Source organism: Roseovarius salis (genome assembly GCF_044472985.1).
Classification (GTDB): Bacteria; Pseudomonadota; Alphaproteobacteria; order Rhodobacterales; family Rhodobacteraceae; genus Roseovarius; species Roseovarius salis.
Window position 1 is genome coordinate 1 of the sequence record NZ_JBISDG010000005.1, and the last position, 111129, is coordinate 111129.

Genomic DNA, 111129 nt, shown 5'->3' on the forward strand with positions numbered 1-111129 from the left:
AGCGCGGCGCGCGCGGGCGCGGGGAAGCTTTCCTGCAAATCGGAGATGGTGGCCACGCCGCTCTCGGCCAGCCCGGTCAGGGCGGGGGGCACGTTCATGCCGGTTGCCTCCAGCTCGGACAGGGCGCTGGCAAAGCCGCCGCCGGTGTCGATCGCCGTTTGCACGCGCGACAGCGCGGCCCGTCGCCGCGTCGCCCGCTCGGTTTGCGCCGCGCTCTCCTCCATCTGCCGCGCCTCGGCCGCCATCTCCTCGATCTCCGCGCGCTGCCGCGCCATCGACTCCTGCAATGCCTCCAGCTCGGCTTCGTAGGCGGCGATCGCCTCGTCCGATGCGCCCTCCCGCACGGGCCGGGTTGCGATTTCGCTTACGCGTGCACGGATATCGTCAAGCCGCGTTTCGAGCTCGGACACCCTTTCGGTCAGCGATCCGATCGCGTCATCGAGTTCTGACTGCGTCTCGCGTATCGTGGAAATATCGGGCGGTTCGGTCGCGGCAACATCATCTGACAGCGCCGAGATGCGGCTCTCCTGCTCTTCCAGCGTGCCCTGAAGATTGCCGCGCAGGGTTTCGATTTCCGACTGCATGTCATTGCGCAGTGTCTCCAGCGCCGCCGGGTCGGGGGCGGTGGCGGCGTATTCGGACGTGTAGTAGTACCCTGCTCCGAAACCGATCACGGCAGCGACGGCGCCGCCCAGAACCGTCGGCACGAAACCGCCCTTGCGCTCTATCACGCGTTCCGTGCTTGCGGGGGCCTGCGCCGGTGGTTGGTCCGCAGACGTGACACGCTCCTCTGCGGCGACCTCGTCCCGTCCATCTTCGGCACGCCATGCGCTGTCGGCACTATCGGATTGCGGCGTGTCCGTATCTTCCGGGTGCAGACCGTCGTGCATATCTTCTTTGTCATGCTCCGCCGTGCTCGGCTCGCTGGCGGCCTCTTCCCGGGCAGGGGCCTCGCGCTCCGCTTGGAGGGGGTCGGCGGCGGGCGTCTCGTCTCCGGATCGATCCTCGCCTCCATCTTCACCGGATTCCTGAGCGTCAGGCTCCTCGGCGTCCTCCTGCGCCGCGGGAGATGCCTCCGCGGGCGCCGTTTGCGCATCCTGCTGATCCGGCTCGGCGCGTGTCGCTGCGTCCGCGCCTTCGCCGTCCGGGGAAACCGGTTCGGTGCCGCTGACATCAACGGATTCGTCGGGGGTCGTGGCGTACTCCGGGCTGCTGTCAGGCTGATCTGCCTCGCCGGATTGTTCCGTCGAACGCCCCGACCCCGTTGCCGAGGCCCCGCGTTTGGACGACGATTTGCCGGAGCTTGTCTTTTTCGCCAATGTCACCACCCCTGTCGCGTTGCGGCTTCGCCCGCATGTGAAAACCTTACTGCGGCCCCTGTCCACTCTCAACCCGCTTGGCCTGCGACGCAAGCGCCGCGACCGCCTCAAGCATCGCGTCCGCATCCGGGCGGCACGCGATGTGGCACTGGACGCCGGCCGGGACGTTCGCGGCGACGTTGCGGCTGATCGTGGCGACCAGGAGAGGCGCCCGCAGATCGACAGTCTCAAAGAATAGCCGGGCGGTCCTTGGTGAAAAGAGGGGTACGACAACCGGTGCAGCCCCGGACAAAAGCTTCCGGGCGGCTCCGGACAGCGGACGGGGAAGCTGACGGTAGACTATGGCCTGATGCGTTTCCAGGCCCGCGTCGGAAAGCCCCCTTGCAAGGTCCGAGGCGACGTGTTCCCCCCGAAGATAGAGGATCGGGCCCCGCGGCGCATCAGCCACGATACGCCGCAGGAGCATTTCCGCCGTGCCGCCGCCGTCTATCGGGTCGAGCCCGGCAGCCCGCGCGGCGCATGCAGTGGCCGTGCCAACGCAATAACAGGGACGGTCGCTGGCGCCCTCAAGACCGGCCAGCACCGGAACCGCGTGCGCAGAGGTGATGACAAGCGCGCCGAACCGTGTCACCGCCTGCACCGCGTCTTCAATGGTCTCTATGCCAATGAGCGGGGACACGACGACAGGATAATCCTTGCCCAGCCGGTCACGTACCCGGTCGGCGAACCTGTCGGCCGCGGGGCGGGGCCGGGTAACGAGGATCGAGACTGTCATCTGTCGCGCAGGAGTTGTCTGTTCACCGGTCCGGTGTTACCTGCCTTGATGGACGCGCGCAACGGAAGCTCATGGACAAAGCGGTTACTGTACTCGGCCTAGAAAGCAGCTGTGACGACACGGCGGCCGCCGTGGTACGCATGCGCCGGCCGGGACAGGCTGATATCCTGTCATCGGTCGTTTACGGCCAATCCGAATTGCACGCGGCGTTCGGCGGTGTCGTGCCGGAGATCGCCGCGCGCGCACACGCCGAAAAGCTCGATGTCTGCGTCGTTGAAGCTCTGAAACGGGCGGGTCTGGATCTGCAGGCGCTGGACGCGATCGCCGTGACCGCCGGACCGGGGCTGATCGGTGGCGTCCTGTCAGGCGTGATGTGCGCGAAAGGCCTGTGCTCGGGGAGCGGCCTGCCGCTGGTTGGCGTGAACCACCTTGCGGGGCATGCGCTGACCCCGCGGCTCACCGACGGCCTCGCCTATCCATATGTCATGCTGCTTGTCTCCGGGGGTCACTGCCAGCTTCTCGAAGTGCGCGGACCCGAGGATTTCCGGCGCCTTGGCGGCACGATCGACGATGCCCCGGGCGAAGCGTTCGACAAGGTGGCGCGGCTGCTGGGGCTCGCCCAGCCCGGCGGGCCGGAAGTGGAACGCGCTGCGGCCAGCGGGGATGCGAGCCGTTTCGCTTTCCCGCGGCCGCTTCTGGATCGGCCGGGTTGCGACATGTCCTTTTCCGGCCTCAAGACGGCCGTCCTGCGCGCCCGCGACGCGATCGTTTCGCAAAAGGGCGGCTTGACGCGGTCCGATCGGTCCGACCTCTGCGCCGGGTTCCAGGCGGCGGTGTCCGATGTGCTCGCCGAAAAGACGCGAAGGGCATTGTCGCTCGTTGTTGCGCCGGCGGGCGGCGCGCCACGTCTTGCGGTTGCGGGTGGCGTGGCGGCGAACCGGGCCATCCGGGCCGGGCTGGAGATGGCGGCGCATGATTGCGGCGCCAAGGTTTTCGCGCCGCCGCTGGCGCTGTGCACCGACAACGCCGCGATGATCGCCTATGCCGGGGCCGAGCTGTTCGCGGCAGGCCGGCGCGACGGCATGGAGCTTGCAGCGCGCCCACGCTGGCCGCTGGACATGTCGGGTGCCGCCCTGCTCGGGGGTGGCCGCAAGGGGGCAAAGGCATGATCCGCGTCATGGGCGCCGGGGCTTTCGGCACGGCGCTTGCCGTGTCGCTGGCCGGCAACGGCCCCGTCACTTTATGGACGCATGACATGTCTCACGCGCGGGAGATGCAAAAGAACCGGGAGAATACCAGGAGACTGCCGGGCGTGACGTTGCCGGATCGCGTCGCCATCGCGAGCGGGACCGTGCTGGCCGGGGATGTCGAGGCGACGCTGCTGGCGGTTCCGATGCAGAAACTCCGCGCGTTCTGCAAGGAGAACAGGGAAGCCCTGATATCCGGCGGTCCCCTGGTGGCCTGCTGCAAGGGCGTGGAGCTCGACACCGGCAAGCGGCCGACGCAGGTGATCACGGAGACGGTGCCGGGCGCCATCTGCGCCGTCCTCACGGGGCCGTCTTTCGCCGGCGACATCGCGCGGGGTCTGCCCACCGCGCTGACGCTGGCCTGCACGGGCGAGGAAACGGGCGCCGCGTTGCAGGCACAATTGACAACTGCGAACCTGCGTCTGTATCGCAGCACCGATGTCACCGGCGCCGAGCTCGGGGGTGCGCTGAAGAATGTCGTGGCGATCGGCTGTGGTGCAACGATCGGCGCGAAGCTGGGCGAGAGCGCGCGCGCCGCGCTGATGACGCGCGGTTTTGCCGAGATGGTTCGCGCGGCCCAAGCCATGGGAGGCGCCCGTGAAACGATGACCGGTCTCTCGGGGTTCGGGGATCTCGTGTTGACGTGCACCTCCGAGCAGTCTCGAAACTACCGCTACGGGCTGAGCCTTGGCCGGGCCGAAACGTTCGACCCAGACGTCACGGTCGAGGGTGCGGCGACGGCGCGTTCTGTGTGCGATCTTGCAGCGCGAGAGGGGCTGGAGCTGCCGATTACCCGCGCGGTGATGCTGCTGGTGACCGGACAATTGCAGGTGTCGCAGGCGATGGATATGCTGCTGTCGAGACCCTTGAAGGAAGAGTAGATGCTGATCGCCGTCATCGCCCGTGACAAGCCGGATGCCTTGCAGACCCGCCTCGACAACCGCGCCGCCCATCTTGCGTATATCGAACAGACAGGTGTTGTCGCGCAGGCTGGCCCGCTTCTGGACGACGCGGATTCGATGATCGGGTCGCTTGTCATTCTTGACGTCGATGACATGGCCCACGCGCGGGACTGGGCCGGGAACGACCCTTATGCCAAGGCAGGTCTTTTCGAGAGCGTGGAGCTCATCCCGTGGAAAAGGGTCATCTGAACAATGCGCTACTGGTTGTTCAAGTCCGAACCCGGCACATGGAGCTGGCATGACCAGGTCGAGAAGGGAGAGGCGGGTGAGGAATGGGATGGCGTGCGTAACTACCAGGCCCGCAATTTCATGCGCGAGATGACGGTGGGTGACAGGGGGTTTTTCTACCACAGCCAAAAGGAAAAATCCGTTGTCGGCATAGTGGAAGTGACGGCCGAGGCGCACCCGGACAGCACGACCGATGATCCGCGGTGGGAATGCGTGGACATAAAGGCCGTCAAGCCGGTAAAGACGCCCGTGACGCTGGACATGATAAAGGCCGATTCCCGCCTGTCCGGCATGGTTCTCGTCAATAATTCGCGCCTGTCGGTACAGCCCGTGACGACCGAGGAATGGCGCATCGTCTGCGACATGGCCGGTGTAGCGCCCTGAAATCACCCCTGCGCGTAACAGGGATGTGCAGCGGGGCGACCATGCCGGCCCGGGGTGTGCGGAGGATCCCGGCCAAGACGCCGGCACCCTCCGCGTCCCCACGTGCTCCCTACTCACCACACGCGTATCCGGATCAGGTTCCGGCCATCCTGGCCTTTGGTGCTATATACCCGAAACCGGGGCTGCGGCCAAATTCGAAGTGTTTCAAATGCGCTGTAACTCAGCGGCAACCCGGCGACATGCGGCATGCCCTCGTGCATCGAGGCCCGTGATTACGAAAACTTTATGCGTTAAAAAAGCGGTAATAACCGCCGTGCTAGGCCCTTTTTCGGGTGAGTGAAAAGGTGGTGAAATGGCTGGGCCGGGTGACAATGCCGCGCCGGTCATCATCAAGCGAAAGAAGGTCACCAAGGCAGACGGCCATCACGGCGGCGCCTGGAAGGTGGCGTATGCCGATTTCGTGACCGCGATGATGGCGTTCTTTCTGTTGATGTGGCTGTTGAATGCGACAACCGAAAACCAACGCAAGGGGATTGCCGACTATTTCAGCCCGACGATCCCGATAAACCGGGTCTCGGCCGGCGGCGAGTCGAGTTTTGGCGGCGACAGCGTTTTCACCGAGGAACGGCTCGCGCGCAACGGCACTGGCGGCAGCAACAGGCGCCCGACCGAGGCGCGGCAGGCGCGCGGCGAGAGCGGCCTTTCCAAGGACGGTGGGGACTCAACGCCCTCGGGGGGCGATCACGCTAGTACAATCCCCGAAACCCTCGAACCGGTTGAGGAAATGATCCTGGGCCGGGCGGGCGAAAGCACAGTCTCCGATGCGCTCAACAAGCACGTGCGCACGCGTGTCACTGACGAGGGCCTCATCATCGAACTTCATGACAGCGTGAATGCGGCACTGTTTCGCGAGAACAGCGCGGACGCGACCCTGCTGCTGAAGGATCTCTCGGCTCTTGTCGCGTCGGCCGCGGCCCTGGTCGAGAACGGCATCGCCGTTGCGGGACATACCAGCGCCCGGCCCGTGGTCGCGCTTGATAGCCCCGTCTGGGATCTTTCCACGGCGCGCGCGCATGTTGTCCGCCGGCTGCTTGAAGGGGCTGGCGTCAAACCGCGGCGTCTGCGCCGCGTCAGCGGGCACGCAAACCGTGAACTCGCGGTGCGTGACCCCATGTCACCGCGCAACAATCGCATAGAGATCATCCTGCTGCGGTCGGAGCCGTAGTCCCGTTGGCGAGAATTTTATCTGTTAGCGCGCTGTTAAACGGCAGCGCCTAGCGTCGTGCCAAAGACAGACGATGCAGCAGAAAGGCGTATCCATGACGATCTCGTCCTCCCTGAATGCCGGCGTGGCCGGTCTCAATGTCAATTCGACGCGCCTTGCGGCGATTTCCGACAACATCGCCAATTCCGGCACCTACGGCTACAAGCGGGTTCAGGCCGATTTCCAGTCGCAGGTTGTGTCCGGATCCGGCGGCGCCTACTCGGCCGGTGGCGTCACGGCGCGGACCCATCGCCTCATCGACGAAAGCGGATCGCTCACCACCACGTCCAATCCCACGGACCTGGCGGTGCGCGGGCGCGGGATGCTCCCGGTGTCGCTGGCCAGCGAGGTCGAGGTCGATGGCAACGGCGCGGAAATGCTGCTGACCACAACGGGGTCTTTCCGTACCGATGCCAAGGGTCGCCTCGTGACTGAATCCGGCCTTGTCCTGTTGGGATGGCCCGCGAATCCTGATGGAACAATGCCTGATTTTCCGCGGGATACGGCAGACGGGCTGGAGCCCGTGCAGATCAACGTCAACCAGCTGACCGGCGAGCCGACAACGCAGATCGATCTGGGCGTTAACCTTCCGGCCACCGCGACGCGGTCCGACGCCGGCGGCGAGAGCGAGACGCTCTCGATCGAGTATTTCGACAATATCGGCAAGTCCGAGAAACTGGATATCGAGTTCACGCCGACGGTGCCGGGTACCGGCTCTTCCAACGAGTGGACGATGACGATCTCGGATTCCGCGTCGGATCCTGCGTTGATAGGCGAATACGTCCTTACCTTCGATGACTCGCGCAATTCCGGTGGCACGCTTCTCAGCGTATCGGATGTCAACGGCGGGCCCTACGATCCCGCAACCGGAAAGCTTGTTGTTGACGTCGCCGGCGGCCCGATGGAAATCGACATCGGCAAGATCGGCGAAAGCGACGGGATGACCCAGCTTTCCGACAGTTTCGCACCGCTCTCCATCAGCAAGGACGGTTCACCGGTTGGCAACATGATCTCTGCAGAAATAGATGCGAACGGTTACGTTCACGCCACGTTCGATACCGGCATAACGCGGACGATCTATCAGGTGCCGCTCGTGGACCTGTCCAATCCCAACGGCATGATCGCGCTCGACCAGCAAACCTTTCGCGCCTCGCCTGACAGCGGGTCCTATTTCCTGTGGGATGCCGGATCCGGCCCGACGGGTGACGTCGTCTCCTACGCTTTGGAAGAATCGGCCACGGATGTTGCCGGCGAGCTGACCGACATGATCGAAACCCAGAGAGCGTATTCCTCGAATGCCAAGGTGATCCAGACGGTCGATGAAATGCTGCAGGAAACCACCAACATCAAGCGTTGAGGACACGCGCGGCCAGCAAATGCCCAGGCTTTTGAGCGAAAGGTGCCAGCATGAGTATTTCGAGCGCCCTCTCCAACGCCCTGAGCGGGTTGAGCGCGAGCGCGAAGTCGGCCGAGGTGGTTTCGAACAATCTCGCCAACGTCCTCACACCGGGCTATGCCGCGCGTGAGCTCGCATTGTCATCGCGCGGCGACGGCCGCGGCGGCGGTGTGCTGGTCGATGGCATTACCCGGCGGGTGGATGCCGGGCTCCTCTCAGAGAGGCGCCAGGCCGATGGCGAACTGGCCCGGGCCTCCGGACGGGCCGGTTTCCTCACCCGGCTCGAGAGCCTGGCGGGACTCCCGGGTGAAACCGGATCCCTCGCATCCACCATCACGGGGTTCTCACAGGCGCTCGCCGCCGCCGCCGCGAGACCGGAAGAGGATATCCGTCTCGAGGCGGCAGTCGCCGGTGCACGGGATATCGTCGCGAAGATCAATGATCTCTCCCGCGGAATTCAGGCCGCGCGGATGCAGGCCGAGGAGCGGATCGTGCAGGCCGTTGACCGGGCGAATGAGGCGCTGCAACGGGTGCAGCGACTCAATGCGCGGATCGTCAGCGCCGACAGCGCGGGACATCCGACAGCCTCCTTCGAGGACCAGCGCCGGGTCGCGATCGATTCGCTGGCGGAAATCATACCGGTCCGCCTCGCCCAGCGCGAAAGCGGCGCGCTCGCGATCTATACGCGTGGCGGCAATGCCCTGCTCGACGGGCGTGCCGCTACATTGACGTTCAGCCCGGCCAACTTTGTAACTGCCGCGATGACGCACGAGAGCGGCGCGCTCAACGGTCTCGAGATCGATGGCGAACCTGTAAATCCGTCGGGGGCTGACAGTCCGTTCGATGGTGCGGCGCTTGCGGCCCATTTCGAGGTGCGCGACCGGCTTGCACCCGATGCACAGGCCCAGCTCGACGCGCTCGCGCGTGATCTCGTGGAACGGTTCCAGGATCCCGGCCTCGACGCCACGAGAGCGCCGTTGGATGCCGGGCTCTTCACCGATTCCGGCGCCCGGTTCGATCCAGTAAACGAGGTGGGGCTTGCCGGTCGGCTCTCGGTCAATGTTGCCGTGGATACCGAGGCCGGTGGCGCGGCATGGCGCCTGCGCGACGGGCTGGGCGCCACGACCCCGGGGCCAATCGGGAACGCGGCGTTGTTGCATCACCTTGCGGACGCGATTGACCAGAATGCCCCGCTGGCGTCCGGCAAGCTGGGCGCGACCGCCCGCTCGACAAGTGACCACGCCGCGGCGTTCCTGTCGCATATCGGACAGCAGCGCCTCGCCGCCGATCGCGAGGTCACCTTTTCAACCGCGAACCAGTCCGCCCTGGCGCAGACCGAGTTGGGCCAGGGCGTGGATTCGGATGCCCAAATGCAAAAGCTCCTGCTGGTGGAGCAGGCCTATAACGCCAACGCCCGCATGATCACCATCGTGGACGAAATGATTGACACCTTGCTGAGGATCTGAGCCATGACCATAACTTCGACCGGGGATCTTTCCCACGGGATGGCGTTGCGCACCCGGAACGCGGAGCTGCGGCAAGCCCTTGCGCGGCTTCAGACCGAACTCACCACGGGGCAGGTTTCTGACCCCGTCGCGCGGCTCGATGGGCATATGTCGTACCTCTCACGGATCGAGAGCGACCTTGCCCGTGCGGAAACCTACGGGACGAACGCGCGGGAGGTCCAGCTCGTCGCCGGCACGATGCAGACTGCGCTGTCCCGTATCGGCGAGGTGACAGATGACCTCGTTGGCACGCTGGCTTTGACAGCGACCTCGGCGGGCGCGGGCGATGTCTCGAATGTCGCCGCGGACGCGCGCGGCGCACTCGAAACGCTCGTGTCCGCCTTGAACAGCTCCGCGGGGGGGCGGCAGGTATTTTCCGGAACGCGGGTCAAGACGGCGCCGTTACCACCGGCAGAGACGATCCTCGCGGAGTTGTCGACAGTCATTTCCGCGGCCGGTGGGCCGGCCGACGCGCGCGCCCTTGCGAGGGATTTCTTCAATGCGCCGGGTGGCGGCTTCGAGACCCTGATTTACCGAGGGGCGACGGATGGCTTGGCGCCGGTGCGTCTCGGCGCCGGAGAAGCGGCCAAGATCGATCTGCGCGCCGATCATGCGGCGTTCCGCGAAACGATGATGCACGTCGCACTCGCCGCCTTGTCGGACGGTGCCGCCTTGTCTCTTGACGCGACAGGCCGCCACGCGATCCTCGAGGGGGCAAGGGACGGCCTTCTTGCGGGCAGGGAGGCGCAGATCGCGTTGCAGGCCGACCTTGGCGTTACCGAGGAACGGATCGACAAGGCCAAAAGCCGGATCGAATCCGAAATGACGACGCTTCGCATGGCGAGGCATGATCTGCTCAAGGTCGATCCCTACGAGGCGGCAACGGAACTCGAGGCGGTTCAGACCCGGCTGGAGACGCTCTACGAAGTGACGGCACGCGCATCGCGGCTCAGCCTTTCGAACTTCCTGTCATGAAGCTGCTGCTGCAATTGGCTGGCCTCGTGGCCGCGCTGGGGATGGTCCTGTCCACCCCGGCGCCGGCGACGGCTGGCCCGATACGGATCAAGGACTTGGTCGAGTTCGACGGTGTCAGGGGCAATGACCTGATGGGATACGGCCTTGTCGTCGGTCTCAACGGCACGGGCGACGGCCTCCGCAATGCCCCGTTCACGGAAGAAATCATGTCCAGTATCCTCGAGAGGCTGGGTGTCAATGTCACGGGCGAACAGTTCCGCCCGAAGAACGTGGCGGCCGTTTTCGTGACGGCCAGCATGCCGCCGTTTTCACGCACAGGGTCCCGGATAGACGTGACGGTGTCGGCGATCGGAGATGCCGAAAGCCTTCTGGGAGGAACCCTCGTCATGACACCGCTGAATGCCGCGGACGGCAAGATCTACGCGGTTGCACAAGGCACCATCATCGCCGGGGGCGCCTCGGCCCGGGGGGATGCGGGGGGCGTGGTGCAGGGCGTTCCCACCTCGGGTCTGATACCCTCGGGGGCCAGGATCGAGCGCGAGATCGACTTCGACCTGTCGTCGCTGGATACCATGCGTCTGGCCTTGCGCGAGCCGGATTTCACCACCGCGGCGCGCATCGAACGGGCGATCAATACGTCCTTCGGTCGCCATGTCGCCGTGATGCTTGACAGCGGCACGGTGCGGATGAACGTCTCGAAGACGGGGATGCAATCGACGGCGCACGCGATCCGGCATGTCGAGAACCTCCTGGTCGAACCCGAACGCCGCGCGCGGGTGGTCGTCGACCAACGCTCCGGCACCATTGTCATGGGGGATGACGTGCGCATTTCCCGCGTAGCGGTATCCCAGGGGAACCTGACCTTGCGGGTGGAGGAGAAGCCCGTGGTCGCTCAACCCAACCCGTTCGCGGACGGGGAAACGGTTGTCGTGCCGCGGACGCGCGCGGAAATCGAGGAAGAGCCGGGTGTCGGGCTGGCCGAGGTTCCGGGTGGCACCTCGCTTTCGGAGGTCATCGCCGGGCTTAACGCCCTTGGTGTCTCGCCGCGCGACATGATCGACATTCTCAAGACAATCAAGTCGGCCGGGGCGTTGCACGCGGAGTTCGTGGTGCGGTAACGGCCGACCGGGACGGGCGGTGCTAATGGTTGCGGCGCGTTCCGGCGCGCGGCTTGCCGAGGCGGGTACGGGCTTGTCCCATTCTTTCAATACGGAGTTGGCGTGGTGCGGGCGTTCCGCCGCCCGTTGCGCGCATCACGTAACGGGATCGCGGCGGCTGGAAGGGTCCGAAGGACCGGGCATTGTTTGTCAGGGCGCGTTCAGGCTGGCTGCCCTGCTGCCGCGTCGACACGCGGCAGGCCGGTTGGCCCGCGGCGCCGCATCACGCGGCGACAGGGGGTCGTTCGCGGCTGCCACGGCGTGCGCATGGGACCATCGCTGATGGACAGGATAGGTTTCAGCACCCGACACTTTATCATGCCTAGAAATAGCCGCGCACGAGGCTGTCAGCGATCAGGGTCCATCCGTCGGCGATCACGAAAAACGCGAGCTTGAAGGGCAGGGAAACGATGACGGGGGGCACCATCATCATGCCCATGGACATCAGTATCGCGGCGATGACGAGATCGATGATCAGGAACGGCAAGAACACAAGGAACCCGATCTGAAAGGCGCGCGCGATCTCCGACAGCAGGAAACTCGGCACCAGCACTGAAAGCGATGCGTCAGCCCCCGACCCGACCGTTGCTTGCTCCGCCCGCAGGGCAGACAGCGACGCGAACGTGTCGGGATCAACGCGGCCGGCCATGAAATGCCGGAACGGCTCCAGCGCCCTTTGCACGGCGGTCTCGATCCCGATCCTTTCCTCCAGAAGCGGGTCTATTCCGGCCGCCCACGCCTCGGTGAAGACCGGCTCCATCACGAAATAGGTCAGAAACAACGCGAGGCTCACGATCAGCATGTTGGGAGGAGATTGCTGCAGCCCGATCCCCTGGCGCAGGATTGCGAGGACTGTCACCATGAATGGAAAGCACGTGATCATGATGGCCAGGCCGGGTGCGAGGCTGAGCACGGTAATCAAGAGGATCAGCTGGATGGTGCGGACCGACAGCGCCCCTCCCTCGCCGAATGACAGCGAGATCTCCTGCGCCAGGCCGGGCTCCGGCATGAATACCAGTGCCACGCCGACGAAGGCCGATATGCACGGGCGGATCATTCCAGCCCATCTTGCAGGTCGGCAACCTCGGTCAGTCTCACGGCGAGTTGACCCTTCTGGTCTGCGTCGAGTTCCTCCAGCTCGCCGCGCGCGATAAGGCGTTCGCCCACGTAGAGTTCGACCGCGTCATCCACGCGCTTGTCGAGCGGCAGGACGGAGTCCTTTTCCAAGGCAAGCAGATCACGGATCAAGGGCCGGGCCTTGCCGACGGAGATCGTGATCTCGATGGGAACCGTGGAAAACGGGTTTCGAAGGTCGGGGCTCCCCCCCTGCTTGCCATCCGTGGATGTCTCCATCATGCGGTCTCTCTGATCGAATCGTGGATTTCTCGGAAAAAGCCTTCGCTGGCGGCCCTTATGCCCTCGAGCACCTCCCCAAGGTCGATTTCCCGCTCGCTCGATTCGCCGAAACGGATCTGGACCTGGCCCGGGGCGAATGTGGGCGATTCATCGATCTCGACAGGGAGCGGGGCGTCTTCGGGCAGGATGGCTCGCAGCGCCGGGGCACTGTCGGGGGCGGTGGTCAATCGGACGGGCTGGCGGCCATGGGCGGCAATTTCTTCGCGCAGCATCTCCGTTACACGCGCTCCCAGCGTATCGTGGGCCATGGCTGGCAACACCGCGTTGACCATTTCTCTCACGACAGGCTCCATCGCTGCGAGCAGACCGGTCTGAGCCTCTTCGTAAGTAAAGGACAGGTCGCTGATGTTGCGGGCGAAATCCTCCGCGATCCGGGTTTCGCTCTCCTGCTGGGCGCGGGCGCTGTCCTCCCAGCCCGCTTGATAACCCTTTTCGAAGGCCTCGAGTTTCTGGTCCTCCAGGCCGACATCCGTCAGGGGGGCCGCAGGGCCCGCGGGCTGCTGCTGAAAATCCTCCAGGATCTCGGATAGCGCCATCATGCATTCTCCTCTTCGCCTTCCAGCCAAGTGCGCAGGATTTCGACCGTTTCTTCGCGTCGCTCACCGATCAGGGCGCGCAGGCGATCGACCGGGTCATCCTGCGCCGGCCTGAAATCGGGCATCTCGCCGGGGCGAATCTGGTTGAAAGGCGGGTCTGTATCCTCGGCGCCCATATCGCCGGTCGGAATCAGCGACATGTTGCCGGGATCGATCTCGCCCGTGTCGATTTCGCCCGTCAGCGCCTCTTCCCGGTCGGATTGTTCCGTGGCAGCGGCGGGCGCGACAAGTTCCGGCGTGGTACGATCGGGCGATCGTGTCAGGAGCGGGCGCACCACGAAAAGCCCCAAAAGCAGGGCGACGATACCAAGCACGACAGCCTGCGCCAGCGACATGAGATCAACTCCCGCCCCGAACAGCGGGTCTTGCACGGCCGCGGTACCGGCGGGGCTGGCCTGCTCGAACTGCATCGTCTTGATCGTGATGACGTCGCCCCGTTCCTCGTCGAAACCGACCGCCGAGGCGACGAGTTCGCGCAGGGCGTCGAGCTCCTGTTCGTCGCGCGGCTCGAAAACGGGCGCACCGTTCGCGTCGGTTCCCATCACGCCGTTGACCAGCACGGCAACGCTGAGACGCCGGATGGCGCCGGGCGCGACGGTCACCTCGCGCTCGGTCTGTGAAACCTCGTAGTTGACGCGTTCGCGGGTCTCGTTCGTCCGGCTGGAAGACGTTTCCCCGTCGCCAGCCTCCCCGTCCGGGAGGTTGGAGGCCACGGTCACGTCGTCCGACCTGCCGGAGGCGCTGTTGGTGCGTTCCTCTGTGTCCGTGCTGATCGCCACCCGGCTGTCGGGGTCGATCACCGTTTCGCGGACGGATTCGCTCCGGGTGACCGTGTCAACGCTCACCTCGACGACCGCGTTTCCGGGCCCGACACGCGCCGCCAGAAGGCGTTGCACTCTCTCCCGCAGGATTTCAGCGCGATCCTCCGTGGCCTTGGCCGGCACGTCGCCGGCTGTGCCGACCAGTTTCCCCTTGCCGTCGATCACGGAAACGTTCTCAGGCGACAGGCCGGTAACCGCCGAGGCGACGAGAAACTTGAGCGCGCGCGCATGCGCGCCCGAAATGGTGCTGCCGGCGAGGCCGACGGAAACGGAGGCGGTAGGCTCGACATCACGCTGGAAAGGGTTTGTGCCGGCCTTGGCAATGTGCACCCGCGCCGTGGAGATCGCGGGGTGGGACACGATGGTACGGGCCAGCTCTCCTTCCTTGGCGCGCCAATACGCGGCATTGAACATCTGTGACGTGGTCCCGAAACCCGACAGGCCGTCAAGAAGCTCGTAGCCACGCGCGGCGTTCGCCGGCAACCCCTCGCCGGCCAGCGTCATCCGCAATTCGTCCCGCCGGGCCGCCTCGACGAAGATCGAATTGCCACGAATGTCGTAGGCAACGCCACGCTGGTCGAGCGCACTGACCACCTCGCCGGCCTGGCCTGCCCCGAGATCTGCGTAGAGCAGCGACATGCTCGGTGTTGCGGCCATCCGCGCGAGCCCGAGCACGGCCGCGAACACCGCGACCGTTGCGGCCCCGACGATGAGTCGCCGCCGCGTGTCCAAGGCAGTCCAAACATTCGCGATCTGCTGCAATTGCTCGCCTCCTTGTCACCGGCTTTCTGCCGGCAGCGCGGATCATGTTTCGCCGATCTGGCTTAACAATCGGTTAGCCTCTGCCGGTTTATGGTCCGCTGGACGACAACCCGGGGCATGCCCATGGCCAAGGACGACAAGATCGACGAAACACGGCCGCGGAAACGGTCTAGGCTGCCGCTTCTCGCCGGGCTCCTTCTGGCAATGACGGGGGGAGGCGCCGGCTTTTACGCCGTCTACTCCGGCTCGGTCCCGGTGCCTGCCATCCTGTCGAAGAGCAGTGAGCCGCAGGGGCCGCGCGGAAAGCCCGGCGCCGACCCCCCGGATGTCGCCTTCGTTCCGGTGGAGCCCCTCGTGATCTCTTTGAACGACGGGCGCGGCACGCATCTGCGCTTCCGCGCCCAGCTCGAGGTCGAACCTGACCAGAGAGGCGAGGTCGAGCACCTGATGCCGCGTATCGTGGATGTGCTGAACGGTTACCTGCGGGCCGTCGACGTCTCGGACCTGCGGAACAACGCGTCGCTCGTGCGGCTGCGCGCGCAAATGCTGCGGCGGGTTCAGGTGGTGGCGGGCCGGGACCGGGTGGGCGACCTTCTCGTGATGGAATTCGTTATGAACTGAGGACGATGAAATGGACATGATTGCCGACATACTGCTGGTTGCGGGCGCCTTCGGGGCCGGCATCTACTGTTTCGTCCTGTCGCGGCGTCTCAGCCGGTTCAACGATCTCGAAAAGGGGGTCGGCGGCGCGGTGGCCGTGCTATCTGCCCAGGTTGACGATCTTACGCGGACGCTCGAGACCGCGCGGAAGTCGGCCACGGATTCCACCGGGTCTCTCGAAAGCCTGACGGAACGTGCCGAGGATGCCGCGAAACGGCTCGAGCTGCTCGTGGCCTCCATGCATGATCTGCCCGAGACTCAGGACAAACCGTCCGATGCGTCCGGTCGGCAGGGCGAATCACCGCTCGGGCCGGTATTCCGGCGCCACGAGCCCCCGGCCGAGGGGGCTGTCAAATGAGCGTGCCAGGGCTGGGCAGGCGCCGTGCGGGCCGGGGGGCGCTGGCGGTTGTCACGGCATTGTTGATCGGCTCGGCAATCGTTCGACTCGGGGACGATGTCGGCCAGGCTCTGGCCCGCGTCCCGGACGACAGCGGGATGGAAAACCGCGCCGGCCCGCAGCGGGTCTGCGAAACGCCGGAGGATCTGCGCGGCCTGATGACGGCGCTCGACCAGCGTGAGAGCCGTATCGAGGCCCGCGAGGCCACCCTGGAGGACAGGATGCAGGCGCTGGAGGTCGCGGACCGGGCGGTGCAGCAACGGCTCACGGAGCTCCAACGGGCCGAGGCCAGCCTGCGTGAAACCATCGCCCTGGCCGAATCGGCTTCGGAAAACGACCTCGACCGGCTGACGAAGGTCTACGAAAGCATGAAGCCGCAGCAGGCCGCTGCGCTCTTCGAGCAGATGGACCCCGAGTTCGCCGCGGGGTTCCTGGGCCGGATGCGGCCGGATGCGGCGGCCGAGATCATGGCCGGGCTGAGCGCCGAGGCCGCGCATCTGTTCAGCGTCGTTCTCGCGGGCCGCAACGCACAGGTTCCGCGCGAATGACCGGTTCCGGATCAGGGTTTCTTAACCCCCCGCTGTCAGTGTGAGGGGGCGACGAGCGCAGGCGGAACAGATGATCGGACTGGTTGGCATCCTGATTATTTTCGTGATGGTCTTCGGCGGCTACCTGGCCGCCGGGGGAAAACTCGCCATCATCCTGCATGCCTTGCCGTTCGAGATGATGATCATTGGCGGCGCGGCGATCGGGGCGTTCCTCATCTCCAACGATCTGGGGGTCGTCAAGCATACGGCGCGTGATATCGGCAAGGTCTTCCGTGGTCCGAAATGGCGGCCGGAGGATTACCGGGACCTTCTATGCCTGCTCTTTCAACTCGTTCGGTTGGCGCGTCAGAACCCGGTCGCGATAGAGGAACACATCGAGGCGCCCGGGGAATCGAGCATTTTCAGCAAGTATCCCAAGATACTGACGGACCGCGAGGCGATCGCGCTGATAAGCGACACGATGCGATCCGCCTCGATGAACTACGACGATCCGCATCAGGTCGAGGAAGTGCTGGACAAGCGGATGGAGGCGCATGTGCACCGCGCCCTGCACTCCAGTCACGCGCTACAGACCATGGCGGACGGCCTGCCGGCGCTGGGTATCGTCGCGGCGGTTCTCGGCGTCATCAAGACCATGGCGTCGATCGATCAGCCGCCCGAGATCCTTGGCAAGATGATCGGCGGCGCGCTCGTCGGCACGTTTCTGGGCGTGTTCCTCGCCTATGGTCTCGTTGGTCCGTTTGCCGCGCGGCTCAAGGCCGTGACCGAGGAGGACGCACATTTCTATCATTTGATCCGGGAGGTCCTCGTCGCCAACTTGCACAATCACGCGACGAATATATGCATCGAGGTCGGCCGCCAGAACGCACCCGCGCAGAACCGCCCTTCGTTCAACGACCTCGAAGAGGCGCTCAAGGCCGTGAAACAGGATGCAGCATGATTCGCGGGCTTGCATGCATGATCGTGACAGTGTTCTGGGCCGGGGCGGGATGGAGCCAGGTTGCCGACGTGCGTGCAGGGGAACATGACACGTTCACGCGGCTGGTTTTCCGGTTGCCTAGCCAGATACCGTACACCATAGATCGACAAGGCCGTACAGCCGAACTGCGTTTCGAACGCCCGGGCCTTTCATTCGATACTTCCGTCGTTTTTCAGCGTGTCCCGCGTACGCGTCTGGCGGCCATCGACGGATCGCAGGGCGGGGGGCAGCTGCGTCTTTCGCTGGGCTGCGACTGCGACATTCGGACGTTCTGGTACGACCGGTCTGCGCTCGTGCTGGATATCGGTGACCCCTCGCCGCGCGACAAGGAAAGAGAGCCGCCGGGCGCCGCGCCGATGGAGACACGTGGTGCCGGGCTGCGGCCCCTGCCGCTGCCGGAGATGCGTCCATCGGGTGCGACGCGACTGGTGGCCCGGGCACTCGACACGGCGGCGGCCGAGGTGCCGGCGCCGCGCCGGCGTCAAGCTGAGCTCGACGCCAGCCGCGCAAGGCTCCTGGAACAACTGGGCCGGGCGGCGTCACAAGGTCTGCTGACGCCGGTGCAATCGGGATCACGGATTCCCCGGCCCGACGCACCGATCGGCCGTGCCAGGCAAACGAGAACGGTACACGACGGCGCTGCAGACCCGCATTCGAAAGCCGCCAACCTGCAGGCCGAGAGCAGCATTGACCGCGCCATGCGATCGAACGGGCCGGCGCAAGCACAGGCCGTGACGGAACAGCGCTGTCTTGACCCGGCCCTCGTGGACGTCACCGGCTGGGCGGATGACAGGCCGTTCACACGACAGTTGGGCGCACTCCGCTCCGGTATCCTTGGTGAATTCGACGCACCCGATCCGGCCGCCGTGACAGCGCTGGCAAGGCTCTACATCCATTTCGGTTTCGGCGCCGAGGCCCGCCAGGTCGTTCTCCGTCTCGGTGCCGAGCTCTCCCACGGCGATGTACTCGCCGCGATGTCGGGCATACTGGAAAACGGCGATGCCGGGGAGGATGCGCCCGTCCTCGCCGGCCAGATGGATTGCGCGCCTCATACGGCACTGTGGTCGGCCCTGTCGCGCCGTGAAATACCTGCCGGGCAGCCGATGGATAGCGATGCCATTCTTCGCGCGCTATCCGCCCTGCCGCCGCATTTGCGCGGGTATCTCGGGCCGATGCTGGCGCAGCGGTTCCTGGGAGGCGGCTATCGGAATGAGAGCGAACGCGTACGCCGCATGCTTGACCGCAGCGAGGAAACGGCCACCCCGGCCGGCAATCTTGTCGGGGCGGAAATCGCCCTGTCCCGCGGCGAGGTGGCGAATGCCGAGGAGGCACTCGGAAAGCTGGTGGCGGAAAACGTCGAACCGTCAGCCGAGGCATTGGTGCGCCTCATCGACTCACGCCTGCAACGGGGTGCCGAGATTTCCTACGAGACGGCGCAGCTTGCGGGCGCCTATGCGCTCGAGCATCGGGAAACCCGCCTTGGCCGTTCTCTGGCCCGCGCGCACATACAGGCGCTCGCCGTCTCGGGAGCCTTCGACGAGGCGTTCGACAAGCTCGATGCGCTCGACCCGTCCGATCGCGCGGGCAACAGCGAGCTGCGCTCGCGCCTCGTCGGGCACCTGACACGCCTTGCGGATGACTACGACTTCATGCGCCATGTCACGTCACCCGACGTTGCCCAGCCCGAACAGCTCGACCCGGACACAATGAACAAGGTCCTCCGCCGGTTGTTGTCACTGGGCTTCGTCTCCACGGCCTCCCGCTTCGCGCAAGCGGAAACGCAAGGATCGGGGCCCGTATCGCGGGAAAGACGGCTATTGCGCGCCGAGATCGCGCTGCGCAGCGCGCGTCCGAACCAGGCGTTGCTAGACCTCATGCCGGTTTCCGGCGAGGATGCCGACCGGTTGCGTGCCGAGGCGCGCAGCAAGGCCGGCGGGCACGCGACGGCGCATGACATCTACGCGGCGCTGGGCGAGGAAGAGGCAGCGCGGCGCGAGGCCTGGCTTGCGGCGGACTGGCGTGCGCTGGCCGAGGACGGGCAAGGGCCAGTGCCGGATGTGGCAAAGGCCATGCTCGACATGCAGGCGCAACCGAACGCGCGCGCGGCAGGCGTCCTTGCGCGGAACAGGAGCCTGCTGGACGCCAGCCGGCAAACGCGTGCGACCCTAGGCGCGATGTTGAAGGCATGGCCAGCCCCCGCGCGTTCGCTCGATCCCTGAGATGCAACAACGGCTCACGCGGTGTGGCCTGATGGTGATTGCGGGCCGTGGCCAACAGCACCTGCCCCCACCTGAGCAGATTGCGGCCGGGATAACCTTGCCGGCCCCGCCCGCGCTTACGAAATCTAAACGTCGCGGCACTTAGGCTCTGCTGCATCTGGGCAGAAGGCCCTGTGCGAACGCGGAGATTGCACCCGTGCCAAGAACGGCGAAACCATCACTGAACAACGTCATCCCGCACCTTGTGACGTGTTTCGTGCAAGATGCACCACATCTCTGGCCGGCGGCAGCTGGCACCATCCTGTTCGTTCTCGCGTTGCTGGCGCAGGCAGAGCCATCCCGCGCGTCCAATACACCCGTTTGCGACGTGGCGGCCGCGCGGGCAGCGCAAGAGTCGGATGTGCCATTGCCGGTATTGCTGGCCCTGACCCGCACCGAAACCGGGCGACACCGTGGCGGTCACCTTGTGCCTTGGCCATGGGCGGTCAACATGGAAGGCTCCGGGCGGTGGTTCGAAACCCGGGAACAGGCGCGCGCCCATGTTGCGCGTCACCACGCCCGCGGGGCGCGCAGCTTTGACGTCGGGTGTTTCCAGATCAACTTCAAGTGGCATGGCGACGCGTTCGAATCGATCGATACCATGTTCGACCCGGTTGCCAATGCCCGCTACGCCGCCGCTTTCATGACCAATCTGCATGCTGAGCTGGGCAACTGGTCAGATGCGGCGGGCGCCTATCACTCCCGCACGCCGGCCCTTGCGGCGCGGTACCGCGCCCGGTTCGACCGTATCCTCGCAGGCCTGCCCGCGACAGGAAACGATGGTCGAAAGGGCGGTGCCCGCGCCCCCCTGCAGCGGCAAACGGACAAGCGTCAGCCGCGGCGCGCGCTCGTCGACGGCCTTTCCCAGGCCGCTTCGCGGGGCTCTCTCGTGCCGGTGGGCGGCGGTTCGGCGCGTGCGCTCGTTCCCGGCTTCGGGGGGCGCTTGAGATGAAGCGGCCAAGCATCCAGGACATTTTCCAGCCGACCGTGCTGCTCGCGCTCGCGTTGATGGCCGTCATCGTCATGATGATCCTGCCGATGCCGGCATGGGTGCTCGATGTCGGGCTGGCGGGGTCGTTCGCGCTCGCCATCCTGATCTTTACCGTTACGCTCTTCATCGAGCGGCCGCTGGATTTCTCGGCCTTCCCGACGATCTTGCTCGCATCGCTCATGCTGCGCCTGTCGCTCAACGTGTCATCGACAAAGCTCATTATCGGGCAGGGCCACACGGGAACCGGCGCGGCAGGTGACGTGATAGAGGGGTTTGCCGATTTCGTCATGGGGGGCAGCGTGTTCCTCGGCGTTGTCGTGTTCTGCGTGCTCCTGATCGTCAATTTCATGGTCATCACGAAGGGCGCGGCGCGCATGGCCGAGGTGGGCGCCCGCTTCGCGCTGGACGGCATGCCGGGCAAGCAGCTCGCCATCGACAGCGACATGTCAGCCGGCGCCATCGATCACGCCGAGGCCAAATTGCGCCGGGAACGCGAACAGCAGGAAACAACCTTCTTCGGGTCGCTCGACGGGGCATCGAAATTCGTCAAGGGCGACGCCATCGCCGGTCTGCTGATCACGGTGCTGAACATCGTCATGGGGCTGGTCATGGGGACCGTCGTGCATGCCATGCCATTGGCCACCGCCTTTGAAACTTACGCCATCCTCACCGTCGGGGACGGGCTGGTGACCCAGATTCCGGCCGTGGTGATCTCGATCGCCTCCGCGCTGCTGCTGGCGCGCGGCGGCACGCAAGGTGCGACGGACATCGCGATGGCGGAACAGATCGGTCGGCACCCCGCGGCCATGGGGACGGTCGCGGTACTGATGGTGCTGTTCGCGCTCGTGCCCGGCCTGCCTTTCCTTCCGTTCATGCTTGGGGGCATCGCGCTCGGCGCCACGGCGATCTGGCTGCACCGCCGGCCGCCGCCGCAAGATCAACAGGCGGATCAGGACGCAGCCAATGAACGGCCGCCGGAGAAATCCATGGGCGAGGTGCTGGAACTCGACGATATCCATCTCGAGTTCGCCCCGGACCTCGTGAACATGGTGCTGGATCCTGGCACCGGGCTTGATGCGCGGATATCCAACATGCGCCAGTACGTGGCCACGCAATACGGTCTGATCCTGCCTGAAATCCGGCTGACGGACGAGCCCGCGCTCGGGCCCGGACAGTATGTCATACGAATCCAGGGGGTCGAGCAGGCGCGGGCGACACTGCGAACCGGGCAGATGCTCGCCCTAGACCCGGACGGGCACCCGGACCTGCCGGATGGCGACGCCGTCGCGGAGCCCGTTTATGGCGCTCCTGCGCGCTGGATCGAGGCCGATGCCGAGGAACAGGCGGCCCTGACCGGCGCGACTCTTGTCGGGCCGGTCGAAGTGCTTGCAACCCACTTGCTGGAAGTGATCAAGCGCAACCTGAGCCGTCTTCTGACGATGAAGGCGATGCGCCGCCTGCTCGACGAGATGGTGAGCCTTTCGGATCCGGCCCGTGCGGAGGCAAACCGAAAGCTGCTGGACGAACTCATCCCTGACCGGGTGCCCACGGACCTCTTGCAGGCGGTCCTGCGTCTGCTTCTGGCCGAACAGGTTTCGATCCGGAACCTGCCGCTCATCCTTGAGGCCACGGCAGAGGGCCGCCAGATGCATGCGCGGCCCGAGGATGTCTGCGAGCATGTGCGCCAGAGGCTGGCATTCCAGATCGTGGCCGGCCTGCAGCGGGAGGACGGCACCCTGCCGCTCATCCAGCTCGCGCCGGAATGGGAGGAAACGTTTTCGTCCTACCAGATGGACGGAAAGGATGGCCGCCGCGACGTGGCGCTGCCGCCGCAGACCTTCAACCAGCTGGCAGACGCCGTTGGCGAGCAGGTGCAGCGCGCCGGGGAACAGGGGCGCGCCCCGTCAATCGTCACATCCGCGCATCGCCGGCGTTTCCTCAGGACGGTGCTTTCGGCGCGGAACATCACCAATCCCGTGCTGGCCTTCGAGGAAATCGGCGCCGATGCGCGCCCGGCCCTGCTTGGTGTGGTACCTGCATGAACACGGCCGCCGGATTGCTTGAACTGACGCGCGAGATGCTCTGGTGGCATTTCGTTGTTTTCCTCCGCGTTGCCCCCGTCATCGCGCTGTTTCCGGGTTTCGGAGAGACAACCGTGCCTGCCCGGATCAAACTGGCGCTTGCGCTGGCACTGACCGTCGCCGTGACACCGATCCTGCTGCCCGACCTCGGCCCGGCGCGACCGGGTGCGAACGGCCTGGCCTGGCTTGTCGTGACCCAGACAGGCGTCGGCCTGCTGCTCGGGGTCGGGGTCCGGCTGTTCGTGCTGGCCCTGCAGACCACGGGGACCATCGCGGCACAGGCGACCTCGCTGTCACAGATCCTCGGGACCGCCGGTGTCGAGCCGATCCCCGCCATGGGCCACCTTCTCGTCGTCGGTGGGCTCGCGCTGGCCATGATGGCGGGTCTGCACGTGCGTGCCGCCGAGACACTTGTCCTCAGCTACCGCCTCTTCCCGCTGGCAGAGCTTCCCGCGCCTCAGGCCGTGTCGGAATGGGGTATCCGGCAGGTTGCGGGCGCGTTCGGCCTCGCCTTCACGCTCGCCGCGCCCTTCGTGCTGGTCTCGGTTCTCTACAACCTGACGCTCGGTATCATCAATCGCGCCATGCCCCAGTTGATGGTCGTGTTCGTCGGCGCACCGGTCATCACCGGTCTCGGCCTCGTGGTTCTGCTGGTCATGGCACCGACCCTTCTGGCGCTCTGGGTGGATGCCCTTGGCCGGTTCATGATCAATCCGTTCGGGGGCCGGTGATGGCACAGTCCGACGACGACGCCGACAAGTCACACGAGCCGACACGCCACAAGCTGGAGGAGGCACGCAAGAAGGGCGAGATCGCGCGTTCCGCCGACCTCAACACCGCGGCGGCATATGGCGGCATCCTGGTGACGGCGGTGGCCTTTGGCGCGGCCTCGACCGAACGGGTCAGTGCCGCCCTGATGGTTCTGATCGACCAGTCCGACGGTTTGGCACCGTTGTTCTTCGACGGCCCGGCGGCGGCGCCGGCGGCGGGTTTGTTGTTGGCGCTCGTCCTCGGGCTCGCGGTCTGGTTCGTGGTCCCGGCGGCATGCGCCTTGTTGTCGGTTCTCGCGCAAAAGAGCCTTATTCTCGCTCCAAGCAAGCTCCAGCCGCGAATTTCACGCGTTGATCCGGTTCAGAATGCAAAGAACAAGTACGGGCCGACGGGCCTGTTCGAGTTTGCGAAGAGCTTCGCCAAGCTGCTTTTCTACTCGCTCCTGCTAGGGGCGTTCCTTGTCTACCGTTTTTCCGATATGGCCGGCGCGATCCATGCCGAACCGGTCATGGTCGGTGCCTTGATGGCGCGACTGATGATCGAATTCATGAGCGTCGTCCTAGTGATCTCGCTGGTCATCGGCGGGGTGGATTACCTGTGGCAGCATTACGACCATCTGCGCCGGAACCGCATGTCCCATCGCGACGTGAAGGAGGAACACAAGCAGCACGAAGGCGATCCGCACATGAAGCAGGAACGCCGTCAGCGCGGCACGCGGATCGCCACCGAGCAGATGATGGCCGACGTGCCGGATGCCGAGGTGGTTATCGTCAATCCGAGCCATTACGCGGTGGCGCTGGCGTGGAGTCGGCTGCCCGGTTCCGCACCGGTCTGCGTGGCCAAGGGGGTGGATCATCTGGCCCTGGCCATCCGCGAACGGGCGGTGGAGGCCGGTGTTCCCGTGCGGCGGGATCCGGCCACGGCACGCGCGTTGTTCGCGACGACGACCATCGGCGAGGAGATCGCTCCCGATCACTACCGTGCCGTCGCGGCGGCGATCCGGTTCGCCGAGGCGATGCGGCGCAAGGCAAGGGCGCTGGGTTGAGAGAAGACCGGCTGAAGGATCTGGCGGAGCTTGCCAGGGCGGTGCGGTCGGCGCGGGAGTCCCGGCTGAAGGACATCGCCACCGAGGAAACCCGCATCCGGCAGAACCTTGCCATGTTGGCGGACCACAGGGTCGCGGCCGCGCCTCCGGCAGGACGCGAGGGCTTGGCCGTGCACCGGGTCGGGGCCGACATGCTCTGGCGGGGCTGGCTTGATCAGACGGAACGCGCGCTTCAGATCGAGCTTGCGCAGGTTCTGGCGCGGAAAGAAGAGGCCCGGCGGAGCCTGCAGCGTGCCCATGGTCGCAGCGAAGCGGCCGCGAGCCTGCTGGAAACCGAGCGGCGCGCGACGCGCGCCAGGGCCGAGATCAAGAAGAGCCTGCGTGAACAGCAAACCATGATGCTCAAATCCGCCGGGAACCACGGGCCACGTTGACGTGGCGGCGGCTAGGGGCGTCAGATATCCTGGCGGGCAATATCGACGATCAGCACCTTGTTGACCTCTGGCCCGATGACCTTGCGAGCGGCCTCCGTGAGCGCCTGCCGCAGCACGTCGAGCGTGTTGGCATCGGTAAACCTGCCGTCAAAGCCCCCCATGTTCGCGTGGTCGAACATGACCTGCAACAGAACGTCGCGCAGCTTGGGCTCGCGAGTATAAACCTTCTCCCGGTCGTCGCCGGTGATCTCGAGGCTCAGCGACAGGATGACCAGTGAGCTGACCCTGTCGCCGCCGATCACGGGCACGATGAACTGGTTGTTCAGCTCTATGTACCCCGTGACGGCGTTCTTGACCGTTTTCGGCGCAGCGGGCTGCGTTGCCGTCGGCGCGTCCGTCGTTTCGGGCGGGCCGGCATGAGCCTTGCCGTCGGCCGGCGGTCGCAGAGCCAGACCGGTGCCGACGCCGGCGCCGATTCCGACGAGGGTCAGGGCGAGGGGCAGGAGCAGCCTGGTCATTGCGCCGCCTCAGAACGGAAGGACCATGTCCAGCACCTGTTGACCGTAGCGGGGCTGTTGCACATCCGAAATCTGGCCGCGTCCACCATAGGAAATCCGCGCCGAAGCGATCTTGTCATGGGTGATTTCGTTGCGGCGCGAGATGTCCTCGGGGCGGACATAACCGCTGACGAGAAGTTCGCGCAGTTCGAAATTCACCCGCACCTCTTGTGTCCCCTCGATCCTGAGCACGCCGTTGGGCAGCACCCGCGTCACTGTCGCGGCAATCCGTAGGGTGAGTTCCTCCTGACGCCGCACCGAGCCGTCACCGCTCGACGCGCTGCTTGAGTTGATGGAAACGGCGTCCTCCATGCTGGCGCCGTCTGGAAGCTCCTCGTTGACGCGTTGTGGAAGGCCGAAAAGCTGGGACATCTGCAAACCCTCCGATCCGTCGCGTGATCGCGATGTTCTGTTGGATATGGCCGCCTCCTCGTCGATCTCGATGACGACGGTCAGAATGTCGCCGCGCTTCATCGCACGGCGATCGCCCAGCAGGGACCGCCGCCCGCCGGTCCAGAGCGAGGCGCGATCAACAGTGCGCGCGGGCTCGGCATGGCGGGGCAGGCCGGGATATCTCATCGCCGCCCGCTCGGAACCCGTGCGCGTGTCCGACAAGCTGGGTGGTTTGCCGAGGTGGTCGAGCCGACCGCAGCCGGAAAGCACGATCAACAGGAACAGCAACAGGCGGAACGGAACGGTCATCAAGACACCCTATCAGTCGGAAACGAAAACTCGGCCGTCATCGCGGACCCTGCCCGAGACCGTGCTGCGCGAAGACAGGTTCATCACGCGGACCCGCTCTCCGGCCGTCGCGCGCGAAAGCGATCGTCCCTCGGTGACGATGTGCAACCCACCGCGGGTAAAGATGAGTGGCACGATCTCGTTACGCTCTATCACCGCCGGTGGTCCCACATCCGCCAGGCGGATGGGCCGGCCGGCATAAAGCGCCGCACGTGCCTCCTTTCCGATCACCTCGCCGGGATGAATGGCGGCCCCCGCCACCTCGCCTGGCTTTACCGCCACATCCGCCGGTGTCACGATGGTCTGGGCCCGTATCGTGCGCGTGGCCACGACGATGTCGGCCCATGCCGCGCAGGGCAGAACGCACAGAAGGGCGAAGAGGATCCGCATCAGCGCACCTGCGTCGTGGCGGCCATCATCTGATCGGCTGCCGAGATGACCTTGGAGTTGAGTTCGTAACCCCGCTGCGCCTCTATGAGCTCGGTGATCTCGCGGACCGAGTCGACCGAGCTGTCCTCGAGGTAGCCCTGCCGCAGCGTGCCAAGCCCGTCCTGTCCCGGCGTGCCCACCACCGGCTGGCCCGACGCCTCGGTCTCGGTGAACAGGTTGCTGCCGATCGCCTCCATGCCCTTGGGATTCGTGAAACCCACCAGGTTGAACCGGCCCAGAAGCTCGGCCTCGGGCGTTTCGGCGAAATAGGCATAAACTTCACCATCCGCATTGATCGAGAGGCTGCGGACATCATCGGGAATCGTGATCCCGGGCCCGACGGTGAACCCGTCGGACGTGACGATCAGACCGTCCGCAGAACGTTTCAGCCCGCCGTCGCGCGTGTAGGCCTGTTGGCCGGAGGGCAGGGTGACTTCGAGATAGCCGCGTCCCTCGATGGCCACGTCGAGATCACCGTTGGTCTGGGACAGCGCGCCCTGCGCGAGATTGACGGTAATTGCCGCCGGTCGCACACCGAGTCCGAGTTGCACGCCCGTGGGCAAAACCGTGCCATCCGCGGCGTTGACCGTGCCGGCCCTTGTCATCTGCTGGTAATGCAGGTCGGCGAATTCCGCCCGGCGGGCATTGTAGCCGGTCGTCGTCATGTTCGCGAGATTGTTGGATATCGTTTCCACCCGCATCTGCTGGGCGGCCATGCCGGTTGCGGCAATCTTAAGGGCGCGCATCGGGGTCTCCTCGTCTCGGGGGTGTCAGCCGCGTGTCACGGATCGCAAGGCTTCCCGCACGCGTTCGTTCTCCGCGTCGAGAAAGCTCTGTCCAAGTTCGTAGGCGCGCTGGACCTCGACCATCCTGGCGACCTGCAAGACCGGATCGACGTTTGCGCTTTCGAGATGCCTGTGCACGATCCTTGCATCCTGCGCCGGCTCCAGCGCGCCATCCGTGCGGAACAAAACGCCGCCTTCGCGTGTCAGGGTTGCACCGTCTGCAGGCCGTACAGTGCCGAGCTGCGCGAGGGGCTGGTCATCGGCACTGAGCGTGCCGTCCGATGCAACCCCCAGCCGGACCGCGCTCGGCGGGATGAAGACCGGGGCCCCGCCCACATCGAGGACGCGGTGTCCGTCATGCGTGACAAGTTCGCCCACGTTGTTTGTGGTGAAGTTGCCGGCGCGCGTCAGCCGCTCGCCCCGGGGCGTATCGATCCAAAAGAAACCATCGCCCTCGATCGCGAAATCGAGCCTGCCGCCGGTGGGGTCCAGCGCACCCTGCGCAAGGGATGTCCGGCGGACGTTTCCCGTGGCCATCGACAGGGATGGACCGCCCTCCGTTCGCACGACGTGCTCGGAAAATATCAAACCCTCCGCGCGGAACCCCGTTGTCGAGGCGTTCGCGATATTGTTGGCGATGATCTGGATTTCGCGCAGCAGACCGTTCTGCCGGGTCAGGGTCGTGTAACCTGCAGCTTCCATTTTCAGCCTCCCGTGATCAGCGGCACGAGCCGGTCCTGGAAAAAGGCGACGAGGGTCTGGGTCATGAACCCCATCGACAACCAGAAGACAACGACAATGGCGGCCAGTTTCGGCACGAAGGTGAGCGTCAGTTCCTGGATCGATGTCAGCGCCTGGAAGAGCCCGACGAACAACCCCGCCAGAAGCGCCACGCCGAGTATCGGCAGGGAGATGACAAGCGCCACCCACAGGCCCTGCCGCATCGTGTCGAAGAATATCACCTCGTCCGTCATCGTTCAGACCGGCATGCGCAGGATTTCCCGGTAGGCCTCGACGACCTTGTCGCGCACGGTGACCGCAGTCTTGACGGCGAGCTCGGTGTGCGCCAGCGCCTCGACCAGCGCGTGCGGATCGGCATCTCCGGCGATGGCCTGTTTGGACAGCTCCTCGCTCTGCTGGAGGGTTGTGGCGAAATCCCGGGCAAGGTCGTTCACCGTCCCGCCCGTCGCGGGTTGCCCGGCGTTGGGTTCGGTTGCCGGCCTGGCGGCCGCGTATTTCTGGGCCGCTCCGATCGCACCAATATCCATTCTGGATCTCCTTTTGCCCTTATCTGCGCAGAAGGTCGAAGAGGCTTTTGCCCATCTGCCTTGTCTGCTCGAACATCTTGAGGTTGGCTTCGTAGCTGCGCTGTGCCTCGCGGGCATCGGCGAGCTCGATTACCAGGTTCACGTTGGAGCCTTCGTAGCGGCCGTTGGCGTCGGCAAGCGGATGAGAGGGATCGTAAATTTCCTTGGGCGCCGCACCGTCGGTCATCACGCGGCCGACCGCGACAAGTCCGTCATGCCCTGATGCGCCCGAGGCGCTCGTGAACGTAACCGTCTTGCGCTGGTAGCCGGGCGTATCCGCGTTCGCGATGTTCTCCGACAGGTGACGCAGCCGCTGCGACTGCGCGCTGAGGCCGCTGGCGGTGATCGAGAGGGACTGGGAAAATTCCGTCATTGCCGTGTCTCCTCTTACCTCTGCCCGATCGCGGTGCGCAGAACTTCGAGCGACGAGCGGTATATCGCCAGCGCCCGGTCGTGCTGCCGCTTCGTGTTCACGGCATGGACCATTTCCGTTTCAAGGTTCACGGAATTGCCGTTCGGATCCGCCGTGGCGCCGGGGCGGTCAATCATGGCAAAGCTGCCGGCACGGTCAGGCAGATTGAGATGCGAAGGACGTGTCGCGCGCAGCTGGAAGCCGCCCACGCCGGGCCCTTTGCCCGCGTTGAAGGGCGGTATGTCCTGTGCGGCGTAGCCCGGGGTGTCGGCGTGCGCCATGTTGCGGGCGATCACGCTCTGCCGCGCGCCGGCATGCGCGGCCATGGCATGTGCCATGCGAAAGACATCAAGGTTTTCGAACATCGGGGCTTCTCCCTCGATTGGTTTCAATCAAGGTTTAACCCCGATTCCTTTAGAAACGGTTTTCAGCAGATTGCTGGAGATCACGATGCGCCCGTCCGCCATTGCCTCCCTGCGCGCGGAAATCGCCGCGCTGCGCCCGGATCATTGCATCGGGCGTGTCGCCTGCATCGAAGGCGGCCTGGTCCGTGTCGAGGGATTGTCCCGACGCGCGTGTCTTGGGGACACGCTGCATATCCGGCGCGATGGCGCGCCGCCATTGCCCGGAGAGGTGGTGCGCCTCAGCGCCGAGGATATCACGGTCCTGCCCGACGTGGCGCCAGCCGGCGTGTCGCTCGGCCAGCCCGCCGTGCTGGCGCATGCGGGCGATATTGCGCCCGATGACGGTTGGCTGGGTCGAATCGTGGATCCCATGGGCAACGCGCTCGACGGCCGGCCCATCCTGCGCGGCGCCCGGCCACGCCCCTTGCGCGCCGGGCCGCCAGCGGCAGCGCAGCGCCGCGCGCTCGGCCCGCGCCTTGAAACCGGCATGGCGGTATTCAACACGTTCTTACCGGTCGTACGTGGTCAGCGCATCGGCCTTTTCGCGGGTTCGGGCGTCGGCAAGACCAGCCTTCTTGGCCATCTCGGCCGTCACATGGAGGCTGATGTCGTCGTCGTCGCGCTGATCGGGGAACGGGGGCGCGAAGTGCGCGATTTCGTTTCCGATGTTCTGGGGCCCTCGGGCATGCAGCGCGCTGTGGTCGTCGCCGCGACGTCTGATCAGTCGCCGCTCGTGCGGCGGCGATGTGCGTGGTCTGCCATGGCCGTCGCCGAGCATTTCCGCGACTCGGGTCGTCACGTCCTGCTCCTGACCGATTCGATCACCCGGTTTGCCGAGGCGCACCGCGAGGTTGCAACCGCGGGCGGCGAACTTCCCGCGTTGCGCGGGTTTCCGGCCTCGACCGCGCACCAGATCACGGCGCTTTGCGAACGCGCCGGACCCGGGCCGGATGCGTCGGGCGACATCACTGCAATTTTCAGCGTGCTTGTCGCCGGGTCAGACATGGACGAACCCGTGGCAGACATCCTGCGCGGCGTTCTCGACGGCCATGTCGTTCTTGATCGGCAGATCGCCGAGCGTGGCCGCTATCCGGCCATCGACCTGCTGCGGTCGGTATCCCGCAGCCTGCCGCGCGCGGCCAGCGACCCCGAAAACGACATGATCGTGCGAGCCCGCGCTCTGGTGGGCCGATACGCACGTTCGGAGGCGATGATCCAATCCGGTCTGTACACGCCCGGCAGCGACCCCGAGCTCGACCAGGCGATCAAGGTTCGGGACGAACTCGATTCCTTCATTGCCGAAAGAGAGACCGTATCGGTGCGTAACAGCTTCCAGAAACTCGGGATGATCCTGCGCCGCGCGGGGCAGGCACGCGGCACCGGGCCGCCGGGCGCGGCCATTTGAATGGCATGCCACGCCGGGATGGACGTTGGATCAACGCCGGCCAAGACCCTTGCCGCAGCCTTTGTCTACGGACGCGGGTCAAGCCCGCAGCAGCGACAGGGCAATTGCCTGCGGTGTTTGCAGGGCACGCGCAGAGACCTGGTCACGCAGCAGGTAGGTTTCGACCACCTTGTCCCTCGCCCCCGACCCTGAGAAGTCACTGAATGACGTGACGCCGAAACGCTCGCGTGCAAGCGCGCGGAATTCGCGCTGCTGTCGATCGATATCCAGCCGGCCGAAGCCATCGGGCAGGCCGAAGGCCGTTTCGAACACCTCGCGCAGCGGGGGTGTTCCCAGCACCCGGAACCACGCCTCGGACTCGCTGGCCGCGCTTCCGGCAATCGTTGCGAGCTCCCTCTGCGCGTTCAGGGCCAGGCGCAGGCTGTCATCCTGGCGGCCTACCGCGATTTCGAAAGATCGCGCACGGAACTGCGCCGTGATCTCGGCGCCGAACCCGGGCGTCCCGGTTCTCGGGCCGGTTGCTGGATCACCGAACCCGAAGGCCCGGTTCAGCTGGCGGTAGCGGCTGTCCGAAAGCGAATTGGCCAGCGATCTGCCGTCATCTGCGCGGCTTTCAAGCACTTGCTGTACGAAGTGGCGGTTGTTGATGTCATCGCCGAGACCGAATGCTCCGAGCGCCACGCGCAGGAGTCTCCGGTCGGAGACAAGTTCCCCGGCCGTGGTTATCGTGTTGATCCTGTCCTCGAAATACGCGGTGTCGCGCTGCATGCGCGGTGACGCCTCGAAGGCGCGCGTTTGCGCCGCCATCGTGCTTTCGAGCAGTTTCCAGCCGGTCAGGCCGGATGCTGGCAGAACCGGCTGGAACATCACCGCGCCTGCCGTTTCAAAAGCCGTTCCTCGCGCGGAAGGAGGCTGCGCAGGGCCTTGAGGCACTGGTAATGGTTGTCCGTCAATAGTGCCTCGGCGGCGCGCGCGAGCGCGGTGCGGCTGTCGGGGTCGGTAAAGACATGGCCCAGCTCCTCGATCCTGCGCATGAGCTTCAAGCGCGCATCGCCGGCCTCGAGATCGCCGGAAAGGACGAGTTGCGTGGCATAGCAGGCCCTCTTGACCGGGGTTGTCGCCTCTTCCGGGTGAATCGCGTCACGCAGCCGCAGGATATTGGCATGCGGCGTCACGATCGACAGGCGCGCGCGTCTTTCGCCGTTCTCGATCACTGCGCGGTTGACGAGAACGCGTTCGCGCGGGCTCAGCTTGAGAACCAGGCCGCTCATACCACTTGCGTCTCCCCGCCGCCTTGCGCATCGCGCAGGCCACGCATGATCGCCGTATTGACCTCGAGAAGTGGTGCGACCGACGCCTGCCTGCGCAATACGAGGGCGCTGTGTCGTCGCGTGAATTCGGCGATTGAAATAATCTGCGCGCGGAGCGGTCCCGGGAGGCGGTTTCCATCCGCCGCGGCATCCGCGGCCAGCAATGCCCAAAGACGGCGGTTGTCATGGACGGCGGCGGCCAGCACGCGCATGTCCGTGCCTTGGCGGCCCCCCGCGGATTTCAGACGGCTGGTGATGCGCGCGAAGGCGTCGTATTCGGTTCCACGGGGCGTACGGACCGGGTGGGCGTTGGCACCGTAGGCGTTATGCGCTTGCTGTGTCGCGTTCACGGGATTTCCTTTCAAGAGGATCAACGCATCAAGGCGGAGCGGGGAACGGGGCGCCCGTCAATGGGCGCCCCGCCGCTCCTAGCCCCTGAACAGCGACAGGATCGACTGCGGCGCCTGGTTGGCGATCGACAGCGACTGTGTCGCCAGCTGTTGCTGAACCTGCAGCGCCTGGAGCCGGGCCGACGTTTCCTCCATGTTGGCGTCCACCAGCGACCCGATGCCCGACGTCATCGAGTCGGTCAGGTTCGCGATGAACTGAGACTGTGTTTCGATCCGTCCTTGTACCGATCCGAAGGCTGCGGCGGCGTCGATCGAGGTGTCGATCAGGCTCTCGATGTTCGCGAGCGCCGTGTTGGCACCGCTGGCGGTGGACACGTCGATCCCGGACAGGGTGCCCAGCCCGCCGGATCCTGCGTTGGTATACTGCCCGCTGACCGAAAGCGCGTCGGTGCCTGCATTGGTCACGACGATCTGGCCGGCATTGGCTGAATCGTAGTCCACTGTGACATTGGCCCCCGAGTTCTCGATCGCGGTCTTGAGGCCAACGGCAACGGTGTCGCCCGGGGTGCTCGCCGCGACATCCTCGGCGGTGACGGTATAGCTGGCGGTCGCGTTGCCGATCTGGACGGTCAGCTTGTCGCCTGCCGAAAGCACCGACCCGTCGATCGCGATGGTGCCGTTGTCACTGGTGCCGCCGTTGGCATCCATGGAAAAGCCGAACCTGTCCTGCGAATCCGCGGCCTCGCCGGTGGAACCGGCGAAGGCCGCCGCGGCTGTATAGCCCCCGGTCGAGAGATCCTGGGCGGTGACCGTGATCGAGGAGGAGGTGACGTTTCCGGCGGCGTCCCGGTCGAGGGAGGCAAGGATGTCGGCGGAGGCGGTATTGCCGTCGATGAGGTTGAGCCCGTTGAACTGGGCAGCGGAAACGACCGAGTCGATCTGGTTTTTCAGCTCGGTCACGTCGTCGTTGATCTTGGCCCGGTCGACGTTGTCCTCCTGCGCCGCCACGATCTTGGACTTCATCTGCGTGAGCAGCTCGGTCACGGTCTCGGACGCGTCGCGCGCCACGGCCACGGTGGATTCGCCCAATGAAAGGCTTTCAGAGATCGCCTTGAACCCTGCCACGTCGGATTCCATCACCTTGGAGATGGCGAAGACGGCGGAATTGTCCTTGGCGGTGGCCACCTTCTTGCCGGTCGAGATCATGTCCTGGGTGCGTGCCAGGTTGGAGTTGACGGATTTCAGGGTTTGCAGCGCGACCATTGCGCTGTCGTTCGTGAGAATGCTGGACATGGCTGTTTCCTTGTCTTCCCGGGCGCTTTGCGCCAGTTTCACGGCCCGCCCCGCGACGGGGCGATATCGATGCGTCCTTCTGACCTGTGCGGCAGTCGTGTGCGTCCTGCCGCGCCACCCCTTGTGGAATGCCGGGGCAGGATTGCGTCCGAGGTGCTAAGGGAATGCTAAGTCCACGCCGCGATCTCGGCGGCATTTGACACAAACCTGGCCTATGCGCGCCTTTCCACCCGGCGGACCACGTTTCCGTCGATGGTCTGCCTGCGGCCGGCATGATCGTAGGTTTCAAAGGAATGACGCAGCTGCCGAAGCGCGGAAAGGCGGCCGGCGACGCGCCTGATCCCTTGCAGAGCGCCGTCGAGCAGCGCCTGGTTTCGCACGACCTTGTCCTTCAGGTCGTCAAGATCCCGGCAGCGGTCCGGGGCCAGCCTGTTGAGCGCGTCGACAAGCCGGGATTTCTCCTCCAGCAACTCCGTGATGGTGTCGAGATCCCCGGCCAGAAGCGCGCCGCGTTCGGTCTCCAGCAGATCGTCGAGGCGGGACATCACGTCGTGGGCGGTGTCGTCATGTGTCATCGCGCGCCTCTATCATCGAGCGGAAGATGTGTTCGGCCAGGCCGATCCCCCCGGACCGCGCCATCTCGCGCGCTATGGCGTCACGATGGAACGAGGCGAAGTGATCCTCGCCGGCGCCTCCAGAGAAGCCATTGACCTGCTCGCCGAGGCCGGCGGCCTTGAGCATCTGCGAAAGAAAGCGCGCCTCCAGCTGCTGCGCGGCGGCCCTGGCGCGGCTTTCCCCCGGACGGGTGGCGTGAGGGGTGTGCGTCGGTTGGTGAGGGGGCGGAACCTGCCACATGATGATAGCTCCATTTGAAGGAAACTTTCCGGCATATGACACCAAACCGGTAAAGATGCGGTAACCGGTGTCTGCAAGTATGCCTGCGACGCGGAAGAAATCCCGGAGCAGGGCCAATGTACCAGTTTCTGTCAGACTTCGTTGCGGGTGGCGGCGGCGCAGGCTCTCGCCGGCCGGCCCATGGCAGCGCCGAGCACGGGACCAGGGCGGCTGACGGTTTCCGCGACGCGCTGGCCCGTGAAAGCACGCCCGCCCCGTCGTGGCGAGAAGCGGAGGCAACGCCGGAGCGTCATGGACAGGGTGTGACGCCGACGGATCCCCCAACACCGGCGGATGGCGCCCCGTTTGCCACGGTGAGGGGGCGTGACCAGGATGCCGAACATCCTGACGACACTGCCGCGATGGGCGAAGGCCGCGCCGTCGAGCGGCCCGAGGACACGTCAAAGAGGAACATCCAGCTTGGCGGTGCCGATGCGCGACAGGGGCGCGCGGACGGCAAGGCGGAATCACAGGGCTATCCACCCCGGGCGGCGCCGGGGGTGTCCGCCCCGGGTCTGCCATCGGGCGAGACCCCGAGCTCGTTTCCTGCGCGAGACGGTGCGCATCCCGTGGCCGCGGCCCCCTTGGAGTCCCGCAGCCCGGCCGCCCTGCAGCCCGACACACCTGCGGATGACGGACGCCGGGTATACGCGGCCTCCATGTCAGCGGAAAGCGGCCGGGCAGCAGGTCATCCCTTGCCGCCGGACGCTATGGAGGGCGGCCCGCAAACCTGGTCGACGACGAAATACCATGTTGAGACCCGACCCGCCGAGTCCTCCGTGTCGGCCAAAAGCGGGGCGACCGCCGGGTCTGACGCAATGCCATCGGTTCGGCTTGCCGCCCCCGCGGTCATGACCACCACGTTTGGGGACGACGGGCTGAGATCAGTTCCCCGCGCGCTCGAGCGCATGCCGGCACGTCTGATCGATCCCGCGGGTGGGTCGACAAACGCAACGCCGACGGGCGCAAGCGAAGCCGAAACCTTGAGGATGCCCGCCCACTTGGAGGCCGCGCCGCAGCAGCTTGGTTCCGCCCCAGGAAGCGCGGTTCGAGGCATCGCGGCCAACATGACGGGAAATACCGGGACGGGGCGTTTGGACGTACCGGCAAGAAGCAGCCCGCCACAGGCGCGCGCCGTCTTGGGGGTGGATGGCCAGCCGGCGCCTGACGATCTGCCCGGTGGCGCGAGGAACGCCCCGGCCGTGGCTCCGCCATCCGCGGATGTGCCGGATGCCGAAACGATCCGGCTCAAGAACGCTCGGGCAAGCGGCCCGGTCCCGCTCCACCACGACACCGGGCAATCCCATGCACCGGTGGCACCGTCGCCGTCGGTGCCGGCAGCGGGTCGCGTGGCCGTGCGTAATGGCGTGCTATACTTGGACCGTCAGCCGCTCACGGCGATGCGCGATCCGATGCCGCATTCGCATGTGTCGCTCGACCGCGGTGCGAAAGCGCCGGGCATCGCGCGGGAAACCGGGCTCAACCTCGCTTGGCGTGCCGATGGCGGGCACACCGTTGCCCCCGGCGTACCGGAAAAGGGGTCCGGGACGGCGACACCGACTGCAGTGGCAGAATGGACGGGTGCCGGTGACCCTTCGCGGTCTTCCCGACCGGCTCCTGTCGCGGGGCCGGAGGAAGGTGTTGCGCCGCTTGTATCTAGGCGTTCCGGGGCTGTCCCGTCGGCTGTGCCGCCGCTTGGTGCGACGGCCATGTTGGAGGCATCCCGGCCGGTGCAGGAGCGGTCCGGGTCCAGCCTGCCTTGGTTGCAGCCCCAATCGGTTCGTGCGCCCGGGATGCATCACGCTGACGCCCCCGGCACTGTCCGGATACCGGGCGCCGGGTCTTCCGGTTCTTCCGGGCCCGCCGCCGGAGCGCTCGCGGTTTCGCCCGCTGCCGGCAGTCCTGCCGCCGAGGCGGAGCCACGTCCCGTCGTGGAGCTGCCGCCTCCGCAGGAGGCCGCACCGCCCGCGCGCAGCGGCCCCCCGGCCGCGGCAGCGCAAACGCACATGACGCAGGCCGACACCGGTCGGGCGGTGGCCTGGCAGGTCGCGCAGGCGGTTCAGGCCGGTCGCGAGCAGTCCTACGAGATCCTGCTGAACCCGCCGGAACTGGGCAAGTTGCGCATAAGCCTCACGCCTGGCGAAACCGGTATTTCCATCAGCATTCAGGCCGACCGTCCCGAGACGCTCGACCTGCTCCGGCGCCATGCCGACATGCTGTCACAGGATTTCCGCGAGATGGGGTATGACAGCACCGCTTTCTCTTTCGGGGCTGAGACGGGCGAAGACCGGCCGCGCGATACGCCGGCAGAAGATGATGGCAGCGCCTCCGCGGCCGAAACACAGCATGCCGAGATGGCCGGAGGCATGCCCGTGTCTCACGCACCCGCCGCAGCCTCTGCTGCCAACCGGGTTGACATACGTCTCTAGAAAGGTCTCTCGATGGATATTCCTGCAACACCGCGATCCCCGTCCGCCGGGAATGGCCTGATCGGCGGGCCGTCCGCGCCGAATGGCACCGGAACGGGCACCGCGCTCAATTCCGATTTCCAGACCTTCCTGGAAATGCTGACCGTGCAGATGCAAAATCAGGATCCCCTGAACCCCGCGGACCCGACGGAATTTGCCACGCAGCTGGCCACGTTTTCGTCGGTGGAACAACAGGTCCGGACCAACGAGTTGCTGGTCGCGCTCGGCGCGCAGATGGGGGCGCTGGGCGTGTCACAGCTTTCCCAATGGATCGGGATGCAGGCCAGCGCGGAAATGCCCGTGCTGTTCGAGGGGAGCCCGGTTACCGTCGAAACCCCGGGCAACACCCTGGCGGATAACGCGGAGCTGGTGGTCACGGACCGGTCGGGCAAAGAGGTGCAGCGTATGCCCGTCGGGACCGAAGCCGAGGAACTCCAGTGGGCTGGCACGCTTGACACGGGGGCGCCTCTGCCGGCGGGTGAATACAACCTCGCGGTGGAATACTCGGCCGAGGGCGAAACGCTCGCCACCGATCCGGTCTATGTGCAAGCGCGAATCATGGAAGCCCGGAACGAGGACGGTGTGCCGATCCTCATCATGGACAGTGGCCAGAAGGTCGAATCCTCCGCGATCGTCGGCCTCCGTGCCGCCGCTGACTGATGCGCCAAAACATGGGTTTTGCCCGTTTTTCGTGCAGTGGGCGTGTCGCTGCGCCGGGTGTTGGCGGTATTTCGCCTTTTTTCACGCTTCGATGATTTTTCGGATTTGTTGCAGGATGCTATTGAAATAATAACGCCAATATACGATCTTCTCGGTGAGGCGCTCGGCGAAGCGATTTGAAATTGGAGTTTACCAAATGGAACTGACGAAAATCATCGCGGCGGCGGCGATTGCGGCCATTACCGCTGGCCCCGCACTGGCACAGGATCCGTTCGAGGAGTCCGAATGCGACGATCCCCAGACCCCGGACGTGGTGGAAGAGTGCCCGCCGGCCGGTCTGATTGGCGCCAACGCCGCGGGCGTGGTGGCCGGTGCAGTCGCGCTCGGTGTCGTCGCATCTGGTGGTGACAGCAGCACCACGACGACGACCACGACGACCACGACGACGGCGGGTGGCGCGGAGTAGTAAAAACTGCTCTCACAAAGCATATGTCAGAAGTTCAAAAGGGCCCTGCATGGGGCCCTTTTTGTTGCGTAAAATCGTGTCTTGATCACCGCCGTCATACGCGGTCTGGCGAGCTAGCGCAGATGCCGCATGACGGCGAATCCCAGCTCCGGCCCGACCCATTGGCGCGATTGCACGATCCGGCCGTCACGGTTGACAAGGTAAAGGTCCACGAACTGCCTGTCAGCCGACACGCAGCTCGAAAACATCTGCAGCACCGGCTGGTCGATCTCCCCGAACTTTACCGCCTTGGGGTATCCGCGTGACACCACGCAGGTTGATTTCGCCTCGACGATGCCATGATCTCCGTCGAGGTAGCGCTGCGTGTACTGCGCCGTACCCTCCCTGCGTTGCGTGACAAGCTCCAGCACCCCGTCAACGTCGGCCGACATCAGGTCGGGCGGCACGGCGCGCGTCGCGGTGATGATGCCGTCCTTGGTGGTTACCGAGCGACGGTCGCTGATACCCCATGCAGCCCACGTGTCGTACCGCCCGTTCGATTCGATAATGCGCATCACCGCGGCGGCCTTCGTCGTCGGGAACATGAGCTGCGCGAGCGGATCGTCGGTCCGGCGCAGCGCGGTGGCGGAGAACCGAGAAAGGTCCGGCGGTTCCGTGGGCTGCTGGCGTGCCGAGCGGATCTTCTGGAACAGTTCCTTGGAAAGGTCGCCCGGCGAGATCGTGCTCTCCTGGCTGGAGCAACCCGGCAGGATGAGCGCCGCGATCACGGCGACGAGGGGCAGCAGGCGGGTCACGCTCATCTCCAGAATTTCCCCCAGCTTTCAGCCACCTTGGCGCGGTGACCGTCGCGGATGGTCTCGTAAAGCCGCCCCTCGACCCCCAGCCTCTGGCCACCGTCCCGCTGGATGGGGCGAATCGTCTGGGCGAAACTTTGCTGCGTGGGCTGGCCGAGCAGCCACGATAGCGGCATTTCGAAGAAGAGCCCCTTGTCGAAAGAACCTTCGCCGAACGTGCTGGCCGAAACGTCCGTCTTGGTGGCGAACGCGCCGACCTTCCAGCCATTGGCAAACGAGCGCGCGACCTGAAGCGTCGCGCCCCAGTCCCCGGCGAGGTAGCGGCCCGCATGAACCTCGAATTCGAAATCCCCCGGCGCGTCGTAATAGGCTGAGAGATGGCCGTTCCATTCAGGGATGGGCACGCCGCGCGTGTCCAGCGACCGCAGCCCGAAACCCTGCTCGAACTCTCGCGGACGGACATAGTTGACCTCGGCCCCGAGTGCGAGGCGACTGTCCACAGGTTTCCAAAGGACCTCTGCCGAAACACCCGCGAACATGGTTTCCAGATAGCCGCCCGTGATCCGCCCGTACAGATCCGGGCCCAGACGTCCGTATTTCGCGAGCGTCAGCAGGTCCAATGTCGGGCCGTACTCGGAATTGTAGCGCAGCGCGTCGGACCGGACACGCGGCATGATCGAGTTCGATCCGCGCGTCGCTTCGTCGATATTGCCGAACAGCTTGACCGAACTCGCCCCGGCAACGACCCAGCCTGACCCCAGATGCCAGTCCGCCCGTGCCGTCAGGCGTATATCGGCGCGGAAGGGGTTGTTGGGGTCGAACGCGTATGTCCGCGTGGTCGGGGTTATCCGCCAGTTGAACTTCGGCCGAACACCCGGCAGCCTTTCGGGTACGCCGCCAAACCGCAAGCTGTCGTTGAATTGCACCGCCGCCAGCATTTCCCGTTCGGCGGCGTGTTCCAGCCGTTCCAAGTCGCTGCGGCGGAAGCTGGTCGTGCTGACGGGCAGGCCGTATTCGTTGCTCAGCGTCACGTGAAAGGTCTGGATAGAGGCCGGCATCGTGCGCGTCAGAACGCGGACCGTCCGGCCAAGGGCCTGTGAATCGGACGTATAGACGTCGTTAAGGATCAGCAGATGGGCCGACCGCTCCTCTATCCGGAGCCCTTCGAGCGTGATGCGTTCCTTTGCCAGCAGCTCGCCGAGCGACGATATCGCGTCCTGCTGTTGCTTCGGGTCGAGCGTCCAGCCAAGGTCATTGATCGCTTCGGGGTCGCGCACCGCGACCGGCAGCGGCGCGGGCTCGCTGCTTGGGACCGGTGGTTTCCGCGGGTTCAGCGATATGGCCACGCTTGCGCCGATTTCCGTGCCGTGGAGCGCGAACAGCCGCAGGTTCATGTCGTCGTTGAGCTGGTAATCCAGCGCGACGTTCCACGGGACGTCGGGATCGAACACGCCCTGCTGCTGTTCGATGTCGTAATTGTCCGAGGAATATTCCGCACTGAAGCTGATCTTGTCGGTGATCGCGTAGCTGAAGCCACCGAAAAGCGCCATCGGCCCCCGAAACCAGTCACTCACGTTGAACTGTCCGCCGCGGCCACCGGTGCCGGTGAACGTGAAGCGCGACCGCGTCCCCAGCGAGCCGAAGCTGTTGCGCGTGCCAAGCCGTCCCCAGCCGATTCCCCCCGTGACACGCAGCCGGTTGCCCAACTGCTTGGTGGCAACCACATATTCCGAGGAGAGCACACCGGTTCCCAGAAAGTCGCGCAAGCCCACCGCCACTGACGGCAGATAGTCCGTCTCCTCGATCACGCGGAACTTGAGATCGAAACTGCGGTCGTAATACACGTCGAAAAGCGGTGAGAGGTCATCGACGCCGATATACCGAAAACTGCCCGAGACCCATGGCAGCAGCTGGAAGGACGCGGTGTTCTTGGTATAGCCCTCGAAATGGGAGATCGTCACCGAGAGCTGGCCATCCGGTGCCGCCTCGGCCGTCGGCATGTCGATCAGGCCGCCCGGCATGCCGAAATTGTTTGTCTTGGTGGTCAAAAGACGGTCGGCAACCGCTGCCACGGGCATGAGCATGAGGGTCATCAAGACCGCTGACAGCGATATCTTTCGGATCACGCGCAGATGCCCCGGTATTCGGCCAAGTTGCGGTCACCTTAGCGAAACTGATCGGGGACAACAACGTAACAATCGACCGAACCGTTTGCGCGGTGCCGCTCGCCTTTGATGCCGTCTATCCCATGTGCAGCGCCACCAGCACTGCCGCGGCGCCGAGGCCGAACCCGCCGGCGGCCCACGCCGCATAGGCCAGTCGTGATGTGCTTTCCTGCGGTGTTGCGGTTTGCGAATGCCGGATCAGCGTATCCTCCACAAGCTGTGGCAGCCGCGGGCCGTAGCGGCTGAGCACCGCCAGCGTCCGGCCCAGGTCACGCAGCGCGGCACGTGGGCCGACATTCTTGCGGATGTAGTCCTCGACCACCGGGCGCGCGACCTGCCATATGTTGATCTGAGGGTTCAGCGAGCGCGCCACGCCCTCGACCACGACCATGGTGCGTTGCAGCAGGATCAACTCGGTTCGGGTTTCCATGCCGAACTTTTCTGTCACCTCGAAAAGGTAACTCAGCAGGCTCCCCATCGAGATGCGCGTGGCATCCATGCCGAAGATCGGCTCGCCCACGGCCCGCAGCGCGCGCGCGAACTCGTTAACGTCCTGGTTGGCAGGGACATACCCCGCCTCGAAATGCACCTCTGCCACGCGCTGATAGTCGCGCCGGATGAAGCCGTAGAGGATCTCGGCATAGACCTTGCGCGTGTACTCGTCGATATGGCCCATGATCCCGAAGTCGTAGGCGATGATGTCGCCGTTGGCCGCGACCTTGAGATTTCCCTGATGCATGTCGCCATGGAAATACCCGTCGCGCAGCGCGTGGCTGAGGAAAAGCTGCAAGACACGCTCGCCCAGTGCGACGCGGTCATGGCCCGCGGCATCCAGCGCCGCGTTGTCGCCGAGGGGAACGCCCACCGCCCAGCTCATCGTCATCACGCGTCGGCCAGAGAATTCCCACTTGATTTCCGGCAGGGAAAAGCCGGGATCGTCCGCGGTGTTGGCCGCGAATTCCGACGCCGAGGAACTTTCGAGCCTCAGATCGAGCTCGCCCAGAACGACACCCTCGAAATGGGCGATGACATCGGTCGGGCGCAGTCGGCGGGAGGATGGAGACAGAAGCTCGATCATCCGGGCCGCGAAATAGAAGGCGTCGATATCCTTGCGGAAGGCGCGTTCGATCCCCGGCCGCAGAACCTTGACCGCCACCGGCTCACCCGTGTCGCGCAGGCGCGCCTTGTGTACCTGCGCGATAGAGGCGGCCGCGACGGGTTCGCTGAGATCGTCGAACATCTGTTCGACGGGCCGCTCCAGCTCCGCGGCGATGCTCTGCTTGGCGGCGGCGATGGGAAACGGCGGCAACTTGTCCTGAAGAATCCGCAGTTCGTTGGCCAGATCTTCGCCCACGATGTCGGGACGGGTCGAGAACAGCTGGCCGAACTTGATGTAGGCGGGGCCAAGGACCGTCAGCGCGCCGACCGCCGGCGGCAGATCAGGGTCAGCCCGGTATCCAAGCCACTGGAACGGCCATGCGAGAAACCGCATTGCCCCCCGCACGAGCGGCGGCGCGTCCATCGCATCGAGGATGAGCCGCATTGCGCCGGTGCGCTCCAGCGTGGCCCCGGTCCGTACAAGGCGCAGGATATTGTGCGGCCCGCGCACCGGATCAGAGCTTCCAGCCCGAGTGCAGACAGGCGATGCCCATCGACAGGTTGCGGTACTTGGCGTTCCCGAAACCCGCGTCGCGCACCATTTGCAGGAACGTCTCCTGATCAGGGAAACGCCGGATCGATTCCACCAGATACTGGTAGCTGTCCCTGTCCCGGGCGATCAGCTGTCCCATGCGCGGGATGATGTGGAAAGAGTAAAGGTCGTAAACCTGCCGCATCAGTGCGTTCGGCACCTGGCTGAACTCCAGCACCATCAGGCGGCCGCCGGGGCGCAGAACGCGGAACGCTTCTGCCAGCGCGGCCTCGGGGCGGGTGACGTTCCGTATGCCGAAGCTGATCGTGTAGACATCGAAACTGTTGTCCGCAAAGGGCAGTGCCATCGCGTCGCCCACAACCCAGTCCAGCCGGTCGCCGAGGTTCTCGGTCTCGGCGCGCTGGCGGCCCGCCGCCAGCATCTCTTCGGTCAGGTCGAGCACGGTGGCCCGCCCCGCGCCCGCGCGCGCAAGGAATCGAAACGCGATATCGCCGGTGCCGCCCGCCACGTCCAGCAGGTGTTGGCCCGCGCGGGGGGCCAGCCAGTCCATCATCGCGTCCTTCCAGACCCGGTGGATGCCGAGGGACATCGCGTCGTTCATCATGTCATAGCGCGACGCCACGGACCCGAACACGCCACGCACGCGCCCCGCCTTTTCGCCCTCGGGGATCTGCTGGAATCCGAAATGGGTGGTTTTCTCGGTCATGTGCCGCGGGCGCCCTTGCCGTTCGACGTCTTCGCCCTTCTTATAGGGCGCCGGGGGCCGGTTACAATCCGCCCCGTGCAGGAGATGAGAGAGCAATGCCCGAATTGCCCGAAGTCGAGACGGTTCGCCGCGGACTGGTCCCCGTGCTTGAAGGCGCCCGGATCGCGCGGGTGCGGGTCAACCGGCCGGACCTGCGGTGGCCGTTTCCGCCTGACATGGCGGACCGTCTGACAGGCCGCCGCGTGCTGCGCCTTGGCCGGCGGTCGAAATACATCCTGGCCGATCTGGACAGCGGCGAAACGCTGCTTGTCCATCTCGGCATGTCGGGCCGGATCCTCGTCTCGGGGGACCCGCTCGGGATGTTCGTGCACGACCATCCCGCACCGGAAAAGCACGATCACGTGCTACTGGAAACCGAGGCCGGCGCGCGCGTCACGTTCAACGATCCGCGCCGTTTCGGGGCGATGGACATGGTCGCGACCGATGCGGCTGGCGACCACAAGCTGTTGCGCAGGCTGGGGCCCGAACCGCTGGGGAACGCGTTTTCCGGCGAATACCTCATCGCGTCCCTGCGCGCACGCCGCACGCCTGTAAAAGCCGCGCTGCTCGACCAGAGGCTCGTGGCGGGTCTGGGCAACATTTATGTTTGCGAGTCGCTTTTCCGCGCCGGGATCTCGCCCAAGCGACATGCCGGAGCGATCTCCGCGCGGCGCGTGGATGCGCTGGCCCGGGCCGTGCGGGACGTGTTGCATGACGCGATCGCGGCGGGGGGATCGTCGCTGCGCGACTACCGGCAGGCTGATGGCGAGCTCGGCTATTTTCAGCATCGCTTCGATGTCTACGACCGTGAGGGCGCACCCTGCCCGCGCCCTGGCTGCGAGGGCCGTGTCCGCAGGGCCGTACAGTCCGGCAGGTCCAGCTTCTACTGCCCGCGTTGCCAAAGATAAGGTTGAACCGGATAGCCAAATTGATAAGGAATCGGTTCTGATCGAAACCAGCGAAAGCAGATTTCATGGCCTATGAGACGATCAACGTCGAAATAGAAGACCACGTCGCCCTTGTCACTCTCAACCGCCCCGATGCGCTGAACGCTCTCAACGACCAGCTTCTCAAGGAACTCGCCAAGGCGCTGCAAGAGCTTCAATCCAACGACAAGGTCCGCTGCATCGTTCTGACCGGCTCGGAAAAGGCTTTCGCGGCCGGGGCCGATATCAAGATGATGAGCGACAAGTCCTTCGTGGACGTGTTCAAGGAGGACCTCTTCGGCCCCGAGCCGGAGGCGATCGCCGCCATCCGCAAACCGATCATCGCCGCGGTCAGCGGCTACGCGCTCGGCGGTGGGTGCGAACTGGCCATGATGTGTGATTTCATCATCGCCTCTGATACCGCCAAGTTCGGCCAGCCCGAGATCAATCTGGGCGTGATGGCCGGTCTCGGCGGATCGCAGCGACTGACCCGCTTCATCGGCAAGTCCAAGGCGATGGACATGAACCTGACCGGGCGCTTCATGGATGCCGAGGAGGCCGAGCGTGCCGGGCTGGTCAGCCGCGTGGTGCCCGCAAAGAAGCTGAAGGAAGAGGCGCTGAACGCCGCCAACAAGATCGCCGAGAAGTCGATGATCACGGTCATGGCCGTGAAGGAGGCCGTGAACCGGTCCTACGAGGTGCCGCTGAGCGAAGGTCTGCTTTTCGAGCGGCGCGTCTTTCACTCGCTTTTCGCCACGGACGACCAGAGCGAGGGCATGTCGGCATTCATGGAAAAACGCGAGGCGCAGTTCCGCGACAAGTGAAGCGGGCGCGCACGAACTTACCCGACATAATGCAGCGTGTCGAAACGTGCGCGCATGGCCCGGGTGCGGGGGGCAACCGACCCGGGGTCTTCCCGTAGCCCGTCCACGATGAGCGCGGCCAGATCCTGCGCGTGGTCCGGCGTCACGCCCCACCTTACGATTTCGGGCGTGCCTAGCCTGAGGCCGTTCATGTCGCCCGCGACCGGCGGGCGGGGCAGGCCGATCCCGCAGGCGAGCAGGCCAGCCTGCCGCAGCCGCCGGGCGGCGTTCTGGCCGCCGCCGAACGGTTCGGCCTCGACGGCGAACTGGTGCGAGCGGGTGAAGCCGCGCGGTTCGGCGAAAACCGGTATGCCGCGGTCCTGAAGGGCGCGGGCCAATGCCCGCGCGGTGTCGATCATCATCTTGGCATAGGCGGCGCCATGGTCGCGCCAGTCCAGCATCGTGATGGCCAGCGCGGCTGATTTCGCCGCGTCGAAATTCGCGGTCATGCCCGGAAACGCGATCCTGTCGAGTCTTTCGGCAAGCGATGCGTCATTGGTGAGGACCAACCCGCCCGCCGGGCCGCCGAGGCTCTTGTAGGTGCTCATCGTCATCATGTGCGCGCCTTCCCGCAGCGGGTTTTTCCACGCGCCACCGGCGATGATTCCGCATTGATGGGCCGCATCGAACATGACCAGCGCCTCCGACTCATCGGCGATGGCGCGCACCTCCCGCACGGGGTGCTCGAACAGGTTCAGGCTCCCGCCAACGGTGATCAGGCGCGGGCGCTCCTGTCGGACGACTTTCCGCAAGGCGTCGGTGTCGAGCGTGTAGCCATCCGTGTCCACCGGGGCAGGAACGGTGCGCAAGCCGTAAAGGCCGGCACATCCGGCGGCGTGATGGGTGACGTGTCCGCCGATAGCCTCGGGCGGCGCGATGATCGTATCGCCCGGCCGGCAGGTGGCCATGAAGGCATACAGGTTGGCAATGGCGCCCGAGGGAACGCGGATCTCGGCGAATTGCGAGTCGAAGATCTCGGCGCAAAGCTCCGCGGTGATTACTTCGATTTCCTCGATCGCTTCCAGCCCGGTTTCGTACTTGTCGCCCGGATACCCAAGGGAGGGCCGCGACCCCAGCCCGGCGCAGAGCAGCGCCTCGGCGCGCGGGTTCATCACGTTCGTGGCCGGGTTGAGGTTGAAGCATTCGCGCTCGTGGATTTCCCGGTTCTTGCGCGCCAGCGCCTCCATGCGGTCGCGAAGAGCATCCGAACCCAAGGCAGCCGCGCGCTCTGCCAGCGATCCGACGCGCGTCTCGGATGTCTCCGGTACCCAATCACGTTTGGCGAGTTTCATGGCCATCCCCCTTGGTGAAGAGCATGGCGGTATCGCGCGCGCGAGGCAACAAGCGCGGGGTGAGTCGCCCGGATGTGTCGATTGCGTAACAGATTTGCGAAAAAAGCGACCGGGCCAAGCCGGGGCCGTCTTCGGCGGGAATCGGCCGCGCGAGGCGCAGGGATTTCCGGTTTTCATCGGCGCTGATCTCGGCTATATGCGTCAGTTGTAAATGCGCGTGGGGCCCGCTCAGGCCATGTATTCGCTGTCGTCGGACCAACCGGTGCGGGACGCTCACGTGCGAAATGGATCGTGAAAACCCGAACAAAGGTCTGAAATACAATGGCAAATACGCCCCAGTCCAAGAAGCGCGCTCGCCAGAACGCGCGCCGCGCCGCCATCAACAAGGCGCGCCGCTCCCGAATCCGCACGCATATCCGCAAGGTCGAAGAGGCCATCGCCGCCGGCGATCAGGCCGCCGCGCAAGAGGCGCTCCGGGCGGCGCAACCCGAATTGATGCGCGGCGTTTCCAAAGGCGTGTTCCACAAGAACACCGCGTCACGCAAGGTGTCCCGTCTGGCCGCACGGGTGAAGGCGCTCGGTTGAGCGCCCTTCAGTAAATTGTTGATCTTCAAAGGCGCCCGTAAACCGGGCGCTTTTTGCGTTGATGGCGCCAGTGCAAGAGCGCCAGATTCTTTTCGCACCCTTCTGCTGTCAAGCTCTAAGATAAGTTGCCGTTGGCTCGACGCTCTGGCTATTTTCATCGAGCGATTCCGCAAGGGGGATAGAGGCTGCCGCTAGCGCCCGGACATGAACCTGACCGTGCTTCCTGGGTGCATCTACGTTTAAGCGACCGGCCACGTCCGCAGACAGACCCGCGCGGCATGTGACTGCCCGATCCACGCCGAGGGACACGGCACAGGAACGGGGATGCCACGCCGCCGCACCTGACCTAGGCACGTTGGGTGTTTCAACCTGTTGCCCATGGCAACGGGGTGGGACGGGTTTTTCTCTTGGCTGGATTCGCCGGCACCGGGACGCTTCGGGCAATGCCGATATGGGGATGTGAACGGCGGAACAGGAAAAATGACCAACGAGCAATGGGGCCAACTCAAACAGGAACTTCTCAGCAAGGTCGGAAAGCACAACTACGCGAACTGGATCGAGCCGCTTGAACTGTCGGCGGCACGCGACGGCGTTGTAACCTTCAGCGTGCCGACGACTTTCCTGGGCAATTACGTCTCGCAGAATTTCGGAGACCTGATCCTGTATCAGGTCAATACCGTCGCGCCCGAGATCCGCAGGGTGCATTTCGAGGTGCCGAGCAGCGGCGCGAAGCGCACCCCGGCGGTGCGTTCCAACGGGGCCGGCGCGCCGGCACGGGGTGCGGCGCCCGGTGTGCCGGATGCCGATTCCCAAGTGCCCGCGGCGCCGCTCGATGACCGGTTCACATTCGACCGTTTCGTGGTCGGCAAGCCCAACGAGCTTGCGCATGCGGCTGCCAAGCGCGTCGCGGAAGGCGGGCCAGTCACGTTCAATCCGCTGTTCCTTTATGGTGGCGTGGGGCTGGGCAAGACCCACCTGATGCACGCCATCGCCTGGGAGCTGAAGGTCAGGCGACCGGACCTGAACGCCGTCTACCTGTCGGCGGAACAATTCATGTACCGCTTCGTGCAGGCCCTGCGCGATCGCCGCATGATGGATTTCAAGCAGATGTTCCGCTCGGTCGATGTGCTGATGGTGGATGACGTCCAGTTCATCGCGGGCAAGGACAGCACGCAAGAAGAATTCTTCCATACCTTCAACGCCCTGGTGGACCAGAACAAGCAGATCGTCATCTCGGGCGACCGGGCGCCGGGCGAGATCGAGAACCTCGAGGACCGGATCAAGTCCCGTCTCCAGTGCGGCCTGGTGGTGGACCTGCATCCCACCGATTACGAGCTGCGGCTCGGCATCCTGCAGTCCAAGGTCGACCGGTTCCGCATGGATTACCCGGATCTGCAGATGACGGACGGTGTGCTGGAATTCCTGGCGCATCGCATCAGCACGAATGTCCGCGTCCTCGAAGGGGCGCTGACGCGGCTTTACGCCTTTGCGTCGCTTGTTGGTCACGAGATCACGCTGGAGCTGGCGCAGGATTGTCTTGCCGATATCCTGCGCGCGTCCGAGCGCAAGGTGTCGATCGAGGAGATCCAGCGCCAGGTGTCGGAACATTACAACATCCGCCTGAGCGATATGATCGGCCCGAAACGATTGCGCAGTTTCGCGCGCCCGCGGCAAGTGGCGATGTATCTCTGCAAGCAGATGACAAGCCGCTCGCTGCCGGAAATCGGGCGTCGTTTCGGCGGGCGAGACCATACCACCGTGATGCACGGCGTGAAGCGGATCGAGGAACTGCGCCAGCAGGACGCGCAGATCGCCGAGGATCTCGAAATGCTGCGCAGGACGCTGGAAAGCTAGCGCTGTGCACCCGTCGCCTGCGGGCTGCGCGGGGGCGGGTGCGCGCGTCTCTTGACCCCATGTTCAATTGCACCGAAAACGGGCGAAAAGGCTTGAGCGGGTAGGGGAGTTTGCTACGGTGCGCTTCCCGGCGCGGCACATCAGGGAGCGAGGGTATGAAACTCAGCATTGAACGGGGGGCGCTGCTCAAGGCCGTGTCGCAGGCACAGTCGGTGGTCGAGAAACGCAACACGATCCCGATCCTTGCCAACGTGCTGATCGAGGCGGAAGGCGAGCAGGTGCAGTTCCGCGCCACCGATCTTGACGTCGAGGTGGTTGATACCGCCCCCGCGCAGGTCGAGCGTGCCGGCGCCACAACGGTATCGGCCGTGACCCTGCACGAGATCGTGCGCAAGCTGCCGGACGGGGCGCTGGTGACGCTGGCCGACGACGGCGCGTCGGGCCGCATGTCGGTGGAGGCGGGGCGCTCCAACTTCTCGCTGGCCACGCTGCCCAAGGAGGACTTCCCGGTGATGGCCTCCTCGGAATATGCCTGCAATTTCACCGCCAAGGCACCCGTGCTGCGCCGCCTGTTCGACAAGTCGAAATTCGCCATCTCGACCGAGGAGACGCGGTATTACCTGAACGGCGTCTACATGCACGTCGCCGAAAGCGATGGCGGCCGCGTTCTGCGCTGCGTCGCGACCGACGGTCACCGGCTCGCCCGGATCGATGCCGACCTGCCCGAGGGCGCCGGCGACATGCCCGGCGTGATCGTCCCGCGCAAGACGGTGGGAGAGTTGCGCAAGCTCCTGGAGGACGACGACGCCCAGATCGCGGTGTCGGTCAGTGAAACCAAGGTCCGGTTCGCAACCCCCGGCATCACGCTGACATCCAAGGTGATTGACGGCACCTTTCCCGACTACACGCGCGTCATCCCGCAGGGGAATACCCGCAAGCTGGAGGTCGATGCCGGCGAGTTCGCCAAGGCCGTGGATCGTGTTGCGACGGTCAGCTCGGAAAGATCGCGCGCCGTCAAGCTCACGCTTGACGAGGATCGGCTGGTGCTGTCCGTGAACGCCCCGGACAGCGGCGCGGCGGAGGAGGAACTGGCCGTGGCCTACGGTGACGAAAAGCTCGAGATCGGGTTCAACGCCAAATACCTGCAGGAAATCGCCAGCCAGGTCGACCGCGAGAACGCCGTCTTCCTGTTCAATTCCTCCGGCGACCCGACCCTCGTGCGCGAGGGCAACGACACCAGCGCGGTCTACGTCGTGATGCCCATGCGGGTGTGAGGCTGACCGGAATTCTTGAAAATTCCGGGCCGGGAAATTTCCGTTTTCCGAGCCGTTTTCCTGGAAGAACACGGGCCTTGCCATGACCCGTCTGTACTTTTCCCGCCTGACGCTATCGCATTTCCGCTCGCACAAGGGCGCGACGCTGACGCTCGATGCGCCGCCGGTGGCGATCCACGGGCCCAACGGGGCGGGCAAGACCAACCTGCTGGAGGCGGTGTCGCTGTTTTCCCCCGGCCGTGGCCTGCGCCGGGCGGCGGCGCAGGACATGGCCCGCCGGCCCGAAAACCTCGGCTGGAAAATCACCGGCCATTTGCATTCCCTCGACCGGGTTCACGAGGTCGAGACATGGGCCGAAGAGGCGGGCACACGTCAGGTAAGGATCGACGGCAAGGCGGCCAGCCAGGTGGCGCTGGGGCGCATCGCGCGGGTGCTGTGGCTGGTTCCGGCCATGGACAGGCTCTGGATCGAGGCGGCCGAGGGGCGCCGCCGCTTCGTGGACCGCATAACGCTCAGCTTTGTGCCCGGCCATGCCGAGGCGGCACTGGCCTATGAAAAGGCGATGCGCGAACGCAACCGGCTGCTCAAGGACCAGGTGCGTGACGGGCACTGGTATGTCGCGCTGGAGCGGCAGATGGCCGAGGCCGGGATCGCCATCCACCGCCACAGGCTGGATGCGCTGGCGCATATTCGCGACGCCCAGGCCGAGGCCGAAACCGCGTTCCCCGCCGCCGAGCTGGAGTTGACCATGACCGAGGGCGAGATGCCGGAAACGGAGTCGGATTTTCGCGACGCCCTGCATGAATGCCGCTTTCGCGACCTCGCGGCGGGGCGAACCCTCGTCGGGCCGCACCGGGCCGACCTGCATGCCGTTTACTCGGCCAAGGGTGTGCCGGCGCGCGATTGTTCGACCGGCGAGCAGAAGGCGCTGCTGATTTCGCTGGTTCTCGCCAACGCCCGCGCGCTCGCACGCGATTTCGGGGCGCCCCCGATACTCCTGCTCGACGAGGTCGCGGCGCATCTCGACGCGGGGCGCCGGGCGGCGCTTTACGATGAAATCGTCGCTCTTGGCGCACAGGCATGGATGACCGGCACCGGGGCAGAGCTTTTCGACGCGCTTGGGGATCGTGCTCAGCGGTACGAAGTGACCGAGGCCGACGGCCTCAGCCGAACCGAAGGAAAGGACATCCCATGACACCGCAACGCGTCTCTCTTGTCACGCTCGCCGTGACGGATATTCAGCGTTCCAAGGAGTTTTACGCCGCGCTCGGCTGGACGCCGGCGCAAGCGCAGGATGGCATCGTGTTCTACCAGCTACCCGGCATGGTCCTCGGTCTTTACCGGTGGGCCGATCTGGCGGCGGATCAGGGGCGCAATGCGCGCGAGCTTGGCACGGGCGCGATGACACTGGCGCAGAATTTTGCGACCGAGGCCGAGGTCAACGCCGCCTTTTCCGCGGCGGTCGCCGCCGGGGCGATGGTGCTGAAGCGGCCTGAAAAGGCGTTCTGGGGCGGCTATTCGGGCTACTACGCCGATCCCGATGGCCATGTGTGGGAGGTCGCGATGACCCCGTACTGGCCCTTGTCCGATGAGGGCACGCTGACCCTGCCGGGCCGGGAATGACGCTGACCGTCGGCGACATGGCGCTATATGCCGGCGCGCTTTTCATCCTTTTCCTGACGCCCGGCCCGGTCTGGCTGGCCGTGCTGGCGCGGACCCTCTCGGGCGGGCCGCAGGCCGCGTGGCCGCTGGCAATGGGTGTCGTTGTGGGGGATGTTCTGTGGTCCCTGCTGGCAGTGCTTGGCGTCAGCTGGGTCGTTTCGATGTTCGGCGGCGTCATGGTCGCGCTCAAGGCCGTGGCGGTGGTGATGTTCCTCGGCCTCGGGCTGCTGATCATCCGCAACGCGGACCGGACGATCACCGCTGACAGCCGGTTGACACGCCCCGGCCAGTGGGCCGGTTTCATGGCCGGTTTGGCTGCCATCCTTGGGAACCCCAAGGCGATCCTGTTCTACATGGGTGTGCTGCCAGGCTTTTTCGACCTTGCGCGGATCACCCCGCCGGACATTGCGGCGATCGTGGCATTGTCGGCGCTCGTGCCATTCGCCGGCAATCTCGGCTTTGCCTATTTCATCGGCCGGCTGCGGCGGCTCATGACCTCTCCGGTGGCGCTGCGGCGTACCAACATCGCCGCCGGCGGGCTGTTGATCGTTGTTGCCGGTGCCATTGCCGTGACCTGACCGGAACATGGCCGGTCACCCTGAAACGTGGTGCCGATTGCGTGACATTCCCCGTGGAAAATCGTATAAGATCGCGACATAACGAAGGATTTCCTGCATGGCTGAAGCAGCAGCGTCGCCGGACGAATATGGCGCCGGTTCCATCAAGGTTCTCAAGGGGTTGGAGGCGGTCCGCAAGCGCCCCGGCATGTATATCGGCGATACCGATGACGGCTCGGGCCTGCATCACATGGTCTACGAGGTCGTCGACAACGGCATCGACGAGGCGCTGGCGGGGCACGCCGATGTCGTGACGGTCACGATCCACGGGGATTCCAGCGTTTCGGTCAGCGACAACGGCCGAGGTATTCCCGTCGAGCTGCACGAGGAAGAAGGCGTTTCGGCCGCCGAGGTCATCATGACCCAGCTGCACGCGGGCGGCAAGTTCGACCAGAATTCCTACAAGGTGTCCGGCGGCCTGCACGGCGTTGGTGTTTCGGTCGTCAACGCGCTCAGCGACTGGCTCGAGCTGCGCATATGGCGCAACGGCAAGGAGCACGTCGCCCGCTTCGAACATGGCGAAACGGTCGAGCATCTGCGCGTCGTGGGCGATGCTGACGGACGCCGCGGCACCGAGGTGCGGTTCCTGGCCTCGACCGACACCTTCTCGAACCTCGACTACAGTTTCGAGGTTCTCGAGAAGCGTCTGCGGGAACTGGCCTTCCTGAATTCCGGCGTCCGCATCATCCTGCGCGACGAACGCCCCGAGGAGCCGCTGCAATCCGAACTGCACTACGAGGGCGGCGTGCGCGAGTTCGTGAAATACCTTGACCGGCACAAATCGCCCATGCTGCCCGAGCCCATATTCGTACAAGGAGAGCGCGACGGTATCGCGGTCGAGGTGGCGATGTGGTGGAACGACAGCTATCACGAGACGGTCCTGCCGTTCACCAACAACATCCCGCAGCGCGATGGCGGCACGCACCTTGCGGGGTTCCGCGGGGCGCTGACCCGCGTGTTGCAGAAATATGCCTCCGAGAGCGGGATCGCCAAGAAGGAAAAGGTGTCCTTCACCGGCGACGACGCGCGCGAGGGGCTGACCTGCGTGCTGTCGGTCAAGGTGCCCGATCCCAAGTTTTCCAGCCAGACCAAGGACAAGCTCGTCAGCTCCGAGGTGCGCCCGGCGGTCGAGGGGTTGATGAGCGAGAAACTCGGCGAGTGGTTCGAGGAGAACCCGAACGAGGCCAAGCAGATCGTCGGCAAGATCGTCGAGGCGGCGCTGGCGCGAGAGGCCGCGCGCAAGGCGCGCGAGCTGACCCGGCGCAAGACGGCGATGGACGTCAACTACCTTGCGGGCAAGCTCAAGGACTGCTCGGAAAAGGATGCGTCAAAAACCGAGTTGTTCCTCGTGGAGGGGGACTCGGCCGGCGGATCGGCACAGACCGGGCGCGACCGCGCCACGCAGGCGGTGCTGCCGCTCAGGGGCAAGATCCTGAACGTGGAACGCGCGCGTTTCGACCGGATGCTGTCCAGCCAGGAAATCGGCAACCTCGTGATGGCGCTTGGCACCGGCATCGGGCGGGACGAGTTCGACATCTCGAAGCTGCGCTACCACAAGATCATCATCATGACGGATGCCGACGTTGATGGCGCGCATATCCGCACCTTGCTGCTGACCTTCTTCTACCGGCAGATGCCCGAACTGATCGAGGGAGGCTACCTCTACATCGCGCAGCCGCCGCTCTACAAGGTCGTGCGCGGCAAATCGGAGGTGTATCTCAAGGACGAGCCGGCGCTGGAGGACTACCTGATCGCCCAAGGCACCGAGGACGCGGTGCTGCGCCTCGGCTCGGGCGAGGAAATCGTCGGACCCGATCTCGTGCGCGTGGTCGAGGAGGCGCGGCAGGTCAAGCGCATCCTCGAGGCCTTTCCGACCCATTATCCCCGGCACATCCTCGAACAGGCGGCGATCGCCGGGGCCTTCGTGCCCGGCCGCGCCGACGCCGACCTGCAGGGAGTGGCCGACGCGGTGGCGGAGCGGCTGGATCTCATCGCCGTCGAATACGAGCGGGGCTGGCAAGGCCGCCCCACGCAGGATCACGGCATTCGCCTGACCCGCGTGTTGCGCGGGGTCGAGGAGGTTCGGACGCTGGACGGCCCGGTGCTGCGCTCCGGCGAGGCCAAGCGGCTCGGCCAGTTGACCGAAACATTGCAGGAGGTTTACACGCGCCCCGCAACGCTGCACCGCAAGGACCGCGCGCAGGACATCTACGGTCCGCTGAACCTGCTGGACGCGGTACTCAAGGAGGGCGAAAAGGGGCTTACCCTGCAACGCTACAAGGGCCTTGGCGAGATGAACCCGGATCAGCTTTGGGAAACCACGCTGGACCCGGAGGCACGTACGCTCTTGCAGGTCAAGATCGACGACGTGGCCGAGGCCGACGATCTGTTTACCAAGCTGATGGGCGACGTGGTCGAGCCTCGCCGCGAATTCATCCAGCAGAATGCCCTGAGTGTTGAAAACCTCGATTTTTGAGAGGCCACTGCGAACAAGACAGCCTGCGAGCGTGGCGGGCCCTGCGGGCGCAAGGCGGTGATCCGGCGGGAACGCGCTCGTGCGGTGTTGGCGGGGGCCGCTTTGACACCCTGCGCGGCGGATGATCCGGGCATGACCCGGGGAAAGGATATCACATGACCGACCGTCTGCACGGCGTCGTCACGCCGCTCCTCACGCCGTACAACGATGATCTGTCCGTGGCGACGGACCTGTATCTGGATCATGCGCATGCCTGCCTTGAGAACGGTGCGCATTACCTGTCGCCCTTTGGCACGACTTCCGAGGCGCTCAGCCATTCGGTTCGGGAGCGGATGCAGGTGCTGGAGCTGTTGATCGACTCAGGCGTGGCGCGGCCCGGGCAGCTCTTGCCGGGAACGGGTCTTTGTTCCCTGGAGGAAACGATCACCCTGTGTCGGCACGCGGTCGATGTGGGGTGCGCCGCAGTCATGACGCTGCCGCCATTCTTTTTCGTCAACGCGACCGACGAAGGGCTGTATCGCTATTTCAGCCTTCTGATCGAGGGCATCGGGTCAGACGCGACAAGGATCTGTTTGTACCACATCCCCCAGATGGCAGGGATCGGCATATCGCCCGCGCTTGCCGCGCGCCTTGCCCAAGCATTTCCCGGAATCGTCGTCGCCTACAAGGACAGCTCGGGCGACTGGGAAAACACCCGCGCCGTGATCAACGCCGCCCCGGGTATTTCGGTGTTTCCGGGCTCGGAAAGCCTGATGTGCGCGGCGATGCGCATCGGTGGCGGGGGCTGCATTTCCGCCAGCTGCAATTCCAATGTCGCAGCGATCCGTGCGCTTCATGATATTGCCGCGTCCGGGGACTGGGCCGCCGCCGCGGAAACGCAACGCTCCGTTGATCGCCACCGTGAGGCCATTCAGGCGGCCGGGCTGATCCCGGCGCTGAAATCCCTGAAGGCGCATCAGACCGGTGATCGCCGGTGGCTCACCCTGCGCCCGCCGCTAGAAGACGCCGACCCGGCCCTCGGGCCACGGATCGCCGCGACGCTGTAGCGTCAGTTCGTTGCGTCGAGCCCCTTCGGCTGGCCGACGACGACAAAGGTCAGCATGTCGGGATCCATCAGTTCCCTTGCCACGCGATTCACATCGTCCAGCGTTACCGCGTTCATCTTGTCGTTGCGGGTGGCGATGTACTCGGTGGGCATTCCGCGTAGCTGCATCCCCGCGGTGATATCCGCGATGGCGCTGTTGCCATCGAATCTGAGGGGATAGGCGCCGGTGATGTATGTCTTGGCGTCTTCCAGTTCCTCGGCGGTCACGCCTTCGGCCTGGATGCGCGCCCATTCGGAACGTATGACGTCGATCGCTTCTGCCACCCTGTCATTGGCGGAAGACACCGACCCCATCCAGATATCGGCGTTGTCGCGATTTACGAGGTAGGAATAGACGCCGTAGGTCAGGCCCCGCTTTTCCCGCACTTCCCGCATCAATCGGCTCGTGAAGCCGCCGCCGCCCACGATATGGTTGAGCACGTAGGCAGCGAAGAAGTCCGGGTGATCCCGCTCAATTCCAGGCTGCCCGAACATGACAGCGGATTGCGGCGTGTCGAATTCGACCACCCTGGTTCCGCCCGGCAGCGTCAGGTCCGCTTCTTTCGGCAGGGGGGCGCCCTTGTCAGGCAGCCCGCCAAGCAGATCGTCCACGAGCTTGGACAACTCTGCCGCCGTAATGTCGCCGGCCGCGCTGACATAGACCCTGTCGCGGGCGAACACGGCCTCGTGTGCGTCCATGATATCGTCGCGGGTCAATCCGTTGACGCTTTCGATCGTGCCGGTTTCGGGGCTTCCATAGGGGTGATCACCGTAGACCAACTCGGAAAACGCGTCACCGGCGATATCATCGGGATCCTTCCTTTCGGACCGGATGATTGATAGCACCTGTGCCCGCACGCGCTCGATCGCCGTCTGGCTGAAGCGCGGCTCAGCAAGGCTGGCGCGCAGCAGGCCGATCGCCTCGTCCCGGGTTTCGGTCAGGAAACGGGCCGAGACGCGCACCGCGTCATCACCGGCGTCATAGCTGAACTTCGCCGCGATCGCGTCACGGGCCCGGGCAAAGGCGCGCGCATCCATGTCGCCCGCGCCTTCCTCCAGCAGGGACGTCATAAGGTTCACGGCGCCGCGATTGCCCTGCGCATCCAGCGATGCGCCTCCGCGGAATCGCAACTCGAGCGCGACGAAAGGCAGCGAGTGATCCTCGACCAGCCATGCGTCTATGCCGCTTTCGCTCGTGACTTCCTGGATGTCGACCTCGGCCCGGGCGGGCAGCGCAGCCAGCAGTAGCAGGAGCGCCAGCAGCGGAGACCAGAGCATTCTGGGAATCATTGGGTCACCTCCGGCGCCTTGAGCCACCCGGTCACGGCCGCTTCGCGGTCGAATACCTGCCGCGCAACCCGCATGACGTCCTCTTCCGTGACGGACTGGAGCACCTCTGGCCATGCCTGTACGTCCTCCACCGTCAGCCCCTGGGTCAGCGCGCGCCCATACCGGTTGGCAAGGCGAAACACGTTGTCGCGCGCATAGACCTCCTGCGCGCGCAGCTGCATCTTCACGCGGTCCAGGTGCGCAGGGTCGATACCGTCCTCGAGGAAGCCTGTCAGCACCTCGTCCAGCGCGGTTTCCGCCTGCTCGAGCGTGACACCCGGTGCCGGCACGACGACGAATTCGAACGTCGTATCATCCAGCGCCTTGCCGCTGTAACGGGCCGCGGTGTAGACGGCTATCTTGTCCTCGAACTGGAGCTTCGCGTTCAGAACCGATGTCGTGCCATCGCCCAGCACATCGGCCAGAACCGTCAGCGCGGCCGCCGTTGCCTGTGCGCCGCTGTCGCGTTCGGGTGCAAGGTAGCTGCGCATGACGAAGGGCTGCCCCACCCGGTCATCCTCCAGCACGATGCGGCGCTCGGCCAGTTGTCTGGGCTCCTGCGGGCGGCCGCGTTCGGGCAGCTCCGGGTTGGCGGGGATCTTGCCGTAGTATTTCCGCGCGAGCCGCGACACCTCTTGCGGCGTCACGTCACCCGCCACGACAAGGATCGCGTTGTTGGGGGCGTAGTAGGTTTCATAGTAGCCAAGGGCGTCCTGCATATCCAGTGCGCTCATCTCCTGTTGCCAGCCGATGATGGGCGTGCCGTAGGGATGATTGAGATACTGCGTGGCGTTCAGGCGCTCGCGGAAAAGTCCGGCGGGATTGTTTTCCACCCGCTGGTTGCGCTCCTCGATGATCACGTCCCGCTCGGTGGCGATGTCGGCTTCCCTGAGACGGAGGTTCACCATCCGGTCGCTCTCCATGCGCATCATCAGCTCGAGCCGGTCTGCCGCAACGCGCTGGAAATACGCGGTGTAGTCATAGCTGGTAAAGGCGTTGTCACGCCCGCCATTGCGCGCCACGGTGGCCGAGAACTCGCCGGGCTCCAAGGTGTCGGTTCCCTTGAACATCAGGTGTTCGAGGAAGTGCGCGACCCCCGAAACGCCGGGTGGTTCGTCCGCCGATCCGGCCCTGTACCAGACCATGTGCACCGCCGCCGGGGCGCGGTGGTCCTCGATCACGACAACCTCCATCCCGTTGTCGAGCGTCATGGTCGTGACCGCGTCCTTGGCCCGCGCCGGCACGGCACCGACGAGAACGACGGCCAGCAGGGCCACGAGTTTGCGCATATCGGTCTCCTTGCCGCTTGGTTCGGGCATCGCAAGTCTGCGCAAGTCTGCGCCTGCCCGCCGTTTCATGAGCAAGATACGGTGCCTCGGCGGCAATTCAAGGAATCTGTCAGGCTTGTGATCGCGCCCCGCTTATTCGGACGGTGGCGGCGCGGACGGTGTGACGATCCCGGCGCGGCGCAGTCTCTGCTGTTCTTCTTGCGCATCCAGCCACTGGCGCTTGTAGGCTTCCGTGTAATCGTCCCGCGGCCCGATCCGCAGGAGGTTCCGCTTGCCATAGGCGCGGCGCAGCTGCTCGTCCTCTGCGCGCAGCGTCTGGCGGATACCCGGCTGCGTGCCGAACCGCCCCGCATGACGCACCAGCCCGGCATCGCGCGGCGGTATGCCGCCCTGCGCGGTCGCGCCTGCATTGCCCCCGAGCGCCGCGATGCCCTCGGCCTTGGGGTCGCGGTCGGTGCGGTTGGCGCCCCCCGGGTTCGGAGCGGGAAGCGCCGAATAGCTCTCGGGCTCCTGCAGCGGCTTACCGGGCGTGATCAGGAATTCATCGGGTCCCTCGTCCGGATTTTTCAACCGTGTCAGGGTCACGTCCTTGTCGCCCGCCCCGCAGGCGGCGACAGTGAAAACCAGTCCCAGCAGTATCAGCACCCGCGGCAGCGTCATCCGCATCTCTCCAAAGCCCGTCCCGCGCACCCCTAACCCATCACGGGGCCGAGGTCACGCGGGCTTTTTGCCACCGCTGAACATTATCATACCCAATGCCCCGGCGAAAACCGCGATGTCGGCGACGTTGAAGGCGTAGGGATTGTCGATTCCGCAGCACGACATGTTCAGGAAATCGGCCACCGCCCCGTAAAGCACCCTGTCAACGACGTTGCCCAGTGCGCCGCCCACCAGCAGGCCGGCGGCGATTTTCTGCCATGTCCCGCCCGGCTCGTGCCGAACCCACCACAGCACCCCGGCCGAAATGACCAGCGCTATCGCGATCAGCACCCACCGCGTTAGCGGGCCGTCGCCCGCGAAAAGCCCGAAATTGATGCCGTGATTCCATGCCATGCGCAGGTTCAGATAGGGCGGCCAGACGTCGATGGCGCCCACGCGATCAAGGTTCAGCCGGTGCAGGACCCAGTTCTTGGAGGCCTGGTCGACGAGGAAGGTTACAAGGCCAACCCAGAAAATCACGCGCATGCCGCCCTCCCGCAACAGGTAACGCTAGTGCCGGAAATGGCGCATACCCGTCAACACCATGGCAAGACCGGCTTCGTCGGCCGCCGCGATGACCTCGTCGTCGCGCATCGATCCGCCCGGCTGGATCACCGCCGTGGCGCCAGCCTCGGCAGCGGTCAACAGGCCGTCGGGGAACGGAAAGAAGGCGTCCGAGGCCACGGCGCTGCCCCGTGTCAGCGGTGTCTCCAACCCCAGCTCGGCGGCCATGTCCTGGGCCTTGCGGGCGGCGATGCGGCAGCTGTCCACGCGGCTCATCTGTCCTGCACCGACGCCCACGGTCGCGCCGTCATTGACGTAAACGATGGCGTTCGACTTGACGTGCTTGGCGACCTTCCACGCGAACAGCATGTCGGCCATTTCGCGCTCCGTCGGGGCGCGTCTGGTTACGACTTTCAGCGCATCCTCGCGGACCGTGCCATTGTCCTTGTCCTGCACAAGGTAGCCGCCCGTCACCTGCCGGAGCATCAGCGCCGCTTCCGCCGGGTCGGCCAGCCCCCCGGTCGTCAAAAGGCGCAGGTTCTTCTTGGCGGCAAAGATCTCTTTCGCGTCAGCGTCAGCGTCCGGCGCGATCACCACCTCGGTAAATATCCGCGCGATCTCCTCGGCCGTGGCCCCGTCGAGGGGAGCGTTCAGCGCCACGATCCCGCCGAAGGCACTGGTGCGGTCACAGTCGAAGGCGCGGCGATAGGCCTCCTTGAGCGTTTCACCCCGCGCCACCCCGCAGGGGTTGGCGTGCTTGATGATGGCGCAGGCCGGCCCGTCCGCCGGGGCGTATTCGCTGACCAGTTCAAAGGCGGCGTCGGTGTCGTTGATATTGTTGTAGCTCAGTTCCTTGCCCTGATGCTGAACCGCGGTGGCCACGCCGGCCCGGGTGCTGCCGTCGGTGTAGAATGCGGCGCGCTGATGCGGGTTCTCGCCGTAGCGCAGGGTCTGGGCGAGCGTGCCGGCAAAGGCGCGGCGCCGCGGCGCGTCCTCGCCGATGGCCGAGGCCATCCATGTGCTAACCGCCGCGTCGTAGGCCGCCGTGCGGGCAAAGGCCCTTTGCGCCAGTTTGCGGCGGAACTCGGAGCAGGTGGCGCCGCCGTGCCGGTCCATTTCACCGAGAAGCGTGTCGTAATCCTCAACGTCCACCACGACGGTGACGTGGGCATGGTTCTTGGCCGCCGCGCGGATCATCGCCGGCCCGCCGATGTCGATGTTCTCGATGCAGGTGTCGAAACCGGCCCCTTTCGCCACGGTTTCCTCGAAGGGGTAGAGGTTGACCACCAGCAGATCGATCGGACTGATACCGTGTGCCTCCATCGCGGCGGCGTGGTCCTCGTTGTCACGCAGGGCCAGCAGGCCGCCATGCACCATCGGGTGCAGCGTCTTGACCCGGCCATCCATCATCTCGGGAAAGCCGGTCACCTCGGATACATCCCGCACCGCCAGCCCCGCCTCGCGCAGGGCTTTCGCACTGCCGCCGGTCGAGACGAGCTCCACCCCCCTGTCGGCCAGCTCTGTGCCCAGTCGGGCGAGGCCGGTCTTGTCGGAGACGGAAATCAGGGCACGGCGTACGGGGGCGCGGTCTGTCATCGGCGGCAAATCCTCGGGTCGGGTTTCAATCTTCGGTCACGAGGTCCAGACTGTCCTGCCCCAGATCACGAACCGCGACGGGCGAATCCTGCGGCTTGGCCAGGGACCATCTCGTGCGGGTCGCATACTCCATCGCGCGGCAGGATAGAACGATCTGTTTGGTCGCACGCGGCTTCAAGCGTGTTTTTTCCATGTAAACGCTGGATTCCACGGACATGTCCGCGCTCCCGTCCGAGCGAAGCACCCATATTTCGCCGCTCATCAGGGCCATCGACACCGCCGATCCCCCCATGTCGAGCGAAACATCCACGTCCGGGTGCAGGTGAAAGCGTATCTCGTATGGGATCCCGCCCAGCCCGGTCGCGTCGAGGGCGCGGTCGAATCGCCGCTTGTCGGCGTCGTCGAGCGCCAGCAGCATGTCCTCCCCCGCGAGTCCGCGGCCGTCGAAGGTCAGTTCCAGCTTGCGGACATGTGTCAGCCCGTACTCCTTGAGGTACCCGTCATGGCCGCCCTCGAAGCGAAGCCCGTCCGGCGCCTGGCTCACCTCGATGGGCACGCGGCGGGGCGCACTGACAAGGAATTCACGGCTGCCCCGGGCGGGCGCGGTACGTGCGCTGGAGCGTTCATCCACCACCAGCGTGGAATGCGACGGCGTCGCGCGCCCGGCGCGCCGCCAGTCCATTCCGAAATTGGCGCCCGACCCGCAATTGACGATCAGCGGGCGCCGACCCGAGGTCAGCTCGAAGGCCAGCGTCGACGCATGGCCGTCGGCCGAGGCCTTGCCGGTGGGCGGCGGCGCGGCGTCGACGATGACGCTGGTCCGTCCTGCGCTCAGCCGTGCGAAACCCATCGACAGGCCATCCGGCGCGCGCCCCTTCACGCCGCTGTTGGCCAGCGCGTGATCCAGCCGCCCGGGCAGGCCGCGTCCGCCGCCGTGGAAACGGGCCAGCCCACCATCGGCATGGCGCAGCGTGCGCAGCGTCGGCGCGATCCGCTCGATCGCCTGCCAGTGCGCGTTGCTGACGCTATGCCGCGATTCGCCGAGCGCCACGGCCACCCATGTCAGCAGGGTAAAGACGTCCAGCAGTTCCTCTGGGTTGCGCGTGGGCAGACCGCCCTGCGCGTCGATCTGCGCTTCGCATTCGCGATCCAGCGCGGCCACGGCGGGGGCGATGTGGCCGTCCATTCCCTCCAGCGAGATGCCTGCATAGATCAACCCCGTGAGGGCCTCGAACCGTGGCAGTCCCGGCGCCGACGCTTTCCACCGGCGGCCCAGGAATTCCGTCTGTGCAGCAAGCGACTGGTAGAACGCGTGCGATGCCTCGCTGTCCTGACCGCGCAACACGAACAGGGCGTGGCTGATCCAGCGGATCAGGCGCCGCCCCGTAAGGTCCGGCGTCCAGCCGGGGCCGTGACCCCCGCCGTAAAGCACGATCCACCGCCAGAGCCACTCCTGCGCGCGGGCCTGCGCCTTGGCGTCGCCCGCCGCGGCGAGGTCATCCAGCCAGCCGAAACCGTGCAGCGCCTCGGCAAAGGCGGTGTCGGGCGGTGCCAGATCCCACATCCCGGCATCAGGGTCCTGCAACAGGTGCCCGGCGAACAGGAAATTCCCCGCAGACAGCTGCCGTCCGCGGGCATAGCTGCCGATCGTGCGGGGTTCGGGCTGGGAAATGAACGCGGTCGCGGGACGCCCCATGGCGGCACGCCACGCCGCAAGACGGTTTCTCGCCCGCGTCCAGCGCGTCGACAGATTGTCGAAAAACTCCATGCCACGTGCCTCATACGCGCTCTTCACGGCGCCGTTGGAGGCAGTATAGCGCGCACATGGCGACAAGTCACGGCAGATCGGGCAATCGGCGGCTCGCGCCGTCGCCGTACCGTGATTCGTCCACGCGGGGCGGTATCAGGCGTTGACCAGCGCCATGAAGATCAGGACAACGATGACGGCGACGACGGTCCAGGCTGTGGCACGGATAAAGCCCTCGAACGTCTTTTCGTGCTCTTCGATATTCATATCGCCATGCTTGTGCTCAGCCATGTCTTTTGTTCCTTGAAGCCGATAATCGCGTCAGGTTGGTCGATACTGCATTTCCATGCGCCTGTCACCACCCTCTTGCCGGACGGGGCCAGGTGCCGCGGCGCGCCCGGGTTACTTTCGTGACCACCACAGCCAGGCGCCGTCCTCCCGCCGCCGGCGCGTGATCTCTCCTGCATGGTACAGGTGGTTGAGATGCGCCACCGCCTCTACCAGGGCAAGCCCGTACACGCCCTCGTCGATGTCGCGTTTGAAGATGGGTCGGAAACAGTCAGCCGCGGTGCGGGGTTCGGCGAGGTGGTCGCGCAGCCGGTCGAGTGCGCCGTGGTGGTTCTCGATCAACTGGCGCATGCGCACGGGCAGCCCCGTGAATGGCAGCTTGTGCCCCGACAACACGAGGTGATCCTCGCGCGCCAGCGTCGCCAGCCGCCCGCAGGCCTCAAGCCACTCTCCCACCGGATCGGCCTCGGGTTCGGTCGGGTAGACGCCGAGATTGGGGCTGATCGACGATATGATCTGGTCGCCGGCGATCACCAGGTCGTCGTCGCGGCTCCACAGGGTCAGGTGCTCGGGTGCATGGCCGTTGCCGATATGCACATCCCACGACCGCCCGCCGGCGCGGATCACGTCGCCCTGCCTGGCCCGCGTGTAACCCACCGGCAGCGGGTGACAGGTGTCGGCGAAATTGTAGGGCCGCTGGGTCCGCCGCCGCTCGAACATGTCGGGGTCCATTCCCGCCGCCCGCCAGAAATCCAGCGCCTGCGGGGTCGGGCGGTCTTCCTCGTCGAGGATCAGCATCCGCGCGGTCAGCCACGCGGTGCGCGTGGTCGTCAGCTCGGCGCCACAGGCATCCATCAGCCATCCCGCCATCCCTACATGGTCAGGGTGGTGGTGGGTCACGATAACGCGGTGCACGGGCTTGCCGCGCAGAGGGCCCTCCAGCAGCCGCTGCCAGAGCGCGATGCCGCGTTTTGACCGGATGCCGGTATCCACCAGCGTCCAGCCGTCGCCGTCATCCAGCGCATATACATTGACATGATCCAGCGCCATGGGCAGGGGCAGGCGGATCCACATCACGCCATCTGCGATCTGTGTCGCGGTCCCGTTCTCCGGCGCATGTTCCCAAGGGTGCCGGATGATGCCGTGTGCTCCGTCCATCATGCCGACAGGTCCTCCGGGGAGACGGCAAACAGATCATCCGCCCCGGCCGTGGCATGCGCGATGTGGCCTGCATGCTCGGGCAGCAGGCGGGTGATGTAGTACCGCGCCAGCCGCGTGCGGGGGCCGTCGCCCCCCTCGGCCATCGCGGCGCAGAGGTGGAAATGCGCCCCCAGAACCCGTGCCCACCCGCGCAGGAACGGCATCGCGCCCGCGAAGCGCTGGTTCATGTCATCCTGCGCGACCATCCATTCGGTCGCCTCGCGCAGCGACTCGGTCGCGCTCCAGACTGGTCCGGCCAGATCGGGCAGACGGCCGCGGGCGGCCTCGGCCTCGGACTGCATCTCGTCCACAAGCGCCTGCGCCGCTTCGCCGCCATCCATGAGCTTGCGGGCCGCGAGGTCCATGGACTGGATGCCGTTGGTGCCCTCGTAGATCGCCGTCACGCGCACGTCGCGGGAATACTGCGCCGCGCCGGTTTCCTCGATGTAGCCCATGCCACCATGCACCTGAACGCCCAGATGGCTGACGCGGATGCCCGTCTCGGTGCCGAAAGCCTTGGTGATCGGCGTCAGGAAGGCCGCCCGCGCCGACCAGTCCGGCGCACCGGTGGCGTGGGCCATGTCCGTGGCAAGGGCATTGGCAAGCGCGATCGCCCGGGCCGCGAATGTCTCGGCCCTCATGGTGGCCAGCATGCGGCGCACATTTGCATGATCAATGATCGCGCCGGTTCCCCCCACGACCGGGGCCTTGCCCTGTTGCCGGCCGAGCGCGTGGGCGAGCGCGTGCTGATAGGCGCCCTCGGCCACGCCGATGCCCTGAACACCCACGCCAAGTCGGGCATTGTTCATCATCGTGAACATACAGCGCATCCCGTCATGTTCCTCGCCGACCAGCCAGCCGGTGGCGCCGTCGTACTCCATCACCGCCGTGGGGCTGCCATGCAGGCCCATCTTGTGCTCGAGGCTCAGGACGTTGACACGGTTGCGCCTGCCGGGTGTGCCGGTCTCGTCCGGAATGTATTTCGGCACGAGGAACAGGCTGATCCCCTTGGTCCCCGGCTTGCCGTCGGGCAGGCGTGCCAGCACGAGGTGGCAGACATTCCCGGTGAAATCGTTATCGCCCCAGCTGATGTAGATCTTCTGGCCCGAGATGGCGTAGGTGCCGTCGCCGTTGCGCTCGGCCCGCGTGCGCAGCGCGCCCACGTCACTGCCGGCCTGTGATTCGGTCAGGTTCATCGTGCCCGACCACGCGCCGCTGATCAGCTTTGGAAGGTAGACCGCCTTGAGCGCGTCGCTTGCGTGGCTTTCAAGCGCCTCGATCTGGCCCTGCGTCATCAGGGGGGCGAGTTGCAGGCTCAGGCAGGCGCCGCTCATCATCTCGTTGACGGCGGTTGTCAGCGCCATCGGCAGGCCTGCGCCACCATGGGCAGGGGCGGCGCTGGTCGAGATCCAGCCGCCCTCGGCAATGGCGCGGTAACCTTCGGCGAACCCCGGGGTCGTGCGCACCACGCCGTTTTCCAGCCGCGCGGGATGCAGGTCGCCCGCCCGCTGAAGGGGGCTCAGCACCTCCTCGCACATGCGTCCGGCCTCGGTCAGCACCGCGTTGACCAGTTCGGGCGTCGCCTCCTTGAACCGTTCCGTCGCCGTGACCGCCTGGAGGTCCAGGACGTGATCGAGAAGGAAGCGGAAGTCCGCGACTGGTGCGCGATAGGGCATCAGGGCTCTCCTGTTCCGTCTGTCAGCGCGGCCGCCGCGCCTTGGCATCGCGGCCCGGCGGCTTTATGCGTTACCGCCGCGTGTCTAGACTAAACCGGTCACGGCCGCCAGCAACAGGAACGCAGCGTCATGGATTCCACCGGCCCCACAACGGAAACTCTGGCCGCTGACCGCGACGGGATCGCCCGCGCCGCGGAGATCCTGCATGCTGGCGGGCTCGTCGCGTTTCCGACCGAAACGGTTTACGGCCTCGGCGCCGACGCGGCCAATGGCCGGGCGGTGGCGCGCATATTCGAGGCCAAGCAAAGACCGCGTTTCAACCCGCTCATCGTGCATGTGGACAGCGCCGCCACTGCGCGGCAGTTCGTCGAGTGGTCAGAGGCGGCCGACCGCCTTGCCGCGGCCTTCTGGCCCGGTCCGCTGACCCTTGTGCTGCCGCTGAAGGCCGGCGCGGGGCTCTCGCCGCTGGTCACGGCGGAGTTGCCCTCGCTTGCGGTGCGCGTGCCCGCCCACCCCGTGGCGCGCGACCTGCTGCGCGCCTTCGGTGGCCCCGTCGCCGCCCCCTCGGCCAACCCGTCGGGCCGGATCAGCCCCACCACCGCGGCGCATGTGCGCGCTGGCCTGCGGGGCCGGATCGAGGCGGTGATCGACGGTGGGGCCTGCGGTGTCGGGCTGGAATCAACGATCATCGGGCTCACCGGCATGCCGACCTTGCTCCGCCCCGGCGGCCTGTCGGTGGAGCAGATCGAAACCACCCTCGGCGAAGAGCTGGCCTTTCACGCCGCGGACGATCCGTTGAGCTCGCCTGGACAGCTCGCCTCCCACTATGCGCCGGCAGCCCCGGTGCGGCTGAACGCGGATGCGCCGCGCGAGGGCGAGGTGCTGCTCGGGTTCGGCCCCGTCGACAGTGACCTCAACCTGTCGCGCTCGGGCGATCTGGCCGAGGCCGCGGCCAACCTCTTTGCCTGCCTCCACGCACTTGACGCGCGCGGCGCTGCCATCGCGGTGTCCCCGATCCCCGAGACGGGCCTTGGCCGCGCGATCAACGACCGGCTGCGCCGCGCAGCGGCGCCACGCGACGGCATCTGACCTGACATGGGGAATTTCCGTTCATGGTGCCGGCCGCGTACCGTGCTGCCGGTCAGGCGTCATTGCTGGCAACGTTTCTCGGCCTCTTCCATGGCGGCCGTGTAGCCCATGAGCGAGAACGTGTCCTTGGTGGTCGTGCCCCGGGTGGAGAGCGCCGTCAGGACCGCGTCCGTGCCGCGCTTCATCGCCGCGATGATCTTGGCGTCGTCGGCGGTGCTGGCGGGCCATGCCCACTCGCCTTCGGTGAACATCTCGAACTCCTCGTCGCCGATCTTGACGTTGACGGTGGTGTCCTCCGCGAACGGGTAGCCACCGGTAAAGGTCACTTGTCCGTCAACGCCGGCATCGGGCCGGAAGAAGGTCATCAAGAGGATCTCGCCGCGGCGGACCTGCACCACTTGGCCATCCTTGGTGTTGACCGTCTTGGTGGGCGAGGAGACCGCCCAGCATTCCCTTGGCTCGCTGTCCTCGAAAACGCTCCATGCGGTTTCCGCGGCGACCTGGTTGGTGCTTTCTTCCTGCGCCTTTACCGCCGCGCCGGTCGCTGCCGCCGCCAGAAAGCCACCCGCAAGAATGCGCAAAGCTGTCAGGCGTGCAATCGGTGATCCCATTCTACCAGCCTCCAAGCTGTTCTTCGCCTCAACCTTTCCGGGCCGCCCGGATCTCTTTCCGGATTGTGGTTGCAGGGCGGCCGAATTCCCTCGACATTGCAACATTAGCCCGAAAGTGGCGAGACATGAAGGGTTTGATTGGCGGAAATTCGCGTGCCCACCGGCGCGTGACAAAGGAGGAAAAATGACGGGTGCAGTTCCGTTGACGGAAATATGGCGCGGGCCCCTCGCAGAGAGCCGCCACGCCGGCCACGCCGTGATCTGTGATGCCGCCGGCGCCATCCACGCGGCATGGGGCAACCCCGACACCGAGGTATTGCCGCGCAGCTCCGCCAAGATGATTCAGGCCCTGCCGCTGGTCGAAAGCGGCGCCGCCGACGCGCACGGCCTGACACCGGAGCATCTGGCACTGGCCTGTGCTTCCCACGACGCCGCCGACATGCACACGCGCCGCGTGTCGGATTGGCTGGCAGACCTCCGGCTCGGCGACGGCGATCTGCGCTGCGGCCCGCAGGAGCCTGCCGACATTCCCGCGCGCAACGCCCTGATCCGCGCCTTCGAAGAGCCCTGCCAGATCCACAACAACTGCTCCGGCAAGCATGCCGGTTTCCTGACGCTCGCCGCCCATCTCGGCGCGGGGCCCGAGTATGTTGATCCCGACCATCCAGTGCAGCGCGCCTGTCTCTCCGCCTTCGAGGATGTTACGGCTCAGCCCAGCCCCGGGTTTGGCATCGATGGTTGCTCGGCGCCCAATTTCATCACCTCGGTACACGGGATGGCACGGGCGATGGCAGCCTTTGCCACCGCCATGGAGGATGCCGGTCGCCGCCAGTCCGCGATGGTCCGGCTCTGGCAGGCGATGGTCACCCACCCCGCCCTGGTCGCGGGCGAGGGGAGGGCCTGCACCGAGCTGATGCGCGCAACCAAGGAACCCGTGGCGCTCAAGACCGGGGCCGAAGGATTCTTTGCTGCCATTCTGCCCGCGCGGGGGATGGGGATCGCGCTCAAGATCGAGGATGGCGCGACCCGCGCCGCCGAATGCACCGTCGCGGCCCTGCTGGTACGCCTCGGCGCCCTGGAGGCCGATCACCCCGCGGCGCGGCGGTTCCTGAATGCGCCGGTGCTGAACCGCCGAGGCATCGAAACCGGCCGCATCGTTCCCGACAGCGGGCTTGTCTGACTCGGCCGGCGAATGTTCGCCGCGTCCCGGCGGGCGGCCTTGCATGCTCGGTTCCCCGCCGAAACCGGGGATCCCGCCCCGCGGTTTCCCGCCTGTGCGGCGCGGTCGCGTTTGGTCGGGCAGGGCTCCGCCGGCGGCGACCCCGGATTTCGGCCCGTTCCCGCCCTCATGGCCGCTATGCGCACAAGGCGGCAGACAGACAGGCATTCATGGCGACACTTTCACCTCGGGGGCGCAAAAGCTCTCGAAGGATGAAACCTCGAAAGGAAAGTATCCATGACCAGGAACTTTACAGCCGCAGCCGCCATCCTTGCCATTACCCTGCCGGCCGTTGCCTTGGCAGAGACCTCGGTAAAGATGGATGCTGATGGCGACGGAAGCGTGACCATGAACGAGTTCAACGCCGCGATGCCCGATGCGGGCGAAGGTGTCTTTACCCAGATCGATGCCAATGCAGACGGAACGCTGAGCGCCGAAGAGATCACTGCGGCCCGCGAGGCCGGCGTGCTGCCGGCCATGTCGTCCGAAGGTTGATGCATCGCCCGGGGCGCGGGCGACATGCGCGCGCCCCGGACCCTCAGCCGCCGAGGTAGGCGCGGAGCGCCGCCGGCGGATCATCGAAGAGCGCGGCGGTTTCCACGGGCGGATGGGCAATACCGGCTTCCACCAAGATGACCTCTTCGGCGAATTTCCGGGCATCCTGCGGGTCGTGGCTGACCATCAGGACCGTCGCGCCGCTTTCGCGCGCCAGCCCGGCAACGAGCTCGAGCATCTCGTCCTTGAGAGCGGGGCCGAGCGCGCCGAACGGCTCGTCCAGCAGGAGGATTTCGCGCCTCTGGACCACGAGCCGCGCCAGCGCCACGCGCGCCCTTTGCCCGCCAGAGAGCGCGGATGGCTTGCGCCCGCCCAAGCCGGACAGCCCCACGCGTTCCAGCGCCGCCGCCACCTCCGCATTCTCTGCCGGCGACAGCCGCAGGGCAGGGCGCAGCCCCAGCCCGACGTTCTGTGCCGCGGTGAGGTGCGGGAACAGGTTGCCGTCCTGGAACAGCATGGCGACAGGGCGCTCCCCCGGTGCCATTCCCGTGATCGGTTGCCCCTTCCATGTCACGCGGCCCGTCCCGACGGGCAGGAACCCGGCGATACCCTCCAGCAGGGTTGTCTTGCCCTCTCCGGATGGCCCGATCACGGCCACGCGCCGGCCCTTGGCGACCTCGAAATCCGCTCTCAGGCGGAAATCGCCGTTCTCCATGACGCAGCCTTCAAGCTTCAACATGCCAGCGCCCACCCCTGTCCAGTGCCCAGAACGTGCCCACCGACAGTACCAGAAGCAAGAGCGCCGCGCCCGCCGCGGCCTCCATCCGGTAGGCGCCCATGAGTCGGTAGATCTGCAGGGGCAGCGTGGCGATGTCGGCGTCCGCGAACAGCGTGATCACCCCTAAATCCCCCATCGACAGTGCCATGGCCAGGCCGGCGGCGAACCCGATCTGTGCCCGCATCCGCCGCAGGAATACCAGCCTCAGGAAAGGCCCCCCCGCCAGGCCGAGCGACAGGCCCAGCCGGCCGTACCGGCCCACGACCTCGCGCGCCCGTGGCACCAGGATGCGCAGCGCAAAGGGCAGCGACATCACCGCGTTCACCAGCGCCGTGACCGGCAACGCCAAGGCGGTCGGGTCCGCCAGGGGGCGGATCAGTATGAAAAGCCCCGTCCCGATAACCAGCGGCGAGGCGGCAAGCCCCAGAAGCCCGGCCAGTTCCAGCAGGCCGTGACGGCCGAGCGCCACCGCCGCTGCCATCGGCACCGCCGCCGACAGCAGGATGACCGTGCTGCCCGCCGCGACCGCCAGCGAAACGGCCGCTGCCTCCAGCACCGCGCCGGGCATTCCTGCCACGCCGGGCAGCCCGGTGGCCAGTATGGCCGACAGCGGCAGCATCAGGAAACCCGCGGCGAAAACGATCCATGCCGCGTCGCCCGCCCGCGCAGCCGGCGACCGCCCGTCCCACCGCCGCACCGGCCGGTCGAGCCCGGCGCCGAAGCCGGTGCCCTTCGCAAGCCGCAACGCCGCCAGCGCGGCCGCGCTCGTGAGGATGATTTGCAGGCCGGAAAGCATCGCGGCCCTGCCAAGGTCGAACTCGAAACGGAAGGACTGGTAGATGGCCAGCTCGATCGTGGTGGCGCGCGGCCCGCCCCCCAGTGTCAGCGCGACGGCAAAGCTCGTCAGGCAGATGGTGAAAACGACCGCCAGCGCCCCCGGCGCCACCTGCCGCAGCATCGGCGCCTCGATGAGCCTGAACATCGCCATCGGGCCTAGATTCAGCTGCGCGGCAAGGCGGAAGCGTTCCGCCGGCACCTCCTGCCAGCCCTGCAGGATCAGGCGCGTGGCCAGCGGCAGGTTGAGGAACACATGGGCAAGGACGACCCCGTGAAGCCCGTAGATCTGCAGGGGTGGCAGGCCGAACAGCCCCGCGATTTCGCTGATCCAGCCGGCCCGGCCGAAGACCTCGAGAAGGCCCAGTATCGCGACGATCACCGGCAGGATGAAGGGCACGCCCAGAAGCGCGATGAGCGTGTTGCGCCCGGGAAACCGCCGCCGCGCCAGCGCCCGGGCGACCGGGACGGCCAGCCCCACGCTGATCAGCGCGGACAAGGTGGCCTGAAAGACGGTGAAACGCAGCGCGGCCCAGTCGGCGGCGGCCATCCCTCCCCCGGGTTCCGCCCGCAGCGCGACGGCGGCCAGCGTGCCAAGGATCAGCGCGGCAAGGCAGGCCGCCGCGCCGATCCCGGGCCACGCCGCTAGCGGCTGAGCGCGGTGCGCCACTCTTCCAGCGCCTCGTCACGAATGGCCGCGGCCTCTTCCGGTGACAGCAGCAGCGACGTCTCAGGCGTCGCCAGCGTGCCGAACCCCTCGGGCAGGCCCGAGTCCGGCGTTACCGCCGGATACATCCAGTTGGTCGTGGGAATGATCGACTGGAACCTGTCGGACACCATGAACTGCAGGAACCGGTCGGCCAGCTCCGGCTGGTCCGTCGCGGCCATCTTCGCGGCGACCTCGACCTGCATGTAGTGGCCCTCGTCGAACATCGCCGCCGCCTTGCTGTCGTCCTCCTCCGCGATCAGGTGATAGGCCGGCGAGGTGGTGTAGGACAGCACCATGTCGGCCTCACCCTCCAGGAACAGGCCATAGGCCTCGGACCAGCCCTTGGTGACGGTCACGATGTTGTCGGCAAGCCCCTCCCATATCCCGGGCGCGGCATCGCCGTAGGCGGTCTTGACCCACATCAGCAGGCCGAGCCCGGGCGTCGAGGAGCGCGGATCCTGGATCAGGATCGAGGCGTCGCTCTCTGCCAGCGCCTCGAAATTGCCGGGCGCGTCGAAATCCTTGTCATGGACGAACGCGAAATGGCCCCAGTCGAACGGCACGAACACCGGGTCGTCCCACGCCACCGGCAGGTCATAGTCCGCGGTGACCGCGTGTTCAGCGAACAGCCCCGTTTCCCTCGCCCGGGCCACGAGGTTGGTGTCGAGCCCCAGCACAACGTCGGCATCCGAGCGGGCGCCCTCCAGCTTGACGCGCGCCAGCAGGGCGGCGCCGTCCTCCACGCCCACGAGGTTGAGATCGCACTCGCAGGTCTCCTCGAACGCCGCCTCGACCTTGGGGCCGGGCCCCCAGTCGGAAACGAAACTGTCATAGGTGTAGACGGTTAACTCCGGTGACTGGGCCGTGGCGGCCGTGGCACCCAGAAGCCCCGCTGCAAATGCAAGATGTTTCATGGCATCCTCCTTTGCGGCGAGAGGCAAGGCGGATCCATTCTTGCAGAAACGGAAACCTTCCCTCCGCCGGTTCTAGCCGGTTCAGGTTCAACGGGTTCGCTTGCGCATCTCAGCCGCGGGCCTGTGGCCCTTGGCACCCCGAGGTGCCTCGCAACCTAGGCGCAAGCCGCGGCGAGGGCAAGGTGTTCGGACAAAAGCATCGAGCCGGAGGCGGGTCGCGCTTGTCCCGCGGCATCGGGGCCACCGCAGGGGCCGACGGGTCAAGCCGTTCACGGGGTCGGGCGGCAGTGGCGCGTGAGGGACGCCTCCGGCGGGAGTATTTGGGGCAAGATGAAGACGGGGCGCCCCGGCGATCTTCATCTTGCCGGAAATACTCCGGGGGTTCGGGGGCTGGCCCCCGATGGACCACGCGGCGCGGCCTATGCGAACGCGTCCCGCGCGTAGCCTTGCAGGTATAACAGCGCCGTCAGGTCGCCGTGGTCGATGCGCACGTCGCATTGCGCGGCGACCGCTGGCTTGGCATGCAGCGCCACGCCGGTGCCGACCCGGCCCAGCATGCCGAGGTCGTTCGCGCCGTCGCCCACGGCGATCACGTCCGATTCGGCGATCCCGAGCCGCGCGGTGATTTCCTGCAGCGCCTGCACCTTGGCCTCGCGGCCGAGGACAGGGCGCGCCACGTCGCCGGTCAGGTGGCCGCCGCGGGCCAGCAGGGTGTTGGCGCGGTGCTCGTCGAAGCCCAGCTCCGCCGCGATCCGCGCCGTGAAGGCGGTGAACCCGCCGGAAACCAGCGCGGTGTAGGCGCCGTGCGCCTTCATCGTCGCCACCAGCGTCCGCCCTCCTGGCATGAGGCTGATGCGTTCGGCCAGAACGGTGTCGATCGCGGTTTCGGGCAAGCCCTTGAGCAGCGCGACCCGCTCCAGCAGCGCGCCCTCGAAATCAAGCTCGCCGTTCATCGCCCGCGCGGTGATCTCGCGCACATGTGCGCCGACGCCCGCGGCCTCGGCCAGCTCGTCGATGCATTCCTGCCGGGTCATGGTGCTGTCCATGTCCGCCAGCAGCATTTTCTTGCACCGTCCCTCGGCGGGCTGCACGACGAGATCCGCACCCATGCCGCGTATCTCTTCGGCGACCTGCGCCTGGTTGCCGGGCAGGGTGGCGAGGGGGATCTCCGCCGCTTCGTCGGGCGCCAGCCATGTGGCCTCGCCCCCGCCCCAGGCGTTGCGGACGGTGTCGACAAGGGTGGGATCCAGCGCGCCGCGGGGCGCGATCAGCGTGGCGATGTACATTGTCCCGGGTTTCCGATCGTAGGCGATGATGTCGCGATTGGTGGCTCAGGCGACGTTCTAGCGACAGATCGAGGCTTGCGAAAGGCCGGTTTCCGGCGTAAAGCCGTCCGTGGGACACCCCTCCCCAACGAGGGGCGACTATCTGGAAGGTTAGGACATATGACAGATCAGAAACCGGCAACGCGGCCGGCCAACCCGCGTTTTTCCTCCGGCCCCTGTGCCAAGCCCCCTGCATTCTCGCTTGAAAAACTGGCCGACGCGCCGCTGGGCCGCAGCCATCGCGCGGCCGTGGGCAAGGCCAAGCTCAAGGCGGCCATCGACGGCACGCGCGAGATACTGGGCATCCCCGACGATTACCGTGTCGGTATCGTGCCCGCCTCGGACACCGGGGCGGTGGAGATGGCCATGTGGAGCCTCCTGGGGGCGCGCCGCGTCGAGGTGCTTGCCTGGGAAAGCTTTGGCGCGGGCTGGGTGACCGACGCGGTCAAGCAGCTCAAGCTCGACGCCGAAGTCAAGGAGGCCGATTACGGACAGATCGTGGATCTCGACGGCGTGGATACCGACAATGACGTGGTGTTCACCTGGAACGGCACCACCAGCGGTGTGCGCGTGCCCAACGGCGACTGGATCAAGGACGACCGCGCCGGGCTGACGATCTGCGACGCGACATCAGCGGCCTTCGCGCAGGAGCTGCCGTGGGACAAGCTGGACGTGACCACCTTCAGCTGGCAGAAGGTGCTGGGCGGAGAGGCCGCGCACGGGATGATCATCCTCAGCCCGCGGGCGGTGGAGCGGCTGGAAAGTTACACCCCGCCCTGGCCATTGCCCAAGATCTTTCGCCTCACGAAGGGCGGCAAGCTCAACGAGGGCATCTTCGAGGGCGCGACGATCAACACGCCCTCGATGCTGGCGGTGGAGGACTACCTGCTGGCGCTGGACTGGGCGCGCTCGGTCGGCGGGCTGGAGGGGCTGCGCGAACGCGCCTATGCCAACCTCGCGGCGGTGCAGAGCTTCGTGGCCGAGCGTGACTGGATCGCCTTCCTCGCCGAGGATCCGGCGGTGCGTTCCAACACCTCTGTCTGCCTGAAGTTCACCGACGACCGGATCGCCGACGGCGCGGCCTTTGCAAAGGCCGTCGTCAAGCGGCTGGAGGCGGAGGGCGTGGCGCACGACATCGGCGCCTACCGCGACGCACCCCCGGGCCTGCGCATCTGGTGTGGCGGCACGGTCGAGGCCACGGACGTGGCCGCGCTGATGCCGTGGATCGAATGGGCCTACGAGGCCGAGATCGCGGCGCTTTCCGAGACGGCGTGAGGGGGGCCGGGCTGAAGCCCGGCCTACGAGATGCTCCGCAGGGTGGGCGCCGGCCCGCCCATGCTTCCGACCAAATTCAATCAAAGGACCAGAAACATGGCTCCCAAGGTACTCGTCTCCGACAAGCTGTCGGAAACCGCCGTGCAGATCTTCCGCGACCGGGGGATCGAGGTGGATTTCATGCCCGAGCTTGGCAAGGACAAGGAAAAGCTGGCCGAGGTGATCGGCGAATATGACGGGCTGGCGATTCGCTCGGCCACGAAGGTGACGCCCAAGATCCTCGACGCGGCCACAAGGCTGAAGGTCGTCGGGCGCGCCGGGATCGGCACCGACAATGTCGACAAGGATGCCGCCTCGAAAAAGGGCGTGATCGTCATGAACACGCCTTACGGCAACATGATCACAACGGCCGAGCACGCCATCGCGATGATGTTTTCCATTGCCCGCCAGATCCCCGAGGCCAGCGCCTCCACCCAGGCTGGCAAGTGGGAGAAGTCCAAGTTCATGGGCGTGGAACTGACCGGCAAGACGCTGGGCGTGATCGGCGCGGGCAACATCGGCGGCATCGTCTGCGACCGGGCACGGGGGCTGAAGATGAAGGTCGTGGCCTACGACCCTTTCCTCAGCCAGGAGAAGGCCGACAAGATGGGCGTGGAGAAGGTCGAGCTGGACGACCTGCTGGCACGGGCCGATTTCGTCACGCTCCACGTGCCGCTGACCGAGCAGACCAAGAACATCCTCAGCCGCGAGAACCTGCAGAAGATGAAGAAGGGCGCGCGCGTGATCAACTGTGCCCGTGGCGGGCTGGTCGACGAGCAGGCGCTGGCCGATCTGATCAAGTCGGGCCACATCGGCGCCGCGGGCTTCGACGTGTTCGCCGAGGAACCCGCGCACGAAAACCCGCTTTTCGGTCTGCCCAACGTGGTGTGCACGCCGCACCTTGGTGCGGCGACGACCGAGGCGCAGGAGAACGTGGCGCTGCAGGTGGCCGAGCAGATGTCGGATTACCTGCTGACCGGGGCGGTGACCAACGCGCTCAACATGCCGTCCGTCACGGCCGAGGAGGCCAAGGTCATGGGGCCGTGGATCAAGCTGTCCGACCACCTCGGCAGCTTCATCGGCCAGATGACGGACGAACCCATCAAGGCGATCAACATCCTCTATGACGGGGTGGCCAGCGAGATGAACCTCGACTCCCTGACCTGTGCCTCGGTCGCGGGGATCATGAAATCAGTCAACCCGGAGGTGAACATGGTTTCGGCGCCGCTGATGGCCAAGGAACGCGGGGTGAAGATCTCGACCACGCGGCAGGACAAGTCCGGCGCCTTCGAGGGCTACATCAAGCTGACCGTCGTCACCGACAAGCGCGAACGCTCCATCGGTGGTACGGTGTTCTCGGACGGCAAGCCGCGCTTCATCCAGATCAAGGGCATCAACATCGACGCCGAGATCGGGCGCCACATGCTTTACACCACCAACCGGGACGAGCCGGGCATCATCGGCACCTTGGGCAACACGATGGGCGGTAGCGGCGTGAACATCGCCAACTTCACCCTCGGCCGGGCCGCGGCGGGCGGCGAGGCGATCGCGCTGCTCTACGTCGATGCCCCGGTTCCCCCCGAGGTCATCGAAAAGCTGCAGGAGACGGGCCTGTTCCAGCAGATCCGTCCGCTGGAATTCGACGTGGGCTGAGTCCGGCCCTTTTGCAAAGAACTGACCCCGCCCGTCGCACGGGCGGGGTTTCGTGTTGATTTCTGCTGGCCGTCGCGCGGCGCTTCAGCCGGGGGGCGCGATGTCCAGCGCGGCCTCCAGTTCGAGGATCTGCCGCGAGAGATCGATCTCGCAGTGCGACACCCGGTAGAGATCGCGATCCTCCAGCACGTCGCCGCCATGCTCTTGCCGCCACGCCGCGATAGCCGCGTCGCGTTCCGCGACCAAACGTTCAATCTGGGGCCGGAAGAGGCCCATCATGCCGGCCAGCCAGTCGCGGGTGTGGCGGTAGGGATTGTCCGCGTCGAGCGTGAATCCCCGGACCATCGCCGTGACCTCGCCACCGTCGCGCCAGTCCTCACCCGTCACCCACCTGTTGGTGGTGAACAGCGCGATGGGCTGGCTCTGCGCGTCCATGGAGATCCCGACAAGGTGGCAGGGACGTCGGCCGGTTTCATCCGCCGGGGCATGTGAACAGCCATGTCCGCCGCCCCCGGTCTCGGCCGACGGGGCCGTGGAGGGGTAGACGAAGACATGGAAATGACCGTGTTCGCCGGGCCCGCGGTGTGCCTCGGGGTGGGCGTGGTAATAGAACTGCACGCCGTTCTGCCGGTCGCGTATGTCGTGTTCGGGGTAATGCGCCCATGCCTCAATGCTGTCGTCGCCGGGCATCAGGGCGGAAACCACCGTTTGCCCCTTTGCGCCGAGCGCCTGCGCGGCCAGCAGCAGGCGTTCGGCCGCGGCGTGCATCGTCTCCAGCTCGTCCTGCGGGAGATCCGCAAGAGGCGGCATGCGGGGATCGCGTGTCATCGCGTCACTCCTGTCGCGAAAGGGGCGGCCCGCATGTGCGCGCCGCCCCTGGTTGGCACGGTCCGGCCGGACTTGTCAGTCCTGTTCCGGCAGGGGATCCATCCCGAGGATTTCACGCACCTTCCACTCGCGGCTGGGCTTGAGCCCGACGGTGCGCCCTTCCTGCACGGCGATCTTTTCGGGCACCCCGGCCCCGGCGCGGTAAAGCGCCCAAGCGGCGCCCACCCGGTTGGATGACTGGCAGTGCATCAGGATAGGGTAATTGGCCGGGTCGTTGATGATCTCGGTAATGCGGGCGACCTGGTCGGCCACGGGTGCGCGTTCCGAGACGGGCACGTTGAGATAGGTAAGCCCTGCCGCCTCGGCGCGTTCACGCTCCTTGGCGGTGCCTTCCTCGGCGGTATTGAGGCTCAGAACCGTGGCAAAGCCCACCGCCTTGGCGATCGCGTACCCGTTTTCCGAGACGGCGCCGCCCGTGCCGACATACGGCGCGGCCCGCAGGTAATTCGTGACCACGCCGGGCATCGTGTCGCCGTAGGCGGCCTGCGTGTAGCCGGCGGGAACGTCGAACGGGTTGTCCGAGGCTGTCTCTGCCGACGCCTTGTAGGCGGGTTTGTCCGTCTCGTCGCCGTCGTCGGCGGCCACGCCGCAGGGGTTGGCGACCGCACAGGGGTTGGCGATGGCGCAGGGATTGCTCTGGGCATGGGCGGCGGAGACCACCTGCGGCAGAAAGCCCGCGCTGCCTTGTGTGCCGGTGTCGCCCCCGGCCGCACCGGCGGCCATGGCGGCCGCGGGCAGCAGTGCGAGAAGAGATTTCCGTTTGCTCATGGCGTTTCCTTTCGCGTTGAACTCAGTCTCGAATTTCGTGCGTTTTCAGGCGGTGTCGTCGGTGCCGGCCGGTCCGATCGGTCCGCCGAAACGGCGTTCCAGCCGACTGCCGATTCGGAATCCCGCCACGGCCAGCGCGGCGAGCACCAGGAGGATCACCCAGGTCGGCACCCCGAAGAGTTGCGGCAGGGTCTGGCCCTTGGGGCCCTGCGCGGCGAGGTAGAACCCCTCGAGCGGCTCGTAGGCCCACGCGAACACGCCAACGCCCAGAACCATGCCCAGCATGAAGACCAGCGCGTCCAGCCGCCCGGAGGCAAGGCCGGCGACCGAAGTGCCGGGGCAGTAGCCACCGATGGCGAACCCCGCGCCGATCAGCAGGCCGCCCGCCGCGATCGCCCAGAAGAAGCTCGTGGGCACGTAGACCTTGTCAGGCCCGAAGACGCCGAAAACATCCAGCAGCCAAAGACCCGTCGCCGACACGATCACGGCGGTGAACATCACCTTGAAAACCGACCAATCCTGCAGCCGGAACTGCGCGGTCAGCTTGCGAGGGCTGGCGAACCCGGCCGCCTCGAGCATGTAGCCGAACAGCACACCGGCCAGCAGCCCGGCGGCGACGCCATTGTCGTAGAGCGGTTGTTCCATCACTCCCAAACCCTCCGCGTCAGCATGGAAAACAGAAAGCCCCCGATGAAGAAGGCGATGAGGAAAATGAACGCGGCGACAGCCAGCGTCGCACCCCCGGACAGCCCAAGGCCCGAGGTGCAGCCCCGCGCGAGCCGTGCGCCGAAGCCGGTCAGAACGCCGCCCCCGAGCGCCAGCGCCAGCCGAAGGCCCGCGCCGGTGCCCGGCCCGCGCTCGATCGAGGGGCGGAAGCGCCGCGCCGAGTAGCTCCCCAGCAGCGCGCCGACGAAGAGGCCGATCACTTCCCATGTGATCCAGCCCAAAAGCGGCGCCCCGGCCTGAAGGTAACGGCCGAGATAGGCATTTTCGGCCGTGGCCTCCGGCATCAGCCAGCCCCCGGCGGTCGCGGCTGCACGGGTGAAGAACCCGCTCGCGCCGAGCCCGTGCCCGGTGATCACGAAGGTCAGCAGAAGGGCGAGGCCGAGGCCCACCCCGGCCAGAAGCGGTGGCCAGTAAGGCCGGGAACGGTCCTGCATCCGGTATCTCCTTTTGTCACGATCGGTTGTAGGCCCGGCCGCGCTGGTGGCCGGTGCGTGTTGCGAGCATTATATTCAAGAAAAGGAATATTTTCAAGTGACGATGGCACCGCGTCACGGACCACCGGCACGTGCAGGGTTGTCGTGACGGGGCGGGATCATCACCTTGAACGCATGATGTTTCTCGTGATTCCGGATATTCATGGACAAAAGGCAGAGCTGGACCGCGTTCTGCGGCTGGCAGACGCGCAATGCGGCAGGGGCGCGCGAATCGTTTTCCTTGGTGATCTGGTCGACCGCGGCCCCGACAGCCGCGGCGTGATCCAGACGATCATCGACGGGATCGAGGCCGGGCGCGACTGGATCGTGCTGCGGGGCAATCACGACCAGATGTTTCTCGACTTCCTGCGCGCGGCCGAGCGTGGCGACACCGATCTGCGCGCCGGTGCGGGTTGGCTGGGCGGCAATCTCGGCGGGATCGAAACGCTGCGCTCCTACGGCATCGACATTCCCATCGACGCTGCCGGCTGGCGGGTGGTGGCCGACAGCGTTCCCGGCCGCCACAAGAAATTCCTCGCCGGCCTGCCCTTTTGCCACGAGACACAGGACCATTTCCTGGTGCATGCCGGCATCCGCCCCGGCGTGCCGCTATCGCACCAGGACAGAAGCGACATGATCTGGATCCGCGAACCCTTTCTTTCCGACACGCGCGACCACGGCAAGCTGATCGTGCACGGCCACACCCCCGTCGAGACACCGACGCATTTCGGTAACCGTGTCAATCTCGACGGCGGGGCCGGCTGGGGACGGCCACTGAACGTTGCCCGTTTCGACGGACCGGACATCAGCCTGCTGACCGAGGCCGGGCCACAACCGATCCGCCGGGCCTGAGGCATGGCCGCGGCCGGACCGTTGCGCGGGCCGCACGAGCTGTTCCATTTGTCCGCGCGCCCGTATACGCTTTCCCAAACGGATCCGGGAGGAAGGCACCATGACCGATATCGTCCTGCTCGATGGCGCCCGCACGGCCATCGGAACATTCGGCGGCAAATTGTCCGGCACGCCGCCCATCACGCTGGGCGCCCACGTGGCCCGGCACGCGATGGAGCGTTCGGGCGTGGAGCCCGGTCAGATCGGCCATGTTGCCTATGGCACCGTCATCAACACCGAGCCGAAGGACATGTACCTCAGCCGTGTTGCCGCCGTCGAGGCGGGCATCCCCGAAACAACGCCGGCGATGAACGTCAACCGCCTCTGTGGATCGGGGGCGCAAGCCATCACGTCCGTCATGCAGTCTCTCATGCTGGGCGATGCCGATTTTGGCCTCGCGGGCGGGGCGGAATCCATGAGCCGCGCGCCTTTTGCCATCACCGAGCAGCGCTGGGGCGCCAAGATGGGCGATGTCAGGACGCTCGACATGATGGTTGGCGCGCTCAGCTGCCCCTTCGGCACCGGCCATATGGGCAACACCGCCGAGAACGTGGCGGCCGAGCACGGCATCTCCCGCGAGGATCAGGACGCCTTTGCCGCCGAGAGCCAGCGGCGCGCGGCGCGGGCGATCGAGGCAGGCCATTTCGCCGCCCAGATTGCCCCGATCGAGGTGCGGGTCAAGCGCGAGATGATCCCCTTCGATACCGACGAGCATCCCAAGGAAACCACCGAGGAGGCGCTCGCCGGGCTGCGACCCGTCTTTCAGAAGGATGGGACGGTCACGGCAGGCAATGCCAGTGGCATCAATGACGGTGCCGCCGCGCTGGTCTTTGCCCGGGCCGAGGCAGCCGAGAATGCCGGGCTCAAGCCCAAGGCGCGCATGCTGGGATACGCCCATGCCGGCGTGCGCCCCGAGGTCATGGGCATCGGGCCCGTGCCGGCGGTGCAGTCGCTCATGGAAAAGACCGGCCTCGCGGTCACGGATTTCGACGTGATCGAATCGAACGAGGCCTTCGCGGCACAGGCGGTCGCGGTCAACCGTGGTCTCGGACTCGACCCGGCCAAGGTAAACCCCAATGGCGGGGCCATCGCCCTGGGGCATCCGGTGGGCGCCACCGGCGCGATCCTGACGGTCAAGGCCCTTTACGAGCTGGAACGAACGGGCGGGTCCAAGGCGCTGGTGACGATGTGCATAGGCGGCGGCCAGGGCATCGCGCTGGCGCTGGAACGGCTCTGACCCGGGCAGTGCAACGCCCAGGCGGGTCCGGTTTGAGTTGGTGACCGCGTTTTGCCGATTACTGGTCGGAGTGGCAGGATTCGAACCTACGACCCCCGCCTCCCGAAGACGGTGCTCTACCAGGCTGAGCTACACTCCGACCGTGCGCCGCGAGTTATACCCAACAAGGGGCTTTTGCAAGACTTGAAATCGGGGCGAAGTGCCGACAAACCTGCGGCGATGGCGGGATCTGAAACGGCATATCGCATCAACCCGGACCGGCCGTTTACCGCCGAGCTTCAGGCCACGGCGCGGGGTCAGATCGACGGCGCGCTCGAGTCACTTGCCGCGACCGGGGGCGACCCCGATTCCGCGATCCATGACCTGCGCAAGCGGACCAAGAAACTTCGCGCGCTCCTGCGGTTGGCGCGCGACGGCATGGCGGGTCGGTATGGGGCTGAGAACCGCGCGCTGCGCGACACGGCCCGGCTTTTTTCCCGCGTTCGCGATGCGCGGGTGCTGTCAGACACCTTGCAGTGGCTGGCCGACATGGACGGCGATGCCACCCTTGACCCGCTCGTGGACTGGGCGGCGCGACGGCACGGCGACATCATGGCGCAGGCCGATCTGCCAGAGGCGACGGCCGAGGCCGCCGCGCGGCTGAGGGCCCTGCGGCAGCGGCTGCCGGACTGGACGGTTACCGGCAGCGACCGTGCGGCAATCCGTTCGGGGGTGAAGCGGACCTACGGGCGCGCCCGCAAGGCGTGGCTGAAGGCCGAGACGCGACCGGACGACGCGGCGCGCTTGCATGAACTGCGCAAGCGCCTGAAATACCATCGTTATCACTGCGAGCTGCTTGCCGAAACCCGGCCGGAAACGATGAAGGCGCGGGTGGAGACACTGCACGAGCTGACCGGGGCCCTGGGCGACGATCACGATCTTTCCGTCTTGTTGGATACGCTCGGCCGCGAGGCACCACATGATCTGCCACGTTCGGCCCTGCGCAGGACCGAGCAACTGGCACGCGAGAGCAGTGCGGCCCTGCGAAACCGCGCTTTCGCTCTGGCGCCGCGGGTTCTTGTCGAGAAAAAGGGCGCACTGGCCGACCGGCTGGCCGGCACGTGGCCGGCCGTCGCCATCGGCGCGTAAACCCCGGCTTAGTCCGGGAATCAGAGCGTCGCGTCCAGCGCGCCAAGGATGGCGTCGCCCATGCCCGAGGTCGAAACGGGCGTCACGCCCTCCTCGCCCAAAAGGTCGGCGGTGCGATTGCCCTCGGCCAGCACTTTTTCCACGGCGCGCTCCAGCCGCGCGGCCTCCTCGCCCGCGTCGAAGGAATAACGCAGTGCCATTGCAAAGCTGAGGATGCAGGCGATCGGGTTCGCCTTGCCCTGGCCCGCGATGTCGGGCGCGCTGCCATGCACGGGCTCGTAAAGCGCCTTGGGCCGGCCATTGGCCATAGGCGCGCCCAGGGACGCCGAGGGCAGCATCCCGAGCGATCCTGTCAGCATCGCTGCCGCGTCCGACAGCAGGTCGCCGAAAAGGTTGTCGGTCACGATCACGTCGAACTGCTTGGGCCAGCGGCACAGCTGCATGGCGCCCGCGTCGGCATACATGTGCGACAGCTCGACGTCGGCGTAATCGGCGTCGTGCACCTTCTGCACCACCTCGCGCCAGAGAACGCCGGATTCCATCACGTTCGCCTTTTCCATCGAGCAGACCTTGTTGCCCCGCTTGCGGGCCAGCTCGAAGGCCGCGCGCGCCACGCGGTCGATCTCCGACTCGGTGTAACGCTGGGTGTTGATGCCCACGCGCTCGTTGCCTTCCGTGAAGATCCCGCGCGGTTCGCCGAAATAGACGCCGCTGGTCAGTTCGCGCACGATCATGATGTCGAGGCCCGACACCACCTCGCGTTTCAGCGAAGAGAAATCGGCCAGCGCGTCGAAGCACTGTGCCGGGCGCAGGTTGGCGAACAGGTCCATCTCCTTGCGCAGGCGCAGCAGGCCGCGTTCGGGTTTCTCGCTGAAATCGAGGGTGTCGTATTTCGGGCCGCCCACGGCGCCGAGCAGGACTGCGTCCACCTGCTGTGCCTTGTCCATCGTGACGTCGGCCAGCGGCGTGCCGTGGGCGTCATAGGCCGCCCCGCCAACCAGATCCTCGCTGACATTGAAGCTCAGCCCGCGCCTGTCGCCGAACCAGTCGATGACCCGGGCGACCTCCGCCATCACCTCGGGGCCGATCCCGTCACCGGGCAGGATGAGAAGCGAAGGGTTGGTCATGGGGCAGTCCTTTTCGACGGAAATATCGCCGTCATCGCCTAGCCCGAAGCCGGGGGAGGGTCAAGAAAGGCGGCTTACCAGTCGATGACAAGGTCCGCCCAGACCAGCCTGTGACGGCTGGCGGCCGCTGTCGTGGCCGCTGCCTGTCCTTCGTTTGGCCAGTGAACACCCGCCCCCGCGACGCGGAAATCGGACGAGGGCAGAACGTAGCTCACCCGGAGGTGCCCGGGCTCCGGCCCCGGCCAGGCCGCGGTGTCTAGCGCCGGGTCCCCTGCGTGGCCATGCGCCTCCGTCACCGGGCCAGGGCGGCGGGGCGCCGGATCGATCAGGCGCGGGTCCCCGAGCAGGCGGCGAATGGCGGTCTTGCGGCCGTCACCGTCAAGCGGGTCGAGATTGGCGTTACCGGCGAGAATGAACCGCCCCCGCGGGGGCGGGCCGAAGGCGCCGTCAAGATAGTGCTGCCAAAACAGGATCTCATCGTGGTTCCTCCGGCCGTTGCGGTCCTCGGGCCCGTCGAACACCGGCGGCGAGGCATGGAATGTCAGGAGGGTCACGGTCTCTCCGCGTATCCGCAGCGGGACGGCCCAATGGCCCACGCGCGAAAGCCGTTGCACCGCCATGATCCCGGGCGCCATGCCCTCAGGCGGGATCGCGCCGGGCAGGTCACGCCACAAAAGGCCGGCGAAGTCCCGCGCGCCGCTCTCGTCAACAGGGTGGCGTGACAGGATGGCCATGCCGCCCTCGCCCGCGAACCAGCCATATCCCTGCGCATCCTCCGGTTCGCCGGTACGGCCGTCGCCATCCAGATCCAGCCCGGTGGCCATGCCCGTATTGGGGCGCAGAGCAAAGACATGGCGGTAATCGGGGCCGGCCCGCGCGATCAAGTCGCGCAGCGCGTGCAGGGCCGCAAGACCATGGTCGTAATCCACCCCCTGCAGGACGAGGACATCCGGCGCCGCCGCCGTGACCACACGCGCCACCGCGGCGACCTGCGCGTCCTCACCACTCTTGATGTCGCGCAGCAACAGGCCCGGGCCCTTGCGCGACAGTTCGGTGTGAAACGTTGCCACGCGCAGCGTGTCCGCGGCCGGCGCACCGGTCAGCGAAAAACAAGCGATGCACGCGGCGATCAGGCCTTGCCAAGCGCCTCGTCGCCGGTGTCCGGGCCGTAGACGCGGCGGCGCTTGGCCGTGATCAGCGCGGCCACGCGGTAAAGCGCGATTCCGCGCATCAAGACATTCGCGGGCAGAAGGGCCCATGCCGTCATCATCCAAATCAGCGTATGCGCCTCTATCGCCGGGCCCGGGTTCGTGCCCGGCGAGAGCATCTTCACCATGACCGGAACGATGAATGGCAGGGAAAAGCCTAACAGGACGTTAACACCCGCCTCGCGCCGGAGCCGTTCCACGACGTCACCCCCGCTCGTCGGGTCGAAAAGTGGCAGGTTCACCCACACGTTGAAGGTGCCCCGGCGGACCGGCCAGTTGAAGCTCCGCACGAGGATGATGAAAAACACGATCATCGCCATCGACACCCCGTAGCACACGCCGGCGGTCAGGCGCATGTCGGCAACCTGTTGTGCCCCGGCATCCGCCGGCAGCATCAGCACGGCGAGCCGGACGGGCGAATATGGGAAGTCGAGCGCGCGGCCCACGCCTTCGCCCAACTGTGTCAGGAGCGCCGTGAGCGCCACGGGGTCCGTCTTGCCGCGCATGATCAGTGAGAGGCTGACAACGGTGAGCGCTATGGCGGCAAATCTCAGGCGGTTGAACGGCGGGGCGAACCGGAATTCCACGATGCTGGGATACCGGCCGAAATACTCCATGAATGTCAGAAGCGCCGCCAGCAAGGCGACGATCAGGACGATCTGAGCGGTATCGGGTGCGATGTCGGGCAGGAACAGGGCTGGCAGCGCGACGACCACGGCCACGAGATATGCGCGCAAGAGCGCAGACAAGATCCGCGATATCACTGCCCGGTTCCCTTCAAACTGGCCAGAGCCGGTACGACGCCGCCTCTTTGTTCCAACTTGAGCCCGCTTCTTACGGCGGCCTGCCTCATTCTTGTCCAAATTTTGCCCCTTTTTGCGCATCGGCTCAAGCTCCCAGCCAAGCGCATCACAGGTTTGGGGCGAATTGATGATTTAACTGGTGCGGGATTACATCAATTTTGAAACGAAAATTTGCCCATGTTGTGAGCTTGTCCATATCTGGACAAATTCTTGCGCGGTTGTGCGAAATGTGACCCGGCCGCGTGCGGGTCAGTTTGCGCCGCCATGGGCTTTCTGCCGCCGCCCGGTGGGGCGGGCGGCGGCAAATGCGTCAAGAACATGGCAGGAGTGCGGTCAGGCCCAGGGCCGCTCGGCTTTTGCCCGCGCCTCGAAGGCGGCGATGGCATCGGCCTTTTCCATGGTCAGGCCGATATCGTCGAGCCCTTCCAGAAGGCAGTGCTTCTTGAACGCGTCCACCTCGAAATGGAAGGTCTCGCCTTCCGAGGTGGTCACGGTCTGGGCCTCGAGGTCCACGGTCATCCGCGCGTTGGAGCCCTTCTCGGCATCCTTCATCAGCACGTCCACCTGCTCCTGTGGCAGGGCGACGGGCAGGATGCCGTTCTTGAAGCAGTTGTTGTAGAAGATGTCGGCGAAACTGGGCGCGATCACACACCGGATGCCGAAATCCTTGATCGCCCACGGCGCGTGCTCGCGGCTCGACCCACAGCCGAAATTGTCGCCGGCAATCAGGATCTCCGCCTCGCGGTATTGCGGCTTGTTGAGCACGAAATCGGGGTTCTCGCTGCCATCCTCGGCATAGCGCATCTCGTCGAAGAGACCCTTGCCCAGCCCGGTGCGCTTGATCGTCTTGAGGTACTGCTTGGGGATGATCATGTCGGTATCGACATTGACGATCGGCAACGGCGCCGCGATCCCGGTGAGTTTTTCGAATTTTTCCATAACGTTGTCCTATCTCCGGTCGCTCGTCAGCGCATCGCGGCCGTCATCGCAAGGAATCCCGCCAATGACGTGACGAGCGGCGCCCTCACATCAGTTCGCGCACGTCGGTCAGCCGGCCGGTCACCGCCGCCGCGGCGGCCATTTGCGGGCTCATCAGGTGGGTGCGCCCGCCGCGCCCCTGCCGGCCCTCGAAATTGCGGTTCGAGGTGGCCGCGCACCGCTCGCCGGGGCTAAGCTGGTCCGGGTTCATGGCAAGGCACATGGAACAACCCGCCAGCCGCCACTCGAAGCCTGCGTCCTGGAAAATCTCGGCCAGCCCCTCTTCCTCGGCCTGCGCCCGCACGAGGCCCGAGCCGGGCACGACCATGGCGCGCAGCCCTTCCTTGATCTTCTTGCCCTTCAGGATCTTGGCGGCGGCGCGCAGATCCTCGATCCGGCCATTGGTACAGGAGCCGATGAAGACGGTGTCGATCTCGATTTCCGACAGCGGCGTACCCGGTTCGAGCCCCATGTATTCCAGCGCGCGTTTCGCGGCCTCGGCCTTGCCGCCCTCGAAATCGTCAGGCGATGGCACGGCCGCGTCGATGGGCAGCACGTCCTCGGGGCTCGTGCCCCACGTCACCACCGGCGCGATATCCTCGCCGCGGATGGTCACCACCTTGTCCCAGTGCGCGTCCGGATCGGAATAGAGCGTCTGCCACCACGCCATCGCGGCCTCCCATTGCGCGCCCTTCGGCGTGTGGGGACGGCCCTTGATATACTCGAAGGTGGTCTCGTCAGGCGCGATCAGCCCGGCGCGCGCACCGCCTTCGATCGCCATGTTGCAGACCGTCATCCGCCCCTCCATCGAAAGCGAGCGGATCGCCTCGCCGCAATACTCGATGACGTAGCCGGTGCCGCCCGCCGTTCCGGTCTGCCCGATGATCGACAGCGTGATGTCCTTGGCGGTGACGCCGGGGCGCAGCTGGCCGGTGATCTCCACCTTCATGTTCTTCGACTTGGTCTGGATCAGCGTCTGGGTGGCCAGAACGTGCTCCACCTCGCTGGTGCCGATCCCGTGCGCCAGCGCGCCGAAGGCGCCGTGCGTCGCGGTGTGGCTGTCGCCGCAGACCACGGTCATCCCCGGCAGCGTCCAGCCCTGCTCGGGGCCGACGATGTGCACGATGCCCTGGCGGATGTCGTTGACGGGGTAGTAATTGACGCCGAACTCCTCGGCGTTGCGGTCCAGCGCCTCGACCTGGATGCGGCTTTCCGTGTTCTTGATGCCCTGCACGCGGTCGGGCGTGGTAGGCACGTTGTGGTCGGGCACGGCGATGGTTTTCTCCGGGGCGCGCACGGTGCGGCCTGCCATGCGCAGTCCCTCGAAGGCCTGCGGGCTGGTCACCTCGTGGACGAGGTGGCGGTCGATATAGAGCAGCGAGGTGCCGTCCTCGGCCTCGTGGACGAGGTGGGCATCCCAGATCTTGTCGTAGAGCGTCTTGGGGGACATGCGGAAAACTCCGGTGTGTCTGGCGGAAATGCGAAGAGCGACAGGACGTGCACGCTATAGACGCGCGAGCACCGTCCGCGTCGCGCCGAAGAACCGCCAAGGCAGGCGCGCGCGGTCGTCCATGTCGAAAATCCGGGTCATCCCGTCCAGATACAGCCTCTCCCGCCCGCTATCAAGGGGCGCGGGGGCAGTGGCGGTTCCCGCCTGGCGGTCGGACTCCCGTCATGCCCGGCAGGATCAAGACCCGTCCGCCCTTCATCTTGCCCCAAATACTCCCGGCCTGGCGAACGCGGCCCGTGCCCCGGCCGGAGTGGGGCGATGTCGGCACCTCTCATTCGAACCTGTCCCGCCAGCACGGCAGTAGATCGCCTTTCTCCGGTGTTGCCTCGTGAACGCCGCGTGCAATGGCCCGCGCCATGCAGACCGCCGCCGCGTGGCCCAGCTCCAGCGGTCCGGCCAGGGGATCGGCCAGCGGCATCTCCCCGGTCGCGGCGGCAAAGATCAGGTCGCCGTCGAGCGGCGTGTGCGCGGGCAAAAGCGCGCGGGCGATCCCGTCATGCGCGGCGGTGGCCATGCGCGTGCACTGGGCCTGGCTCAGGGCCGCGTCGGTTGCCACGATCCCGATGGTGGTGTTGCCGCCCGGCCCCGGCTTGGTCTCCGGCGGCCCGGGCGGCGGATGCGCCGGGGCCGGTCCGCGCCCGCCGAACTCACCCCCGATCTCGAAGGGGGCGGCGTGGAAATGCGCCCCCCCGCCCACGATGGCCGAGCCCAGGGCATTGACGGCCACCAGCGCCCCTACCACGTGGCCGGACGCCAGCCGGACGGAGGCCGAGCCAAGCCCGCCCTTGAGGTTGGCGGTGGTCGCCCCGGTGCCCGCGCCGGCGGTGCCGAGCGTGAAGCGCCGGTCCGCCGCGTCGAGCGCCGCCCGCCCGAGCCGCTTGTAGGGGGTTTCGGCAGGGTCCGTCTCGCCGCCGTTGAGCAGGTCGAACAGGATCGCCGCGGGCACGATCGGCACCCGTACCCCGCCCACCTCGAAGCCGCGCCCCGCGGCGCGCAACCCCTCGGCCACGCCGGAGGCGGCGTCGAGCCCGAACGCCGAGCCGCCCGACAGCACCAGCGCGTCCACCTCCTGCACCGTCTTGTCGGGGGCCAGCAGATCGGTCTCGCGCGTGCCGGGTGCCCCGCCCATCACATGCACCCCGGCGGTGAAGGGCTGCCCGCCCACCAGCACTGTCGTGCCCGTCTTGGCGCGCTGGTCGGCGGCATTACCCACGCGCAGCCCGGCCACGTCCGTCACGAGGTTCAGCGGCCCCGTTTGGTAGAGTTCCGTCAAATCGCGCCTCCCTTTGTCGCCGACAGTCTTGCCAGATCGTGCGGAATCGGCAACAAGGCCGTTGGCCCGGGCGATGGCGTCGCCCCCTTGGGGCCTATTCCCGAACAGTCCTGAACGCCGGGACCTGTCCTTTTGCAGGAGGGTCTGAAATGACTGAACGCCCAGAATTCTACCGTTTCCACAATGGCGAGAAGGCCGCCTTGCCCTTTGCCGCGGCCGAGTACGAGACGCGCCTCGCGGACCTGCGGGCGACGATGGAGGAGGTCGGGGTGAGTGCCTGTGTCTTCACCTCGATGCACAACGTCGCCTATTACTCGGGCTTTCTGTATTGTTCCTTCGGCCGGCCTTATGCCTGTGTCGTCACCCACGGCGCCTGCGTGACCATCTCGGCGGGTATCGATGCGGGCCAGCCATGGCGCCGGTCGGTTGGCGACAACATCACCTACACCGACTGGCAGCGCGACAATTTCTGGCGCGCGGTGCGGCATGTCACGGGCGAGGGCGCGGTGATCGGCTACGAGGGAGACCACCTGACGTTGCAGGCTCGCGACAAGCTGGAGGACTTCCTGCGCCCCGTCACCATGATGGACATCGCCCCGGCGGCGATGCGGCAAAGGATGATGAAGTCCGCAGCCGAGATCGCGCTGATCCGCAAATGCACGGCCATCGCCGATGTCGGCGGCCATGCAATCCGCGAGGCCGTCCGCGAGGGCGCGCGCGAGATCGACGTGGCGATGGCCGGGCGCGACGCGATGGAGACCGAGATCGCCCGCGTCTTTCCCGATGCCGAGTACCGCGACACCTGGGTCTGGTTACAGTCGGGGATCAACACCGACGGCGCCCACAACCCGGTCACCTCGCGGCGGTTGCAGCGTGGCGACATCCTCAGCCTCAACACCTTCCCGATGGTCTCGGGCTATTACGTGGCGCTGGAACGGACGATGTTCGTGGGCGAGGTCGATGACGCCGCGCTCAGGATCTGGCAGGCCAACGTGGCCGCCCACGAATACGGCATGTCCCTGCTCAAGCCCGGCGTGAGCTGCGCCGAGGTCACCCATGCCATCAACGCCTTTCTCGAGGAGCGCGACCTGCTGCAATACCGCACTTTCGGCTACGGCCATTCCTTTGGCATCCTCAGCCACTATTACGGGCGTGAGGCGGGGCTGGAGCTGCGCGAGGACATCGACACGGTGCTGCAGCCCGGCATGGTGATCTCGATGGAGCCGATGCTGACAATTCCCGCAGGCCAGCCGGACGCCGGCGGCTACCGCGAACATGACGTGCTGATCATCACCGGGGACGGCCACGAAAACATTACCGGATACCCCTACGGCCCCGGCTTCAACGTGGTGGGGTGACCGGGCCCGCGCCCGCCGCGTGGTGCGGGGGGCGCGGCATTCAGATGCCGAAGCGGCGCAGGCCGCGGTAATCGATGGTCTCCAGCAGGGCCAGCATGTCCTCGACCTTGCCGCCCGTCGCCTTGACCAGAATACGCTTGTCCACGAGCCCGTTGATCTCGCCATCGTTGACCATGAACTTCTGCCGGCCGACGCGCTCGATCGTGGCGCCCATCATCGCGGCGTTCGCGATCATGCCGGATACGGCGCCGACCATCGGGTTGTCGGCCATGATCGACACCGTGATGCTCTGTCCGTCGCCTTCATACGTCGCTTCGGCCCCGGTGCCGCCGCCCATCATCGCCAGCCCGGCGTTCATCTTGGTATTCACCTCGCGGCTCCATCCCTCGGGCGCTGCGGGCAGGAACTCCACGAGGGCGTCCGTCCTCAGCGCAAGCAGCTGCTGCTTGGCATAGTCCAGCTCCTCGATGGCGTACTGTGTGTCGCCCTCCTCGTAGGCGGTGATCGCGCTCTCCAGCGCGTCCGTGATCTCGTCGGCCATCAGCGGTTGCGCCCCGAGGGCGGCAAGGCATGCCATGGCGATCGTTCGTTTCATGTCGGAGGTCCTTTTCCCGGGTGGACGTGGCCGCGTATCGGGCCGAATTGCGCAGACGGCATCCTATCGGCACATCTGCCATTTTCAAGAAACCTGCGCGCTTGACCCTTTCGGCCCTGTTCGCCACCAACGGGGAATGCTTATATGTGCCCGCACGAAAGGGCCGGACAAGCAAGGCGGAGAGTCGCGATGGTCTATGTGAAATGGGGTTTCATCCTCCTGTTCTGGCTGCTGGTCGCGGCCTTTCTCCACTACACGCTGCCGCAAAAGGACATCGTGCGGATTACCGACACCTACCAGAAACGGGTCGATTTCGGGGAGAACTCGATCTTCTGGGCCTCGCCGCATTCCGGCATGGCCGAGGGCACCGCCAACCGCGACGTCTTTTTCATCCAGACGGTGATGCCCGACGACGAGGTGATGGTCTATCGCAACGAGGACACGGGCTGGGGCTGGCCGCCCTATTTCAAGTTCGACACCTCCAACCTCCAGGCCGAGGCGGCGAACCTCCGGTCGACGGCGGCCGAGCCGGACTGGGTCGCGATCCGGCATTATGGCTGGCGCAACGAGTTCCTCTCGATCTTTCCCAACGCGGTGAGCGTTTGGCCGGTCTCGGGACCAGACGTGCGGATGATCCCGTGGTTCAACATCATCGTGCTCACGGTGCTGTTCGCGGTTTTCTGGGCGATCCGCGTGCGCTGGAAACGCTTTCGCGAGAAACGGCTCGACCCGTTCTACGACGACCTCACCGACGGGTGGGGGTGAACCGGGCCGTCGGGCGTTTCCGCGCGAAGAGGGCCGTCAGGCCCGATGAGCGCCCCCGGCTCACCGCTTTCCGTAATAGAGCGCCAGCACATGTTCGGCCTCGGCGAAGAACAGCCAGCGCGACGCCGCCACCCCGGCCAGATGGCTGAGAACCGCCACCGCCGCGAGCGCGTGCGCGAACGGTACCAGCAGCAGGCCCGCCGGCACCGCGTAGCCCAGAACCAGCGCGATCGTCCGCAGCTTGGCCGCGTGCTTGCGCCCGACCTCGAAGGCGAACTCCCGCAGGAGGTAGTTCGTGCCCGTGTGCGGCGGCTCGAAGGAGCGCACCTTGCCCCGGTCGCCCAGCCCCGTCGCCGTGGCGAGGGTGGTGCCGCTGCGCGCCAGCGCGCCGTCGCCGCGCAGCCACCACGCCACCTGCACGAGCCCCGCCAGCGGCAGCAGCACCAGCGCCGCTGTCACCTGCCCGGCCAGCAGGGCGCCCCCCGCCAGCGAAAGCGACAGGAACAGCGCCGGGGTCAGCCAGGTCTTCCAGCGCGGCACGGTGTCCAGCTGGGCATAGATCATGGCCGTGCAGTAGACCGTGCCCACGGACAGCGCCGCGCCGATCGCGCCAAGCGCGCGCCATGCCTCGCCCCAGAAAACCAGCCCTGCGCCGTAGACGGCCATCACGACCAGCGCGGCGACCGACACCACGCCTTCGCGGCTCAGCCACGAGCTGCGCCACTGGCTGAATGCCTTGATCGCGCGTTCGGGACGGCCGAGGTGGAAGGTCGAGGCCAGCAGCCCGCCCACGGCCAGCGCGTAGGCGATGGTGAAGAAGGCGAAGGCGACCCAGCCGGTCACGGCCGGGTATCCAGCCCCCAGCCATGCCAGCAGGCCGAACCCCAGCCCCGACAGCGTGGTGAAGATGATGACCGAGGGTGCCGGATGCATCAGAGCTTCTCCAGCGCCTTGTCGAGCCAGCCGATGAAGCCCTTGGCTTCCTGCGCGACCGGTTCGAGGTAGGGGGCCAGAACGTCGACCTGCTCCATCTCGTCGCGGGGCCGGGGTGGCAGGTACTTGTTGACGGGCTTGGTGCCCTGTTCCGGCATCAGGTCCATGCCGCCGCGCTCCTCCACCAGCTTCGACACCGCGCTTTCGGGGTCGCCCAGATCGCCGAAATGCCGCGCGCCGGCGGGGCAGGTGCGCACGCAGGCGGGCACGCGGTCCTCCTCTGGCAGGTGGGTGTTGTAGATCCGGTCCACGCACAGCGTACACTTCTTCATCACGCCTTCGGCAGCGTCCATCTCGCGCGCGCCGTAGGGGCAGGCCCACGCGCACAGCCCGCAGCCGATGCAGTCGCTTTCATTGACCAGAACGATCCCGTCCTCGGCGCGCTTGTAGCTCGCCCCGGTGGGGCAGACGGTGACACAGGGCGCGTCCTCGCAGTGCAGGCAGGACTTGGGGAAATGCACCAGCTGCGCGGGCCCGTCCTCGGGCTGGACCTCGTAGCTGTGCACGCGGTTGAGGAACGTCCCCGTCGGATCGGTGCCGTAAGGGTCCTGGTCGCTCAGCGGCGCGCCGTAGTTCTCGGTATTCCAGCCCTTGCAGGAAATCACGCAGGCATGGCAGCCGACGCAGGTATCGAGGTCGATCACCAGCCCCAGCTTCTTCTCGGTCCGGTCCGGAAGCGTCGTCATTCGCTCACCTCCTCTCTTCGCGTTCCGCGCGCTCGCCGCGCTTGTAGACCACATAGGACTTCGGCAGGCCGAACTTGCGCTCGGTCCAGATCGTGCCGTCGGGAAAGAGCCTCTGCAGCTGCGACCGCAACAGCACGGTCGTCGTCTCGACCATCTCCGTCCACGCCGGCAGCTTGGCGCGCCAGCGCCGGATGAAAACGCGCTTGAGCGGCGCGGGATAGAACCACCAGAACGGCATGTGGTTGTGCGCCTCGACCGGGAACCAGATCGAGGGCGTCTGCACCCAGTAGGCCGGGGCGAGACGCCGCACCTCGCGCGCCATCTCGGCCTGCTTGGTCGCGTCGCCCACATGCTCGATCACGCTGTTGGAAAACGCGATATCGAAACTCATGTCTCCGGCGAAATCCACGTTGCAGGCATCCCCAACCCTGAGGTGTAGCGCATGATGCGATGGCGGCGCGGTTTCCGGGTTGAAACCGGGCAGGTTCACGATCGTGATGTCCAGCGCGAGCGGGCAGTCGTCCCAGAACCCCGGCGCCCCGCCGAGGTCGATGATGCGCTCCCCGCCCGTTATCCCCATCCGGTCGATGAACTGCCGCATACGTCGCTTGCGCGCGGCGCTTGAAAACGGGCGCTTAAGCCGCATCAGCGCGTGGAATATTGCGTACCTCATTTCCCGATCTTCCAGCGCAGCTCTTCCGGCCCCGGCGCCACCGGCGAGCCGATCGGGCCGAAGTCGGGCCGGCTCTCGCTCTCGGGCGGTACCCGCTCCAGCCGCACGCGCAGGTCGAACCACGCGGCCTGTCCCGTCACCGGGTCCGAGTTCGACCAGCGCAGCCCGTCACCACGGGGCGGCAGCAACTCGTGGATGATGTGGTTGAGCAGGAAGCCCTTGGTCGCCTCGGGTGCGTCCTTGTCCAGCGCCCACGCGCCCTTGCGCTTGCCGATGGCGTTCCACGTCCAGACGGTGTTCTCGTTGAGCGCCGCCATGTGCGCCACCGGCACCACGATCTCGCCATGCGGAGAGGTTACGCGCGCCCAGTCCCCCTCGGCAAAGCCGTGATCCTCCCACACCTTGGTGGGCAGGTAGAGCGGGTTCACCCCGTGGACCTGACGCAGCCACGCGTTCTGCGACCCCCAGCTGTGATACATCGCCATGGGCCGCTGCGTCAGCGCGTGCAGCGGGTAGTCCCGTGTATCCATGTGGCCGTCCTCCAGCGGCGGATACCAGATGGGCAGCGGGTCCATCGCCGCCTTGAGCTGGGCGCGCAGGTGGTCGGGCGGCTGGCGCGTGCCGTGCCCCTCGGCGGCCAGCTGGAACTTTCGCATGGGTTCGACGTAGAGGTCGAAAACATAGGGCTGCGGCGTGTCGTACAGCCCAAGATCCACCGCCCATTTCTGATATGCCATGTTCCACGGCTTCATGTAGGCGGCATCGTCGGGGATGTGCTTGAGGAAGAACCCGCCATTGGCGATGTAGCTGTTGAGCTGTGCGGGGTTGGGGGCCCCGCGCCCGTGGGTCAGCCCGCCCTTGCCGCTGCGCCATCCGGCGAGCGGCCCGATACCCGGCTTGCGCTCGTGGTTGGTGATGTAGTCGGCGTAATCGGCGTATTTCGCGTTTCCGTCCTCGCCGGTGAAGCCGGGCAGGCCCAGCTTGTTCGCCAGCTGGATCAGCACCGTCTGGAAGCCGCGCACGTCGCGGTCGGGTTCCACCACGGGCCAGCGGATCGCATCGGCGGCGGCGTCGGGCTCGCAGATCGGCCGGTCCAGCAGGCTGATGCAGTCATGGCGCTCCAGGTAGGTCGTGTCGGGCAGGACGAGGTCGGCATAGGCGACCATCTCGGAGCTGTAGGCATCGGAATAGATGATCCGCGGGATGACGTACTCGCCGTCCTCGTCGGTGTCGGTCAGCATATCCATGACACGCGACGTGTTCATCGACGAGTTCCACGCCATGTTCGCCATGTACAGAAACAGCGTGTCGATCGGATAGGGATCGCCCGCATGGGCGTTGGAGATGACCATGTGCATCAGCCCGTGCGCGCTCAGCGGGTTTTCCCACGAGAACGCCTTGTCGATGCGCGCCGGGTTGCCGTCATCGGCCAGCGCAAGGTCCTCCGGCCCGCGCGGAAAGCCGAGGTGCGGCCCGTCCAGCGGACAGTCGGGCTGCGACTTGCAATGCGGCGTGGGGTGGGCGCTGACCGGCTTGGGGTAGGGCGGCTTGAACCGAAAGCCCCCCGGCACCTCGACAGAGCCCAGCAGGATCTGCAGCATGTGCAGCGCCCGGCAGGTCTGGAACCCGTTGGAATGGGCGCTGATGCCGCGCATGGCGTGAAAGCTCACCGGGCGGCCCTTCATCACCGCGTGTTTTTCGCCGCGGAAATCTGTCCATTCCCGCTCCAGCACGATCTCTTCCTCGAAGGCCACGCGCGCCAGCTCCGCCGCGATGGCGCGGATCTTCTCGGCCTTGACGCCGCACCGCTCGGCCACGGTTTCCGGGGCATAGTCACGGCCCATGTAGCGCGACGCGATCAGGTGCATCACGGGCTTGTGGGTTATCTTGCCCTGCCGGTAGGTCGCGGACAGGTCCGGGCGCACACCCGGTGCGTCGAACGGTGCCAGCTCGCCCGTGGCGCGGTCGATCACCTGCGGCTTGCCGTCGGCGTCCCGCAGGAACAGCCCGAACTCGGGCGACTTGGAGTCGCGGTTCACCACGTGCGCCGCGTTGGTGTAACGGGCAAGGTAATCGAGGTCGATCTTGCCTGCCTTCAACAGGCAGTGCACGATCGACAGGATGAACAGCCCGTCGGTGCCCGGCGTGATCCCCACCCATTCATCGGCCACGGCGTTGTAGCCCGAGCGGATCGGGTTCACCCCGATCACCTTCGCGCCGCGCTCCTTCAGCCGCCCGAGCCCCATCTTGATGGGGTTGCTGTCATGGTCCTCGGCCACGCCGAAGATCATGAACAGCTTGGTGCGTTCCCAGTCGGGCTGTCCGAATTCCCAGAACGCCCCGCCCATGGTGTAAATTCCGGCGGCGGCCATGTTGACCGAGCAGAACCCGCCATGCGCGGCATAGTTGGGCGTTCCGAAATTCTGCGCCCAATAGCTGGTGAAGGACTGGCTCTGATCACGGCCGGTGAAGAAGGCCAGCTTCGCGGGGTCCTCCTTGCGGATGCGCCCCAGCCAGCCGCTTGCGATTTCCAGCGCCTCGTCCCAGCTGATTTCCTCGAATTCGCCCGATCCGCGGGGCCCCACGCGCTTGAGCGGCGCGCGCAGGCGCGAGGGCGCGTTGACCTGCATGATGCCTGCCGACCCCTTGGCGCAGAGCACGCCCTTGTTGACCGGATGGTCGCGGTTGCCCTCGATATAGGCGACACGCCCATCCTTGATGTGCACGTCGATCCCGCAACGGCAGGCGCACATGTAGCAGGTGGTCTTGCGTACCTCGTCCGATACCTTCGGCGAGGTGTCGATCCGCGGTTCCTCGAAACTCATCAGCGCGTTATCTCCCTGTCCGGCGCCACGTTAGGGCAGTTGTTTTTGGCCCGCGACCATTTTCTTTCTCGTTCGGATTTTCCGAACACCTGTTTGAATCATCGCGAATTTGATGAGCGGATTTCCCTCGATTCAGGTGGCTGACCCCCGATCAGCGCCAGCGCATCGGCCGCGATGCGGCGCTCCTCGGCCGCGGGAGCGATCCAGCAGCCCACGCGGGAATCGGGTGCGTGCAGCCGCGCATCGCCGCGTTCGTTTGCCGCCGGGTTCAATCGTGCGCCCAGCCACTCCAGCCCCTCGACGATGCGGGCGCGCACATGCGCCGAATTTTCCCCGATCCCGCCGGTGAAGGCGATGGCGTCCAGCCCTTCCATCGCGGCGACGAGCGATCCGCCATGCCGGATGGCCCAGTAACAGAAATGCGCGACCGCGAAGCGGCTGCGCGGGCCGTCATCCTCCAGCAGCGCGCGCATGTCCGACTCCCCGCCGGACAATCCCCTTAGCCCGCTTTCGCGGTTCAGCATCCGGTGCGTTGCAGCGATCCCGTCTTCCTGGGCCAGTCGCAACACGGCGTTGCCGTCGATGCTTCCCACGCGGGTTCCCATGGTCAGCCCCTCCAGCGGTGAATACCCCATGGTCGTGGCGACCGACCGCCCGTCGCGGATGGCACAGGCCGACGCGCCATTGCCAAGGTGAAAGGCCAGCAGGCGACGGGGCAGGGGGCCGCCGGCTATCCCCGGCAGCGCGTCCACCAGTGCAGCGTAGGAGAGGCCGTGAAACCCGTAGCGCCGGAGTCCGCGCGCCTCCGCGCCGGGGGGCAGGGCATAGCGCTGCGCGACCTCGGGGTTCGTGGCGTGAAACCCGGTGTCGAAACTGGCGCATTGCGGCAGGGCGGGCGCGCGTTCCATCAGCGTCTCGATGGCGGCAAGGTTGTGCGGATTGTGCAGTGGCGCCAGCGACACGCAGCGCCGGATCGCGGCCAGCACGTCACCGGTGACCCGCACAGGCGCGGTCAGCTCCGTGCCTCCATGAACCACCCGGTGCGCCGCCGCGCGCAGACTGCACGGCTTGATACCGTGATCCGCCAGCCCCTCCAGCAGCGCGTCGAGTGCCGCCGCGTGATCGGGGAAATCCGCCTTGCAGGATGTCTTGCCGATCTTCAGCGCGCCGGTGCCGCCGATTCCGTCGGCCATGCCGTGCAGATGCTCTCTCAGGTCGCCGCCGAACACGGCGACCTTGATCGAGGACGACCCGGCGTTGAGGACCAGGACGGCGCCCTCTCCGCCCGCGTTGTCCATTGGCTCAGACCACCTGCTCGCGCATGTCGGCCGGGTCGATCCCGGCCACTTCCACCGGCTTCTTCATCGCGTCGCGCCGGAAAGGCTCGCCCAGCTCCTGGTTGATCATCGCCTCGATCAGCGTGGTCTGGCCATTCTCCATCTGGTCCTTTATCGCCTGGTTCAGCGCGTCGGTCAGTTCCTCCATCGTCCGCGCCACCACGCCCTTCAGCCCGCAGGCCCTGGCGATCCCGGCATAGCTCACGCCCTCGTCCAGCTCGGTGCCCACGAAATTGTCGTCGAACCACAGGGTCGAGTTCCGCTTCTCCGCCCCCCACTGGTAATTGCGGAACACGATCTGCGTCATCGCCGGCCATTCCTCGCGCCCGATGGCCGTCAGTTCGTTGACGGCAATCCCGAACGCCCCGTCGCCGGCAAAGCCCACCACCGGCACGTCCGGGCAGCCGATCTTGGCCCCCATCACCGATGGCAGCCCATAGCCGCACGGCCCGAACAGCCCCGGCGCCAGATATTTCCGCCCCTCCTCGAAGCTCGGATAGGCGTTGCCGATGGCACAGTTGTTGCCGATATCCGAGGAAATGATCGCCTCTTTCGGCAGCGCGGCCTCGATCGCCCGCCACGCCATGCGCGGGCTCATCCAGTCGGGCTTGGCCGCCCGGGCGCGCTCGTTCCATGTGGTGCCGGGGTCGTCCTCCTCGTGGTCCATGCTGGAAAGCTGCTGCGCCCAGGCCGATTTCGTCTTGGCAATCAGCGCCTTGCGATCTTCCCGGCCCGCATCGCCCGCGTTCTCCGACAGGCTCTTCAGTATCCCCTCGGCCACTTTCCTGGCATCGCCCACGATGCCGACGCTGACCTTCTTGGTCAGCCCGATGCGGTCGGGGTTCAGCTCAACCTGGATGATCTTGGCATCCTTTGGCCAGTAATCGATACCATAGCCCGGCAGGGTCGAGAACGGGTTGAGCCGCGTGCCCAGGCACAGCACTACGTCCGCCTGCGAAATCAGCTCCATCCCCGCCTTCGACCCGTTATAGCCCAAGGGCCCCGCGAAAAGCGGATGCGAGCCCGGAAAGGCGTCATTGTGCTGATAGCCCACGCAGACCGGCGCATCCAGCCGCTCGGCCAGTGCCTTGCTGGCGTCGATCCCGCCCGAAAGCACCACGCCCGCGCCGTTCAGTATCACCGGGAATTCCGCCGCGTTCAGAAGCGCCGCCGCCCGGTCGAGCGATTCTGCCCCGCCCGTGGGCCGTTCGAACTCCACGACCTGCGGCAGCTCGATATCCACCACCTGTGTCCACATGTCCCGCGGGATGTTGATCTGCGCGGGCGCGCTCGCCCGCTTCGCCTTCAGGATCACCCGGTTCAGCACCTCCGCCACCCGCGTCGGGTCGCGCACCTCCTCCTGATAAGCCACCATGTCCTCGAACAGCTTCATCTGCTCGACCTCCTGGAACCCGCCCTGGCCGATGGTCTTGTTCGCCGCCTGCGGCGTGACCAGAAGAAGCGGCGTGTGATTCCAGTAGGCGGTCTTCACGGCGGTCACGAAATTGGTGATGCCGGGGCCGTTCTGGGCGATCATCATGCTCATCTTGCCCGTGGCCCTTGTGTAGCCGTCGGCCATCATGCCGGCGCTGCCCTCATGCGCGCAATCCCAGAAGGTGATCCCGGCCTTGGGGAAAATATCCGAAATCGGCATCATCGCCGATCCGATGATCCCGAAGGCATGTCGGATCCCGTGCATCTGGAGGGTTTTGACGAAAGCTTCCTCGGTGGTCATTTGCATCGGTCTGTCTCCTGCGTGCAAGGGCCGGCGTCCCTGCCGGGTTTGCTCGGAAACTACGGCAGGGGAAAAGGGCGCAATAGGGCCAGAATACCTGCCACACTATGGCCAGTCACGCGATGGAGCGCAGTGCCGTGGCCAGTTTCGAGACTCCTTGGGGAATGCGGTCGGCGGGAATGGAGGAATAGGCGAGGCGGTAGGTGTTGCGTGGCGGATCGGCGCTGTGAAAAAACGGTCGCCCGGGCTCTATCAACACGCCCTCCCTGCGCAGCCTGTGGTCGAGCTCCTCGGTGTCCACCCCCTCCGGCGCGCGCATCCAGATCGAGCTGCCGCCGAACACGCCGCGCCCCGCCACGCCGAGCCCTTCTTCGGCCAGCGCCGCCTCCATCACCCGCCGCCGCTCGGCGAACACCTGCCCCACCCGGCGTATCAGGCTGTCGTAATGCCCAAGGCCAAGGAAATAGGCCGCCGTGCGCTGCACGTGCCCGGGCGGGTGGCGCAGCACGTTCGTGCGCAGGGCGCGCGCCTCGCGGATGAAAGGCTCCGACCCGACGAGGTATCCCAGCCTGAGCCCCGGAAAGATAGACTTGGAAAAGCTGCCGACATAGATCACCCGCCCGTCCGGGTCGAGCGATTTCAGCGCCGGCAGCGGCGCGCGCAAAAAGGACATCTCGAACTCGTAGTCGTCCTCGACGATCAACGCCTCCATCTCTCGCGCGCGGTCCAGCAGCGCCCGGCGTCGCTCCAGCGGCATCGTGGCGTTGGTGGGCGACTGGTGGCTCGGGGTGGTGAAGATCACGTCCGCCCGCCCCGGCAGCGCGCCCGCCGGCAGCCCGTCGCGGTCCACCGGTACCGGGCACAGATGGCAACGGGTCTGTGTCAGGATATCGCGCAGCGCGTGATAACAGGGCTCCTCGGCCACCGCCGTGCGCCTTTGTGTCAGCAGAACCTGTGCCGTCAGCCATAGCGCGTTCTGCGCCCCCATCGTGACGAGGATCTCCTCCGGCCGGGCGAGAATCCCGCGCCGGGGAAGGGTATGGCGCGCGATGAATTCCACCAGCTGCGGGTCGTCATGGTCGTAGTGATCCGCCGTGAGCGCCTGGAAATCCCGCGATCCCAGCGCGCGCAGCGCGCAATGACGCCAGTTGGCGTGGTCGAACAGGCCGGGATCGGTCTGGCCGTAGATGAAGGGATAGGGATAGCTCGACCAGTCCTGCGGCTTCGAGGGAGTCGCGCCGCCGGTGTACCTGCGCCCCAGCGCCCGCGACCAGTCGATGGCGTCACGCGCGGGGTGGCGCGGCGCGAAATGCGGCGGCTCCGGCGCGTTCTGCGAGACGTAGTAACCCGACCGGTCCCGGCTCTCGAGGTAATCCGACGCCTGCAGCTCGGTATAGGCCAGTGTGACGGTGATCCGGCTCACTCCCAGATGCGTGGCCAGCCGCCGCGACGAGGGCAGCTTCTCGCCCTTTCGGAACCGCCCCGAAAGGATGCCCTCGGCGATCATCTGCTGGATCTGCGCCTGCAGCGTGCCCTGTGCCTCTGGATCAAGGAAGAAGGTCTCGACGGAAATGGCCATGCAGGCACGCTACAGCCGCCGCAACACGCGCGCAATCTGGCAATATGCCCACCTGTCTTCTGGCCTGAAATATCCCGGGGGGGGTCGTCGTTGTCGCGCCATTGGTCCGCGCGACAATGGCGACGGGCAGCGCCCCCGGGGCCTGCGTGGCCTGAACGCGAAACCGCAATGCGCGCCGCAGGCGCACCTTTGGAAAAGCCCGGTTGCAACCGGCGGCGCCCTCGCCGAGACTGCCGGCGCCACAAGGACCGGAGCCGCCCATGATCGCCGTCATTTTCGAAGTCATCCCCGCCGAGGGCCGCAAGCCGCACTACCTCGACATCGCCGCCGAGATGCGACCGCTGGCCGAACGCATCGACGGCTTCATATCGGTCGAGCGGTTCCAGAGCCTCACCGATCCCGACAAGCTCCTGTCGATTTCCTTCTGGCAAAGCGAGGAGGCGGTGGCCGAATGGCGCCGGCTGGCCGCGCACCGCAAGGCGCAGGAACAGGGGCGCGGCGGGCTTTTCGCCGACTACCGCCTGCGCGTGGCGCACGTCCTTCGCGATTACGGCATGACAGAGCGCGACGAGGCGCCCGCCGACAGCCGCGCCGCCCATGGCGGCTGACCGCGCTCACATCACCAGCCGCAAGAGCCGCAGCGCCCCCCGCTTCCACGGCACGCGATGCGTCACGCCGGTCTGGGCCGAGATCCGGTCGCGGTTTTCAAGGTACCATTCGTAGTTGCGCACCAGCGCCGCGGCGTTGGAATACTCTGGCTGCCAGCCCAGCCGCGCCTCGATCCGCTCGGTGCTCACGAAGCTGTCCTTGCCCGCGGTCTCGTAGATCCACTTGTAAAGCGGGGAGAGTCCCAGCGTCTCCAGCGCGCGCAGGGTCCAGATGGCGGGCGCGGCCGGCAGGCCGATCACCCTCTTGCCATGCCCCGCGCGGTCCAGCACCGCCTGGAAACTCTCGCGCAGCGTCCCGAACCGGACCGCGCCGACATTGAAGATATCGTTGACCCGTTCCGCCTCCAGCGTGGCGGCCAGGTGCACGGCGGCGTTCAGGTCGTCCACGTCCAGCAGCTGATAGCGGTTGTCCCCACGCCCCAGCACCGGGAAGTTGTGCCCGTCGGCGGCGAAATCGTAGAGCAGCTCGAACGCCCCCAGCCGCTCGGGCCCGACGAAGGACTTGGGCCGCAGCACGGGCAGGCACATGCCCCCCGCGCGGAATTCCGCGCAGACCTCTTCGGCCTTCACCTTCGAGGCCCCGTAAGGTCCCACGCCCTGCATCGGGTCGTCCTCGACCAGCGGGTGATGGTCGGGGATGCCGTAGACCGCCGTGCTGGAAATATGGACGAATCGCGCAATCCCCTTCGTCTTTGCCGTCTCCAGCAGACGGCGCGTGCCGTCGACATTGGTCGACATGATCTCGTCGGGGGCCCACAGCGGCAACGCGGCGGCGCAGTGCACCACGACGTCGATGCCGTCGAAGGCGCGGTCATGCAGGTCGCGATCCCGTATATCGCCCTGCAGCACCTCGACCCGGTCTGCCTCGGGATAGTCGAAGGGCGCGATGTCCCAGCTGCGCACCCTGTGGCCCCGCGCCAGGAGAAACCGCACGAGATTGATCCCCATGAACCCGGCGCCGCCGGTCACCAGAAAATTCAAAACACTGTCTCCTGTCCCGTGTCGCCCGGTCCGCGACACAATGAACCTTCGCGCCACCGGATGGAATGGCCTGCGTCAACCGTTCCGCCCGGAAGGCCGGCGCCGCGTGGATCAAGGGCGCGGCCCGTCGCCGCTATCCTGTCAGCGGCGCGCCATCTTTACGGTAGCCCGAGGTCTCCAGCCGCCGACCGTTTCAGCGCCGCGGCAAGGGCGGGCACGTAGTGCTCGTTGACCGGGCGGCGGGGCGATACGCGGCGCAATGTCTGCCCTTCGCCTTTCATGCAGGCCGCCGTCAGCCGGCCGTATTCGTATGCCAACGCCTTGGGCCCCCGGGCCGCGTAGTCCGGCGGCTCGCCCAGCCGGAAGGATTCGTATCCTTCGCGCCACGCGCGCGAGCGCACCATGTCCCGTGCCGTCACCCAGTGATTGCGGATTTGTACCATGACCCGACGCTCCCCCGTCACAGTCTATCACGTGCCCAAAGGCGCGGCCAAGCGCTGCGCCGGGTCAAAGCGATTCGCGATTTTCGTGGACAGGTGGGGGATCGGCGCCCATTATCAGATGTGAACCGGGAGAGCGCGCATGACACTCGAGGTGATCAGTTCGGGGTTCGGACGCACCGGAACCAAGTCCCTCAAGGCCGCGCTGGAACGGCTCGGGTACGGCCCGTGCCATCACATGCACGAGGTGATGGACAATCCGCACCAGGTCGCGCATTGGCAAACGGTCGCTGCCGGGGGGTCGGTGGACTGGGCCGAGGTGTTCGAAGGCTACCGCTCACAGGTCGACTGGCCCGGCGCCCATGTATGGCGTGATCTGGCCGCGGCCTTCCCGCGGGCGAAGGTGGTTCATACGGTCCGCCCCGAACAGAAATGGTGGGCCAGTTTCGACCGCACCATAGGCAAACTCATGGCCCGCTACGAGGAGTTGCCGGTGCCGCCGCATATCCGCGACATGCTGGCCGCGTGGAACCGCCTTGCCGGAGAGCAGACCTTCGGCGGCGTGCTCGACAACCGCGACATGGCGCTGGCCGCGTATCGCCGCCGCGCCGAGGAGGTGCGCGCGGAGTTGCCCGCAGACCGCCTGCTCGTCTTCGACGTCGCCGAAGGGTGGGAGCCGCTCTGCGCCTTCCTTGGTGTCGACGTGCCGGACGAGTCCTTTCCGCACCACAACCTGCGTGCCGATTTCTGGGAGGTCTTGGGCGGCGAGCCCGTCTGACGTCCGGAGACGGCCACCCGGCCAGGAGCATCACGATGGCCCATCTGTCGTTCGAAAACCCTGTTTTTCTCTCCTACGCGATCGCCGCGGCGCTCATGGTGCTCAAGGTCATGGGGCAGGGCTGGATGACGGTCTACCGCATGATGAAAAGCGGCGCCGGGATGGTGACCCCAGAGGATCTGCGCCCCACGCCGCTGAACCGGTCGCCCCGGCCCGGACAGCTTGATCCCGACGACTATGTCGACCGGTCCCGGCGCATGCACCGCAACGATCTCGAGAACGTGCCCGCCTTCTGGGTGGCCGGGCTTCTGCTCGTCCTGTCGGGGCCGCCGCTATGGCTTGCAAACCTTCTGTTCTTCGGCTTCGTCGTGGCGCGGCTGGGCCATGGCTGGGCTTATCTCGCCGCCCGCAACCACGAGGTGCGTGCCACCTTCTACACAATCGGTTCCGTGATCGTGATCTTCATGGCGCTGTGGGTGCTTGTGTGCGCCCTCGCGTGAGCCTGCGCTTTGCCTTGCCACCCTGCGCCCCCTTTGCTTTAACCGGTCCGGCAACCCGCCGCCGGAGGCCCGCATGGTCGATATCGCCACCCGTGTCTGGAACCACAAATGGAAGATCGACCCGATCGTGCGGTCGCTGATCGACACGGATTTCTACAAGCTGCTGATGTGCCAGTCGGTCTTTCGCAACCGCCCGGACACCCAGGTTACCTTCCAGCTCATCAACCGCAACTCGGATGTGCGGCTGGCCGAGCTGGTGGACGAGGGCGAGCTGCGCGAACAGCTCGATCACATCCGCTCGCTCTCGCTCAGCCGCGGCGAAAGTACATGGATGCGCGGCAACACCTTCTACGGCAAGCGGCAGATGTTCACGCCCGAGTTCATGGACTGGTTCGAGGCGCTGCGCCTGCCGCCCTACCACCTGGAGGTGCGCGACGGGCAGTACGAACTCACCTTCGAGGGTGCGTGGCCCGAGGTCATGCTTTGGGAGATCCCGGCGCTCGCGGTGCTGATGGAGCTGCGCTCGCGCGCGGTGCTGCACGACATGAAGCGGTTCGAGCTGCAGGTGCTCTACGCCCGCGCCATGACCAAGCTGTGGGAAAAGGTCGAGCGCCTGCGCGGCGTGCCCGGCCTGCGCATCGCCGATTTCGGCACGCGGCGGCGCCATTCCTTCCTATGGCAGGATTGGTGCGTGCGCGCCATGTACGAGGGGCTGGGCGACAGCTTCGTCGGCACCTCCAACTGCCTGATCGCCAAGAACCGCGACCTCGAGGCGATCGGGACCAACGCGCACGAGCTGCCCATGGTCTACGCCGCGCTGGCCGACAGCGACGCGGAGCTGGCCCGCGCCCCTTATGACGTCCTGTCGGACTGGCACGAGGAGCATTCCGGCAACCTGCGCATCATCCTGCCCGACACCTTCGGCACGCGGAACTTCCTTGAAAACGCGCCCGACTGGCTGGCGGGCTGGACGGGCATCCGCATCGATTCCGGCGACCCGGTCGAGGGGGCCGAGACCGCGATCGAATGGTGGAAATCCCGCGGCGAGGACCCGCGCGAGAAAATGGTGATCTTCTCCGACGGGCTCGACGCGGACAAGATCATCGACCTGCACACCCGCTTTTTCGGCCGCTGCCGCCCGTCCTTCGGCTGGGGCACGCTGCTGACCAACGATTTCCGCGGGCTGACAGAGGATGACCGCCTCGCCCCCTTCAGCCTCGTCTGCAAGGCCGTCTCGGCCGAGGGCCGGCCAACGGTGAAGCTGTCGGACAACCCCAACAAGGCCATGGGGCCGGAAGGCGAGGTCGCGCGCTACAAGCGGGTCTTCGGAGTGGGCGAGCAGGAGGCGATGGAGGTGGAGGTTTGACGGCGTCCAGAACATAATTGACGCACGTACGCTTGCATGGCGGCTTGCAATTGTAAGGAGAATCGCCATGACAAGCGAATACAGTGCAAGTGCCCTGCTGCAGTTTCTAGAATACTCTTTGGACAAGGGGCTCGGTAAGAGCGAAACGACGAAAAGCCGAATTGCCTCTATCAAACGTATCGTCGACGCGGTGGGGGAAGATGAGCTTCGCGATGTTCGAGAAATCGACCCTGACCACATCATAGAGCGCTTCGATACCATAGAGGGCGCCAAATATAGTCCTGGTAGCTTGAATTCGTACAAGTCTCGCTTGAAGTCGGCTATCGGGGACTTCTTGCGCTATAAGGAAAATCCAACAGGGTATCGTCCCGCGCGTCAAAGAGTGCGCCGGACGCCTGGAGAGCAATCGTCAAGCGGTAGTGGCAATCGAGACAAAGACTCTGCTCTTCTGGATTTAGGCGCAACGACTGCATCAAGTATGGATCAATTGGAAGTTCCTGTACCAATAAGGCCGGACTGTATTGTACGAATAGCCGGGCTTCCACACGACCTCCGTCCCAACGAAGCGGCCAGAATGGCGAATGTTATAAATGCGATGGCTCTGGCGGAAGAATAGGCGCTCCCTTCCAAAAGGAGTTGCCTTCCGGGCATTGCCCGGGCAAGAGGCGCTGCTGGAGCCGGGACTCAAACCCGGAGTTCCAGCAGCCCATATCGTAACCATATCATAGCGGTGATTTTTCGCAACTCGACCAAATTCGCGTATTGCGGGCTTCAGCTCGCCAACCGGAGCCGGATCGGCGGTCACCCCGGCGGTTTTCGTCATGACGGCAGGTTCGCGCCCGGCCCCGAGGGTGGGCGCGGCGCCGCTTGGCGCGGTGTTCGTCGCGCGAGACGACGTTGCGGCACTTGGAAACCGTGGGCTGTTTCGCGCCCGCCCTGGGGGGCGGGGTCGGGCGCGAACCGGATCGCAAGCGATCCGGGGGCCGTCTGCCACCTGTCGCCCGCCTGATTTCAGCCGGTAAGATGGGGTTTCACCCCACCCCCTCACCCCTCCGGGTCCACCCGTCCCCTCAACGCCTTGACCTCGCCGTGCTTCTTCTTGCGCTCCACGCGCTTGCGTTTCTGGTTGGCCGACACTTTCGTCGGGATGCGGCGCTTGGGCCGCTCGGTGGCCTTTCGTACCAGCGCCGCCAGCCGCTCCCGCGCGATCTCTCGGTTGCGGGGCTGGCTGCGGGTGTCCTCGACCCGGATGACCACCGCGCCCTCCGTCGTCCAGCGCCGGCCGGCCAGCCGGCGCAGTCGGGTCTTGACCGGCTCGGGCAGGTTGGGCGAGCGCGCGGCCTCGAACCGCAGCTCGACCGCCGTCGACACCTTGTTCACGTTCTGCCCGCCGGGGCCGCCCGAGCGGGTGAACTGCTCTGTCAGTTCCCACTCCTCGATCGCGATCTGGTCGGTGATCCGGAGCATGGCCGGGCCTCCTGGCGGCTGTCGAAAACGGTGTCGCGGGCGCAAACAATCCGTGCAATTCGAAAGGGCCGCCCCTGTCACGGAGCGGCCCCCTAGAAGTTTGAGGAGGTGGCCGGTTAGGCGCACCAATTCGGGGCGTCAGACGCCCAGGGGCTGCCCTATGCGCGACCCTCCCGAACTGTTCCGGCACCTCTCTCCAATACCTCTATAGACACTGGACCACCTCCTTTCGCTTTGTTGACGTTGAGTTCAGCCTGCCACAGATTCCGTGGTTGTCAAAACAAAATGCTGGGGCGGGCGCGGATTTTTCCGCAGCATCTGGCGTCATTCGGATTGCAGGACCGACACGCACTGCCGCGGCAGGTCGGCCATGGTCAGCTCGCGCCGGGGGGCGGGGCGCGGCGCGTCGGGGTCCGGCGGCGGCGGGTTCAGGATGTTGTCCACCCATTCCTGCGCCTGCGCGCAGCCATCGCCCGGCGGCGGGGGGGACTGGTTCTCGCAGCCTCTCGCGCCGGCCGGGCATTTCAGCCGGACATGGAAGTGGTAGTGATGCCCCCACCACGGGCGAATCTTGCGCAGCCAGTCCCTGTCGCCCGTTTCCTCCTTGCACATCCGCACCTTGGCGCCGGGAAAAACGAAGATGCGCGCGGTGCGCGGATCTTTCGCGGCGGCCTTGATGATCTCGTGGTGCTGGCGTGTCCAGTTGCGATTGGTATAGGCGCCGTTGGCCCGCCTGAGCGATATCGAGGAGATGTTCTCGCGGGCGGCGCGGCTGAGGTTCAGCCGCTCGGGCGGCAGCATCCAGATGTCGGCGTCCAGCCCCATCTGGTGGCTGCGGTGCCCCGAAAGCATCGGCCCGCCGCGCGGCTGGCTGATATCGCCGACATACAGGCCTTTCCATCCCGGCTGCCTGGCGGCGGTTGCCGAGAGCTTCTGAATGAAATCGATCATCTCCGGGTGGCCCCAGTTGCGGTTGCGGCTGAGCCGCATGGCCTGCCAGGTCGGGCCGGTCTCGGGCAGTTGCACCGCCCCTGCGACGCATCCCTTGGCGTAGCTGCCGAAGGGGGTCGGGGCCTGTCTCGACTCGCCCGGTTTGGCCCCGAAAAGTGTCTTGGCGTGCACACCCTGCATGGCCGCTGGAATGTTCTGAGTCGAGATGATGGGCTCGGCGCTGTCACCCGTCGCCCGCGGTGCGGTGCTGCATCCTGCAAGTCCCAGCACCAGAAGGATCAGTGTGACCGGCCTGACCATGTGTGGCTGTCTCCTTCTGCGTCGACCCATCTTAGCAGGAGCAGACCCAGCAGGAAAAGCATTATCAGCGGCGACACCCCGAGCCGCGCGCTGCCCGAAAGCGTCGTCGCCAGCCCGATGAGGCCCGGCGCGATGAAGGCCGTGGCACGGCCCGACAGGCCGTACAGGCCGAAACTCTCGGTCGGGGCGGCGGGATCGGTGTGGCGCGCCATGAGTGACCGGCTCGCCGCCTGCAGCGTGCCGCCCAGCCCCCCGATCAGCACGCCGCAGCCAAAGAAGATGATATCGGGCACGGCCGATCCCTCGGCCAGGGGAATGCCGAAAACCTGTTCGCGGGTCATGCCCACGACCGTGACGCAGACGGCGATCAGGCCCCAGTTTGCCGCCACGACCACGGGCTTCGGCCCAAACCG

Annotated in this window: 111 protein-coding genes, 1 tRNA gene and 1 riboswitch (1 of these 113 only partly in view); of the genes, 48 read left to right on the forward strand and 64 right to left on the reverse strand. The window is 66.1% G+C overall.

The window, feature by feature from the left end:
- Both ACH13J_RS02735 and ACH13J_RS02740 read right to left on the reverse strand, forming a co-directional pair.
- Window positions 1-1319, reverse strand: a 1319-nt coding sequence (locus ACH13J_RS02735) for a hypothetical protein (protein ID WP_397541780.1), incomplete at its 3' end; no start/stop codon positions are given.
- Window positions 1320-1365: 46 nt separating this feature from the next.
- Complete coding sequence (locus tag ACH13J_RS02740; protein ID WP_397541781.1) at window positions 1366-2094, reverse strand: uroporphyrinogen-III synthase; 729 nt, start codon at window positions 2092-2094, stop codon at window positions 1366-1368.
- Between the two features lie 71 nt (window positions 2095-2165).
- Between ACH13J_RS02740 and tsaD the strand changes: the two genes are divergently transcribed.
- The 9 genes from tsaD to ACH13J_RS02785 all read left to right on the forward strand — a co-directional run bounded on the left by tsaD (window position 2166) and on the right by ACH13J_RS02785 (window position 11173).
- Window positions 2166-3263 (forward strand): tRNA (adenosine(37)-N6)-threonylcarbamoyltransferase complex transferase subunit TsaD, encoded by a 1098-nt coding sequence (gene tsaD / locus ACH13J_RS02745; RefSeq protein WP_397541782.1) that lies wholly within the window; start codon window positions 2166-2168, stop codon window positions 3261-3263.
- A complete protein-coding gene (locus tag ACH13J_RS02750; RefSeq protein WP_397541783.1) occupies window positions 3260-4222 on the forward strand; it encodes an NAD(P)H-dependent glycerol-3-phosphate dehydrogenase in 963 nt (320 codons plus the stop codon). Before tsaD ends, ACH13J_RS02750 begins: the two co-directional genes overlap by 4 nt.
- Window positions 4223-4492: a YciI family protein gene (locus tag ACH13J_RS02755; RefSeq protein ID WP_397541784.1), complete on the forward strand. Its 270-nt coding sequence runs from the start codon at window positions 4223-4225 to the stop codon at window positions 4490-4492.
- 3 nt (window positions 4493-4495) lie between these two features.
- Complete coding sequence (locus ACH13J_RS02760) at window positions 4496-4915, forward strand: EVE domain-containing protein (RefSeq protein ID WP_397541785.1); 420 nt, start codon at window positions 4496-4498, stop codon at window positions 4913-4915.
- 352 nt (window positions 4916-5267) lie between these two features.
- Window positions 5268-6140 carry a flagellar motor protein MotB gene (locus ACH13J_RS02765; protein ID WP_397541786.1) on the forward strand — a complete coding sequence of 291 codons (873 nt, stop codon included), beginning with the start codon at window positions 5268-5270 and terminating at the stop codon, window positions 6138-6140.
- A 73-nt stretch (window positions 6141-6213) separates the two neighbouring features.
- Complete coding sequence (locus ACH13J_RS02770) at window positions 6214-7536, forward strand: flagellar hook-basal body complex protein (RefSeq protein ID WP_397541787.1); 1323 nt, start codon at window positions 6214-6216, stop codon at window positions 7534-7536.
- A 50-nt stretch (window positions 7537-7586) separates the two neighbouring features.
- The gene (gene flgK, locus ACH13J_RS02775; RefSeq protein ID WP_397541788.1) at window positions 7587-9041 is read left to right on the forward strand and encodes a flagellar hook-associated protein FlgK; all 1455 of its coding nucleotides are present in this window, start codon (window positions 7587-7589) and stop codon (window positions 9039-9041) included.
- A gap of 3 nt (window positions 9042-9044) precedes the next feature.
- Window positions 9045-10055, forward strand: a complete 1011-nt coding sequence (locus ACH13J_RS02780) for a flagellin (RefSeq protein WP_397541789.1) — start codon at window positions 9045-9047, stop codon at window positions 10053-10055.
- A gap of 41 nt (window positions 10056-10096) precedes the next feature.
- Window positions 10097-11173: a flagellar basal body P-ring protein FlgI gene (locus ACH13J_RS02785; protein ID WP_397541892.1), complete on the forward strand. Its 1077-nt coding sequence runs from the start codon at window positions 10097-10099 to the stop codon at window positions 11171-11173.
- 361 nt (window positions 11174-11534) lie between these two features.
- Here the strand turns inward: ACH13J_RS02785 and fliP are convergent, their stop codons facing one another.
- Genes fliP through fliF form a run of 4 tightly spaced genes read right to left on the reverse strand, consistent with a single transcriptional unit; the run spans window position 11535 to window position 14807 of the window.
- Window positions 11535-12269 (reverse strand): flagellar type III secretion system pore protein FliP, encoded by a 735-nt coding sequence (gene fliP, locus ACH13J_RS02790; RefSeq protein WP_397541790.1) that lies wholly within the window; start codon window positions 12267-12269, stop codon window positions 11535-11537.
- Complete coding sequence (locus ACH13J_RS02795; RefSeq protein ID WP_397541893.1) at window positions 12266-12565, reverse strand: FliM/FliN family flagellar motor switch protein; 300 nt, start codon at window positions 12563-12565, stop codon at window positions 12266-12268. The genes fliP and ACH13J_RS02795 overlap by 4 nt, the downstream gene beginning before the upstream one ends.
- Entirely contained in the window at window positions 12565-13164 is a 600-nt protein-coding gene (locus ACH13J_RS02800) for a flagellar biosynthesis protein (protein ID WP_397541791.1), read from the reverse strand. Before ACH13J_RS02800 ends, ACH13J_RS02795 begins: the two co-directional genes overlap by 1 nt.
- Window positions 13164-14807, reverse strand: coding sequence for a flagellar basal-body MS-ring/collar protein FliF (gene fliF / locus ACH13J_RS02805; protein ID WP_397541792.1), 1644 nt, complete (start codon window positions 14805-14807; stop codon window positions 13164-13166). Before fliF ends, ACH13J_RS02800 begins: the two co-directional genes overlap by 1 nt.
- Before the next feature lie 117 nt (window positions 14808-14924).
- Between fliF and ACH13J_RS02810 the strand changes: the two genes are divergently transcribed.
- The 10 genes from ACH13J_RS02810 (at window position 14925) to ACH13J_RS02855 (ending at window position 24971) form a co-directional block, all read left to right on the forward strand.
- Window positions 14925-15428, forward strand: a complete 504-nt coding sequence (locus ACH13J_RS02810; protein WP_397541793.1) for a flagellar basal body-associated FliL family protein — start codon at window positions 14925-14927, stop codon at window positions 15426-15428.
- Between the two features lie 10 nt (window positions 15429-15438).
- On the forward strand, window positions 15439-15825 hold the full coding sequence (locus ACH13J_RS02815; protein ID WP_397541794.1) for a hypothetical protein: 387 nt from the start codon (window positions 15439-15441) through the stop codon (window positions 15823-15825).
- Window positions 15822-16412: a magnesium transporter MgtE N-terminal domain-containing protein gene (locus tag ACH13J_RS02820; protein WP_397541795.1), complete on the forward strand. Its 591-nt coding sequence runs from the start codon at window positions 15822-15824 to the stop codon at window positions 16410-16412. Before ACH13J_RS02815 ends, ACH13J_RS02820 begins: the two co-directional genes overlap by 4 nt.
- A 70-nt stretch (window positions 16413-16482) precedes the next feature.
- On the forward strand, window positions 16483-17352 hold the full coding sequence (motA, locus tag ACH13J_RS02825; RefSeq protein ID WP_397541796.1) for a flagellar motor stator protein MotA: 870 nt from the start codon (window positions 16483-16485) through the stop codon (window positions 17350-17352).
- Window positions 17349-19610 (forward strand): hypothetical protein, encoded by a 2262-nt coding sequence (locus ACH13J_RS02830; protein ID WP_397541797.1) that lies wholly within the window; start codon window positions 17349-17351, stop codon window positions 19608-19610. Before motA ends, ACH13J_RS02830 begins: the two co-directional genes overlap by 4 nt.
- Window positions 19611-19866: 256 nt before the next feature.
- Complete coding sequence (locus ACH13J_RS02835; protein ID WP_397541798.1) at window positions 19867-20601, forward strand: transglycosylase SLT domain-containing protein; 735 nt, start codon at window positions 19867-19869, stop codon at window positions 20599-20601.
- Window positions 20598-22682 (forward strand): flagellar biosynthesis protein FlhA, encoded by a 2085-nt coding sequence (gene flhA, locus ACH13J_RS02840; protein WP_397541799.1) that lies wholly within the window; start codon window positions 20598-20600, stop codon window positions 22680-22682. Before ACH13J_RS02835 ends, flhA begins: the two co-directional genes overlap by 4 nt.
- Window positions 22679-23452 carry a flagellar biosynthetic protein FliR gene (locus tag ACH13J_RS02845; RefSeq protein WP_397541800.1) on the forward strand — a complete coding sequence of 258 codons (774 nt, stop codon included), beginning with the start codon at window positions 22679-22681 and terminating at the stop codon, window positions 23450-23452. The genes flhA and ACH13J_RS02845 overlap by 4 nt, the downstream gene beginning before the upstream one ends.
- Window positions 23452-24537, forward strand: a complete 1086-nt coding sequence (locus ACH13J_RS02850; RefSeq protein WP_397541801.1) for an EscU/YscU/HrcU family type III secretion system export apparatus switch protein — start codon at window positions 23452-23454, stop codon at window positions 24535-24537. Before ACH13J_RS02845 ends, ACH13J_RS02850 begins: the two co-directional genes overlap by 1 nt.
- The gene (locus tag ACH13J_RS02855) at window positions 24534-24971 is read left to right on the forward strand and encodes a hypothetical protein (protein ID WP_397541802.1); all 438 of its coding nucleotides are present in this window, start codon (window positions 24534-24536) and stop codon (window positions 24969-24971) included. Before ACH13J_RS02850 ends, ACH13J_RS02855 begins: the two co-directional genes overlap by 4 nt.
- A gap of 20 nt (window positions 24972-24991) precedes the next feature.
- On the opposite strand, the gene ACH13J_RS02860 is transcribed toward ACH13J_RS02855, so the two are convergent.
- Genes ACH13J_RS02860 through ACH13J_RS02900 form a run of 9 tightly spaced genes read right to left on the reverse strand, consistent with a single transcriptional unit; the run spans window position 24992 to window position 29567 of the window.
- Window positions 24992-25489, reverse strand: a complete 498-nt coding sequence (locus tag ACH13J_RS02860; protein ID WP_397541803.1) for a flagellar basal body-associated protein FliL — start codon at window positions 25487-25489, stop codon at window positions 24992-24994.
- A gap of 9 nt (window positions 25490-25498) precedes the next feature.
- A complete protein-coding gene (gene flgH / locus ACH13J_RS02865; protein WP_397541804.1) occupies window positions 25499-26230 on the reverse strand; it encodes a flagellar basal body L-ring protein FlgH in 732 nt (243 codons plus the stop codon).
- Window positions 26231-26242: 12 nt separating this feature from the next.
- Entirely contained in the window at window positions 26243-26659 is a 417-nt protein-coding gene (gene flgA, locus ACH13J_RS02870; protein ID WP_397541805.1) for a flagellar basal body P-ring formation chaperone FlgA, read from the reverse strand.
- The gene (gene flgG, locus ACH13J_RS02875; protein ID WP_397541806.1) at window positions 26659-27444 is read right to left on the reverse strand and encodes a flagellar basal-body rod protein FlgG; all 786 of its coding nucleotides are present in this window, start codon (window positions 27442-27444) and stop codon (window positions 26659-26661) included. Before flgG ends, flgA begins: the two co-directional genes overlap by 1 nt.
- A 24-nt stretch (window positions 27445-27468) precedes the next feature.
- On the reverse strand, window positions 27469-28185 hold the full coding sequence (locus tag ACH13J_RS02880) for a flagellar hook-basal body complex protein (RefSeq protein WP_397541807.1): 717 nt from the start codon (window positions 28183-28185) through the stop codon (window positions 27469-27471).
- A 2-nt stretch (window positions 28186-28187) separates the two neighbouring features.
- Entirely contained in the window at window positions 28188-28457 is a 270-nt protein-coding gene (locus ACH13J_RS02885) for a flagellar biosynthetic protein FliQ (RefSeq protein ID WP_397541808.1), read from the reverse strand.
- 3 nt (window positions 28458-28460) lie between these two features.
- On the reverse strand, window positions 28461-28751 hold the full coding sequence (gene fliE, locus ACH13J_RS02890) for a flagellar hook-basal body complex protein FliE (RefSeq protein WP_397541809.1): 291 nt from the start codon (window positions 28749-28751) through the stop codon (window positions 28461-28463).
- 19 nt (window positions 28752-28770) lie between these two features.
- Entirely contained in the window at window positions 28771-29163 is a 393-nt protein-coding gene (gene flgC, locus ACH13J_RS02895; protein WP_397541810.1) for a flagellar basal body rod protein FlgC, read from the reverse strand.
- Between the two features lie 14 nt (window positions 29164-29177).
- Window positions 29178-29567, reverse strand: a complete 390-nt coding sequence (locus ACH13J_RS02900; RefSeq protein WP_397541811.1) for a FlgB family protein — start codon at window positions 29565-29567, stop codon at window positions 29178-29180.
- Between the two features lie 85 nt (window positions 29568-29652).
- Here ACH13J_RS02900 and ACH13J_RS02905 point away from each other — a divergent pair, with 85 nt between their 5' ends.
- Window positions 29653-31011 (forward strand): FliI/YscN family ATPase, encoded by a 1359-nt coding sequence (locus ACH13J_RS02905; RefSeq protein ID WP_397541812.1) that lies wholly within the window; start codon window positions 29653-29655, stop codon window positions 31009-31011.
- Window positions 31012-31089: 78 nt separating this feature from the next.
- On the opposite strand, the gene ACH13J_RS02910 is transcribed toward ACH13J_RS02905, so the two are convergent.
- The 6 genes from ACH13J_RS02910 to ACH13J_RS02935 form a co-directional block, all read right to left on the reverse strand.
- Entirely contained in the window at window positions 31090-31878 is a 789-nt protein-coding gene (locus ACH13J_RS02910) for a DUF1217 domain-containing protein (RefSeq protein ID WP_397541813.1), read from the reverse strand.
- Window positions 31878-32282, reverse strand: coding sequence for a flagellar biosynthesis repressor FlbT (gene flbT / locus ACH13J_RS02915; RefSeq protein WP_397541814.1), 405 nt, complete (start codon window positions 32280-32282; stop codon window positions 31878-31880). The genes ACH13J_RS02910 and flbT overlap by 1 nt, the downstream gene beginning before the upstream one ends.
- Window positions 32279-32671: a flagellar biosynthesis regulator FlaF gene (flaF, locus tag ACH13J_RS02920; RefSeq protein WP_397541815.1), complete on the reverse strand. Its 393-nt coding sequence runs from the start codon at window positions 32669-32671 to the stop codon at window positions 32279-32281. Before flaF ends, flbT begins: the two co-directional genes overlap by 4 nt.
- 78 nt (window positions 32672-32749) lie before the next feature.
- Window positions 32750-33964, reverse strand: coding sequence for a flagellin N-terminal helical domain-containing protein (locus ACH13J_RS02925; RefSeq protein ID WP_397541816.1), 1215 nt, complete (start codon window positions 33962-33964; stop codon window positions 32750-32752).
- Window positions 33965-34176: 212 nt separating this feature from the next.
- Window positions 34177-34539, reverse strand: coding sequence for a flagellar protein FlgN (locus ACH13J_RS02930; RefSeq protein ID WP_397541817.1), 363 nt, complete (start codon window positions 34537-34539; stop codon window positions 34177-34179).
- Window positions 34529-34936 (reverse strand): rod-binding protein, encoded by a 408-nt coding sequence (locus ACH13J_RS02935; RefSeq protein ID WP_397541818.1) that lies wholly within the window; start codon window positions 34934-34936, stop codon window positions 34529-34531. The genes ACH13J_RS02930 and ACH13J_RS02935 overlap by 11 nt, the downstream gene beginning before the upstream one ends.
- Window positions 34937-36864: 1928 nt before the next feature.
- Between ACH13J_RS02935 and fliK the strand changes: the two genes are divergently transcribed.
- From fliK to ACH13J_RS02950, 3 genes are all read left to right on the forward strand, one after another.
- Entirely contained in the window at window positions 36865-37287 is a 423-nt protein-coding gene (gene fliK / locus ACH13J_RS02940; protein WP_397541819.1) for a flagellar hook-length control protein FliK, read from the forward strand.
- Between the two features lie 12 nt (window positions 37288-37299).
- Window positions 37300-37986, forward strand: coding sequence for a flagellar hook capping FlgD N-terminal domain-containing protein (locus ACH13J_RS02945; RefSeq protein ID WP_397541820.1), 687 nt, complete (start codon window positions 37300-37302; stop codon window positions 37984-37986).
- A 196-nt stretch (window positions 37987-38182) separates the two neighbouring features.
- Entirely contained in the window at window positions 38183-38452 is a 270-nt protein-coding gene (locus ACH13J_RS02950) for a hypothetical protein (RefSeq protein WP_397541821.1), read from the forward strand.
- A 113-nt stretch (window positions 38453-38565) separates the two neighbouring features.
- On the opposite strand, the gene ACH13J_RS02955 is transcribed toward ACH13J_RS02950, so the two are convergent.
- From ACH13J_RS02955 to ubiE, 4 genes are all read right to left on the reverse strand, one after another.
- On the reverse strand, window positions 38566-39252 hold the full coding sequence (locus tag ACH13J_RS02955; RefSeq protein ID WP_397541822.1) for a YjbF family lipoprotein: 687 nt from the start codon (window positions 39250-39252) through the stop codon (window positions 38566-38568).
- Window positions 39249-41339 carry a YjbH domain-containing protein gene (locus ACH13J_RS02960; protein ID WP_397541823.1) on the reverse strand — a complete coding sequence of 697 codons (2091 nt, stop codon included), beginning with the start codon at window positions 41337-41339 and terminating at the stop codon, window positions 39249-39251. The genes ACH13J_RS02955 and ACH13J_RS02960 overlap by 4 nt, the downstream gene beginning before the upstream one ends.
- Window positions 41340-41487: 148 nt before the next feature.
- Window positions 41488-43020 (reverse strand): 2-polyprenylphenol 6-hydroxylase, encoded by a 1533-nt coding sequence (gene ubiB / locus ACH13J_RS02965; protein ID WP_397541824.1) that lies wholly within the window; start codon window positions 43018-43020, stop codon window positions 41488-41490.
- Window positions 43021-43024: 4 nt separating this feature from the next.
- Window positions 43025-43768, reverse strand: a complete 744-nt coding sequence (ubiE, locus tag ACH13J_RS02970; protein WP_397541825.1) for a bifunctional demethylmenaquinone methyltransferase/2-methoxy-6-polyprenyl-1,4-benzoquinol methylase UbiE — start codon at window positions 43766-43768, stop codon at window positions 43025-43027.
- Between the two features lie 95 nt (window positions 43769-43863).
- On the opposite strand from ubiE, the gene mutM reads away from it, so the two are divergent.
- Entirely contained in the window at window positions 43864-44715 is an 852-nt protein-coding gene (gene mutM / locus ACH13J_RS02975; protein WP_397541826.1) for a bifunctional DNA-formamidopyrimidine glycosylase/DNA-(apurinic or apyrimidinic site) lyase, read from the forward strand.
- A 65-nt stretch (window positions 44716-44780) separates the two neighbouring features.
- Window positions 44781-45557 carry an enoyl-CoA hydratase gene (locus ACH13J_RS02980; protein ID WP_397541827.1) on the forward strand — a complete coding sequence of 259 codons (777 nt, stop codon included), beginning with the start codon at window positions 44781-44783 and terminating at the stop codon, window positions 45555-45557.
- Between the two features lie 17 nt (window positions 45558-45574).
- Here the strand turns inward: ACH13J_RS02980 and ACH13J_RS02985 are convergent, their stop codons facing one another.
- Window positions 45575-46888, reverse strand: a complete 1314-nt coding sequence (locus tag ACH13J_RS02985) for an aminotransferase class I/II-fold pyridoxal phosphate-dependent enzyme (protein ID WP_397541828.1) — start codon at window positions 46886-46888, stop codon at window positions 45575-45577.
- A 321-nt stretch (window positions 46889-47209) separates the two neighbouring features.
- On the opposite strand from ACH13J_RS02985, the gene rpsT reads away from it, so the two are divergent.
- From rpsT to ACH13J_RS03025, 8 genes are all read left to right on the forward strand, one after another.
- Window positions 47210-47473 carry a 30S ribosomal protein S20 gene (rpsT, locus tag ACH13J_RS02990; protein WP_397541829.1) on the forward strand — a complete coding sequence of 88 codons (264 nt, stop codon included), beginning with the start codon at window positions 47210-47212 and terminating at the stop codon, window positions 47471-47473.
- A gap of 480 nt (window positions 47474-47953) precedes the next feature.
- Window positions 47954-49327, forward strand: coding sequence for a chromosomal replication initiator protein DnaA (gene dnaA / locus ACH13J_RS02995; protein WP_397541830.1), 1374 nt, complete (start codon window positions 47954-47956; stop codon window positions 49325-49327).
- A gap of 155 nt (window positions 49328-49482) precedes the next feature.
- A complete protein-coding gene (gene dnaN, locus ACH13J_RS03000) occupies window positions 49483-50601 on the forward strand; it encodes a DNA polymerase III subunit beta (RefSeq protein WP_397541831.1) in 1119 nt (372 codons plus the stop codon).
- 82 nt (window positions 50602-50683) lie between these two features.
- Window positions 50684-51796, forward strand: a complete 1113-nt coding sequence (gene recF, locus ACH13J_RS03005) for a DNA replication/repair protein RecF (protein ID WP_397541832.1) — start codon at window positions 50684-50686, stop codon at window positions 51794-51796.
- Entirely contained in the window at window positions 51793-52224 is a 432-nt protein-coding gene (locus ACH13J_RS03010) for a VOC family protein (protein WP_397541833.1), read from the forward strand. Before recF ends, ACH13J_RS03010 begins: the two co-directional genes overlap by 4 nt.
- Window positions 52221-52841 (forward strand): LysE family transporter, encoded by a 621-nt coding sequence (locus tag ACH13J_RS03015; RefSeq protein ID WP_397541834.1) that lies wholly within the window; start codon window positions 52221-52223, stop codon window positions 52839-52841. Before ACH13J_RS03010 ends, ACH13J_RS03015 begins: the two co-directional genes overlap by 4 nt.
- Before the next feature lie 97 nt (window positions 52842-52938).
- Window positions 52939-55356: a DNA topoisomerase (ATP-hydrolyzing) subunit B gene (gene gyrB / locus ACH13J_RS03020; RefSeq protein ID WP_397541835.1), complete on the forward strand. Its 2418-nt coding sequence runs from the start codon at window positions 52939-52941 to the stop codon at window positions 55354-55356.
- Window positions 55357-55511: 155 nt separating this feature from the next.
- Window positions 55512-56402, forward strand: a complete 891-nt coding sequence (locus tag ACH13J_RS03025; protein WP_397541836.1) for a dihydrodipicolinate synthase family protein — start codon at window positions 55512-55514, stop codon at window positions 56400-56402.
- Window positions 56403-56404: 2 nt separating this feature from the next.
- Here ACH13J_RS03025 and ACH13J_RS03030 read toward each other — a convergent pair whose 3' ends face one another.
- The 9 genes from ACH13J_RS03030 to ACH13J_RS03070 form a co-directional block, all read right to left on the reverse strand.
- A complete protein-coding gene (locus ACH13J_RS03030) occupies window positions 56405-57718 on the reverse strand; it encodes an insulinase family protein (protein ID WP_397541837.1) in 1314 nt (437 codons plus the stop codon).
- Window positions 57719-57726: 8 nt separating this feature from the next.
- Entirely contained in the window at window positions 57727-59058 is a 1332-nt protein-coding gene (locus ACH13J_RS03035; RefSeq protein ID WP_397541838.1) for an insulinase family protein, read from the reverse strand.
- A 132-nt stretch (window positions 59059-59190) separates the two neighbouring features.
- Window positions 59191-59718, reverse strand: coding sequence for a DUF3035 domain-containing protein (locus tag ACH13J_RS03040; protein ID WP_397541839.1), 528 nt, complete (start codon window positions 59716-59718; stop codon window positions 59191-59193).
- Between the two features lie 54 nt (window positions 59719-59772).
- Entirely contained in the window at window positions 59773-60243 is a 471-nt protein-coding gene (gene lspA / locus ACH13J_RS03045; protein ID WP_397541840.1) for a signal peptidase II, read from the reverse strand.
- A gap of 24 nt (window positions 60244-60267) precedes the next feature.
- Entirely contained in the window at window positions 60268-61857 is a 1590-nt protein-coding gene (gene purH, locus ACH13J_RS03050) for a bifunctional phosphoribosylaminoimidazolecarboxamide formyltransferase/IMP cyclohydrolase (protein ID WP_397541841.1), read from the reverse strand.
- 25 nt (window positions 61858-61882) lie between these two features.
- Entirely contained in the window at window positions 61883-63625 is a 1743-nt protein-coding gene (locus tag ACH13J_RS03055) for a heparinase II/III family protein (RefSeq protein WP_397541842.1), read from the reverse strand.
- 135 nt (window positions 63626-63760) lie between these two features.
- Window positions 63761-63895, reverse strand: a complete 135-nt coding sequence (locus tag ACH13J_RS03060) for an aa3-type cytochrome c oxidase subunit IV (protein ID WP_397541843.1) — start codon at window positions 63893-63895, stop codon at window positions 63761-63763.
- A gap of 111 nt (window positions 63896-64006) precedes the next feature.
- Window positions 64007-65050 carry an MBL fold metallo-hydrolase gene (locus tag ACH13J_RS03065; protein WP_397541894.1) on the reverse strand — a complete coding sequence of 348 codons (1044 nt, stop codon included), beginning with the start codon at window positions 65048-65050 and terminating at the stop codon, window positions 64007-64009.
- Window positions 65050-66768 (reverse strand): acyl-CoA dehydrogenase family protein, encoded by a 1719-nt coding sequence (locus ACH13J_RS03070; RefSeq protein WP_397541844.1) that lies wholly within the window; start codon window positions 66766-66768, stop codon window positions 65050-65052. Before ACH13J_RS03070 ends, ACH13J_RS03065 begins: the two co-directional genes overlap by 1 nt.
- Window positions 66769-66897: 129 nt before the next feature.
- Here ACH13J_RS03070 and ACH13J_RS03075 point away from each other — a divergent pair, with 129 nt between their 5' ends.
- The gene (locus tag ACH13J_RS03075) at window positions 66898-67857 is read left to right on the forward strand and encodes an L-threonylcarbamoyladenylate synthase (RefSeq protein ID WP_397541845.1); all 960 of its coding nucleotides are present in this window, start codon (window positions 66898-66900) and stop codon (window positions 67855-67857) included.
- Between the two features lie 59 nt (window positions 67858-67916).
- Here ACH13J_RS03075 and ACH13J_RS03080 read toward each other — a convergent pair whose 3' ends face one another.
- A complete protein-coding gene (locus tag ACH13J_RS03080; protein WP_397541846.1) occupies window positions 67917-68468 on the reverse strand; it encodes an invasion associated locus B family protein in 552 nt (183 codons plus the stop codon).
- 184 nt (window positions 68469-68652) lie between these two features.
- Between ACH13J_RS03080 and ACH13J_RS03085 the strand changes: the two genes are divergently transcribed.
- Both ACH13J_RS03085 and ACH13J_RS03090 read left to right on the forward strand, forming a co-directional pair.
- Window positions 68653-69648 (forward strand): asparaginase, encoded by a 996-nt coding sequence (locus ACH13J_RS03085; protein WP_397541847.1) that lies wholly within the window; start codon window positions 68653-68655, stop codon window positions 69646-69648.
- A 276-nt stretch (window positions 69649-69924) separates the two neighbouring features.
- Entirely contained in the window at window positions 69925-70182 is a 258-nt protein-coding gene (locus ACH13J_RS03090) for an EF-hand domain-containing protein (RefSeq protein WP_397541848.1), read from the forward strand.
- 43 nt (window positions 70183-70225) lie between these two features.
- Here ACH13J_RS03090 and ACH13J_RS03095 read toward each other — a convergent pair whose 3' ends face one another.
- From ACH13J_RS03095 to serB, 4 genes are all read right to left on the reverse strand, one after another.
- Window positions 70226-70921: a thiamine ABC transporter ATP-binding protein gene (locus ACH13J_RS03095; protein WP_397541849.1), complete on the reverse strand. Its 696-nt coding sequence runs from the start codon at window positions 70919-70921 to the stop codon at window positions 70226-70228.
- A complete protein-coding gene (locus ACH13J_RS03100) occupies window positions 70908-72464 on the reverse strand; it encodes a thiamine/thiamine pyrophosphate ABC transporter permease ThiP (protein WP_397541850.1) in 1557 nt (518 codons plus the stop codon). Before ACH13J_RS03100 ends, ACH13J_RS03095 begins: the two co-directional genes overlap by 14 nt.
- The gene (thiB, locus tag ACH13J_RS03105; protein ID WP_397541851.1) at window positions 72440-73417 is read right to left on the reverse strand and encodes a thiamine ABC transporter substrate binding subunit; all 978 of its coding nucleotides are present in this window, start codon (window positions 73415-73417) and stop codon (window positions 72440-72442) included. The genes ACH13J_RS03100 and thiB overlap by 25 nt, the downstream gene beginning before the upstream one ends.
- A gap of 41 nt (window positions 73418-73458) precedes the next feature.
- Window positions 73459-73568, reverse strand: a riboswitch (TPP riboswitch).
- A 268-nt stretch (window positions 73569-73836) separates the two neighbouring features.
- Window positions 73837-74703 carry a phosphoserine phosphatase SerB gene (gene serB, locus ACH13J_RS03110; RefSeq protein WP_397541852.1) on the reverse strand — a complete coding sequence of 289 codons (867 nt, stop codon included), beginning with the start codon at window positions 74701-74703 and terminating at the stop codon, window positions 73837-73839.
- A gap of 159 nt (window positions 74704-74862) precedes the next feature.
- On the opposite strand from serB, the gene ACH13J_RS03115 reads away from it, so the two are divergent.
- Entirely contained in the window at window positions 74863-76017 is a 1155-nt protein-coding gene (locus tag ACH13J_RS03115; RefSeq protein ID WP_397541853.1) for a phosphoserine transaminase, read from the forward strand.
- A gap of 96 nt (window positions 76018-76113) precedes the next feature.
- A complete protein-coding gene (serA, locus tag ACH13J_RS03120) occupies window positions 76114-77709 on the forward strand; it encodes a phosphoglycerate dehydrogenase (RefSeq protein ID WP_397541854.1) in 1596 nt (531 codons plus the stop codon).
- 84 nt (window positions 77710-77793) lie between these two features.
- On the opposite strand, the gene ACH13J_RS03125 is transcribed toward serA, so the two are convergent.
- The 4 genes from ACH13J_RS03125 to ACH13J_RS03140 form a co-directional block, all read right to left on the reverse strand.
- Entirely contained in the window at window positions 77794-78537 is a 744-nt protein-coding gene (locus ACH13J_RS03125; RefSeq protein WP_397541855.1) for a DUF6969 family protein, read from the reverse strand.
- Between the two features lie 75 nt (window positions 78538-78612).
- Window positions 78613-79365 (reverse strand): beta-lactamase hydrolase domain-containing protein, encoded by a 753-nt coding sequence (locus ACH13J_RS03130; RefSeq protein WP_397541856.1) that lies wholly within the window; start codon window positions 79363-79365, stop codon window positions 78613-78615.
- Between the two features lie 45 nt (window positions 79366-79410).
- The gene (locus ACH13J_RS03135; protein ID WP_397541895.1) at window positions 79411-80010 is read right to left on the reverse strand and encodes a DUF6691 family protein; all 600 of its coding nucleotides are present in this window, start codon (window positions 80008-80010) and stop codon (window positions 79411-79413) included.
- A complete protein-coding gene (locus ACH13J_RS03140; RefSeq protein ID WP_397541857.1) occupies window positions 80010-80525 on the reverse strand; it encodes a YeeE/YedE thiosulfate transporter family protein in 516 nt (171 codons plus the stop codon). The genes ACH13J_RS03135 and ACH13J_RS03140 overlap by 1 nt, the downstream gene beginning before the upstream one ends.
- Window positions 80526-80669: 144 nt before the next feature.
- On the opposite strand from ACH13J_RS03140, the gene ACH13J_RS03145 reads away from it, so the two are divergent.
- Together ACH13J_RS03145 and ACH13J_RS03150 are read left to right on the forward strand one after the other, a co-directional pair.
- On the forward strand, window positions 80670-81416 hold the full coding sequence (locus ACH13J_RS03145) for a metallophosphoesterase (RefSeq protein ID WP_397541858.1): 747 nt from the start codon (window positions 80670-80672) through the stop codon (window positions 81414-81416).
- Window positions 81417-81516: 100 nt separating this feature from the next.
- Window positions 81517-82692, forward strand: a complete 1176-nt coding sequence (locus tag ACH13J_RS03150; protein WP_397541859.1) for an acetyl-CoA C-acyltransferase family protein — start codon at window positions 81517-81519, stop codon at window positions 82690-82692.
- Between the two features lie 62 nt (window positions 82693-82754).
- Here the strand turns inward: ACH13J_RS03150 and ACH13J_RS03155 are convergent.
- Window positions 82755-82831, reverse strand: a tRNA-Pro gene (locus ACH13J_RS03155).
- Window positions 82832-82911: 80 nt separating this feature from the next.
- On the opposite strand from ACH13J_RS03155, the gene ACH13J_RS03160 reads away from it, so the two are divergent.
- Window positions 82912-83820 carry a CHAD domain-containing protein gene (locus tag ACH13J_RS03160; RefSeq protein ID WP_397541860.1) on the forward strand — a complete coding sequence of 303 codons (909 nt, stop codon included), beginning with the start codon at window positions 82912-82914 and terminating at the stop codon, window positions 83818-83820.
- Window positions 83821-83840: 20 nt separating this feature from the next.
- On the opposite strand, the gene leuB is transcribed toward ACH13J_RS03160, so the two are convergent.
- The 6 genes from leuB to ACH13J_RS03190 all read right to left on the reverse strand — a co-directional run bounded on the left by leuB (window position 83841) and on the right by ACH13J_RS03190 (window position 90719).
- On the reverse strand, window positions 83841-84947 hold the full coding sequence (gene leuB, locus ACH13J_RS03165) for a 3-isopropylmalate dehydrogenase (protein ID WP_397541861.1): 1107 nt from the start codon (window positions 84945-84947) through the stop codon (window positions 83841-83843).
- Between the two features lie 74 nt (window positions 84948-85021).
- A complete protein-coding gene (locus ACH13J_RS03170) occupies window positions 85022-86017 on the reverse strand; it encodes an endonuclease/exonuclease/phosphatase family protein (protein WP_397541862.1) in 996 nt (331 codons plus the stop codon).
- A gap of 59 nt (window positions 86018-86076) precedes the next feature.
- Entirely contained in the window at window positions 86077-86919 is an 843-nt protein-coding gene (locus ACH13J_RS03175; RefSeq protein WP_397541863.1) for a hypothetical protein, read from the reverse strand.
- Between the two features lie 372 nt (window positions 86920-87291).
- Window positions 87292-87897, reverse strand: coding sequence for a 3-isopropylmalate dehydratase small subunit (gene leuD, locus ACH13J_RS03180; RefSeq protein ID WP_397541864.1), 606 nt, complete (start codon window positions 87895-87897; stop codon window positions 87292-87294).
- 85 nt (window positions 87898-87982) lie between these two features.
- Window positions 87983-89386 (reverse strand): 3-isopropylmalate dehydratase large subunit, encoded by a 1404-nt coding sequence (gene leuC / locus ACH13J_RS03185; protein WP_397541865.1) that lies wholly within the window; start codon window positions 89384-89386, stop codon window positions 87983-87985.
- Between the two features lie 331 nt (window positions 89387-89717).
- On the reverse strand, window positions 89718-90719 hold the full coding sequence (locus ACH13J_RS03190) for a P1 family peptidase (RefSeq protein WP_397541866.1): 1002 nt from the start codon (window positions 90717-90719) through the stop codon (window positions 89718-89720).
- A 149-nt stretch (window positions 90720-90868) separates the two neighbouring features.
- Between ACH13J_RS03190 and ACH13J_RS03195 the strand changes: the two genes are divergently transcribed.
- Entirely contained in the window at window positions 90869-92077 is a 1209-nt protein-coding gene (locus tag ACH13J_RS03195) for a M24 family metallopeptidase (RefSeq protein WP_397541867.1), read from the forward strand.
- Between the two features lie 40 nt (window positions 92078-92117).
- On the opposite strand, the gene ACH13J_RS03200 is transcribed toward ACH13J_RS03195, so the two are convergent.
- Entirely contained in the window at window positions 92118-92672 is a 555-nt protein-coding gene (locus ACH13J_RS03200; protein WP_397541868.1) for a hypothetical protein, read from the reverse strand.
- A gap of 189 nt (window positions 92673-92861) precedes the next feature.
- Between ACH13J_RS03200 and ACH13J_RS03205 the strand changes: the two genes are divergently transcribed.
- On the forward strand, window positions 92862-93437 hold the full coding sequence (locus ACH13J_RS03205) for a DUF1523 family protein (protein ID WP_397541869.1): 576 nt from the start codon (window positions 92862-92864) through the stop codon (window positions 93435-93437).
- A gap of 60 nt (window positions 93438-93497) precedes the next feature.
- On the opposite strand, the gene ACH13J_RS03210 is transcribed toward ACH13J_RS03205, so the two are convergent.
- From ACH13J_RS03210 to pdxR, 7 genes are all read right to left on the reverse strand, one after another.
- Window positions 93498-94370, reverse strand: a complete 873-nt coding sequence (locus tag ACH13J_RS03210) for a dimethyl sulfoxide reductase anchor subunit family protein (RefSeq protein ID WP_397541870.1) — start codon at window positions 94368-94370, stop codon at window positions 93498-93500.
- Window positions 94370-95116, reverse strand: a complete 747-nt coding sequence (locus tag ACH13J_RS03215; protein WP_397541871.1) for a 4Fe-4S dicluster domain-containing protein — start codon at window positions 95114-95116, stop codon at window positions 94370-94372. Before ACH13J_RS03215 ends, ACH13J_RS03210 begins: the two co-directional genes overlap by 1 nt.
- Before the next feature lie 4 nt (window positions 95117-95120).
- Window positions 95121-95789 (reverse strand): methyltransferase domain-containing protein, encoded by a 669-nt coding sequence (locus ACH13J_RS03220; RefSeq protein WP_397541872.1) that lies wholly within the window; start codon window positions 95787-95789, stop codon window positions 95121-95123.
- Window positions 95786-98614, reverse strand: a complete 2829-nt coding sequence (locus tag ACH13J_RS03225; protein WP_397541873.1) for a molybdopterin oxidoreductase family protein — start codon at window positions 98612-98614, stop codon at window positions 95786-95788. Before ACH13J_RS03225 ends, ACH13J_RS03220 begins: the two co-directional genes overlap by 4 nt.
- A 98-nt stretch (window positions 98615-98712) precedes the next feature.
- Window positions 98713-99912, reverse strand: coding sequence for an acetate/propionate family kinase (locus tag ACH13J_RS03230; protein WP_397541874.1), 1200 nt, complete (start codon window positions 99910-99912; stop codon window positions 98713-98715).
- Between the two features lie 4 nt (window positions 99913-99916).
- The gene (gene xsc, locus ACH13J_RS03235) at window positions 99917-101692 is read right to left on the reverse strand and encodes a sulfoacetaldehyde acetyltransferase (protein WP_397541875.1); all 1776 of its coding nucleotides are present in this window, start codon (window positions 101690-101692) and stop codon (window positions 99917-99919) included.
- Window positions 101693-101801: 109 nt separating this feature from the next.
- Window positions 101802-103265 carry a MocR-like pyridoxine biosynthesis transcription factor PdxR gene (gene pdxR, locus ACH13J_RS03240; RefSeq protein ID WP_397541876.1) on the reverse strand — a complete coding sequence of 488 codons (1464 nt, stop codon included), beginning with the start codon at window positions 103263-103265 and terminating at the stop codon, window positions 101802-101804.
- Between the two features lie 260 nt (window positions 103266-103525).
- On the opposite strand from pdxR, the gene ACH13J_RS03245 reads away from it, so the two are divergent.
- A complete protein-coding gene (locus ACH13J_RS03245) occupies window positions 103526-103873 on the forward strand; it encodes an antibiotic biosynthesis monooxygenase (protein ID WP_397541877.1) in 348 nt (115 codons plus the stop codon).
- A gap of 6 nt (window positions 103874-103879) precedes the next feature.
- Here the strand turns inward: ACH13J_RS03245 and ACH13J_RS03250 are convergent, their stop codons facing one another.
- Entirely contained in the window at window positions 103880-104914 is a 1035-nt protein-coding gene (locus ACH13J_RS03250; protein ID WP_397541878.1) for an NAD-dependent epimerase/dehydratase family protein, read from the reverse strand.
- Window positions 104915-105072: 158 nt separating this feature from the next.
- Window positions 105073-105357, reverse strand: a complete 285-nt coding sequence (locus tag ACH13J_RS03255) for a hypothetical protein (protein ID WP_397541879.1) — start codon at window positions 105355-105357, stop codon at window positions 105073-105075.
- A 139-nt stretch (window positions 105358-105496) separates the two neighbouring features.
- On the opposite strand from ACH13J_RS03255, the gene ACH13J_RS03260 reads away from it, so the two are divergent.
- The 4 genes from ACH13J_RS03260 to ACH13J_RS03275 all read left to right on the forward strand — a co-directional run bounded on the left by ACH13J_RS03260 (window position 105497) and on the right by ACH13J_RS03275 (window position 108614).
- A complete protein-coding gene (locus ACH13J_RS03260) occupies window positions 105497-106132 on the forward strand; it encodes a sulfotransferase (protein WP_397541880.1) in 636 nt (211 codons plus the stop codon).
- Between the two features lie 35 nt (window positions 106133-106167).
- Window positions 106168-106632 (forward strand): MAPEG family protein, encoded by a 465-nt coding sequence (locus ACH13J_RS03265; protein WP_397541881.1) that lies wholly within the window; start codon window positions 106168-106170, stop codon window positions 106630-106632.
- 73 nt (window positions 106633-106705) lie between these two features.
- Complete coding sequence (gene pncB, locus ACH13J_RS03270; protein WP_397541882.1) at window positions 106706-107998, forward strand: nicotinate phosphoribosyltransferase; 1293 nt, start codon at window positions 106706-106708, stop codon at window positions 107996-107998.
- 67 nt (window positions 107999-108065) lie between these two features.
- A complete protein-coding gene (locus ACH13J_RS03275; RefSeq protein ID WP_397541883.1) occupies window positions 108066-108614 on the forward strand; it encodes a hypothetical protein in 549 nt (182 codons plus the stop codon).
- Between the two features lie 428 nt (window positions 108615-109042).
- Here the strand turns inward: ACH13J_RS03275 and arfB are convergent, their stop codons facing one another.
- The 3 genes from arfB to ACH13J_RS03290 all read right to left on the reverse strand — a co-directional run.
- Window positions 109043-109465 (reverse strand): alternative ribosome rescue aminoacyl-tRNA hydrolase ArfB, encoded by a 423-nt coding sequence (gene arfB, locus ACH13J_RS03280; protein ID WP_397541884.1) that lies wholly within the window; start codon window positions 109463-109465, stop codon window positions 109043-109045.
- A gap of 324 nt (window positions 109466-109789) precedes the next feature.
- Entirely contained in the window at window positions 109790-110596 is an 807-nt protein-coding gene (gene mepA, locus ACH13J_RS03285; RefSeq protein WP_397541896.1) for a penicillin-insensitive murein endopeptidase, read from the reverse strand.
- A gap of 98 nt (window positions 110597-110694) precedes the next feature.
- Window positions 110695-111129: the end of an MFS transporter gene (locus ACH13J_RS03290; protein ID WP_397541885.1), read on the reverse strand. The gene runs 951 nt beyond the window's last position; the window shows 435 of its 1386 coding nt (coding positions 952-1386); its start codon lies beyond the right edge, outside the window — the gene reads right to left on this strand; the stop codon is at window positions 110695-110697.

Bases quoted from the DNA above. Each gene is read 5' to 3' on its own strand.
- motA (WP_397541796.1), top strand. From the start codon at position 16,483: ATGATCGGACTGGTTGGCATCCTGATTATTTTCGTGATGGTCTTCGGC.
- ACH13J_RS02810 (WP_397541793.1), top strand. From the start codon at position 14,925: ATGCCCATGGCCAAGGACGACAAGATCGACGAAACACGGCCGCGGAAA.
- flgK (WP_397541788.1), top strand. From the start codon at position 7,587: ATGAGTATTTCGAGCGCCCTCTCCAACGCCCTGAGCGGGTTGAGCGCG.
- xsc (WP_397541875.1), bottom strand. From the start codon at position 101,692: ATGCAAATGACCACCGAGGAAGCTTTCGTCAAAACCCTCCAGATGCAC.
- ACH13J_RS03070 (WP_397541844.1), bottom strand. From the start codon at position 66,768: ATGCCCTATCGCGCACCAGTCGCGGACTTCCGCTTCCTTCTCGATCAC.
- ubiE (WP_397541825.1), bottom strand. From the start codon at position 43,768: ATGACCGAGAAAACCACCCATTTCGGATTCCAGCAGATCCCCGAGGGC.
- ACH13J_RS03065 (WP_397541894.1), bottom strand. From the start codon at position 65,050: ATGGACGGAGCACACGGCATCATCCGGCACCCTTGGGAACATGCGCCG.
- ACH13J_RS02755 (WP_397541784.1), top strand. From the start codon at position 4,223: ATGCTGATCGCCGTCATCGCCCGTGACAAGCCGGATGCCTTGCAGACC.
- ACH13J_RS03090 (WP_397541848.1), top strand. From the start codon at position 69,925: ATGACCAGGAACTTTACAGCCGCAGCCGCCATCCTTGCCATTACCCTG.
- ACH13J_RS02800 (WP_397541791.1), bottom strand. From the start codon at position 13,164: ATGGCGCTATCCGAGATCCTGGAGGATTTTCAGCAGCAGCCCGCGGGC.
- ACH13J_RS02950 (WP_397541821.1), top strand. From the start codon at position 38,183: ATGGAACTGACGAAAATCATCGCGGCGGCGGCGATTGCGGCCATTACC.
- fliK (WP_397541819.1), top strand. From the start codon at position 36,865: ATGACGCAGGCCGACACCGGTCGGGCGGTGGCCTGGCAGGTCGCGCAG.
- ACH13J_RS02845 (WP_397541800.1), top strand. From the start codon at position 22,679: ATGAACACGGCCGCCGGATTGCTTGAACTGACGCGCGAGATGCTCTGG.
- ACH13J_RS03135 (WP_397541895.1), bottom strand. From the start codon at position 80,010: ATGGAACAACCGCTCTACGACAATGGCGTCGCCGCCGGGCTGCTGGCC.
- ACH13J_RS02795 (WP_397541893.1), bottom strand. From the start codon at position 12,565: ATGGAGACATCCACGGATGGCAAGCAGGGGGGGAGCCCCGACCTTCGA.
- purH (WP_397541841.1), bottom strand. From the start codon at position 61,857: ATGACAGACCGCGCCCCCGTACGCCGTGCCCTGATTTCCGTCTCCGAC.
- thiB (WP_397541851.1), bottom strand. From the start codon at position 73,417: ATGAAACATCTTGCATTTGCAGCGGGGCTTCTGGGTGCCACGGCCGCC.
- ACH13J_RS02860 (WP_397541803.1), bottom strand. From the start codon at position 25,489: ATGACCAGGCTGCTCCTGCCCCTCGCCCTGACCCTCGTCGGAATCGGC.
- ACH13J_RS02900 (WP_397541811.1), bottom strand. From the start codon at position 29,567: ATGTTCGAAAACCTTGATGTCTTTCGCATGGCACATGCCATGGCCGCG.
- ACH13J_RS02955 (WP_397541822.1), bottom strand. From the start codon at position 39,252: ATGAGCGTGACCCGCCTGCTGCCCCTCGTCGCCGTGATCGCGGCGCTC.
- ACH13J_RS03210 (WP_397541870.1), bottom strand. From the start codon at position 94,370: ATGCATCCGGCACCCTCGGTCATCATCTTCACCACGCTGTCGGGGCTG.
- serB (WP_397541852.1), bottom strand. From the start codon at position 74,703: ATGTACATCGCCACGCTGATCGCGCCCCGCGGCGCGCTGGATCCCACC.
- ACH13J_RS02770 (WP_397541787.1), top strand. From the start codon at position 6,214: ATGCAGCAGAAAGGCGTATCCATGACGATCTCGTCCTCCCTGAATGCC.
- ACH13J_RS02760 (WP_397541785.1), top strand. From the start codon at position 4,496: ATGCGCTACTGGTTGTTCAAGTCCGAACCCGGCACATGGAGCTGGCAT.
- flbT (WP_397541814.1), bottom strand. From the start codon at position 32,282: ATGAGCGGCCTGGTTCTCAAGCTGAGCCCGCGCGAACGCGTTCTCGTC.
- arfB (WP_397541884.1), bottom strand. From the start codon at position 109,465: ATGCTCCGGATCACCGACCAGATCGCGATCGAGGAGTGGGAACTGACA.
- ACH13J_RS03010 (WP_397541833.1), top strand. From the start codon at position 51,793: ATGACACCGCAACGCGTCTCTCTTGTCACGCTCGCCGTGACGGATATT.
- tsaD (WP_397541782.1), top strand. From the start codon at position 2,166: ATGGACAAAGCGGTTACTGTACTCGGCCTAGAAAGCAGCTGTGACGAC.
- flgH (WP_397541804.1), bottom strand. From the start codon at position 26,230: ATGACCGTTCCGTTCCGCCTGTTGCTGTTCCTGTTGATCGTGCTTTCC.
- ACH13J_RS02820 (WP_397541795.1), top strand. From the start codon at position 15,822: ATGAGCGTGCCAGGGCTGGGCAGGCGCCGTGCGGGCCGGGGGGCGCTG.
- ACH13J_RS03060 (WP_397541843.1), bottom strand. From the start codon at position 63,895: ATGGCTGAGCACAAGCATGGCGATATGAATATCGAAGAGCACGAAAAG.
- ACH13J_RS03030 (WP_397541837.1), bottom strand. From the start codon at position 57,718: ATGCTCTGGTCTCCGCTGCTGGCGCTCCTGCTACTGCTGGCTGCGCTG.
- ACH13J_RS03075 (WP_397541845.1), top strand. From the start codon at position 66,898: ATGGATTCCACCGGCCCCACAACGGAAACTCTGGCCGCTGACCGCGAC.
- ACH13J_RS03220 (WP_397541872.1), bottom strand. From the start codon at position 95,789: ATGAGGTACGCAATATTCCACGCGCTGATGCGGCTTAAGCGCCCGTTT.
- ACH13J_RS03150 (WP_397541859.1), top strand. From the start codon at position 81,517: ATGACCGATATCGTCCTGCTCGATGGCGCCCGCACGGCCATCGGAACA.
- ACH13J_RS02980 (WP_397541827.1), top strand. From the start codon at position 44,781: ATGGCCTATGAGACGATCAACGTCGAAATAGAAGACCACGTCGCCCTT.
- ACH13J_RS03080 (WP_397541846.1), bottom strand. From the start codon at position 68,468: ATGGGATCACCGATTGCACGCCTGACAGCTTTGCGCATTCTTGCGGGT.
- flgA (WP_397541805.1), bottom strand. From the start codon at position 26,659: ATGCGGATCCTCTTCGCCCTTCTGTGCGTTCTGCCCTGCGCGGCATGG.
- ACH13J_RS02850 (WP_397541801.1), top strand. From the start codon at position 23,452: ATGGCACAGTCCGACGACGACGCCGACAAGTCACACGAGCCGACACGC.
- flgG (WP_397541806.1), bottom strand. From the start codon at position 27,444: ATGCGCGCCCTTAAGATTGCCGCAACCGGCATGGCCGCCCAGCAGATG.
- ACH13J_RS03205 (WP_397541869.1), top strand. From the start codon at position 92,862: ATGGTCTATGTGAAATGGGGTTTCATCCTCCTGTTCTGGCTGCTGGTC.
- ACH13J_RS03140 (WP_397541857.1), bottom strand. From the start codon at position 80,525: ATGCAGGACCGTTCCCGGCCTTACTGGCCACCGCTTCTGGCCGGGGTG.
- ACH13J_RS02780 (WP_397541789.1), top strand. From the start codon at position 9,045: ATGACCATAACTTCGACCGGGGATCTTTCCCACGGGATGGCGTTGCGC.
- flhA (WP_397541799.1), top strand. From the start codon at position 20,598: ATGAAGCGGCCAAGCATCCAGGACATTTTCCAGCCGACCGTGCTGCTC.
- rpsT (WP_397541829.1), top strand. From the start codon at position 47,210: ATGGCAAATACGCCCCAGTCCAAGAAGCGCGCTCGCCAGAACGCGCGC.
- ACH13J_RS03255 (WP_397541879.1), bottom strand. From the start codon at position 105,357: ATGGTACAAATCCGCAATCACTGGGTGACGGCACGGGACATGGTGCGC.
- fliE (WP_397541809.1), bottom strand. From the start codon at position 28,751: ATGGATATTGGTGCGATCGGAGCGGCCCAGAAATACGCGGCCGCCAGG.
- lspA (WP_397541840.1), bottom strand. From the start codon at position 60,243: ATGCGCGTGATTTTCTGGGTTGGCCTTGTAACCTTCCTCGTCGACCAG.
- ACH13J_RS02885 (WP_397541808.1), bottom strand. From the start codon at position 28,457: ATGACGGACGAGGTGATATTCTTCGACACGATGCGGCAGGGCCTGTGG.
- ACH13J_RS03130 (WP_397541856.1), bottom strand. From the start codon at position 79,365: ATGAGCAAACGGAAATCTCTTCTCGCACTGCTGCCCGCGGCCGCCATG.
- ACH13J_RS03275 (WP_397541883.1), top strand. From the start codon at position 108,066: ATGACAAGCGAATACAGTGCAAGTGCCCTGCTGCAGTTTCTAGAATAC.
- dnaA (WP_397541830.1), top strand. From the start codon at position 47,954: ATGACCAACGAGCAATGGGGCCAACTCAAACAGGAACTTCTCAGCAAG.
- ACH13J_RS03040 (WP_397541839.1), bottom strand. From the start codon at position 59,718: ATGACGCTGCCGCGGGTGCTGATACTGCTGGGACTGGTTTTCACTGTC.
- ACH13J_RS02985 (WP_397541828.1), bottom strand. From the start codon at position 46,888: ATGAAACTCGCCAAACGTGATTGGGTACCGGAGACATCCGAGACGCGC.
- ACH13J_RS02925 (WP_397541816.1), bottom strand. From the start codon at position 33,964: ATGTCCAGCATTCTCACGAACGACAGCGCAATGGTCGCGCTGCAAACC.
- ACH13J_RS03265 (WP_397541881.1), top strand. From the start codon at position 106,168: ATGGCCCATCTGTCGTTCGAAAACCCTGTTTTTCTCTCCTACGCGATC.
- ACH13J_RS03200 (WP_397541868.1), bottom strand. From the start codon at position 92,672: ATGAAACGAACGATCGCCATGGCATGCCTTGCCGCCCTCGGGGCGCAA.
- ACH13J_RS02930 (WP_397541817.1), bottom strand. From the start codon at position 34,539: ATGACACATGACGACACCGCCCACGACGTGATGTCCCGCCTCGACGAT.
- ACH13J_RS02910 (WP_397541813.1), bottom strand. From the start codon at position 31,878: ATGTTCCAGCCGGTTCTGCCAGCATCCGGCCTGACCGGCTGGAAACTG.
- ACH13J_RS03225 (WP_397541873.1), bottom strand. From the start codon at position 98,614: ATGAGTTTCGAGGAACCGCGGATCGACACCTCGCCGAAGGTATCGGAC.
- leuC (WP_397541865.1), bottom strand. From the start codon at position 89,386: ATGTCCCCCAAGACGCTCTACGACAAGATCTGGGATGCCCACCTCGTC.
- dnaN (WP_397541831.1), top strand. From the start codon at position 49,483: ATGAAACTCAGCATTGAACGGGGGGCGCTGCTCAAGGCCGTGTCGCAG.
- serA (WP_397541854.1), top strand. From the start codon at position 76,114: ATGGCTCCCAAGGTACTCGTCTCCGACAAGCTGTCGGAAACCGCCGTG.
- ACH13J_RS03025 (WP_397541836.1), top strand. From the start codon at position 55,512: ATGACCGACCGTCTGCACGGCGTCGTCACGCCGCTCCTCACGCCGTAC.
- ACH13J_RS02905 (WP_397541812.1), top strand. From the start codon at position 29,653: ATGCGCCCGTCCGCCATTGCCTCCCTGCGCGCGGAAATCGCCGCGCTG.
- ACH13J_RS02880 (WP_397541807.1), bottom strand. From the start codon at position 28,185: ATGGAAGCTGCAGGTTACACGACCCTGACCCGGCAGAACGGTCTGCTG.
- ACH13J_RS02785 (WP_397541892.1), top strand. From the start codon at position 10,097: ATGGTCCTGTCCACCCCGGCGCCGGCGACGGCTGGCCCGATACGGATC.
- ACH13J_RS03245 (WP_397541877.1), top strand. From the start codon at position 103,526: ATGATCGCCGTCATTTTCGAAGTCATCCCCGCCGAGGGCCGCAAGCCG.
- ACH13J_RS03115 (WP_397541853.1), top strand. From the start codon at position 74,863: ATGACAGATCAGAAACCGGCAACGCGGCCGGCCAACCCGCGTTTTTCC.
- ACH13J_RS03085 (WP_397541847.1), top strand. From the start codon at position 68,653: ATGACGGGTGCAGTTCCGTTGACGGAAATATGGCGCGGGCCCCTCGCA.
- recF (WP_397541832.1), top strand. From the start codon at position 50,684: ATGACCCGTCTGTACTTTTCCCGCCTGACGCTATCGCATTTCCGCTCG.
- mepA (WP_397541896.1), bottom strand. From the start codon at position 110,596: ATGCAGGGTGTGCACGCCAAGACACTTTTCGGGGCCAAACCGGGCGAG.
- leuB (WP_397541861.1), bottom strand. From the start codon at position 84,947: ATGACCAACCCTTCGCTTCTCATCCTGCCCGGTGACGGGATCGGCCCC.
- mutM (WP_397541826.1), top strand. From the start codon at position 43,864: ATGCCCGAATTGCCCGAAGTCGAGACGGTTCGCCGCGGACTGGTCCCC.
- gyrB (WP_397541835.1), top strand. From the start codon at position 52,939: ATGGCTGAAGCAGCAGCGTCGCCGGACGAATATGGCGCCGGTTCCATC.
- ACH13J_RS02740 (WP_397541781.1), bottom strand. From the start codon at position 2,094: ATGACAGTCTCGATCCTCGTTACCCGGCCCCGCCCCGCGGCCGACAGG.
- ACH13J_RS03195 (WP_397541867.1), top strand. From the start codon at position 90,869: ATGACTGAACGCCCAGAATTCTACCGTTTCCACAATGGCGAGAAGGCC.
- ACH13J_RS03125 (WP_397541855.1), bottom strand. From the start codon at position 78,537: ATGACACGCGATCCCCGCATGCCGCCTCTTGCGGATCTCCCGCAGGAC.
- pdxR (WP_397541876.1), bottom strand. From the start codon at position 103,265: ATGGCCATTTCCGTCGAGACCTTCTTCCTTGATCCAGAGGCACAGGGC.
- ACH13J_RS03035 (WP_397541838.1), bottom strand. From the start codon at position 59,058: ATGCGCAAACTCGTGGCCCTGCTGGCCGTCGTTCTCGTCGGTGCCGTG.
- flgC (WP_397541810.1), bottom strand. From the start codon at position 29,163: ATGACGGAATTTTCCCAGTCCCTCTCGATCACCGCCAGCGGCCTCAGC.
- ACH13J_RS03230 (WP_397541874.1), bottom strand. From the start codon at position 99,912: ATGGACAACGCGGGCGGAGAGGGCGCCGTCCTGGTCCTCAACGCCGGG.
- fliP (WP_397541790.1), bottom strand. From the start codon at position 12,269: ATGATCCGCCCGTGCATATCGGCCTTCGTCGGCGTGGCACTGGTATTC.
- ACH13J_RS02765 (WP_397541786.1), top strand. From the start codon at position 5,268: ATGGCTGGGCCGGGTGACAATGCCGCGCCGGTCATCATCAAGCGAAAG.
- pncB (WP_397541882.1), top strand. From the start codon at position 106,706: ATGGTCGATATCGCCACCCGTGTCTGGAACCACAAATGGAAGATCGAC.
- ACH13J_RS03055 (WP_397541842.1), bottom strand. From the start codon at position 63,625: ATGGAGTTTTTCGACAATCTGTCGACGCGCTGGACGCGGGCGAGAAAC.
- ACH13J_RS02815 (WP_397541794.1), top strand. From the start codon at position 15,439: ATGGACATGATTGCCGACATACTGCTGGTTGCGGGCGCCTTCGGGGCC.
- ACH13J_RS02960 (WP_397541823.1), bottom strand. From the start codon at position 41,339: ATGACCCTCATGCTCATGCCCGTGGCAGCGGTTGCCGACCGTCTTTTG.
- ACH13J_RS02830 (WP_397541797.1), top strand. From the start codon at position 17,349: ATGATTCGCGGGCTTGCATGCATGATCGTGACAGTGTTCTGGGCCGGG.
- ACH13J_RS03215 (WP_397541871.1), bottom strand. From the start codon at position 95,116: ATGACGACGCTTCCGGACCGGACCGAGAAGAAGCTGGGGCTGGTGATC.
- ACH13J_RS03160 (WP_397541860.1), top strand. From the start codon at position 82,912: ATGGCGGGATCTGAAACGGCATATCGCATCAACCCGGACCGGCCGTTT.
- ACH13J_RS03260 (WP_397541880.1), top strand. From the start codon at position 105,497: ATGACACTCGAGGTGATCAGTTCGGGGTTCGGACGCACCGGAACCAAG.
- ACH13J_RS03095 (WP_397541849.1), bottom strand. From the start codon at position 70,921: ATGTTGAAGCTTGAAGGCTGCGTCATGGAGAACGGCGATTTCCGCCTG.
- ACH13J_RS02945 (WP_397541820.1), top strand. From the start codon at position 37,300: ATGGATATTCCTGCAACACCGCGATCCCCGTCCGCCGGGAATGGCCTG.
- ACH13J_RS02750 (WP_397541783.1), top strand. From the start codon at position 3,260: ATGATCCGCGTCATGGGCGCCGGGGCTTTCGGCACGGCGCTTGCCGTG.
- ACH13J_RS03015 (WP_397541834.1), top strand. From the start codon at position 52,221: ATGACGCTGACCGTCGGCGACATGGCGCTATATGCCGGCGCGCTTTTC.
- leuD (WP_397541864.1), bottom strand. From the start codon at position 87,897: ATGGAAAAATTCGAAAAACTCACCGGGATCGCGGCGCCGTTGCCGATC.